This window comes from Glycomyces tenuis DSM 44171 (assembly GCF_000427885.1).
Classification (GTDB): Bacteria; Actinomycetota; Actinomycetes; order Mycobacteriales; family Micromonosporaceae; genus Glycomyces; species Glycomyces tenuis.
The window spans coordinates 112,581-227,923 of sequence record NZ_ATYW01000011.1; the positions used below are offsets into that span (position 1 = coordinate 112,581).

General features: G+C 70.3%; 102 protein-coding genes and 2 pseudogenes (2 of these 104 cut by a window edge). 42 read left to right on the plus strand and 62 right to left on the minus strand.

The annotated features are described in order from the left end of the window. From YWW_RS0114560 to YWW_RS0114595, 8 genes and pseudogenes are all read left to right on the plus strand, one after another. A protein-coding gene (locus YWW_RS0114560; RefSeq protein ID WP_026930683.1) for a peptidoglycan-binding protein crosses the window boundary here: on the plus strand, window positions 1–70 show its 3' portion. The gene continues 995 nt to the left of window position 1, outside the view; only the last 70 of its 1,065 coding nucleotides appear in the window; its start codon lies off the left edge, out of view; it ends in the stop codon at window positions 68–70. Beyond that, window positions 67–750, plus strand: coding sequence for an ABC transporter ATP-binding protein (locus YWW_RS0114565; RefSeq protein ID WP_026930684.1), 684 nt, complete (start codon window positions 67–69; stop codon window positions 748–750). Before YWW_RS0114560 ends, YWW_RS0114565 begins: the two co-directional genes overlap by 4 nt. Continuing rightward, window positions 737–1,909: an ABC transporter permease gene (locus tag YWW_RS0114570; RefSeq protein WP_026930685.1), complete on the plus strand. Its 1,173-nt coding sequence runs from the start codon at window positions 737–739 to the stop codon at window positions 1,907–1,909. The genes YWW_RS0114565 and YWW_RS0114570 overlap by 14 nt, the downstream gene beginning before the upstream one ends. Before the next feature lie 52 nt (window positions 1,910–1,961). Next, complete coding sequence (locus YWW_RS30565; RefSeq protein ID WP_081687462.1) at window positions 1,962–2,819, plus strand: MBL fold metallo-hydrolase; 858 nt, start codon at window positions 1,962–1,964, stop codon at window positions 2,817–2,819. Window positions 2,820–2,906: 87 nt separating this feature from the next. Continuing rightward, window positions 2,907–4,436, plus strand: coding sequence for an alpha-N-arabinofuranosidase (locus YWW_RS0114580; RefSeq protein ID WP_026930686.1), 1,530 nt, complete (start codon window positions 2,907–2,909; stop codon window positions 4,434–4,436). Beyond that, the gene (locus YWW_RS0114585) at window positions 4,433–5,452 is read left to right on the plus strand and encodes a LacI family DNA-binding transcriptional regulator (RefSeq protein ID WP_035697637.1); all 1,020 of its coding nucleotides are present in this window, start codon (window positions 4,433–4,435) and stop codon (window positions 5,450–5,452) included. Before YWW_RS0114580 ends, YWW_RS0114585 begins: the two co-directional genes overlap by 4 nt. Window positions 5,453–5,742: 290 nt before the next feature. After that, window positions 5,743–6,357, plus strand: a pseudogene (locus tag YWW_RS30570) (polysaccharide deacetylase family protein); the annotation flags it as partial. 212 nt (window positions 6,358–6,569) lie between these two features. Then, window positions 6,570–7,694, plus strand: coding sequence for a magnesium and cobalt transport protein CorA (locus tag YWW_RS0114595; RefSeq protein WP_081687478.1), 1,125 nt, complete (start codon window positions 6,570–6,572; stop codon window positions 7,692–7,694). Here YWW_RS0114595 and YWW_RS30575 read toward each other — a convergent pair. From YWW_RS30575 to YWW_RS0114610, 3 genes are all read right to left on the minus strand, one after another. Further along, a complete protein-coding gene (locus YWW_RS30575; RefSeq protein WP_035704552.1) occupies window positions 7,669–8,883 on the minus strand; it encodes a M20 metallopeptidase family protein in 1,215 nt (404 codons plus the stop codon). The two genes, YWW_RS0114595 and YWW_RS30575, sit on opposite strands and share 26 nt — an antisense overlap. Before the next feature lie 41 nt (window positions 8,884–8,924). Beyond that, window positions 8,925–10,172: an MFS transporter gene (locus YWW_RS0114605; protein WP_051325832.1), complete on the minus strand. Its 1,248-nt coding sequence runs from the start codon at window positions 10,170–10,172 to the stop codon at window positions 8,925–8,927. A gap of 110 nt (window positions 10,173–10,282) precedes the next feature. After that, entirely contained in the window at window positions 10,283–11,488 is a 1,206-nt protein-coding gene (locus tag YWW_RS0114610) for an MFS transporter (protein ID WP_051325833.1), read from the minus strand. A gap of 134 nt (window positions 11,489–11,622) precedes the next feature. Here YWW_RS0114610 and YWW_RS0114615 point away from each other — a divergent pair, with 134 nt between their 5' ends. The 4 genes from YWW_RS0114615 to narI are packed head-to-tail and all read left to right on the plus strand — an operon-like array spanning window position 11,623 to window position 18,492. Continuing rightward, window positions 11,623–15,357 carry a nitrate reductase subunit alpha gene (locus YWW_RS0114615; protein ID WP_026930691.1) on the plus strand — a complete coding sequence of 1,245 codons (3,735 nt, stop codon included), beginning with the start codon at window positions 11,623–11,625 and terminating at the stop codon, window positions 15,355–15,357. Further along, entirely contained in the window at window positions 15,357–17,063 is a 1,707-nt protein-coding gene (gene narH, locus YWW_RS30580; protein WP_051325834.1) for a nitrate reductase subunit beta, read from the plus strand. Before YWW_RS0114615 ends, narH begins: the two co-directional genes overlap by 1 nt. After that, entirely contained in the window at window positions 17,060–17,752 is a 693-nt protein-coding gene (gene narJ / locus YWW_RS0114625) for a nitrate reductase molybdenum cofactor assembly chaperone (RefSeq protein WP_026930692.1), read from the plus strand. The genes narH and narJ overlap by 4 nt, the downstream gene beginning before the upstream one ends. Then, entirely contained in the window at window positions 17,749–18,492 is a 744-nt protein-coding gene (narI, locus tag YWW_RS0114630; RefSeq protein ID WP_026930693.1) for a respiratory nitrate reductase subunit gamma, read from the plus strand. The genes narJ and narI overlap by 4 nt, the downstream gene beginning before the upstream one ends. A gap of 7 nt (window positions 18,493–18,499) precedes the next feature. On the opposite strand, the gene YWW_RS0114635 is transcribed toward narI, so the two are convergent. Further along, the gene (locus tag YWW_RS0114635) at window positions 18,500–18,949 is read right to left on the minus strand and encodes a MarR family winged helix-turn-helix transcriptional regulator (RefSeq protein ID WP_026930694.1); all 450 of its coding nucleotides are present in this window, start codon (window positions 18,947–18,949) and stop codon (window positions 18,500–18,502) included. A 152-nt stretch (window positions 18,950–19,101) separates the two neighbouring features. On the opposite strand from YWW_RS0114635, the gene YWW_RS0114640 reads away from it, so the two are divergent. Then, window positions 19,102–20,196, plus strand: a complete 1,095-nt coding sequence (locus YWW_RS0114640; protein WP_035704554.1) for an NADH:flavin oxidoreductase/NADH oxidase — start codon at window positions 19,102–19,104, stop codon at window positions 20,194–20,196. 59 nt (window positions 20,197–20,255) lie between these two features. Then, a complete protein-coding gene (locus tag YWW_RS0114645) occupies window positions 20,256–21,083 on the plus strand; it encodes a siderophore-interacting protein (RefSeq protein ID WP_026930696.1) in 828 nt (275 codons plus the stop codon). A 6-nt stretch (window positions 21,084–21,089) separates the two neighbouring features. Here YWW_RS0114645 and YWW_RS0114650 read toward each other — a convergent pair whose 3' ends face one another. The 3 genes from YWW_RS0114650 to YWW_RS0114660 are packed head-to-tail and all read right to left on the minus strand — an operon-like array spanning window position 21,090 to window position 24,636. Further along, a complete protein-coding gene (locus YWW_RS0114650) occupies window positions 21,090–22,031 on the minus strand; it encodes a carbohydrate ABC transporter permease (protein ID WP_026930697.1) in 942 nt (313 codons plus the stop codon). Then, a complete protein-coding gene (locus YWW_RS0114655; RefSeq protein ID WP_026930698.1) occupies window positions 22,031–22,984 on the minus strand; it encodes an ABC transporter permease in 954 nt (317 codons plus the stop codon). Before YWW_RS0114655 ends, YWW_RS0114650 begins: the two co-directional genes overlap by 1 nt. Beyond that, a complete protein-coding gene (locus YWW_RS0114660) occupies window positions 22,981–24,636 on the minus strand; it encodes an extracellular solute-binding protein (protein ID WP_026930699.1) in 1,656 nt (551 codons plus the stop codon). Before YWW_RS0114660 ends, YWW_RS0114655 begins: the two co-directional genes overlap by 4 nt. 292 nt (window positions 24,637–24,928) lie before the next feature. Between YWW_RS0114660 and YWW_RS0114665 the strand changes: the two genes are divergently transcribed. Then, a complete protein-coding gene (locus YWW_RS0114665) occupies window positions 24,929–25,948 on the plus strand; it encodes a LacI family DNA-binding transcriptional regulator (protein ID WP_155830185.1) in 1,020 nt (339 codons plus the stop codon). 18 nt (window positions 25,949–25,966) lie between these two features. On the opposite strand, the gene YWW_RS30585 is transcribed toward YWW_RS0114665, so the two are convergent. The 5 genes from YWW_RS30585 to YWW_RS30595 form a co-directional block, all read right to left on the minus strand. After that, the gene (locus YWW_RS30585; RefSeq protein WP_051325835.1) at window positions 25,967–27,232 is read right to left on the minus strand and encodes an alginate lyase family protein; all 1,266 of its coding nucleotides are present in this window, start codon (window positions 27,230–27,232) and stop codon (window positions 25,967–25,969) included. A 151-nt stretch (window positions 27,233–27,383) separates the two neighbouring features. Then, window positions 27,384–30,851: a putative Ig domain-containing protein gene (locus tag YWW_RS0114675; RefSeq protein WP_026930701.1), complete on the minus strand. Its 3,468-nt coding sequence runs from the start codon at window positions 30,849–30,851 to the stop codon at window positions 27,384–27,386. A gap of 180 nt (window positions 30,852–31,031) precedes the next feature. Next, complete coding sequence (locus YWW_RS37795) at window positions 31,032–33,176, minus strand: glycoside hydrolase family 36 protein (RefSeq protein WP_211228569.1); 2,145 nt, start codon at window positions 33,174–33,176, stop codon at window positions 31,032–31,034. Window positions 33,177–33,218: 42 nt separating this feature from the next. Continuing rightward, a complete protein-coding gene (locus tag YWW_RS0114685) occupies window positions 33,219–34,946 on the minus strand; it encodes an ABC transporter ATP-binding protein (protein WP_026930702.1) in 1,728 nt (575 codons plus the stop codon). Further along, window positions 34,939–36,627 carry an ABC transporter transmembrane domain-containing protein gene (locus tag YWW_RS30595; protein ID WP_035697625.1) on the minus strand — a complete coding sequence of 563 codons (1,689 nt, stop codon included), beginning with the start codon at window positions 36,625–36,627 and terminating at the stop codon, window positions 34,939–34,941. Before YWW_RS30595 ends, YWW_RS0114685 begins: the two co-directional genes overlap by 8 nt. A gap of 193 nt (window positions 36,628–36,820) precedes the next feature. On the opposite strand from YWW_RS30595, the gene YWW_RS0114695 reads away from it, so the two are divergent. After that, window positions 36,821–37,237: a VOC family protein gene (locus YWW_RS0114695; RefSeq protein ID WP_026930703.1), complete on the plus strand. Its 417-nt coding sequence runs from the start codon at window positions 36,821–36,823 to the stop codon at window positions 37,235–37,237. A gap of 21 nt (window positions 37,238–37,258) precedes the next feature. Here the strand turns inward: YWW_RS0114695 and YWW_RS30600 are convergent, their stop codons facing one another. Further along, complete coding sequence (locus YWW_RS30600; protein WP_081687464.1) at window positions 37,259–37,750, minus strand: HIT family protein; 492 nt, start codon at window positions 37,748–37,750, stop codon at window positions 37,259–37,261. Window positions 37,751–37,857: 107 nt separating this feature from the next. Here YWW_RS30600 and nucS point away from each other — a divergent pair, with 107 nt between their 5' ends. Beyond that, window positions 37,858–38,523 (plus strand): endonuclease NucS, encoded by a 666-nt coding sequence (gene nucS, locus YWW_RS0114705; RefSeq protein ID WP_026930704.1) that lies wholly within the window; start codon window positions 37,858–37,860, stop codon window positions 38,521–38,523. 49 nt (window positions 38,524–38,572) lie between these two features. Here nucS and YWW_RS30605 read toward each other — a convergent pair whose 3' ends face one another. Both YWW_RS30605 and YWW_RS0114715 read right to left on the minus strand, forming a co-directional pair. Beyond that, window positions 38,573–38,998, minus strand: a complete 426-nt coding sequence (locus YWW_RS30605; RefSeq protein ID WP_155830186.1) for a hypothetical protein — start codon at window positions 38,996–38,998, stop codon at window positions 38,573–38,575. Between the two features lie 133 nt (window positions 38,999–39,131). After that, complete coding sequence (locus YWW_RS0114715; RefSeq protein ID WP_026930705.1) at window positions 39,132–41,210, minus strand: alpha-galactosidase; 2,079 nt, start codon at window positions 41,208–41,210, stop codon at window positions 39,132–39,134. 112 nt (window positions 41,211–41,322) lie between these two features. Between YWW_RS0114715 and YWW_RS0114720 the strand changes: the two genes are divergently transcribed. From YWW_RS0114720 to YWW_RS37995, 3 genes and pseudogenes are all read left to right on the plus strand, one after another. After that, window positions 41,323–42,411: a mannose-1-phosphate guanylyltransferase gene (locus YWW_RS0114720; RefSeq protein ID WP_026930706.1), complete on the plus strand. Its 1,089-nt coding sequence runs from the start codon at window positions 41,323–41,325 to the stop codon at window positions 42,409–42,411. 8 nt (window positions 42,412–42,419) lie between these two features. Continuing rightward, on the plus strand, window positions 42,420–42,929 hold the full coding sequence (locus tag YWW_RS0114725) for a hypothetical protein (protein WP_026930707.1): 510 nt from the start codon (window positions 42,420–42,422) through the stop codon (window positions 42,927–42,929). A gap of 309 nt (window positions 42,930–43,238) precedes the next feature. After that, window positions 43,239–43,490 (plus strand): annotated as a pseudogene (locus YWW_RS37995) (WhiB family transcriptional regulator); the annotation flags it as partial. Between the two features lie 329 nt (window positions 43,491–43,819). Here YWW_RS37995 and YWW_RS0114735 read toward each other — a convergent pair. Further along, window positions 43,820–44,245 (minus strand): metallopeptidase family protein, encoded by a 426-nt coding sequence (locus YWW_RS0114735; RefSeq protein ID WP_081687465.1) that lies wholly within the window; start codon window positions 44,243–44,245, stop codon window positions 43,820–43,822. Between the two features lie 143 nt (window positions 44,246–44,388). Between YWW_RS0114735 and YWW_RS0114740 the strand changes: the two genes are divergently transcribed. Genes YWW_RS0114740 through manA form a run of 5 tightly spaced genes read left to right on the plus strand, consistent with a single transcriptional unit; the run spans window position 44,389 to window position 48,850 of the window. Beyond that, window positions 44,389–44,823: a DUF3499 domain-containing protein gene (locus tag YWW_RS0114740; RefSeq protein WP_026930758.1), complete on the plus strand. Its 435-nt coding sequence runs from the start codon at window positions 44,389–44,391 to the stop codon at window positions 44,821–44,823. Window positions 44,824–44,877: 54 nt separating this feature from the next. Beyond that, window positions 44,878–46,254: a phosphomannomutase/phosphoglucomutase gene (locus YWW_RS0114745; protein ID WP_026930709.1), complete on the plus strand. Its 1,377-nt coding sequence runs from the start codon at window positions 44,878–44,880 to the stop codon at window positions 46,252–46,254. Between the two features lie 6 nt (window positions 46,255–46,260). After that, entirely contained in the window at window positions 46,261–46,437 is a 177-nt protein-coding gene (locus tag YWW_RS0114750) for a Trm112 family protein (protein WP_026930710.1), read from the plus strand. A 2-nt stretch (window positions 46,438–46,439) separates the two neighbouring features. After that, on the plus strand, window positions 46,440–47,633 hold the full coding sequence (locus tag YWW_RS0114755) for an SIS domain-containing protein (protein WP_026930711.1): 1,194 nt from the start codon (window positions 46,440–46,442) through the stop codon (window positions 47,631–47,633). A gap of 59 nt (window positions 47,634–47,692) precedes the next feature. Further along, window positions 47,693–48,850 (plus strand): mannose-6-phosphate isomerase, class I, encoded by a 1,158-nt coding sequence (gene manA, locus YWW_RS0114760; protein ID WP_026930712.1) that lies wholly within the window; start codon window positions 47,693–47,695, stop codon window positions 48,848–48,850. A 5-nt stretch (window positions 48,851–48,855) separates the two neighbouring features. Here manA and YWW_RS30615 read toward each other — a convergent pair whose 3' ends face one another. Continuing rightward, window positions 48,856–49,887, minus strand: coding sequence for a GNAT family N-acetyltransferase (locus tag YWW_RS30615; protein ID WP_051325839.1), 1,032 nt, complete (start codon window positions 49,885–49,887; stop codon window positions 48,856–48,858). Between the two features lie 502 nt (window positions 49,888–50,389). Between YWW_RS30615 and ahcY the strand changes: the two genes are divergently transcribed. After that, window positions 50,390–51,859 (plus strand): adenosylhomocysteinase, encoded by a 1,470-nt coding sequence (gene ahcY, locus YWW_RS0114770; protein ID WP_026930713.1) that lies wholly within the window; start codon window positions 50,390–50,392, stop codon window positions 51,857–51,859. Between the two features lie 121 nt (window positions 51,860–51,980). Here the strand turns inward: ahcY and YWW_RS34165 are convergent, their stop codons facing one another. The 5 genes from YWW_RS34165 to YWW_RS0114795 all read right to left on the minus strand — a co-directional run bounded on the left by YWW_RS34165 (window position 51,981) and on the right by YWW_RS0114795 (window position 57,663). Next, entirely contained in the window at window positions 51,981–52,874 is an 894-nt protein-coding gene (locus tag YWW_RS34165) for a serine hydrolase (RefSeq protein WP_051325840.1), read from the minus strand. 159 nt (window positions 52,875–53,033) lie between these two features. After that, a complete protein-coding gene (gene moeZ, locus YWW_RS0114780; RefSeq protein ID WP_035697623.1) occupies window positions 53,034–54,212 on the minus strand; it encodes an adenylyltransferase/sulfurtransferase MoeZ in 1,179 nt (392 codons plus the stop codon). Window positions 54,213–54,273: 61 nt separating this feature from the next. Continuing rightward, a complete protein-coding gene (locus tag YWW_RS30625; protein WP_155830187.1) occupies window positions 54,274–55,122 on the minus strand; it encodes a DUF3152 domain-containing protein in 849 nt (282 codons plus the stop codon). Continuing rightward, on the minus strand, window positions 55,119–56,123 hold the full coding sequence (locus YWW_RS30630; RefSeq protein WP_051325842.1) for an alpha/beta fold hydrolase: 1,005 nt from the start codon (window positions 56,121–56,123) through the stop codon (window positions 55,119–55,121). The genes YWW_RS30625 and YWW_RS30630 overlap by 4 nt, the downstream gene beginning before the upstream one ends. A gap of 4 nt (window positions 56,124–56,127) precedes the next feature. After that, window positions 56,128–57,663: a hypothetical protein gene (locus YWW_RS0114795; protein ID WP_155830188.1), complete on the minus strand. Its 1,536-nt coding sequence runs from the start codon at window positions 57,661–57,663 to the stop codon at window positions 56,128–56,130. Window positions 57,664–57,838: 175 nt separating this feature from the next. Here YWW_RS0114795 and YWW_RS30635 point away from each other — a divergent pair, with 175 nt between their 5' ends. Both YWW_RS30635 and YWW_RS0114810 read left to right on the plus strand, forming a co-directional pair. Then, window positions 57,839–58,483 carry a TetR/AcrR family transcriptional regulator gene (locus YWW_RS30635; RefSeq protein ID WP_035697621.1) on the plus strand — a complete coding sequence of 215 codons (645 nt, stop codon included), beginning with the start codon at window positions 57,839–57,841 and terminating at the stop codon, window positions 58,481–58,483. A gap of 118 nt (window positions 58,484–58,601) precedes the next feature. Next, entirely contained in the window at window positions 58,602–58,829 is a 228-nt protein-coding gene (locus YWW_RS0114810; protein ID WP_026930717.1) for a DUF3107 domain-containing protein, read from the plus strand. Between the two features lie 54 nt (window positions 58,830–58,883). Here YWW_RS0114810 and YWW_RS0114815 read toward each other — a convergent pair whose 3' ends face one another. The 9 genes from YWW_RS0114815 to YWW_RS34175 form a co-directional block, all read right to left on the minus strand. Beyond that, window positions 58,884–60,632, minus strand: coding sequence for an LpqB family beta-propeller domain-containing protein (locus tag YWW_RS0114815; protein ID WP_026930718.1), 1,749 nt, complete (start codon window positions 60,630–60,632; stop codon window positions 58,884–58,886). Then, window positions 60,622–62,244, minus strand: coding sequence for an MtrAB system histidine kinase MtrB (gene mtrB, locus YWW_RS30640; protein WP_245595432.1), 1,623 nt, complete (start codon window positions 62,242–62,244; stop codon window positions 60,622–60,624). The genes YWW_RS0114815 and mtrB overlap by 11 nt, the downstream gene beginning before the upstream one ends. After that, entirely contained in the window at window positions 62,244–62,933 is a 690-nt protein-coding gene (mtrA, locus tag YWW_RS0114825; protein WP_026924637.1) for an MtrAB system response regulator MtrA, read from the minus strand. Before mtrA ends, mtrB begins: the two co-directional genes overlap by 1 nt. Window positions 62,934–63,006: 73 nt before the next feature. Beyond that, window positions 63,007–64,383 carry an NAD(P)/FAD-dependent oxidoreductase gene (locus YWW_RS0114830; RefSeq protein ID WP_026930719.1) on the minus strand — a complete coding sequence of 459 codons (1,377 nt, stop codon included), beginning with the start codon at window positions 64,381–64,383 and terminating at the stop codon, window positions 63,007–63,009. Between the two features lie 14 nt (window positions 64,384–64,397). Then, window positions 64,398–65,018, minus strand: a complete 621-nt coding sequence (locus YWW_RS0114835; RefSeq protein ID WP_026930720.1) for a hypothetical protein — start codon at window positions 65,016–65,018, stop codon at window positions 64,398–64,400. After that, on the minus strand, window positions 65,015–66,370 hold the full coding sequence (locus YWW_RS0114840; RefSeq protein WP_051325844.1) for a DUF58 domain-containing protein: 1,356 nt from the start codon (window positions 66,368–66,370) through the stop codon (window positions 65,015–65,017). The genes YWW_RS0114835 and YWW_RS0114840 overlap by 4 nt, the downstream gene beginning before the upstream one ends. After that, window positions 66,367–67,407, minus strand: coding sequence for an AAA family ATPase (locus YWW_RS30645; RefSeq protein ID WP_051325845.1), 1,041 nt, complete (start codon window positions 67,405–67,407; stop codon window positions 66,367–66,369). Before YWW_RS30645 ends, YWW_RS0114840 begins: the two co-directional genes overlap by 4 nt. A gap of 31 nt (window positions 67,408–67,438) precedes the next feature. After that, the gene (locus YWW_RS34170; protein WP_026930722.1) at window positions 67,439–67,948 is read right to left on the minus strand and encodes a hypothetical protein; all 510 of its coding nucleotides are present in this window, start codon (window positions 67,946–67,948) and stop codon (window positions 67,439–67,441) included. Continuing rightward, window positions 67,945–68,712 (minus strand): DUF4129 domain-containing protein, encoded by a 768-nt coding sequence (locus YWW_RS34175; RefSeq protein WP_026930723.1) that lies wholly within the window; start codon window positions 68,710–68,712, stop codon window positions 67,945–67,947. Before YWW_RS34175 ends, YWW_RS34170 begins: the two co-directional genes overlap by 4 nt. Before the next feature lie 257 nt (window positions 68,713–68,969). Between YWW_RS34175 and YWW_RS0114860 the strand changes: the two genes are divergently transcribed. Further along, a complete protein-coding gene (locus YWW_RS0114860) occupies window positions 68,970–69,362 on the plus strand; it encodes a hypothetical protein (protein ID WP_155830190.1) in 393 nt (130 codons plus the stop codon). A 156-nt stretch (window positions 69,363–69,518) separates the two neighbouring features. On the opposite strand, the gene YWW_RS0114865 is transcribed toward YWW_RS0114860, so the two are convergent. Continuing rightward, window positions 69,519–69,887: a hypothetical protein gene (locus tag YWW_RS0114865; RefSeq protein ID WP_026930725.1), complete on the minus strand. Its 369-nt coding sequence runs from the start codon at window positions 69,885–69,887 to the stop codon at window positions 69,519–69,521. A 276-nt stretch (window positions 69,888–70,163) separates the two neighbouring features. Here YWW_RS0114865 and YWW_RS0114875 point away from each other — a divergent pair, with 276 nt between their 5' ends. Both YWW_RS0114875 and YWW_RS0114880 read left to right on the plus strand, forming a co-directional pair. Next, window positions 70,164–70,769, plus strand: coding sequence for a hypothetical protein (locus tag YWW_RS0114875; RefSeq protein WP_026930726.1), 606 nt, complete (start codon window positions 70,164–70,166; stop codon window positions 70,767–70,769). A gap of 88 nt (window positions 70,770–70,857) precedes the next feature. Then, window positions 70,858–71,637: an SDR family oxidoreductase gene (locus tag YWW_RS0114880; protein WP_026930727.1), complete on the plus strand. Its 780-nt coding sequence runs from the start codon at window positions 70,858–70,860 to the stop codon at window positions 71,635–71,637. A 75-nt stretch (window positions 71,638–71,712) separates the two neighbouring features. Here the strand turns inward: YWW_RS0114880 and YWW_RS34180 are convergent, their stop codons facing one another. From YWW_RS34180 to pruA, 10 genes are all read right to left on the minus strand, one after another. Next, a complete protein-coding gene (locus tag YWW_RS34180) occupies window positions 71,713–72,051 on the minus strand; it encodes a transposase family protein (RefSeq protein WP_162145956.1) in 339 nt (112 codons plus the stop codon). Continuing rightward, on the minus strand, window positions 72,048–72,464 hold the full coding sequence (locus YWW_RS35990; RefSeq protein ID WP_155830191.1) for a hypothetical protein: 417 nt from the start codon (window positions 72,462–72,464) through the stop codon (window positions 72,048–72,050). Before YWW_RS35990 ends, YWW_RS34180 begins: the two co-directional genes overlap by 4 nt. A 385-nt stretch (window positions 72,465–72,849) precedes the next feature. Further along, a complete protein-coding gene (locus YWW_RS35135; RefSeq protein ID WP_081687468.1) occupies window positions 72,850–74,124 on the minus strand; it encodes an MFS transporter in 1,275 nt (424 codons plus the stop codon). A gap of 563 nt (window positions 74,125–74,687) precedes the next feature. Beyond that, window positions 74,688–75,746 carry a GNAT family N-acetyltransferase gene (locus tag YWW_RS35140; protein WP_155830192.1) on the minus strand — a complete coding sequence of 353 codons (1,059 nt, stop codon included), beginning with the start codon at window positions 75,744–75,746 and terminating at the stop codon, window positions 74,688–74,690. A gap of 607 nt (window positions 75,747–76,353) precedes the next feature. Beyond that, window positions 76,354–78,954, minus strand: coding sequence for a CHAT domain-containing protein (locus YWW_RS0114890; RefSeq protein WP_081687470.1), 2,601 nt, complete (start codon window positions 78,952–78,954; stop codon window positions 76,354–76,356). A 10-nt stretch (window positions 78,955–78,964) separates the two neighbouring features. Continuing rightward, window positions 78,965–79,498: a hypothetical protein gene (locus YWW_RS30670; RefSeq protein WP_051325846.1), complete on the minus strand. Its 534-nt coding sequence runs from the start codon at window positions 79,496–79,498 to the stop codon at window positions 78,965–78,967. Beyond that, window positions 79,485–80,099 (minus strand): RNA polymerase sigma factor, encoded by a 615-nt coding sequence (locus tag YWW_RS0114905; RefSeq protein ID WP_026930730.1) that lies wholly within the window; start codon window positions 80,097–80,099, stop codon window positions 79,485–79,487. Before YWW_RS0114905 ends, YWW_RS30670 begins: the two co-directional genes overlap by 14 nt. A gap of 9 nt (window positions 80,100–80,108) precedes the next feature. Continuing rightward, complete coding sequence (locus YWW_RS0114910; protein ID WP_026930731.1) at window positions 80,109–81,653, minus strand: S8 family peptidase; 1,545 nt, start codon at window positions 81,651–81,653, stop codon at window positions 80,109–80,111. A gap of 349 nt (window positions 81,654–82,002) precedes the next feature. Further along, complete coding sequence (locus tag YWW_RS30675; protein WP_051325848.1) at window positions 82,003–82,287, minus strand: DUF397 domain-containing protein; 285 nt, start codon at window positions 82,285–82,287, stop codon at window positions 82,003–82,005. A 108-nt stretch (window positions 82,288–82,395) separates the two neighbouring features. Next, window positions 82,396–84,024, minus strand: a complete 1,629-nt coding sequence (pruA, locus tag YWW_RS0114920; protein ID WP_026930732.1) for an L-glutamate gamma-semialdehyde dehydrogenase — start codon at window positions 84,022–84,024, stop codon at window positions 82,396–82,398. Window positions 84,025–84,207: 183 nt separating this feature from the next. Between pruA and YWW_RS0114925 the strand changes: the two genes are divergently transcribed. After that, complete coding sequence (locus tag YWW_RS0114925; protein ID WP_026930733.1) at window positions 84,208–85,107, plus strand: hypothetical protein; 900 nt, start codon at window positions 84,208–84,210, stop codon at window positions 85,105–85,107. Here YWW_RS0114925 and YWW_RS0114930 read toward each other — a convergent pair. Both YWW_RS0114930 and secA read right to left on the minus strand, forming a co-directional pair. Next, window positions 85,068–85,538 (minus strand): DUF6912 family protein, encoded by a 471-nt coding sequence (locus tag YWW_RS0114930; RefSeq protein WP_026930734.1) that lies wholly within the window; start codon window positions 85,536–85,538, stop codon window positions 85,068–85,070. The two genes, YWW_RS0114925 and YWW_RS0114930, sit on opposite strands and share 40 nt — an antisense overlap. A gap of 30 nt (window positions 85,539–85,568) precedes the next feature. Further along, window positions 85,569–88,496 carry a preprotein translocase subunit SecA gene (secA, locus tag YWW_RS0114935; RefSeq protein WP_026930735.1) on the minus strand — a complete coding sequence of 976 codons (2,928 nt, stop codon included), beginning with the start codon at window positions 88,494–88,496 and terminating at the stop codon, window positions 85,569–85,571. Between the two features lie 116 nt (window positions 88,497–88,612). Here secA and YWW_RS0114940 point away from each other — a divergent pair, with 116 nt between their 5' ends. The 3 genes from YWW_RS0114940 (at window position 88,613) to YWW_RS0114950 (ending at window position 91,927) form a co-directional block, all read left to right on the plus strand. Further along, window positions 88,613–89,722 carry a GNAT family N-acetyltransferase gene (locus YWW_RS0114940; protein WP_026930736.1) on the plus strand — a complete coding sequence of 370 codons (1,110 nt, stop codon included), beginning with the start codon at window positions 88,613–88,615 and terminating at the stop codon, window positions 89,720–89,722. 97 nt (window positions 89,723–89,819) lie between these two features. Continuing rightward, window positions 89,820–90,695 carry a GNAT family N-acetyltransferase gene (locus tag YWW_RS30680; RefSeq protein WP_425402698.1) on the plus strand — a complete coding sequence of 292 codons (876 nt, stop codon included), beginning with the start codon at window positions 89,820–89,822 and terminating at the stop codon, window positions 90,693–90,695. Between the two features lie 77 nt (window positions 90,696–90,772). Further along, window positions 90,773–91,927, plus strand: coding sequence for a L,D-transpeptidase (locus YWW_RS0114950; protein ID WP_026930737.1), 1,155 nt, complete (start codon window positions 90,773–90,775; stop codon window positions 91,925–91,927). Window positions 91,928–92,050: 123 nt separating this feature from the next. On the opposite strand, the gene hpf is transcribed toward YWW_RS0114950, so the two are convergent. From hpf to YWW_RS0114965, 3 genes are all read right to left on the minus strand, one after another. After that, on the minus strand, window positions 92,051–92,719 hold the full coding sequence (gene hpf / locus YWW_RS0114955; protein WP_026930738.1) for a ribosome hibernation-promoting factor, HPF/YfiA family: 669 nt from the start codon (window positions 92,717–92,719) through the stop codon (window positions 92,051–92,053). Between the two features lie 363 nt (window positions 92,720–93,082). Continuing rightward, window positions 93,083–93,730: a ComF family protein gene (locus YWW_RS0114960; protein WP_051325851.1), complete on the minus strand. Its 648-nt coding sequence runs from the start codon at window positions 93,728–93,730 to the stop codon at window positions 93,083–93,085. Between the two features lie 50 nt (window positions 93,731–93,780). Beyond that, the gene (locus YWW_RS0114965) at window positions 93,781–94,467 is read right to left on the minus strand and encodes a ferritin-like fold-containing protein (RefSeq protein ID WP_026930740.1); all 687 of its coding nucleotides are present in this window, start codon (window positions 94,465–94,467) and stop codon (window positions 93,781–93,783) included. Window positions 94,468–94,828: 361 nt separating this feature from the next. On the opposite strand from YWW_RS0114965, the gene YWW_RS0114970 reads away from it, so the two are divergent. Together YWW_RS0114970 and YWW_RS30685 are read left to right on the plus strand one after the other, a co-directional pair. Continuing rightward, complete coding sequence (locus YWW_RS0114970; protein WP_051325853.1) at window positions 94,829–96,415, plus strand: DEAD/DEAH box helicase; 1,587 nt, start codon at window positions 94,829–94,831, stop codon at window positions 96,413–96,415. Between the two features lie 9 nt (window positions 96,416–96,424). Then, complete coding sequence (locus YWW_RS30685; protein ID WP_051325854.1) at window positions 96,425–96,682, plus strand: hypothetical protein; 258 nt, start codon at window positions 96,425–96,427, stop codon at window positions 96,680–96,682. 50 nt (window positions 96,683–96,732) lie between these two features. On the opposite strand, the gene YWW_RS34185 is transcribed toward YWW_RS30685, so the two are convergent. The 11 genes from YWW_RS34185 to YWW_RS30710 form a co-directional block, all read right to left on the minus strand. Continuing rightward, complete coding sequence (locus YWW_RS34185) at window positions 96,733–97,272, minus strand: DUF2231 domain-containing protein (protein ID WP_051325855.1); 540 nt, start codon at window positions 97,270–97,272, stop codon at window positions 96,733–96,735. A 153-nt stretch (window positions 97,273–97,425) separates the two neighbouring features. Then, complete coding sequence (locus YWW_RS0114985; protein ID WP_026930742.1) at window positions 97,426–98,583, minus strand: RNA-guided endonuclease InsQ/TnpB family protein; 1,158 nt, start codon at window positions 98,581–98,583, stop codon at window positions 97,426–97,428. A gap of 137 nt (window positions 98,584–98,720) precedes the next feature. After that, window positions 98,721–99,326, minus strand: coding sequence for a MarC family protein (locus YWW_RS0114990; RefSeq protein WP_026930743.1), 606 nt, complete (start codon window positions 99,324–99,326; stop codon window positions 98,721–98,723). A 62-nt stretch (window positions 99,327–99,388) separates the two neighbouring features. Further along, the gene (locus YWW_RS30695) at window positions 99,389–100,543 is read right to left on the minus strand and encodes a hypothetical protein (protein ID WP_035704557.1); all 1,155 of its coding nucleotides are present in this window, start codon (window positions 100,541–100,543) and stop codon (window positions 99,389–99,391) included. After that, window positions 100,540–101,085, minus strand: a complete 546-nt coding sequence (locus YWW_RS0115005; protein WP_026930745.1) for a SigE family RNA polymerase sigma factor — start codon at window positions 101,083–101,085, stop codon at window positions 100,540–100,542. The genes YWW_RS30695 and YWW_RS0115005 overlap by 4 nt, the downstream gene beginning before the upstream one ends. A gap of 157 nt (window positions 101,086–101,242) precedes the next feature. Next, entirely contained in the window at window positions 101,243–102,067 is an 825-nt protein-coding gene (locus tag YWW_RS0115010) for a PH domain-containing protein (RefSeq protein WP_026930746.1), read from the minus strand. Between the two features lie 13 nt (window positions 102,068–102,080). Then, window positions 102,081–102,239: a hypothetical protein gene (locus YWW_RS36670; protein WP_169732265.1), complete on the minus strand. Its 159-nt coding sequence runs from the start codon at window positions 102,237–102,239 to the stop codon at window positions 102,081–102,083. A 334-nt stretch (window positions 102,240–102,573) separates the two neighbouring features. Further along, window positions 102,574–103,227 carry a TrmH family RNA methyltransferase gene (locus YWW_RS0115020; protein ID WP_051325856.1) on the minus strand — a complete coding sequence of 218 codons (654 nt, stop codon included), beginning with the start codon at window positions 103,225–103,227 and terminating at the stop codon, window positions 102,574–102,576. A 311-nt stretch (window positions 103,228–103,538) separates the two neighbouring features. Then, a complete protein-coding gene (locus YWW_RS30705; RefSeq protein WP_035704560.1) occupies window positions 103,539–105,698 on the minus strand; it encodes a heavy metal translocating P-type ATPase in 2,160 nt (719 codons plus the stop codon). A gap of 228 nt (window positions 105,699–105,926) precedes the next feature. Further along, a complete protein-coding gene (locus YWW_RS0115030) occupies window positions 105,927–107,846 on the minus strand; it encodes an acetoacetate--CoA ligase (protein ID WP_035697607.1) in 1,920 nt (639 codons plus the stop codon). Between the two features lie 69 nt (window positions 107,847–107,915). Continuing rightward, complete coding sequence (locus tag YWW_RS30710) at window positions 107,916–109,148, minus strand: MFS transporter (protein ID WP_245595434.1); 1,233 nt, start codon at window positions 109,146–109,148, stop codon at window positions 107,916–107,918. A 234-nt stretch (window positions 109,149–109,382) separates the two neighbouring features. Between YWW_RS30710 and YWW_RS0115040 the strand changes: the two genes are divergently transcribed. Together YWW_RS0115040 and YWW_RS0115045 are read left to right on the plus strand one after the other, a co-directional pair. Continuing rightward, entirely contained in the window at window positions 109,383–110,051 is a 669-nt protein-coding gene (locus YWW_RS0115040) for a FadR/GntR family transcriptional regulator (protein ID WP_026930749.1), read from the plus strand. A gap of 74 nt (window positions 110,052–110,125) precedes the next feature. Next, window positions 110,126–110,587 carry an RrF2 family transcriptional regulator gene (locus YWW_RS0115045; RefSeq protein ID WP_026930750.1) on the plus strand — a complete coding sequence of 154 codons (462 nt, stop codon included), beginning with the start codon at window positions 110,126–110,128 and terminating at the stop codon, window positions 110,585–110,587. A 14-nt stretch (window positions 110,588–110,601) separates the two neighbouring features. Here the strand turns inward: YWW_RS0115045 and YWW_RS0115050 are convergent, their stop codons facing one another. Together YWW_RS0115050 and YWW_RS0115055 are read right to left on the minus strand one after the other, a co-directional pair. Then, complete coding sequence (locus YWW_RS0115050) at window positions 110,602–111,060, minus strand: type II toxin-antitoxin system VapC family toxin (RefSeq protein ID WP_026930751.1); 459 nt, start codon at window positions 111,058–111,060, stop codon at window positions 110,602–110,604. Next, window positions 111,057–111,293, minus strand: coding sequence for a ribbon-helix-helix protein, CopG family (locus YWW_RS0115055; protein ID WP_026930752.1), 237 nt, complete (start codon window positions 111,291–111,293; stop codon window positions 111,057–111,059). Before YWW_RS0115055 ends, YWW_RS0115050 begins: the two co-directional genes overlap by 4 nt. A 75-nt stretch (window positions 111,294–111,368) precedes the next feature. Here YWW_RS0115055 and YWW_RS30715 point away from each other — a divergent pair, with 75 nt between their 5' ends. Further along, window positions 111,369–112,289: a YihY/virulence factor BrkB family protein gene (locus YWW_RS30715; protein WP_081687473.1), complete on the plus strand. Its 921-nt coding sequence runs from the start codon at window positions 111,369–111,371 to the stop codon at window positions 112,287–112,289. A 190-nt stretch (window positions 112,290–112,479) separates the two neighbouring features. Here the strand turns inward: YWW_RS30715 and YWW_RS0115065 are convergent, their stop codons facing one another. Both YWW_RS0115065 and YWW_RS0115070 read right to left on the minus strand, forming a co-directional pair. Continuing rightward, window positions 112,480–113,550 carry a PLP-dependent cysteine synthase family protein gene (locus tag YWW_RS0115065; RefSeq protein WP_026930753.1) on the minus strand — a complete coding sequence of 357 codons (1,071 nt, stop codon included), beginning with the start codon at window positions 113,548–113,550 and terminating at the stop codon, window positions 112,480–112,482. After that, the gene (locus tag YWW_RS0115070) at window positions 113,537–114,007 is read right to left on the minus strand and encodes an Lrp/AsnC family transcriptional regulator (RefSeq protein WP_026930754.1); all 471 of its coding nucleotides are present in this window, start codon (window positions 114,005–114,007) and stop codon (window positions 113,537–113,539) included. Before YWW_RS0115070 ends, YWW_RS0115065 begins: the two co-directional genes overlap by 14 nt. Window positions 114,008–114,234: 227 nt before the next feature. Here YWW_RS0115070 and YWW_RS30720 point away from each other — a divergent pair, with 227 nt between their 5' ends. After that, the gene (locus tag YWW_RS30720; protein ID WP_035697605.1) at window positions 114,235–114,444 is read left to right on the plus strand and encodes a BldC family transcriptional regulator; all 210 of its coding nucleotides are present in this window, start codon (window positions 114,235–114,237) and stop codon (window positions 114,442–114,444) included. Window positions 114,445–114,857: 413 nt separating this feature from the next. Beyond that, window positions 114,858–115,343, plus strand: the beginning of a protein-coding gene (locus YWW_RS0115080; protein WP_051325858.1) for a glycoside hydrolase family 6 protein. 939 nt of this gene lie beyond the right edge of the window; only the first 486 of its 1,425 coding nucleotides appear in the window; it begins with the start codon at window positions 114,858–114,860; the stop codon falls past the right edge of the window.

A 115,343-nucleotide genomic window follows, 5' to 3' on the forward strand; every position in this document is an offset into this window, starting at 1 on the left:
CGCCGGCGGGCTCGTCGAGGTCTCCGGCGAGGGCCTCGCCGAGGGCGCGCTGGTGGGGGTGCCCGAATGAGCGGCCCCCAGCGGAGCGTCGTGACGCTGGAGTCGGTGAGCAAGACCTATCCGGGGGTGACGGCCCTGTCGGACGTGTCGCTGGTGATCGACGCCGGCGAGCTGGTGGCGATCGTCGGGCCTTCGGGCTCGGGCAAGTCGACACTGCTGAACCTGGCCGGGACGCTCGACCGGCCCACGTCGGGGCTGGTACGCGTCGCGGGCCGGGAGGTGGCCGCGCTCTCCGACCGGGAGGTGTCGCGGCTGCGCTCGACCGAGCTCGGATTCGTGTTCCAGCAGTTCCACCTCGCTCCGGGCGTGCCGATTCTGGACAATGTGGCGGACGGGCTGCTGTACGCGCGGGCGCCCAGGTCGCGGCGGCGCGAGCGGGCCGCCGCCGCGCTCGAGCGCGTGGGCCTGGGCGAGCGGGTCTCCCACCGGCCGCACGAGCTGTCCGGCGGGCAGCGCCAGCGGGTGGCGATCGCCAGGGCGATCGTCGGCGAGCCGACGCTGCTGCTGGCCGACGAGCCGACCGGGAACCTCGACACCGCCTCGGGCGAGACGGTCATGGCGCTGCTGCGCGGTCTCAACGAGGCCGGGACGACGGTCGTGATCATCACGCACGACAGAGAGATCGCGGCGAGCCTGCCCCGGCGCATCGAGATGCGCGACGGGAGGGTGGTGAGCGATGCGGTGGGCTGACGTCTGGCGGGTCGGCGCCTACGGGCTGCGGTCCAGGCCGCTGCGCGTCACGCTCTCGGCGATCGGCATCGCCATCGGGATCGCCGCGATGGTGGCGGTCGTCGGCATCTCGGCCTCCAGCTCGGAGGACCTGAACCGGCGTCTGGACGCGCTCGGGACCAACCTGCTGACGACCGCGCCCGGCCAGTCGGTGTTCGGGGAGGCCTCGCAGCTGCCGCTGGAGGCCGAGCCGATGATCGAGCGGATCGGGCCGGTGCTGGACACCTCGGCGACGGGCGTCGTGCCCGAGGCGTCGGTGTACCGCAACGACCATGTCCCCGAGATCGAGTCGGGCGGCATCACCGTCCAGGCCGCCAGGCTCGACCTCCTCGAGGTCGTCGGCGGCGAGGTGGCCGAGGGGCAGTGGCTGACGGAGGCGACCGCGGCCTTCCCGTCGGTGGTCCTGGGCGCCGACGCCGCCGAGCGGCTCGGCGTCCCGGCGGACCCGGACGTGCAGGTGTGGCTCGGCGGCCAGTGGTTCACCGTCGTCGGGGTCCTGGAACCGGCGGCGCTGGCCCCCGAGCTGGACAGCGCGGCGCTCGTCGGCTGGGAGGCCGCCGAGGCGTACCTGGACTTCGATGCGCACGCGACGACGGTCTACACGCGGGCGGCCGAGGCGGCGGTGACCGACGTGCAGTCGGTGCTCGGCGCGACGGCCTACCCCGAGCACCCCGACGAGGTCGAGGTCTCGCGCCCTTCGGACGCGCTCGTGGCGGCCGAGGCCGCCGAGGAGACCTTCACCGGACTGCTGTTGGGCCTGGGCGCGGTGGCGCTCCTCGTCGGCGGCGTCGGCGTGGCGAACACGATGGTCATCTCGGTGCTGGAGCGGCGCGGGGAGATCGGCCTGCGGCGGTCGCTGGGGGCGACGAAGGCGGACGTGCGGGGCCAGTTCCTCGCCGAGTCGCTGCTGCTGTCGCTCCTGGGCGGCGTCGGCGGGGTGGTGCTCGGCGCCGCCATCACCGCCGCGTACGCGGCCTGGCAGGGCTGGCCGCCGACGGTGCCGCCGTGGGTGCTGGGCGGGGGCGTCGCCGCGACCTCGGCGATCGGCGCGATCGCCGGGCTGTACCCGGCCGTCAAGGCCGCGCGCCTGTCCCCCACCGAGGCGCTCACCGCGCCGTGAGGCGGCGGGCCCGGCCCGAGCGGGCCGGGCCCGCCGTGGCACGATCGCGGGCATGACGCCGAGCCTCCAGATCGGATCCGCCACGGTCATCGCCCTCACCGACGGCGAGGGGCCGTTCTTCGCCGAGCGGTCCGAGGCCTTTCCGAACGCCACGGCCGAGCAGTGGGACGCGGCCGACCGCTTCGACCCCGGTTCGGTGACCGGCGACGGCCGCTGGTGGCTCCAGTTCCGGGCCTTCGCGATCCGCGACGACACCGGGATCACCGTGGTGGACGCCGGGATCGGCCCCGCCGACGGCCCGGCCGCCTCGTGGGCGCCGGTGCCGGGGCGCCTCCCGGCGGAGCTGGCCGCCGCGGGCATCGATCCGGCCGATGTGGACACCGTGGTGCTCACGCACCTGCACACCGACCACGTCGGCTGGGCGGTGGTCGCCGACGGGCCGGAGCGGCGCCCGTTCTTCGCGAACGCGCGGTACGTCTTGCAGCGCAGGGAAGTCGACGCCGTCGAGGAGTTGAACCCGCAGCTGCGCGAGATCCTGATCGAGCCGCTGCGCGAGGCCGGGCGGCTCGCGGCCGTCGACGGCGAGCACGCGCTGACGCGGCGCTCGCGCGTGGTCCCGACGCCGGGGCACACCCCGGGGCACCAGAGCGTCCTGGTCGAGTCCGGCGGCGGGCTCGTCGCGGTCACCGGCGACGTCCTCGTCCACGCCGTCCAGCTGCTGCACCCCGAGGTGGCGTACGAGCTGGAGTCCGATCGGCGGACCGCCCGCGAGAGCCGCGAGGCGCTGCTGCGGCGCGTCGCCGAGGCGGGCGGCTCGATCGCCACGCCGCACCTGACCGAGCCGTTCGCCGCGGCGGGGCGCCGGGGCCCGGGAGGAAGCGCGGTCCCGCCGGGTGGCGGCTCCTCTTGACAACGGCGACTGTAACGGTAAAGTGACCGCAGCTGTATCGATAAAGAAGCGGTGCGGTTCCCACATCTCCCCCAGAAGGACGCTCCCATGCCTCACAACGTCGTACCGGCGGTCGTCAACGTGGACCTGGAAGGCCCGCGGATCAGCCGGCACGTGTACGGCCACTTCGCCGAGCACCTCGGACGGTGCATCTACGGCGGCTTCTACGTCGGGCCCGACTCCGACATCCCGAACGAGGGCGGCATCCGCCTCGACGTGGTCGAGGCGCTGCGGGCCCTGGACATCCCGAACCTGCGCTGGCCGGGCGGGTGCTTCGCCGACGAGTACCACTGGAAGGACGGCATCGGCCCCAAGGAGGACCGGGCCGTCATGGTCAACACGCACTGGGGCGGGGTCGAGGAGAACAACCACTTCGGCACCCACGAGTTCATGGCCCTGTGCGAGCTGCTCGGGGCCGAGCCGTACATCTCGGGGAACGTCGGCTCGGGCACCGTGCGGGAGATGAGCGAGTGGGTCGAGTACCTCACCCGCGAGGGCGACTCGCCGATGGTGCGCCTGCGCAAGGCCAACGGCCGCGAGGAGCCGTGGAAGGTCGAGTACTGGGGCCTGGGCAACGAGACGTGGGGCTGCGGGGGCAACATGTCCGCCGAGCAGTACGCCCTCGAAGCGCGCAAGTACGCCACCTACTGCCGCAGCTACGGCGAGAACAAGCTGTACAAGATCGCCGCCGGCGCCGCCGACTTCGACTACGGCTGGACCGAGACGCTCATGAAGCAACTGGGCCACCTCGGCTGCCAGCGGGTCAACAACTCGATGTACCACGCCGTCTCGGTGCACTACTACACGATGGCGGGGACCTGGGCCGACAAGGGCTCGGCGACCGAGTTCACCGAGGAGGAGTACTACACGACGATGGCGAAGGCCGCCCGCGTCGACGAGCTGCTCACCGGGCACGCGAACGTCATGGACTGCTACGACCCGGGCAAGGAGGTCGGCCTGGTCCTGGACGAGTGGGGCACCTGGTGGACCGTGGAGCCGGGCACGAATCCCGGGTTCCTGTACCAGCAGAACACGATGCGCGACGCCCTCGTCGCCGGCGTCCACTTCGACGTCTTCCACCGGCACGCCGACCGCCTGGTCATGGCGAACATCGCCCAGACGGTGAACGTGCTCCAGGCGATGGTCCTGACCGACCCCGACTCCGGGGCCCTGGTGCTCACCCCGACCTACCACGTGTTCGAGATGAACAAGGGCCACCAGGACGCCGCGTCGCTGCGGGTCGACACCCCGGCCGGGCTCCCGAGCCGCGAGGTCGAGGGGCGGGAGCTGTCCACCGTCTCGGTCTCGGCCTCCCGCAAGGACGGGCGCCTGCTCGTCTCCCTGTCCAACCTGGATGCGGAAGGGGCGGCCGACGTCGAGCTCGACCTGCGCGGCGGTACCGTGGGCGAGGTGACCTCCCGCATCCTGACCGCCGGGGCGCTCCAGGCGCACAACACGCCCGAGACGCCCGACGCCGTCGCGCCCCGCGCGCACGAGGGCGTCACCGCCACCGACAAGGGACTGCGCGTCCACCTCCCGGCCCACTCCTTCGTCACCGTGGAGGGCCGCATCGCATGACGGCGGGGCAGGGCACGGTGACCATGGGCGACGTCGCGCGCCTGGCCGGGGTGTCGAAGATGACCGTCTCCAACGTCATCAACAACCGGCCGGGCGTCTCGGAGCCGGTGCGCCGCCGTGTCCTGGAGGTCGTGCGCGAGTCCGGCTACCGCATCAACGTCTCCGCCCGGACCCTCCGGTCCGGGCGGACCGGCGTGCTCGGCCTGGCCGTGCCGCACGTCAACAGCGCCTACTTCGGGCTCCTCGCCGAGCACGTCATCGAGGAGGCCGCCGGCCGCGGCTTCCACATCGCGATCGAGCAGACCGGCGCCGCCGCCGAGGGCGAGTTCGAGGTGATCGCCCAGTCGCACAAGCTCCAGTTCGACGGCCTCATCCTCTCCGCCTCCGGGCTCGACCCGGCCGACCAGCGCCTGGTCGGCGGCGGCATCCCGATGGTGATGCTCGGCGAGCGGGACTTCGCGGCGAGCTTCGACCACGTCGCGATGCCGAACGAGGAGGGCACGAAGGCCGCCGCCGAGCACCTCGCCGACCGCGGGTGCAGGCGGATCGCGATCGTCACCGGCGCCCTCGGCGACGGCGACGTCAACGTCGTGACCCGCCGCCACCGCGGCTACCTGGCCGCGCTGCTGGAGCGGGGCCTGGCGGCCGAGCCGGAGCTGCTGGTGGCGCTCGACGAGATGAACGCCCGGGGCGGGAGGCGGGCCGCCCACCGCATGGTCGACTCCGGACTCGGGTTCGACGGCGCGGTGGCGGTGACCGACGGCGTCGCCCAGGGGCTCCTGCGCGGCTTCGCCGACCGGGGCGTCCGCGTTCCCGACGACGTGCGGCTCATCGGCTTCGACGACGTCCCCGACGCCGAGATCATGGTGCCGTCGCTGTCGACGGTCTCGCCCGACCACCGCTGGATGGCCGCGAAGGCCGTCGAGCTGGTCACCGCCCGCATCGAGGACCCCGAGCGCCCGGCCACCGAGCACACCGCGCCGTTCACGATCGCCGAGCGCGAGTCCACCCGCTGAGGCCGGAGCCGCTCGCGAAGGGGGCCTTGCGATCATGGCGCCCCCTGCGGCATACTCATTGAAGTTCTTGTATATATACGGAACTCGGCAGTCGCCCCCCTCATAGCGCGACCGGGGTTTTCGCCCTTCGAGCTCGTCGACACGGATAGACACCCGTCGGCCGACGACGCTCGACCCTCATCGGGCGCATCGGCCCCACACTCCCTGAGGAGGGCACGATGTCCGGCATCCGCCGCAGACGTCCACTCACCACCGTCCTGGCAGCAGCCGTCGCGACGCTCGGAGCAGTCATGGCGTTCACGATCCCCCAGACCGACTCGCACGCGGCCGCCTGCGACGGCTACGTGGCGCTCACCTACGACGACGGCCCCAACCCGAACACCACGCAGCGGCTCATCGGCGCGCTCCAGGCCGCCGGGGCGCGGGCGACGTTCTTCAACACCGGGCAGAACGCCCAGACCCACCCGTCGCTGGTGCAGGCCCAGCAGAACGCCGGGATGTGGACCGCCAACCACTCCTGGAGCCACCCGCACATGACGCAGCTCAGCGCCGCCGAGATGGCCTCCGAGATCTCCCGGACCCAGCAGGCGATCCAGCAGGCCATCGGGACCGCCCCGACCCTGTTCCGCCCGCCGTACGGCGAGACCAACGCGACGCTCAAGTCCGTCGAGGCGCAGTACGGCCTCACCGAGGTCATCTGGGACGTCGACTCGCGCGACTGGGCCGGGGCGTCCACCGCCGAGATCGTCCAGGCCGCGCGCGGCCTCCAGAACGGCGGCGTGATCCTGATGCACGACAACTACCAGACCACCATCGACGCCGTGCCCCAGATCGTCGCCGATCTGGAGAGCCGCGGGCTGTGCACGGGCATGATCTCCCCGTCCACCGGCCGGGCCGTGGCACCCGCCTGACGACCGCACCGGGCCGCCGCCGCGCCGCGCGGCGGCGGCCCCGCTGTACGGTGAAGCGCACTCGAATCGACGGGCGCCGCCGCTCGGGCGCCCGCGCAGAACGCGCTGGAGGCGATATGGGCATGTTCGACCGGCTCGCGGACCGGTGGCGGTCGCGCCCGACCGGGCCCGAGGACGGCCGGGGGCACCGGCAGAGCGGCAAGCAGATGGGCAGGGCCGTCAAGGACTCCCTGGCGTCGCTGCGCCCCCGCCACTCGGGCGGGCGCCCCGCGTCCGAAGCCGCCGAGCGCCGGCCGGCGGTCCCGCCGCCGTCGGAGGAGTCGGTGGTCGACAACGCCGTCTACGCCGACGGCGCGCGCCTCGAACCGGAGTCGCTCGAGCAGACCTACGAGCTCGTGCGCGAGCACCGCGGCATGGGCTGGATCGGCCTCTACCGGCCCGACAAGGCCGCCATCGACTCGATCGCCGCCGAGTTCGGGCTCCACGAGCTCGCCGTCGAGGACGCCCTCGAAGCCCACCAGCGGCCCAAACTCGAACGCTACGGCGAGACCCTGTTCATCGTGCTCAGGCCGGCCCGCTACGTCGACCCGATCGAAGTGGTCGAGGTCGGCGAGCTGCACGTCTTCGTGGGACCGGACTTCGTGGTCACCATCCGCCACTCCGAGACGCCCGACCTGCGGCCGGTGCGCCGCCGCCTCGAATCGCAGCCGGAGCTGCTGCGCCTGGGCCCCGAGGCGGTGCTGTACGCGATCCTCGACAAGATCGTCGACGACTACTCGCCGGTGCTGCGCGGCCTCGCGAACGACCTCGACGAGATCGAGACGCAGGTCTTCGACGGCGACGTCGAGGTCTCGCGGCGGATCTACCAGCTCGGCCGCGAGGTCATCGAGTTCCGGCGCGCCGTCGAGCCGCTGCTCGACCTGTTCTCCTCGCTGCGTTCGGGCTTCGGCAAGTACGACGTCGACCTCGAACTCCAGCGGCACCTGAGGGACGTCGAGGACCACACCGTGCGGGTGGCCGAGCGGCTCGACTCCTTCCGGGAGCTGCTGAGCACCATGCTGACCTTGAACGCCGCGGTGGTCGGCCAGCGCCAGAACGAGGAGATGCGGCGCCTCAGCGAGGCGAGCCTGACCCAGAACGAAGAGGTCAAGAAGATCTCGGCGTGGGCGGCGATCCTGTTCGCGCCCACGCTGGTCGGCACCGTGTACGGCATGAACTTCGACGACATGCCCGAGCTGCACTGGGCGCTGGGCTACCCCTTCGCGCTGGCCTTGATGGTCATGGTCTCGCTGACGCTGTACGGGGTCATGAAGTGGCGCCGCTGGATGTGAGGCCGCGCCGCATCCGGCGGACGGCGAGCTCGGCGAGCAGCGCGGCGCCGTCGGCGAGCACACTGTCGTCGAAGGCGGCGCGCGGCGAGTGGTTCGCCGCCGCGAGCGTGTGGTCGTCCCCGGCGCAGGCGCCGAGGAAGAGGTAGCTGCCCGGCACCGCCTGGAGCACCCGCGAGAAGTCCTCCGAACCCATGTTCGGCTCGGGCATCTCGAGGTAGCGCTCGGCGCCGAACAGCTCCCGCACGGTCTCGGCGACGAAGTCCGCCTCCTCGGCGCGGTTGACCGTGGCCGGGTACTCGCCGTCGTAGCGGACCTCGGCGGTGAGGCCGTGCGCGGCGGCGATGCCCTCGCACAGCCGCACGGCCTGCTCGGCGACCCGCTCGGCGGTGTCCTGGGAGAAGGTGCGGACGGTGGCCTCGAAGACCGCGTCGTCGGGGATGATGTTGCGCTTGGTGCCCGCGTGGAGGCTGCCGACGGTGACCACCACGGGTTCGAAGGTGCTGAAGCGGCGCGTGACCAGCGTCTGGAGGGCGGTGACCATCTCGCAGGCGGCCGGGACGGGGTCGAGCGCCTTGTGCGGGCGCGAGCCGTGCCCGCCGGCGCCGACGACGCGCACGAACAGGCCGGCGGAGGCGGACATCATCGGGCCGGGCCGGGTGGTGAAGACGCCGCGCGGCACCATGTCGGAGACGACGTGGAGGCCGTAGGCGGCGTCGGCGGGCCGCCCGGCGGCCTCCAGGACGCCTTCGGCGATCATGTGCCCGGCGCCGTCGAAGCCCTCCTCGCCGGGCTGGAACATGAAGACGACGTCGCCCGCGAGCTCGGCGCGGTGGGCGCTCAGGAGGCGGGCGGCGCCGACGAGTCCGGCGGTGTGCAGGTCGTGGCCGCAGGCGTGCATGACGCCGTCGTGGCCCGAGACGTAGTCCGCGTCGGATTCCTCGGCGACGGGGAGGGCGTCCATGTCGCCGCGCAGCAGCACCACCGGCCCCGGGCCGCCGCCGTGCAGGACGGCCGTGACCGAGGACAGGCCCTCGCCGGTGGTGATCTCGAGCGGCAGCCCGTCGAGGGCGGCCAGGACCGCGGCCTGGGTCTTCGGCAGCTCGAGCCCGATCTCGGGGATGCGGTGCAGCTCGCGCCGCAGGGCGATCAGCTCGTCTTCGATGGCCGCGGCCTCTTCCCGGAGGTTCATGCGCGCTCCCTGGGGTCGGTGGGTCGTCCGCGGCAATACTGTCACGGCTGCTCGGGCGTGGCCTGCCCGGCCGGGTGGCCCGGCTTGCGGGCCGCGGGCGAGCACAGCATCGCCACGGCGACCAGGACGAGGACGACGATGAACGCGTTGCGCAGGCCCACCTCGTCGCCGAGGAGGCCCAGCAGCGGCGGCCCGATGAGGAACGCCGTGTAGCCGATGGTCGCCACCGCCGCGACGTTCGCCGTGGCCCGCTCCGGGTCGTCGGCGGCGGCCGACATGCCGACCGGGAAGCCGAGCGAGGCGCCCAGCCCCCACAGGACGATCCCGGCGATCGCCATCGCCGCGGTCGGGCCGATGATCACCAGCAGCAGCCCGGCGATCGCCATCGCCGCCGAGCCGGCCAGCACCGGCACCCGGCCGAAGCGGTCGAGGACCATGCCGCCGCACAGGCGCCCGGCGGTCATCGCCGTGACGAACACCGCGAAGGCCGCGGCGCCGCCGGCGTTCGAGAAGTCGTAGCCGTCGACCATCGCCAGGCCGAGCCAGTCGTTGGCGGTGCCCTCGGTGAAGGCCATGCCGAGGATGATCAGGCCGATGAGCAGGATGCGCGGGTCCTTCCAGGGCGCCAGGCGCGATCGCCAGCCGGCGTGCCCGCCCGCCTCGTCCGCCGTGCTCGGCTCCTCGGCGGGCTGGAGGAAGCGGACGGTGACCAGGCCGACCGCGATCGCGACGGCCCCGGTGGCGACCAGGTGGGCGCCGACGGGGACGTCGAGCTTCTCGGTGAGCGCGCCGAGCCCGGCGCCGAGGATCGTGCCGATGCTGAACGCGGCGTGGAACAGCGGCATGAGGGTGCGCCCGACCCGGCGCTCGTTGGCGGCGCCGGAGAGGTTCATGGCGACGTCGAGCACCGAGTTGCCCGCGCCGAGCACCATGAGCGCGGCGAACAGGGCCCAGTAGTTCGGCGTGAGGTCGGCGATGGCGCCCACGGCGATCAGGCCGACGGCGGCCAGGGTGAGGAACCAGCGGATCGCGGCGCTGGCCCCGAGGCGGGTGATGACGTGGCTGGAGGCGATGAGGCCGAGGATCGCGCCGATCGACATGCCGACGATGAGGACGCCCATCTCGCCGGTGGTGGCGCCGAGGACGTCGCGGACGTTGGGGATGCGGGCGGCCCAGTTCGCGAAGACGAAGCCGGAGAGGGCGAAGATCACGAGGACGGCGTTGCGCCAGCGGGCCAGCTCGGGCTCGAGGCGGGCGGGGGCGGTCGCCTGCACGGCGGCATCGGTCACGGCGGTCCAATCGAACGGTGGTTCCGGAGTGCTCGGCTGTTTGTTCGAGCCTCGAACAAGGATGCATCCGCGGGTGAGCGCCTGCCAAGCGGTTTCCCGGGAATGGAGACCTACGCGACTCCCGCCTTGGAGCGGAAGGCCCGCGCGGTGAACAGGCCGACGCCGAGCGCCGCGGCGGCCAGCAGGAGCAGCCCGATCGCGTAGGCGCCGGTCAGCTGGAAGACGACGCCCATCACCAGCGGCGGGAAGTAGCCGCCGAGGCCTCCGGCCGCGCCGACCACGCCGGTGACGGTGCCGACCCGGGAGGGCTCGATCAGCTTGGCGACGAGCGCGAAGACGCCGCCCGAGCCGAGCCCGAGCGCGGCCGCCATGAGCACGAAGGAGACGCCCGCCGGGATCTCCGCGGGCGGGTGGAGGGCCAGCACGACGGCCATCGCGGCGGCGGCGAAGAACGAGGCCAGGCACACCTTGACCGGCCCGATCCGGTCGGACAGGGCGCCGCCGAGCGGGCGGGCGACCACGGCGGCGAGGGAGAAGCCGGCGGTGCGCATCCCGGCCTCGGTCTGCGCGAAGTCGTAGGCGGTGGTCAGCATCGTCGGCAGGTAGGTGGAGAACGCGACGAAGCCGCCGAACGCCAGGGCGTACAGCATGGACAGCTGCCAGGTGGCCTTGAGCTTCAGGGCCGCGGTGAAGCGCGGCAGGGCGGGCTCGCGGTTCGGCCGCCAGCCGGGGGCGTCGCGCATGGCCGTCCAGGAGACGACGGCCGCGACCACCAGCGCCGCGCACATGACCAGGTGGGTCCGCAGCAGCCCGAAGGACTCGACCAGCGGGGGCGTCAGCCACGCCGACAGGGCCGTGCCGCCCATGCCCGCGCCGAAGACGCCGGTGGCGAAGCCGCGGCGTTCGGGCCGGTACCAGGCGTTCGCGAAGGGGACGCCGACCGCGAAGGAGGTCCCGGCGACGCCGAGGAGGAAACCCGAGACGAGCAGGGCCGCATAGGAGTCGCTCGAGAAGCCGACCATGGCGGTCGGGACGACGGTGACGAGGCAGATCGCGGTGAACATGCGCCGCCCGCCGTAGCGGTCGGTCAGGACGCCCACCGGGATGCGGCCCACCGCGCCGACCAGGACCGGGAAGGCCACCAGGAGCGCCGTCTGCGTCGGGCCGAGGCCGAGGCGCTCGGAGTAGGTCTTCGACAGCGGGCCGATCAGGTTCCACGCCCAGAACGTCAGCGCGAACACGGCCGTCGCCAGCGCCAGGTTGGCGCCCGCCCCGGTGCGCTCCGCCGCCTTCGGCTCGTCGATGCCGGTGCTCATCGGCCGTCCTCCTCGGGGCCCGCCGCATCGGGACGGGCCCGGGCACAGTATGGCCAATGCACCGGTCTCAAGGGACGAAAGTCTCTAAAGTGATCGGCATGCTCGCCGTGCACCGGACCTGAGAGGGGGTCGACGTGGCCCAGCCCGACGGCGCCGCAGGCGCGGCCGACCTGCTGCTGCGCACGGGCGTGTTCCTCACCCGCGCCCGAAGCACCGGCGATCTGCGCGCGGTGTTCAAAGAGGGCGGTCGCGAGGGCGACGTGTTCTACCGGGACCGGTGGAGCCACGACAAGGTGGTGCGCTCGACGCACGGGGTCAACTGCACCGGCTCGTGCTCGTGGAACGTCTACGTCAAGGACGGGATCATCACCTGGGAGACGCAGGCGACCGACTACCCGTCGGTGGGGCCCGACCGCCCCGAGTACGAGCCGCGCGGCTGCCCGAGGGGCGCGGCGTTCTCCTGGTACACCTACTCCCCCACTCGGGTGCGGTACCCGTACGGGCGCGGCGTCCTGGTCGAGATGTACCGGGAGGCGAAGGCGAGGCTCGGCGACCCGGTGCTGGCGTGGTCGGAGATCACCGAGGACCCGCTCAAGCGCCTGCGATACCAGTCGGCGCGCGGCAAGGGCGGGCTGGTGCGCATCACCTGGGACGAGGCGGTGGAGATCGCCGCGGCGGCGCACGTGTACACGATCGCGCGGTACGGGCCCGACCGGATCGCCGGGTTCAGTCCGATCCCGGCGATGTCGCAGGTCTCGCACGGGGTCGGCGCGCGGTTCGTGAACCTCATCGGCGGCTCGATGCTGTCGTTCTACGACTGGTACGCCGACCTGCCGGTGGCCAGCCCGCAGGTGTTCGGCGATCAGACCGACGTGCCGGAGTCCGGGGACTGGTGGGACGCGGCGTACCTGGTGCTGTGGGGCTCGAACGTGCCGGTCACGCGCACGCCGGACGCGCACTGGATGGCCGAGGCCCGCTACCGGGGCCAGAAGGTCGTGGTGGTCTCCCCCGACTACTCGGACGCGACGAAGTTCGCCGACGAGTGGCTGGCCCCGCGGCCGGGCACCGACGGCGCGCTGGCGATGGCGATGGGGCACGTGATCCTCAGCGAGTGCTTCGTGCGGGGCCGTCGGGAGCGCTTCGAGGCGTACGTCCGCAAGTTCACCGACCTGCCGTTCCTCGTAGAACTGGACGAGCAGGACGGCCGTCCGGTGCCGGGGAAGTTCTTGACGGCGGCGGCGCTGCCCGGCGAGGAGCCGTACGGCGAGTGGAAGCCGGTGTTCGTCGACGAGGCCACCGGCGAGGCGGTGGCGCCGGCCGGGACGCTCGGGCACCGCTGGGACCCCGACCGCCCGGGGCGGTGGAACCTGGACCTCGAAGGGCGGGTGCCGCGCTTGAGCATGTACGGCCTCGACGCCGAGATCGCCGAGGTCCGCCTGCCGCGCTTCGACGGCGAGGGCGGGCGCATGACGCGGGGCGTGCCGGCCCGGCGCGTCGCGGGCCGACTGGTGACCACCGTGTTCGACCTGCTGCTGGCCCAGTACGGGGTGGCCCGGCCGGGGCTGCCCGGCGAGTGGCCGAGCGGCTACGACGACGCGGCGCAGCCGTACACGCCCGCCTGGCAGGAGGCGGTCACCGGGGTCAAGGCCGAGCGGGCCACCCGCATCGCCCGCGAGTTCGCCGACACCGCCGAGGCGAGCGGCGGGCGGGCCATGATCATCCTCGGGGCGGGCACCAACCAGTGGTTCCACGGCGACACCATGTACCGCGCGTTCCTCACGCTGCTGCTGCTGACCGGCTGCCAGGGCGTCAACGGCGGCGGCTGGGCGCACTACGTGGGGCAGGAGAAGTGCCGGACCCTCGCGGGCTGGACCGCGTACGCCTCGGCGAACGACTGGACGCGCCCGCCGCGGTTCATGGCCGCGACCCCGTACTGGTACCTGCACACCGACCAGTGGCGCTACGACACGTACGGCGCGGACGCGCTGCTCTCCGAAACAGGGCCGCGCACCCTGGCCGGGCGGCACACCGCCGACCTCGTGGCCGCCTCGGCGCGCATGGGCTGGATGCCGTCCTATCCGACCTTCGACCGCAACCCGCTCACGCTCGGCCGCGAAGCGGCCGAATCGGGCCAGAGCCCCGGCGAGTACATAGCCGCGTGCCTCGCCGCCGGGAGCCTGCGCTTCGCCTGCGAGGATCCCGACGCGCCCGAGAACTGGCCGCGGGTGCTGACGGTGTGGCGGTCCAATCTGCTCGGTTCCTCGGCGAAGGGCGACGAGTACTTCCTGCGGCACCTGCTCGGCACGGACTCCGCGATCCAGGGCGCCGAGGCCGGGCCGGAGCACCGCCCGAGCGAGGTGGCCTGGCGCGAGTCGGCCCCCGAGGGCAAGCTCGATCTGCTGCTGTCGCTGGACTTCCGCATGACGAGCACCACCGTCATGTCCGACATCGTGCTCCCGGCCGCCACCTGGTACGAGAAGCACGACCTGTCCACCACGGACATGCACCCGTTCGTCCACGCCTTCTCCCCCGCGATCGACCCGCCGTGGCAGGCCCGCACCGACTTCGAGGCCTTCCACGCGATCGCGAGGCGGTTCTCCGAGCTCGCCGCGACGCGCCTGGGCACCGTCACCGACCTCGTCGCCGTGCCGCACCAGCACGACACGCCCGGCGAGATGGCGCAGCCGGGCGGCACCGCGCCCGATTGGGGGCGCGACGGAGCGGCGCCGGTGCCGGGCCGGACGATGCCGGGCATCGTCGCCGTCGAACGCGACTACGCCGCCGTGGCCGCGAAGATGGCCGCGCTCGGGCCGCTGGCCGAGACCGCCGGGCTGCCGGTCAAGGGCCTCGCGTTCACCCCCGACGCCGAGGTCCGCTGGCTCGGCGAGCGGGGCGGCCGCGTCGCCGAGGGGCCCGCCGCGGGCAGGCCGAGCCTCGACACCGACGTCAAGGCGTGCGAGATGATCCTCGCGCTCTCGGGCACCAGCAACGGGCGGCTCGCCGCGCAGGGCTTCCGGCGTCTCGCCGAGCGGACCGGCACCGACATGGCCGAGCTCGTCCACGCCTCGGCCGAGCGGCGGGTCGTCTTCACCGACGCCCAGCGGGGCCCGACCCCGGTGGGCTCGAGCCCGGAGTGGTCCGGCAAGGAGGCCCACGACCGGCGCTACTCGCCGTTCACGATCAACGTCGAGCACGACAAGCCGTGGCACACCCTCACCGGCCGCCAGCACTTCTACATGGACCACGACTGGATGCACGAGTTCGGCGAGGCGCTGCCGGTCTACCGGCCGCCCTTGAACATGGCGGAACTGTTCGGAGAGCCTGCGATCCGAACCGAGCGGCACAGCGGAGAGCCTGCGATCCGAACCGAGCGGCACAGCGGAGAGCCGGAGGCGGGTCCGACGGGGCGGCGGGAGGTGGCCGTCAGGTACCTGACGCCGCACTCGAAGTGGTCCATCCACTCCGAGTACCAGGACAACCTGCTGATGCTCACCCTCTCGCGGGGCGGGCCGACGATCTGGATGAGCCCGGGCGACGCCGAGGCCATCGGCGCGGCCGACAACGACTGGGTCGAGGCGGTCAACCGCAACGGCGTCGTCGCCGCCCGGCTCGTCGTCTCCCACCGCATGCCCGAAGGGACCGTCTACATGTACCACGCGCAGGAGCGCCTGATCGACGTCCCGAAGACCGAGACCACCGGCCGGCGGGGCGGCATCCACAACTCGCTCACGCGCCTGTTGGTCAAGCCGACGCACCTCATCGGCGGCTACGCGCAGTTCAGCTACGGCTTCAACTACATCGGGCCCACCGGCAACCAGAGAGACGAGGTCACGGTCGTGCGCAAGCGGACGCAGGAGGTGCGCTACTGATGGGCGAGCGGATCGGGAAGGTCATGGCCCACGTGGCCATGGTGATGAACCTCGACAAGTGCATCGGGTGCCACACCTGCTCGGTGACGTGCAAGCAGGCGTGGACGAACCGCTCGGGCGTGGAGTACGTGTGGTTCAACAACGTCGAGACCCGGCCCGGCCAGGGCTACCCGAGGCGCTACGAGGACCAGGAGCGCTGGCAGGGCGGCTGGAAGCGCACCGCCGCGGGGCGGCTCAAGCCGCGCGCGGGCGGGCGGCTCAAGAAGCTCGCGACGATCTTCGCCAACCCGAAGATGCCGTCCATCCAGGACTACTACGAGCCGTGGACGTACGACTACGAGCACCTCCTCACCGCCCCGCTGGGCGACGACGTCCCCGTCGCCAGGCCGCGCTCGCTCATCTCCGGCGAGCCGATGGACATCTCCTGGAGCGCGAACTGGGACGACGACCTCGGCGGCGGCGAGGAGCTCGGCTCGGCCGACCCCGTCGTGCAGAAGATCGGCGACAAGGTGAAGTTCTCCTTCGAAGAGGCGTTCATGTTCTACCTGCCGCGCATCTGCGAGCACTGCCTCAACCCCTCGTGCGTCGCCGCGTGCCCTTCGGGCGCGATGTACAAGCGCAGCGAGGACGGCATCGTGCTGGTCGACCAGGACAAGTGCCGCGGCTGGCGGATGTGCGTCACCGGCTGCCCCTACAAGAAGGTGTACTTCAACCACAAGACCGGCAAGGCCGAGAAGTGCACGCTCTGCTACCCGCGCGTCGAGGTCGGCCTGCCGACGGTCTGCTCGGAGACGTGCGTCGGGCGCCTGCGCTACCTCGGCGTCGTCCTCTACGACGTCGAACGCGTCGGCACCGCCGCCGCCGTCAAGGACGAGCGGGACCTCTACGAGGCGCAGCTGGACGTGTTCCTCGACCCCGACGACCCGGAGGTGCAGGCCGCGGCCCGCCGCGACGGCATCCCCGAGCGCTGGATCGAATCGGCGCGGCGCAGCCCGGTCTACCTGCTGGCCAAGCGCTTCGGCGTGGCGCTGCCGCTGCACCCGGAGTACCGGACGATGCCGATGGTCTGGTACATCCCGCCGCTGTCGCCGGTGGTCGACGCGCTCGCCGAGACCGGCCACGACGGCGAGGACGCCCAGAACCTGTTCGGCGCCATCGAGACGCTGCGCATCCCCGTCGAGTACCTCGCCGAGCTGTTCACCGCGGGCGACCCCGCGCCCGTGGAGCGGACGCTGCGGCGCCTGGCCGCGATGCGCTCGTACATGAGGCGCGTCAACCTCGGCGAGGCGGCCGACGAGTCGATCGCCGAGGCCGTCGGCATGAGCGGCGGCGACATCGAGCGGATGTACCGGCTGCTGGCGCTGGCGAAGTACGACGAGCGCTACGTCATCCCCACCGCGTACGGCGTGGACGAGGCCGACCGGGGCGTCATCGACGAGATCGGCTGCGGGCTCGACTTCGAGGGCGGGCCGGGCATGGGCGGCATGGGCGGCCCGGTGCCGTTCGGGGAGGCCTCGGGGCAGCCGCAACCGGCCACGGTGGAGAACTTCCACGCGCTGCGGAGCCGCCAGACCAGCGAGGGCCGCACGAGGCCGCCGCGGCGGTTCAACCTGCTCAACTGGGACGGCAACGGCCACCCGGCGGGGCTGTTCCCCTCGCGGCGCGAAGCGGACGGCGGCGCGCCCGAGAACGAGGAGGCGCGGTGACCACTGCGGACGATCGGGCCGTCGCCAGGCAGGCCGCCGCGATGCTCCTGTGCTACCCGGACGAGGCGTGCCTCGGCAGGCTCGGCCTGGTGCGCCGGGCCGTCGCCGGACTGCCCGAGGCCGCTGGGCGGCCGCTGGAGCGGTTCTGCGAGCACGCCGCGGCCGCACCGGGACTCGAGCTGGCCGCGCACTACGTGCGGACCTTCGATCTGAAGCGGCGCCGCGCGCTGCACATGACGTACTACACCGACGGCGACACGCGCCGCAGAGGCCACGCGCTCGCCCGCGTCAAGGAGATCTACCGCGGCTGCGGTTGGCTGCTCGACGGCGCCGAGCTCCCCGACCACCTGGCCGTGGTCCTCGAGTTCGCCGCGCGCGGCGACCGCGGCTGGGGCGAGCGGCTCCTCGTCTCGTTCCAGCCCGGCATCGAACTGCTGCGCGGCGCCCTGCACGAGTGCGGCACGCCGTACGCCGACGTCCTCGACGCGGTGGCCGCGACGCTCCCGGCGCCGAGCGAGGAGACGCGGCGGCGGGCGCTCCGGCTCGCCGAGGCCGGGCCGCCGACCGAGGGCGTCGGCCTGGAGCCGTACGGCGGGACGGCCGCGCCGGGCGATGACGGCGCCGTCGCGCCGGGCGGTCGCGGCGCCGTCGCGCTGGGCATGCCGTCCAGGACCGGGGGGCCGCGGTGAACCCCGGCTCGCTCGACTACCTGCTGTGGGGCGCTTTGCCGTACGTCGTGATCGCCGTGCTGGTGGGCGGCACGGTCTGGCGCTACCGCTACGACCGCTTCGGCTGGACCACCCGCTCCTCGCAGCTGTACGAGTCGCGGCTGCTGCGCATCGCCAGCCCCATGTTCCACTTCGGAATACTGGTGGTGATCGTCGGGCACGTCGTCGGCCTGCTCATCCCCGAGCCGTGGACGAGCGCCGTCGGCGTCACCGGCGGGGCGTACCACGCGACGGCCCTCTCGCTCGGCCTGCTCGCCGGGGTGACGACCCTCGGCGGCATCGCGCTGCTGATCTGGCGGCGGCGCACCACCGGGCCGGTGTTCAGCGCCACCACCGTCAACGACAAGACGATGTACCTGGTGCTCGCCTCCGCCATCGTCTCCGGGGTGGCCGTGACGATGCTGTCGGCCTACACGGGGCTGACCGGCGGCCACGAGAACGACTACCGCGAGACCGTCTCGGTGTGGTTCCGCAGCGTCTGGGTGCTGCGGCCGGACGTGGCGGCCATGTCGGCGGCCGGGACGGGCTTCAAGGTCCACGCGCTGATCGGCCTGGCGCTGTTCGCGCTGTTCCCGTTCAGCCGCCTCGTCCACGCCTTCAGCGCTCCAGTCGGATATCTGTTCCGGCCGTACGTGGTCTACCGCTCACGGGGCCGCGAGGCCGCCGGGGCGACGCGCCCGGCCCGCCGCGGCTGGAGCTGAGCTTCCCTCACTGCCCGACGCTGGCCTGCTCCAGGGCGGCGACCAGCGGCCTGAGCTCGGGGTCGGCGCCCGCCTCGTCGAGGGCCTCGCGGAGCGCGGCGTCGTTCGTGGGCCGGGCCCGCTCGAGCAGGGCCGCCCCGGCCTCGGTGACGTCGGTGTAGATGCCGCGGCGGTCGTCGGCGCAGATGGTGCGCTCGAGCAGGCCCCGGTCCTCCAGACGGGTGACCAGGCGGGTCGTGGCGCTCTGGCTGAGCACGACCGCCTCGGCGACCTCGCGCATCTGGAGGTGGCCGTCCCGCTGGCGGCTGAGCACGTTCAGCAGGGAGAACTCGCGGACGCTCAGCCCGTGCTCGGCTTGGAGGCGGCGCTCGACGCGGGCCGCGATGCGCTCGTGCAGGGCGGACAGCGCGCACCAGTTCTGCGCCAGGGCGGTGCGAGACTTGGGGGCAGTGGCCACGGATCCTCCTACGGTGACGGCGGCCCCTCCGATGGTACCGCGCGCCGACATGGCGAGCACGACAATTACGACCGCTTGCAATATACCGCGCTTGCAAGTATCGTCGGACCGGCACACCTCGTGATCCCTACTCAACGATTAGGAACACCGCCTTGTCCACCTCGCTCTTCGACCCCGTCCGCCTGCGCGACCTCGACATCCCCAACCGGGTGTGGATGGCGCCGATGTGCCAGTACAGCGCCGACGCCGACGGCCTCGCCGTCGGCGCCCCGAACGACTGGCACTTCCAGCACTACGTCTCCCGCGCCGTCGGCGGAGCGGGCCTGATCCTGTTCGAGGCCACCGGCGTCTCCGCCGAAGGCCGCATCAGCCCGAACGACCTGGGGCTGTGGAACGAGACGCAGGCCGAGGCCTTCGCCCGCGTCGTCGAGCAGGTCCGCTCCTACGGCGCCGTCGCGGGCCTCCAGCTCGCCCACGCGGGCCGCAAGGGCGGCACCGACGCGCCGTGGCGCGGCGAAGGGCCGCTGACGGCCGAGGAGGGCGGCTGGACGCCGCTGGGGCCCAGCCCGGTCCCCTTCGACGAGCGCCACGCCGTGCCGCACGAGCTGAGCCGCGAGGAGCTGCGCGACGTCGTCGCCGAGTTCGCCGCCTCGGCGAAGCTGGCGCTCGAGGCGGGCTTCGAGGTCGTCGAGGTCCACGGCGCGCACGGCTACCTCCTGTCGAGCTTCCTCTCGCCGTACGCCAACCGCCGCGAGGACGAGTACGGCGGCTCCTTCGAGAACCGGGTCCGCTTCCCGCTCGAGGTCGTGGACGCGGTGCGCGAGGTCTGGCCGGAGCGGCTGCCGGTGCTCTTCCGGATCTCCGCCACCGACTGGATCGACGAGGGCGGCTGGACGCTCGACGACACGGTGCGCTTCGCGCCGCTGCTCGCCGCCCACGGCGTGGACCTGCTCGACCTCTCCAGCGGCGGCAACGTCGCCGGGGCGCGGGTGGCGAGCGGGCCGGGCTACCAGGTGCCGTTCGCCTCGCGCGTCAAGCGCGAGACTGGATTGGCGACCGGTGCCGTAGGCCTGATCACCGAGCCGGCCCAGGCGGCGAAGATCCTCGCCGACGGCGAGGCCGACGTCGTCCTGCTCGGCCGCGAGCTGCTGCGCGACCCGTACTGGCCGAGGCGCGCGGCACGCGAGCTCGGCGTCGAGGCCGTCACGCGGCCGCTCGCCGCTCCGCCGCAGTACGCCCGCAGCTGACGGCTCCGAGCTAAGGTCGGCCTCAGTAGCTTCAGTGGAAGGCCTGCCGAAGGAGCACGATGCCAGAGCCCAGTGGACAGCCCCGCGGACGACGGAGCCCGCGCCTCGTCACCGCCGAAGTGCTGCGGACCGAGCGGCTCACACCGCGCATGACCCGCGTGGTGCTCGGCGGGCCGGGCCTGGACGGCTTCGGCGCCGACGAGTTCACCGACCACTACCTCAAGCTCCAGTTCCCCCGGCCGGGCGTGGAGTACCCCGAGTCGTTCGACCTCGGGCGGATCCGCGAGGAGCTGCCGCGCGAGCAGTGGCCCCTCACCCGCACCTACACGGTGCGCCGCTGGGACGCGGGCGAGCGGGAGCTGTGGGTGGACTTCGTCGTCCACGGCGACGAGGGCGTGGCCGGGCCGTGGGCGGCGAACGTCAAGCCGGGCGAGCCGCTGCGCTTCGCCGGACCCGGCGGCGCGTACGCCCCCGCGGCGGACGCCGAATGGCACCTGCTGGCCGGCGACGAGAGCGCGCTGCCGGCGATCGCGGCGGCCTTGGAGCGGCTCCCGGCCGGCGCCAGGGCCCGCGCCTTCGTCGAGGTCGCCGGGCCCGAGGAGGAGCAGAAGCTCGAGACGGCCGGGGACGTCGAGCTGACCTGGCTGCACCGGGGAGGCGCGCGCGTCGGCGAGCGGCTGCTCGCCGCGGTCCGCGGGCTCGACCTGGGCGGCGACGTCCAGGCCTTCGTGCACGGCGAGGCGGGCTTCGTGAAGGAGCTGCGGCGGCTGCTGGTGCGCGAGCGGGGCCTGCCGAAGGGCCGGACCTCGATCTCCGGGTACTGGCGGCTCGGCTGCAACGAGGACGCCTGGCAGGCCGTCAAGCGCGAGTTCGACCCTCCGACGTAGGCCGCCTCAGCCCTTGATCGCGCCGGTGAGGACCCCTTTCGTGAAGTACCGCTGGAGGAAGGGGTACACCAGCAGGATCGGCACGGTGGCGAGCACGATCACGGCCATCTGGAGGGTGACGCCCGGCGGTGGCGGCGGCTGGTCGGCCACGGGGAGCGATCCGGGGATCGTCACGCCCGCGAGCACGTACTGCTGGAGCACCACCTGGATCGGCCACTGCTCCGAGTCGTTGATGTACAGCAGCGCGTTGAAGTACGTGTTCCAGTAGCCGACGGCGTAGAACAGGGCCATCACCGCCAGCACGGGCTTGGACAGCGGCAGGACGATCCGCAGGAAGATCCGCCACTCCCCGGCGCCGTCGATGCGGGCGGCCTCGATGAGCTCTCCCGGCAGGTTCATGAAGAAGTTGCGGATGACGATCATGTTGAACGCCGAGATCAGGCCGGGGACGATCAGCGACCACAGCGAGTCGAGCAGGCCGAGGGCCTTGACGAGCAGGAAGTTCGGGATGATGCCAGCGCTGAAGAACATGGTGGCCAGCACCATGATCAGCACGGCCTTCGCCCCCGGCACCTGCCTGGTGCGGGCCAGGCCCCAGGCGAGCGTCGAGGTGAACGCCAGCGACAGGGCGGTGCCGACCACGGTCAGCCACAGCGAGTTCCGCAGCCCGGTGGTGACCGTCCCGCCCTCGAAGATGACGCGGTAGGCGTCGAGCGAGAACTCCGTCGGGAAGACGACCCCGGCCCTGGCCTGCTCCGGCGCGGCGAAGCTCATCGCGATCACGTAGATCAGCGGGTAGGCCATCGTCAGGACGATCAGGACGATCGCGAGGGCCTTGAGCGCCCGCACCCACGGCGGCGGGGGGTTCATCCACGGCGGCAGTCCCGCCGCCTTGCGGCGCCGCACCTCCCTCGGCAGCGGCTTGCCGCTGACGGTCGACGACGACATCAGAAGATCCCCTCTCCGCCGAGGCGCTTGGCGAACTTGTTGGCGGCCAGCACGAGCACGGTGCCGATGACGCCCTTGAACAGGCCGGCGGCGGTCGCGATGCCCCATTCGCCGCCGAGCACGCCGCGGAAGTACACGAAGGTGTCGAGCACTTCGGCCGCCTCCATGCCGACCATGGGCTGCTGGAGCAGCAGCTGCTCGAAGCCGACGGTGAGGATGGAGCCGATGTTGAGGATGAGCAGCAGCGTCGCCACGGGCACGAGGCCGGGCAGGGTCACGTGCCGCATCCGCTGCCAGGCGCCGGCGCCGTCGATCGCGGCCGCTTCGTAGCGGTCCTGCGGGATGCCGGCGATCGCGGCGAAGAAGATGATCGTGCCCCAGCCGCAGTCCTTCCAGACGGCCTGCGCGACCACCAGGAGTTTGAAGGTGTCGGCGTTCGTCATGATGTCGAAGCCGTCGATCACCGCCGAGACGAGCCCGCCGCCGCCGAAGACCTGCTGCCACACCGAGATGACGATGACCCAGGACAGGAAGTGCGGGAGGTAGACGACGGTCTGCACCATCCGCCTGACCCGGCTCGACATGAGCGAGTCGAGCAGCAGGGCGAGGGCGATCGGCGCGGGGAAGGCGAGGACCAGCTGGAGCGCGGCGATGATCAGCGTGTTGCGCAGCGCGATCAGCAGCTCGGGGTCGGAGAACAGCGCGTTGAAGTTCGCCAGGCCGACCCACGGCGAGCCGCCGAAGCCGCGGAACGGCGTGTAGTCCTGGAAGGCGACGACGTTGCCGAGCATCGGCACGTAGGCGAAGACCAGGAAGAACAGCGCGCCCGGGATGATGAACGTGTAGGTCCAGCGTTCGCGCCAGATCCGTTGGCGCAGCGTGAGCCGACGCCGCGGCGGCGCCGGCCTCGCCGCGTCCTCGACCCTGGTGTCGGTGGCGGTCGGCGTGCTCACTGCTCGCGTTCTCCGAGGAGGCGCTCGTATTCGCTTCGGACCTGCTCGCCGCCCTGGCCCATGTAGTTCTCGACGAAGGCGTCGAGGTCGTCGACGCTCTCGCGGCCGGTGACGACGCCGCGCTCGAAGTCGTCCCACAGCTGCTTGAGCTGGGCGCCCTTGGTGATGAAGGTGTTCGACTCGGTTTCGAGCCCTTCGAGCGGGCGGACGATCGAGTGCTGCGCCATGTTCTCCATGACCCGCGAGAAGCTCTCGCCCCAGCGGGCGTTCTCCGGGTGGCCGTAGTAGTCGTTCGCGCCGCTGGTGACGCCGACGTACTGCACGCCGAGCTCGGTGGTGTGCTCGTTGGTGCTGGTCGGGACGCCGTGCTCGTCGAATTCGAAGTGGCGGCCCTCGATGCCCGAGCCGATGAACAGGGCCTCTTCGGAGCCGTAGGGCGCGGAGAGGTAGTCGAGCACGTTGAGGATCTCGACCAGGCGGTCCTCGTCCTCGGCCGCCGCGGCCGAGACGCAGGTGGAGCGTCCGTAGGGGACGTTCCGGGTGATGACGGGGGCGGTGCCGTCGTAGCCGGGGACGTCGAAGAAGTCCATCTTCGCGCCGGGGGTGTCCATCTCGTTCTGCGTGAACCCGAGGGCGGTGAACGAGTCGGTCACGGAGCGGTACTGGAGGCCGGAGCCGGAGACGATGTCGGCCGGGTTGGCGGTCATCGCGACAGGATCGAAGACGCCCTCGTCCCAGGCGTTCGCGAGCCAGGTGAGCATCTGCCGGTACTCCTCGGTCTGCGCCACGAAGACGAGCCCGCCGTCGTCGCCGAGCCGCCAGTCCGGGCCGGTCTTGAAGATCCAGCGCCACATGGGCGGGTCGTACTTGCTGACGCCGTAGACCGGCTGGCCGCCGGGCCCGGTGCCGAGCGCGGTGACTTCTCTGAGGACGGTCAGGAGCTGGTCGGCGTCGGTCGGGGCGGTGCCGATGCCGGTCTGCTCCAGCAGGTCGGTGCGCATCGCGATGAGGCTCGTGATGGCCCAGACGGTCGACGGGACCTGGTAGATCCGGCCGTCCTTGAGGCTGGCCCGCCAGATCTCCTCCTTGCGGGCGGCCAGGTTCGGCCACTCGAGGATGTTGTCGCCCGCGAGGACGTCGCTGAGGTCGGCGAAGGCGCCGTCGCGGATGCCCTGGAGGTTGACGGCGCTCTGGTCGTTGACGAAGACGAGGTCGGGGACCTCGCCGGAGGCCAGCATCGTGGAGAACTTCTGGTCGAAGGTCGGCTGCGGCACGAAGGTCGGTTCGAAGCTGACGCCGAGGCGCTCGTTGAGCTCCTGCCAGTACTGGTTCTCCTCCAGCGGGTCGGAGGGCTCGCCCCAGGTGAGCTGGAAGCTGGTGACGGTGCCGCCGGAGCCGGGCTCGCGGTCGACGGACTTGAAGAACGTCGTGACCTGCTCGGTGTAGACGTTCTGCATGCCGGGGGTGTCGCTGGTGTGGAACGGCTCGATCTCGAGTTCGGGGGCGGCTTGGAAGGTGGGCATCGCGAAGTCGGTGCCGGACTCTCCGGCGGTTCCGGAGCCGGTGCAGCCGGCGAGCGTCCCGCCGGCGGCGAGGCCTCCTGCGCCGACGCCGATGGCGCCCAGGAAGTTGCGGCGCGTGATCTCGACCATGAAGGGGTCCTCCTAGCGACGATGAGGGATCGGAGTCTGATGCGGAAGGGTCGGACGGCGTCTCGGAGCGGGCGTGCCGGAGCGGGCGCCATCGTGGGGAGAACGTTATCATCGAGTTCGACACCGGTCAATGCCTCACCCGGATGAGCGATAACATTTCCGTATCGGAAGGGATATAGGCTGTTCATGGCCTCGTCATGGAAGGCCGCTTGGACCCTCGCGGTAGGAAAACGACTATCTTCCGCCGGGTCTGATGACCGCGTCCGACCGGGCGCCTCGTATCCTCATGACCATGACCGCCTCGAAGCCGTACCGCGCCCCAGTCCTCGCCGACGTCGCCAAGGCCGCGAAGGTGTCGGTGCCGACCGTCTCGCGCGTCCTCAACGGCTCCAAGTACGTCGCCCCCGAGCTCTCGCAGCGGGTGCACGAGGCGGTGCGGGCCCTCGGGTACCGGCCCAACAGCGCGGCGCGCTCGCTGCGCTCGAGCAGGCGCACGCTCGTGTCGGTGCTCGCGGGCGCCACCGCGAACTACGGCTACGCGCGCACGCTCCAGGGCATCGAGACGGCCGCGCGGCACGCCGGGATGTCGGTCTCGATCACCGTCGTGGAGTCGGCCGACGACGCGCAGCGGCAGCGGGCGATCGACCTCGCGCTGTCCCAGCCGACGGCGGGCGCGATCGTGCTCGAGTTCGACCGCGCCGGGATCCAGGCCTCGCGGTCCCTGCCCGAAGGGCTGCCGTTCGTCGCCGCCGGGGGCGGCTCGCGGCGAGGCGGATCGGCCCCGGCGGCGCTCATCGACGAGCGGGCCGCGGGCCGCCAGGCCACCGAGTACCTGCTGCGCCTGGGGCACCGGACCGTGCACCACATCGCGGGCCCCACCGAGGGCAAGCACTCGGGGCGCACCGAAGGCTGGCGGGCGGCCCTCCAGGCCGCGGGCGCGGAGGTGCCGCAGGTCATGAGCGCCGAATGGGACGCGCAGTCGGGCTACCGCTGGGGCGAGCGGATCGCCGGACGGGACGACGTCACCGCGGTCTTCTGCGGCAACGACGAGATCGCGCTCGGCGCGATGCGGGCATTGACCGACCGCGGCGTCGCGGTGCCCGAGGACATCTCGGTGGTCGGCTTCGACGACCAGCCGCTGGTCGCGCTGTGGCGGCCGTCCTTGACCACGGTGGACCAGGACTTCGAGGATCTCGGGGAGCGCGCCTTCGGTCTGCTGTCGCGGCTGATCGACGGCGAGAAGGACGTGCGGACCTCGGTGGCGGTGCCGCAGCTGGTGGTGCGCGAGTCCACCGCGCCGCCGCGGCGTTAGCGGCGCGGTGGCCCCGGGTCAGAGCGGCTGGAGGTCGTCGGGGATGTCGTTCCAGTGCAGCCGCACGTGGGCGAGGGTCCCGAAGCCGAGGGTGTCGAAGCCGCCGGAGTTGAGCCCGTAGTCGCCCCCGCCGCCTTCGGGGCTGTGCTGCCCGGCCATCGCGGCGACGTTCGGCATCGCGTAGCCCCGGCGCTGGGTGTAGTGGCCGTAGACCATCTCCCACACCGGCCGGACCTGGCCTCTGCCGCCCGCGCCCATCACCGTCTGCTCGCGATAGGCGCAGTTCTGGCCCGTGCCCCACGAGTAGGTGGTGAACGGCAGGTCGTCGTGGCCGAGGTTGTAGCGGGCGACGTACTCGGCGGCTTTGGCGAAGGCGTTGTCCCTGGCCGAGTAGAGGTCGAGGCCCTGGTTCCAGGCCATCTCCATGATGGAGGCCATCAGTCCGATGCCCATGATGGAGTGCCCCTGGTCCCGGCCGGACTCCTGCCACTGCGCCAGGCCGTCGTAGACGAACGGGATCGCGTTCTGGATCGAGCCGTTGCCCTCGCCGTTCCAGAAGTAGTCCACGGCGTAGTCGTACATGGCCTGGTCGTCGGTGAGGATCCCGATGGCCATGATGGACGCCATGTTGCACAGGTCCCAGTTCGCCCAGTAGTTGGTGATGCACGCGTCGTTGTGGTTCACCAGGAACCAGTCGTTGAGCGGGTAGAAGACGTCCACCATCATCTGCTGGAAGCGGCCGAGGTCGAAGCCGGGCGCGTCCCGGACGATCTCGGCGGCGTTGCAGAACTGGTAGCCGTAGATCCCTGCGGCCAGGAAGCGGTCGGCGTTGCCGGTGACGGTCCGGAGCGTGGCCGACCAGGCGTTGAGGATCTCGACGGCCTTGTCGCGGTGGGCGGCGTCGCCGGAGACCTTCCAGCGCAGGGCGTTCTGGTAGGCGGCGTGGATGTCGCGGTACAGCTGCGGGTAGTTCTGGCCGTCGCCGCCGCGGATGATCGTCTCGGTCGGGCGCGGCGCCCAACCGGTCTGCGAGTGGCCGTTCGCGACCAGCTTGTCCCAGCCCCAGGTCCACGGTTCGGTGCCCGCGGCGACCTTGGCGGCCATGCGGTCGAAGTCGGCCTGGGTGTGGAGCATGCCGGGGTGGCCGAAGGCCTGGGCCTCGGCCCGGTCGCCCGGTGCGGCCGTCTCGGCGGTGGCGGCGCGGAGGCCGGCGAGGCCGGTGGCCGCGAGCGCTCCGGCCGCGGCGGTCGTGCCGATGAGTTTCCGTCTGGTGATCGTTGACATTGCTGAGCTCCGTTGCTCTCGAGGTGAGCGGCGCCTTGGGACGCGTGCCGGGTGGAGCATCGGGCGGCGCCGCCGTTGCGGTGCCCGGCGGGCGCCGGGCGTTCCGGGCCGGCGGCGGGGGCGGCTTCCGCTCCGCCGCCGGCCCGGTGGCTCATTCGACGGCGACGGTGCCGAACAGGCGCAGTTCGGCGACGCCGATGATGTTCCCGTTGCTGACGCGCAGGTACCGGTAGCCGGTCTCGCCGGACGAGTCGAGGTTCTGCCAGTCGTGCTCGGCGGCGGTCGGGCCGGTCAGCGTCGTCCAGGTGCTCAGGTCGTTCGAGCCCTGGATGACCTGGTCGTCCATGCGGGTGAGGCCGTTGTTGTCCTGGCGGGCCAGGAAGTCGGCGCGGTCGAGCGCGACGGCGGCGCCTTCGCCGAAGTCCCAGACGAGGTGGTACTCGCCGCTCTCGGCGCCGATGTCGCTGTGCGTGGCCGGGTCGCCGTCGAGCATGAGCGCGGCCTGCTCGGCCTTCACCGGGTCGCTCTCGCCGCCCGAGTCGACGACGTCGGCGGCGGCGAGGTCGAGGAGGTTCCGCTCGTCGGAGGCGTACAGCTGCGAGCCGTCGGTGGTGCCGAGGATCGTCTCGGCCGGTTCGCCGTCGTCCGTGGTGTAGTCGACGGTGATCGGCAGCGGCCCGCCGCCGGTCACCTCGCCGAGTTCGGCGGTGGCCGTCCACGACAGTCCGTCCTCGCTGGCGGCCTCGGCCGCCGCTCCGCCGATGGTGACGGCGACGTCGTCGATCGGCGTCGGGCCGGAGAACTCCAGAGCGACGGTGTCGCCGGTGGTCACGCGTTCGCGCAGCGCGTCGTCGGAGGCGAGCGAGACGTCGGTGACCGTGCCCGCCACTTCGCTGCGCTCGCCGTCGATCCGGAACTCGCCGATGGACCAGATGCCCGGGTAGGCCGGGTCGATCGGGATGCCCGGCTCGTCGACCTGGAGTCTCAGGTAGCGGAAGGCCTTGCCGCGGTGCTCTTCGGCGACGGGGAGGGTCTCCATGTCGTTGGTCTCGGTGCTCGGGTGCTCGGTCAGGAGCGTCCAGGTGGTCCCGTCGTCGGAGCCGTAGACGTTGGTGCCCTGCGAGCGCATCGGGAACGCGAAGCGGGCCTGGAGGCCGAACTCCTCGGCCGTGACGCGGTACCTCGTTCCGAAGTCGAGGACGAAGGACGCGACGCGCAGGTCGCCCGCGTGGCTGGTGTTGTCGCCGTCGGTGAGGGCGGCGACGGCGTCGGCGCCGATCACCGTCGGGGCGACCATGCCGGAGTAGTCGAGCGTCCCGTCCGCCAGGGCCGGGTTGAGCGCCTCGAGGCCGTCCATCGCCGCGAGCAGCGACGCGAAGGCGGCCCGGAAGTCCTCGTCGGAGCCGTGCCGGGCGGCGTCCTCGGCTTCGGCCAGGGCGGTCTCGAAGTGCTCGCGGCTGGCGGTCGTGTAGACCTCGTCCTCGTCGTGGCCGTCGTCGACGGCGGCGCGGACCGTCTTCTTCTCGTCCTTGGAGACGACCAGTTCGAAGGTCCGCGCGGTGACCGTCTCGCCGTCGTCGGCGACGATCTGGACCTCGTAGCGGCCGCGGTCGCCCTTCGACGGCTCCCACGTCAGGGTCCCGGTCTCGGGGTCGAGCGAGGCGTCGGCCGGCAGGCCGCTCGCCGCATAGGCGACCTGCCCGCCGTCGTCGGCCGCGGACAGGTCGATCGCGAATCCGGCTCCGGCCCACAGGTAGTGGCGGTCCTCGGTCTGCTCGAAGCGCGGCGCGGTGAGCTCGGTGTCCGCCTCGAGCGTGACGGTGTCGAGGTCGACCGTGGTGCCCTCGGCGCCGGTCAGGCGGTAGAAGTGGGTGTACACCCCGCCCGAGGGGTAGGTGACGTACCGCCACTCGCCGCCGGTGTCGGGGATCTCCACGGTGGCGAGCGCATCCGGCTCGGTCTCGTTCTCGTTCAGCTCCGAGGGCTCCTCCTTGTCGAGGACCTCCAGCACCGCGGGGCCGTCGGTGCGCACGAGCAGGCCGATCCGGCTGTCGGAGAACATCATGCGGCTGACGACGCTGGTGGTGCCCTGTTCGTCGAGGTGCGCTCTGGCGAAGGTGCGGCCGTCCTCTGTCACCAGTTCGGTGCCCTCGTCGAGCGGGAGGCCGTGGCGTCCGAAGCTCAGGGCGGTGTCCTCGGCCGGTCGCGGTTCGGTGCCGGCGAGGTCGGCGGGGAAGGCCACCCAGTACTCGGGGCTCTTGTCGCCGGGCGCCCAGAAGTTCGCCGTGCCGGAGCCGTAGTGGTAGTAGGGGCCGTCCATGCGGGAGTGGAGTTCGGCGACCCACGGCGCCTCGGTCGCGACGTCGACGCCGCTCTCGTAGGTGTACTGGTAGTACAGCTCGGAGAGGGGATTGAAGACGCGGCCGCGGTAGGCCTGGGAGATCGTGCCGTCCCAGCCTTCGCCGCGTTCGTCGACCCACGGGGTCGGCGCGCCCATCATGAAGCCGTAGAAGGCGTCGGCGCCTTCCAGAAGGCGGTGGTCGAGGAAGTCGTAGGCGCTGACGGCGTCCGGCGCGGTCGAGACGGTCCCGGCGGCCGGGTCGACCTTGGTGTCCTGGACGTCGAGGAAGCGGGCCAGGGCGGTGTAGTTGTCGATGTTGGTCTCGGCGTGGGCCTGGTCGCGGCCCATCTCGCGGACCTGTGTGAAGCCGTGCCCGTAGGGGTTGGCCGGGTCGTCGGCCTCGATGTACGGCATCTGCGGGGCCATGGCGCCGTTGTCGTAGCCATCGTAGGAGGCGTTGACGGTGAGCCATTCGACGCCGGTGGCGTACGCCTCGGGGTCGTCGTCGTAGATCGCGGTGGCGATGCGGCCGTAGAGCCCGAAGTTGTGCTGGTTCATCCAGTGCTCGTTGGAGTGCAGGAAGGTCTCCACGATCGGCTCGGCGAAGTTGCCGAGCAGTTTCTCGTCGTCCGCCTCGCTCCAGACGACGTCGTAGCCGTCGTGCTCGCCGGGGGTGTCGTCGCCGACCGGGTCGGTGGCGCGGATGATCTCGGCGGCCATGAGGAACTGGGAGAGCGGCTTGCCGGTGTGGATGTGCGCGTCGGGGAAGTAGACGTAGCCGTCGGGGTCCATGTTCGACCAGGTTCTGAGGGCCTGGATCGCGTTCTTGCGGTAGACCTCGTCGCCGGTCATGACCCACATGAGGGACTGCGTCAGCGCGCCGAAGGAGTCGTTCCTCTCGCGGCCGCGCAGGCCGCCGTGGTCGAACCGGTCGTCGGCGGGCCGGTCGGGTTCGGCGGCCGAGACCGAGTTGGAGGCGCGGTACGTCGTCGAGGCGAAGTCGGTCTCGGTCATCGCCGCGAAGTAGGAGGCCCACGGTTCGACGCCGGAGCGCACCTGCTCTTGGGCGAGGCGCAGGTCCTCGGCGCTGAGTCCGACGCCGGGGTGGACGAAGCCCGCGTCGCTGACCGTCTCGTGGATCGCCACGACGTGGTCGGTGAGCAGGTCGGCGTCGGTCTCGGCTCGGGCCGGAGTCGCCGCCAGCGTCCCCGCCGCCACCGCCGCGGCGGCGAGCAGCGGGGTGAGCCGCGGCCGTCTGCGTTCCTCGACTTGCCTCATTGCACAGTCCTTTCCAGGGGTTCGTCGCGGCCGGGCGAGGGGCTCGGGCCGCGTTCGGTCGTCGGGTGTCGACGAAGCGGGATATCGTTATCTGTCTATCGGCACCATAGCCGGTAAGCGTGTTCTTAGCAAGGGGTGCATGGCTGCGAAACGCCGAGGATATGGTTTTCCAACGTTGGCTCAGCCGAGAGGCACCTCGAAGAGCCGCGCCGAGTGCCCGGCGACGGTTCGCAGCTCCAGGCCGCCCGCGCCCGCCTCGACGGCCCACGGTTCGAGCCGCGAGGGGAAGAGCTCGACGGCCCGGCCGCCGAGGCCGGGGACGGTGATCCGGGACGGCTCGGCATGGCGGTCCCAGACGACGAGCAGCGCCCGGCCGTCACCGGTGTCGAGGCCGAGGCACAGGGCCGCATCGTCCCAGCCGGGCAGGCCGAGCGGCCAGAACGGCACCGCGCGCGGCAGGCGCTCGCGGATTCGCTTGTGGACTTCGACGGCCTCGCGGACGAGCGCGGCCTGCGCCGGGCGCAGCTCGTGGAGGAAGCCCGAGAGGTAGAGGCGCCCGGCGAGGCCGGTGGCGAGGGTGAAGGCGGTCTCCTCGTCGCTCATGTCGGCGTGCGGGTAGGCCCAGTTCCCGCACTGCTCGGGCAGGATGGTCGCGGGCGCGGCGGCGGCGACCGGCGGGTAGAGGCGGAAGTCCTGCTGGTCGCTGGTCGACTGGAGGTGCGTCGCCGACAACAGCGAGTAGTCCGCGCGCATCGCGCCCGAGCTGCAGTTCTCGATCAGCAGGCGCGGGTGGCGGGCCTGGACCCCGACCAGCCAGTCGCGGAAGGCGCGGGCGTGGGCGAGCAGGCCGTCGCCGGGCGCCGTCGCGCGCCACTCGGTCCCGGCTCCGGGGTTGATGTTGTAGTCGAGCTTGAGGTAGGAGATGCCGTAGTCGGCCACGAGGTGGTCCACTGTGTCGTCGAGGTGGGCCCTGGCCGCCGGGTGGCGGAAGTCGAGGTGGTACCGCTCGTGCTCCTGGACGCGGCGGCCGAAGCGGCGGAAGAACGCCTCCTCGGGCAGGGTCTGGGCCGCCGGGCTGCGCGCGCCGACGACCTCGGGTTCGAGCCAGAGGCCGCTGCGCATGCCGCGCGCGTGGATGTGGTCGACCACCGCTTTCAGGCCGCCGGAGAAGCGGCCCGGCGCCTCGCGCCATTCGCCGACGGTCGACCACCAGTCGCCGATCGCCGGGTCGGCGAACCAGCCGGCGTCGATGCAGAAGCATTCGGCGCCCGCGTCGGCCGCGGCGTCGACGAGCGGCTTGAGGGCCTCGGTGGACGGCTGGCCCATGAGGGTGTTCATGAAGTCGTTGTAGACCACCGGGAGCGCGCGGTCGGCCTCGCGCGGTTCGCGGATGCGGCGCCGGTAGCGCGTCAGCTCGGCGATCGCGCCGTCCCGCCCCCGGCCCGAGACGGCCAGGGCCACGGGGACGGTGGTGAACTCCTCGCCGGGGGCGAGCTCGTGCGCGAAGTGGTGTTCGAGGTCGGCCGGGCCCAGGAGGCTGAGGACGCCGCCGGTCCGAGTCTGGGCGATGTCGCAGTGCCAGGGGGCGCCGGCCTCCACCTGCCAGGCGAGGGCCTCGCCGCTCGCCGAGTCCGCGAGGACCCCGGCGGCCAGGTGCTCGCCGGTGGACCAGGCGCCGTGGCTGCCGAATCCGACGTGGCCGCGGCCGTCCTGGCCGTGGAGTTCGAGGTCGATCCGCGGGAGCCCGGCCCGCAGCGGCTCGGTGCGCCAGCGGTTCTCGGCGAGCCACTCGCTCTGGGCGCGGGCGAGCGTGAAGCCGTCGAGGTCGGCTTCGGTGCGGCCGAAGCCGATCGTCGCGGTGGTGACGGCGGTGAGCAGCACCGGCGAGGGGCCGGTGTTCCCGATCGCGCTCTGGATCCGCACGGCCCGCGCGCCGCTCGGCCGCGTGATGGTGGTGCGGACGAGCAGCCCGGTGCGCTCGTCGCGCTGCGCCACGACGACGCCCTCGCTCGCCGGTCCGTCGACGCGCCGGTGCTCGACGTGCCGCAGTCGGGCGCCGAGGGCGGAGCGGAAGTACGCCTGGCTGGTGCGTCCGCGCTGCTCCTCGGCGGTGAAGACCTCGACGAGCGGGACGCCGGGGGCGCCGAAGGCGGCCGAGCCGCCGATGCCGACGAGCGATACGGGCCGGTCGGCGCCCCAGTCGAGGTCGATGAACGGCGAGGGCCGCGCGGACGGGCGGGCGGCTTCGAGTCCGGTGGCGATGGCTGGCTCCTTGCTCGGGTGTTCGCGGCCGGTGCGACCTGCTGAGGATATCGTTATCCCCACGATACACACCTTCCCCATCCGGCACGCGAAGCCATCGCCGTGTCAGCTCCGCCCGCGGGACCACAGCCGCCAGGAGCGGGCGTAGAGGCCGTCGGCCGCCACGAGCTCGCCGTGCGTGCCCTCCTCGACGATGCGGCCCCGCTCCATGACGACGACGCGGTCGGCGCTCGCGGCCTGGTCGAGCCGGTGCGCGACCAGCAGCCCCGCCCGGCCGTCGAGGACCGCGGCCGAGGCCCGGTCCATGGCCGCCGAGTCGGCGCTCCCGGCCTCGGCGGTGGCCTCGTCGAGCACCGCGAGCGGTGGGTCGATCAGGAGCACGCGCGCCAGCGCCAGCATCTGCGCCTGCGCCGGGCTCAGCTCGAGGCCGCGCGCGCCGACCACGGTGTCGAGGCCGTCGGGGCCGTCGATCAGGGACGCCGCGCCGACGCGCTCGAGCGCCTCGGCGAGCTCGGCGTCGGAGGCCCCCGGCCTGGCCAGGTCCAGGTTCTCGCGCAGCGTCCCGTCGAAGACGTGGACCTCCTGGGTCACCAGGGCCACCGCTCCCCCGGCCACGGCCACGGTGCCCTTGTCGGCGTCCAGGACCCCGGCGACCAGGGCCGCGAGGGTGGTCTTCCCGGCGCCGGAGGAGCCGACGAGGGCGACCGTCTCGCCCGCCGCGATCCGCAGGTCCACGCCGTCGAGCACGGGGTGGCCCGGCGCGTAGGCGAAGGAGACGTCGGCGACCTCGGCCGCCGCGTCCGTCCGGGGCCGCGGCCGGGCGGGCGAGGCGAAGTCCCCGGCGCGGATCACGCCGACGATCCGCCGCATCGAGGCGAGCGCCGACTGGAGGTCGTCGACGACGATCATCAGGCGGTTGATCGGGTCGAACAGGCGCAGGAAGAACAGCATCGCCGTCGTCGCGGCGCCGACGCTGCCCTCGCCCTCGCGGACGAGCCAGAAGCCGACGACCAGGATGGAGCCCATGCCGAGGAACTCGGCGAAGTTGAGCCTGCCGAAGAAGCCGTTCTGGACCGTGCGGGCCCGGATCGCCCAGCGCGCCACCTCCCAGGAGGCGCGGGCGATGCGGTCGCCGTGGGGGCGCGCGAGGTTGAAGGCGTGGACGGTCTCGATGCCGCGCAGCGACGCCAGGAGGTGGTGGGCGCGCTCGGCCATGGCGGCGCGCTCGGCGGCGTAGACGTGCGGGGCCGCCCGGCGGTGCCAGCGGAGGGTGAGCACGTGGACGGGGGCGACGAGGGCGACCGCGGCGACGGCGAAGCGCCAGTCCAGCACGGCCATGCCGACGACGGTCAGCGCGATGGTGAACGCCGACCCGGTGACGGCGGGCACCACCAGCGGGGCCGCTTCGGAGACGACGGCGACGTCGTCGCCGGCGCGGCTGACGAGGTCGCCGGCCCCCGCCCGTTCGAGGGCGGCGCGCGGCAGGGCCAGGCCCTTGGCGACCATGCGCTCGCGCGAGGAGGCCAGGATCCGCTCGACGAGGCGGGTGGCGCCGACCTGGCCGAGCCCGTCGGCCGCCGCGGCGGCGAGGGCTCCGGCGGCGATCGCCGCCGCCAGCCACCAGATCCTTTCGGGGCCTTCGCCGTCGGCGACGGCGTCGACCAGTCCGCCGAGCGCCGCCGGGGTGATCAGGCCCGCGGCGGCGCCCGCGGTGAGCAGCAGGGCCACTCCGGCGACCTTCCATCCGCCGCCGCGCAGGGCGAGGCGGACCTCGGCTCGCACCTGCGCCGCGTCGGCGATCGGCAGCGCCTGGCGCGTCTCGGTCTCACTCATCGCGTTCTCCCGCTTCGACGACGCGGTCGCACACCGCGAGCAGCGCGGGCGCGTCGGTGATCAGCAGCGTCGAGTGCGGCTCGCGGGCCCGGCGCAGCCGTTCGGCGATGCGCGCCTCGGTGACCGAGTCGACGGCGGTGGTCGGTTCGTGGAGCACCAGCAGCGGCGGGTGCTGCGCGAGGGCCCTGGCGAGGGCGATGCGCTGGCGCTGGCCGCCCGACAGCCGCAGGCCGTCGTCGCCGACCTGCGTGTCGACGCCCTCGGGCGCGGCGTCGAGGATCTCGGCGCAGTCGGCGGCCGCGAGGGCGGCGGCGGTGTCCGAGGCGGTGCCGAGACCGACGTTCTCGCGGATGGTGCCGTCGAACAGGGCCGCGTGGTGCGGCATGACGAGGATCGAGGCGCGCAGCGCCTCCAGCTCGTATTCGCCCAGTGGTCGGCCCTGCCAGGCGGCGTCGCCGGATTCGGGGGCGGCGCGGCCGGACAGCAGATCGGTGAGCGCGGAGGCGGCGGCCGGGGAGGCGCGGACGCCGACGCATTCGCCGGGGGCGAGGTCGAGGTCGATGTCGAGCCGCCCGGCGCGGACCGAGGCGAGGCGCAGCCTGCCCGCGCCCGGTTCGGCTCGGGCCCCGCCGGTCTCGGCGACGCGGGGCGGGAGGGTCAGGACGCCGAGGACGCGCTCGGCGGAGGCCAGGGCGGTCGCCCAGATGGCGCCGAAGTTGGTGGCGAAGGCGCTGAGGGGCCCGAGGATGATCTGGGCGAGGCCGACGACGGTGATGAGCTGGCCGACGGTGAGGTCGCCGGACCAGGCGCGCAGTCCGGCGACGAGGGCGATCCCGGCGACGAACAGTCCTGAGGCGAGGTTCATCGAGCCGACGTAGAGGCCTTGGGCGCCGGCGGCGTGGAGGCTCCCGTCGAGGGCCTCGCGGCTGGCGGTGCGGTAGCGCCCGGCCGCGGCGTCCTGGGCGCCGAGGCCGGAGAGCACCCGGTACCCGGCGAGGAGGTCGGCGGCCTTGCCTGAGGCCTCGGCCGCGAGCGCGGCCTGGCGTCTGCTGCGGCGGCGCAGCGGCCCGCCGGCGCGGTCCATGAGCACCAGCAGCAGGGGCACGCCGAGGAGCACGATGAGGCCCAGCTGCCAGGAGATGACCATGAGGACGGTGGCGCACAGCAGGATCGCGGCGAACTCACCGGCCGGGTAGACGCCGATGGCGACGGCTCTGGCGAGGACGCTGACGTCGGAGGCGGCGATGGACAGCGAGACGCCGGGGAGCCCGGCGCGTCCCGCGACGCCCGCCGGGGCGAGCAGCCGGTCGGCGACGAGCGTCCTGAGGTGGTGCTGGACCGCCTGCATGCCGAGCAGGCCGATCCTGGAGCCGAAGCGGTAGCAGAAGGACAGCATCGCGAAGTCGAGGGCGAGCAGCCCGAGGCACAGGGCGAGCCGCACCGGGTCGCCGGTGGCGACGGCCTGGTCGATCGCGAAGCCCATGATGACCGGGACGAGCACCTCGCCGACCTGGTGCCCGACGGTCAGCAGCGCGGCGGGCACGGTGTACCGGGGGGCGCCGAGGATGGTCCGGACGGTCAACTGCCTGGGCGTGGTGCCGGCGTCGACGCGGATCGGCCGGACCGCGATCGGCTCGGCCGGCGCCTGGAACAAGCGGGGCAGTTTCAGGGGGAGTGACATGGGTTCCCGTCTGGGACTGGATGGGCGACGCACAACATCTGACGCCCAGCATCTTAGGCAAGCCTTGCCTCATCCGTCACGGAAGCCCTTGCCCGGCGAGTGCTCCGCCACTGCGGCCCGAAGCACGGGCCGGCGGCGAGAGCGCCGTGTCAAGACCGCCGAGCCGTCGGACGGTGCTGGCAGACTGAGCGGTGTGAGAACTCAAGTCACCTTCGACTGCGCCGACCCGCACTCCCAGGCCGCGTTCTGGGCCCAGGTCTTCCACATCGACGTCGAGGACCACTCGGCGCTGGTGGACCGGTTGGTCGCCGACGGCCGCATGCCCGCCGGGGACCGCGTCACGGTGAACGGCCGCTCGGCGTTCCGGGACCTCGCGGCCTGCCGGGACGCCGACGGCGTCGAGCCGCGGCTGCTCTTCCAGCGCGTCCCCGAGCCCAAGACCGCCAAGAACCGGGTGCACCTGGACGTCCACGTCGACGAGGACCGGAAGCGGGCCGAAGTCGAGCGGCTGGTCGGGCTCGGCGCCGAGTTCGTCGAGACGCACTCCGACCGCGGGGCGGTGACCCACGTGATGCGCGACCCCGAAGGCAACGAGTTCTGCCTCCACTGACGCCGCCCGCACGGGCCCGCCTCATCGGCCGAGCCCGTCCCGCACCCGGGCGGCGCGGTGCAGGTATTCCCGCTCGGGCAGCAGCACAGGGCGGTCGGGGTCGCCGAGATACGGCCGACCCGGCGCCGGATCGCCCCAGTACCGGGGAACGACGTGGCTGTGCGTGTGCGGCACGGAGTTGCCGAGTATCTGGTAGTTCATCTTGTCCGCCTTGAAGACGCGCTGCACCGCCGCCCCGACCCGCATCACCTCGGCGAGGAACAGCTCCCGCTCGCCGTCCGGCAGGTCGTGCGGCTCGGCGACGTGCGGTTTGCACACTACGACGCAGTACCCCTCGGCGAACTGGTCCCGGCCCAGCTTGACCACCGACATCTCCAGTTCGGCGACGGTGTACCCGATCGCGTCCGCGGCGTCCGCCTCCGTCGAACCGGGCGCCTCGAGCGACTCGCACAGCCGGCACGCCTCGCCGGCCACCAGACTGTCCCACGCCCGTCTCGACATCCAAGCGGCCACGTCCGCCCCCTCCCCGGCCGCCGAAGCGGTCGGCTCCTCGTCGCACGCGGTCCACGCTAATCCCACCGAGCAATGCCGCGCCGGCGGCCGCGGGTAGGGTGCTGGGCATGCGTTTGGTTGTCGCTCAATGCTCGGTCGACTACACGGGGCGACTCTCCGCCCACCTGCCCATGGCCCCGCGCCTGATCATGATGAAGGCGGACGGGAGCGTGCTGATCCATGCCGACGGGGGCTCGTACAAGCCGTTGAACTGGATGACGCCGCCGTGCACGGTGGCCGAGACCGACTCGGTGTGGACCGTGACGTCGAAGAAGTCCGGCGACCAGCTGAAGATCACCGTCGCCGAGGTCCTGCACGACTCCTCGCACGAGCTCGGCGTCGACCCCGGCCTCCAGAAGGACGGCGTCGAGGCGCACCTGCAGGAGCTGCTCGCGGCCGACACGGGCCCGCTCGGCAAGGGGTGGTCGCTGGTGCGGCGCGAGTTCCCGACCGCGATCGGGCCGGTCGACCTCATGTGCCGCGACTCGGACGGCAGGCATGTCGCCGTCGAGATCAAGCGCCGCGGCGAGATCGACGGCGTCGAGCAGCTGACGAGGTACCTGGAGCTGCTCAACCGCGATCCGCTGCTGGCGCCGGTCGACGGCGTGTTCGCGGCGCAGGCCATCAAGCCGCAGGCCAGGGTCCTCGCCGAGGACCGGGGCATCCGCTGCGTCGTCCTGGACTACGACGACATGCGCGGGGCCGTGGACGAGTCGCAGCCGAGGCTGTTCTAGCGGACGCGGAAGGGCCGCAGCTGCGCTGCGGCCCTTGTCGCGTGAGCGGCTACTCGCCGAGGATCTCGTCCTCGGTGTCCTCGTAGATCTGGTCGCACTCGTCCTCAGAGAGGCCCTGCGACTGGCAGTCCTCCATGTAGTCGTCGTAGAGCTCGTCCCTGTTGTCTTCGAAGAAGTCGATGATCCACACGTTCACCGCGATCGCGGCCGCGATGGCGAGCAGGCCGAGCACCAGGCCCCAGCCGCCGGTGCCCTTGCCCTTGCCGCCGCGGCTGCCGGCCTTGGCCAGCGCGACGATGCCGAAGATGACGGCGAGGACGGCGAGGGGGATCGCGGTGAAGATGTTGACGCCCGGAATCCAGGAGAAGACGATCAGGCCGATCAGGCCGAGCACGAGAGCGGTGACGCCGAAACCGTTGCCCTGCTTTGGCGCGGGCTGCATGGGTTGGGGGGCGGGGGCGGGCGGGTAAGCCACTGAGGGACTCCTCATTCGTCGTTGATCGTGTCGGGCGGAACCCCGGTGAGTCTAGGGCAGCCCCGCAAGCGCTGAGCTGCCCGGACACCCCTAAGACGAGAGATGCTCCTCACGGACCGCGCAGTGACCGCCCCTATGCGCTCCGTCGCAGCCGCAGGATCGCCGAATCCCAGTCGGCGCCCGCCCACCGCAGCGGCAGACCGTGCGCGAGCAGGCTTGCGCCCCAATACGTCTCGCCGGTGTCCTCGTCGATCCAGCGCTCGTCGGCCGCGATCGCCGCGGGCCGCAGCGGCGCCTGCGGCCGGTTGAAGCGGGACGGCGTCTTGAAGGCCAGCACCGCGATCCGGTCGCCGCGCACGTACTGCACGCCGGTCAGGTGCTCGCGCTCCGGGTCGCCCAGGCGGTACTGGACGCCGTGCTGCACGACCGGGCGGATGTCCTTGTAGACGGCGATGTGCCCGGCGGCCTCGTCGAGTTCGGCCTCGCTCCACTCGGACAGGTCGCCGCCCACGGCGAGCACCCCGGCGCTGGCGACCTGGAAGCGGAACCGCAGCGAGGTGCTGCGGCGGTTGAGCCCGGTGGGCTCGTCGGTCACCCACGCGCCCATCGCCCGCGCCGGATAGGCCTGGCCGAAGCCGTGCTGGATCGCCACGCGGTCCCCCGCGTCGGTGTTGTCCGAGGTCCACACCTGGTCGACGTACGGCATGATGCCGAGGTCGACGCGGGCGCCGCCGCCCGCGCAGCCCTCGATGCGCACGCGCGGGTGCGCCCGGCGCAGGCGGCGTTTGATGTCGTAGAGGGCCCTGACGTGGTCGATGTGGACGCGGTCGGGGTCGGCCCCGCCGGGCTGGCCCACCTCGGTGAAGGGCCGGTTGTGGTCCCACTTGACGAAGTCGACGTCGTTGTCGCTCAGGAGCCGGTCGAGCGTCGCGAAGGCCCACTCGGCCACCTCGGGCCGGGAGTAGTCGAGCACCAGCTGGTTGCGCAGTTCGGTGCGGTCCCGCCCGGACTGGTGCATCACCCAGTCGGGGTGGGCGCGGTACAGATCGGAGTCGGGGTTGACCATCTCGGGCTCCACCCACAGCCCGAACCGCATGCCGCGCTCGTGCACGGCGTCGATGAGCGGCTTCAGGCCGTTCGGGAATCGCTCGGGGTTGGGCCACCAGTCCCCCAGCCCCGCCCGGTCGGAGGTGCGGGCGCCGAACCAGGCGTCGTCGACGACGAACTGCTCGCAGCCGATGCGGGTGGCCAGCTCGACCAGCGGCAGCTGCTTCTCCTCGGAGACGTCGAAGGTGACCGCCTCCCAGGAGTTGAACAGCACCGCCGCGTCCTCCTCCGCAGTAGGCATGACGTGGCGCCGCAGGTGCTCGTGCCAGGCGCGGGAGGCCCCGCCGAAGCCGCCCGCGGTGTAGAGCCCGGAGGCGACGGGCGTCTCCCACCGCTCGCCGGCGGCGAGGTTCCAGCGCAGGCCCTCCTGTCCGGCGCCCGCGGTGAGGGTGAGGCGGCCCTGCGTGGAGCGGTTGAGTTGGACGCGCCACGAGCCCGACCAGGCGAGCTGCGTGGAGTAGACCTCGCCGGCGGTCTCGGTGGCGGTGCCGTCGTCGACGGCGCACCACGGGTTGGCCTGGTGGCTGGTGTTGCCGCGCCGCGAGCCGAGGACGGTCTCGCCGACGGGCAGTTCGACGCGCCGCAGCTGCCATTCGGCCGCCCACTCGCCGGACAGGTGGGAGAGCCGGTAGCCGCTCCAGTGCGGCAGGGTCCACGCCGCCGAGTCGAAGCGGCCGATCTCCACCGGCGCGGCCGCCTCGAGGACGGCCCAGCGGTCGATGACGCCGGTGTCCCAGGCGCGGTAGTGCAGCGTCAATGTCAGGTCCCGGTCGGTGAAGGCGATCGCGAGGTGGTCGCCGTCGACGCTGTGACCGCTGTAGTGCCAGGCGAAGCCCTTGGCGCCGTCGGGGTGCCGCAGCTGGAGCGAGGGGGTCGCGAACTGGGGCCCGAGCTCTCCGAGGAGCTCGACGCCGGTGTGGACGCTGTCGTCGACGGGGTAGCCCCGGCTGCGGCCGCCGCCGAGGGCGGCGACGGCGCCGTCGGGGATCGGCGGGCCCCAGTAGCACTGGCGCGGCATGCCCCGGTCGCAGAGCTCGACGACATAGGAGTAGCCGGGCCCTGAGAGGTGCCAGGCGCGGGCGGCTTCGTCGAAGCTGATGGTCATGGTCACTCCTTGCTGATCTGAACCGGTTCAGTGTGGCATCGAAAGCGCTATCGTCACCAGGGTGTCCCACCGGGTGAACCGGCATGTGGGCACGGCATGCAAGACTATTGGCATGCTTCACGCGGTGGTCCCCGCAGGCGGCTCCGGAACCAGGCTCTGGCCCCTGTCTCGCGCGCAACGGCCCAAGTTCCTGCTGCCTTTGGGCGGCTCGGGCGAGTCCCTCCTCCAGTCCACGGTCGAACGGGTCCGCCTCCTCTCGGCCCCCGGGCAGGTCTACGTCGTCACCGGCACCGCCCACGCCGTCGACGTCGCCAGGCAGCTGCCCGACATCCCCGGCGACAACATCCTCGTCGAGCCCTCCCCGAGGGACTCGGCCGCCGCGATCAGCCTGGCCGCCGCCGTCATCGCCGAGCGCGAGCCGACCGCGATCATGGGCGCCTTCGCCGCCGACCACCTCGTCCCCGACGCCAAGGCCTTCGCCGAGACCGTCGAGCGCGCCATGGAGCTGGCCGACACCGGCCTGCTCATGACCATCGGCATCACCCCGGCCGGGCCCGAGACCGGCTACGGGTACCTGCGGCTGGGACCGGCGGTCGGCCCCGGCTTCAAGCTCGCCGCGTTCGTCGAGAAGCCCGACCAGGTCTCGGCGGTCGAGTACGTCTCCTCGGGCAACTACCTGTGGAACGCGGGCATGTTCGTCTGGCGCGTGGACGTGTTCCTCGACGAGCTCGCCCGCCACCGCCCCGCCCTCCACGACGCCGTGCGCACCCTCGCCGCGGCCTGGGACACCACCGGCCGCGACGCCCTGTTCGCGAAGCTGTGGCCCACCTTGGAGAAGATCTCGGTCGACTACGCGGTCATGGAGCCGGCCGCCGCCTCCGGCAAGGTGGGCGTCGTGCCCGGCGACTTCGACTGGCACGACGTGGGCGACTACGACACCCTCGGCCAGGTCCTCAAGGCCGCCGACCGGGTCGGCAACGTCGTCGTCCGGCCCTCGGGCCCCGGCGAGGTGCTGCTGACCGAGTCGAAGCGCAACGTCGTCGTCCCCGCCGCCGGGCGCCTCGTCGTCGCCGTCGGCGTCGACGACCTCATCATCGTCGACACCCCCGACGCGATGCTGGTCTGCCCCAGGGACCGCGCCCAGGAGGTCAAGGGCGTGGTGGAGGAACTGAAGCAGGCGTCCCGAACCGATCTGGTGTAATACCGGCCATGCCGTCAACGCACCGTTCCCGCCCCGCCGTCGCCGCCGTCCTGATCGCCTGCGCCGCAGTGTTCATCGCCGTCACGCTCTCGCAGTGGCTCTTCGGCGCCGGCGTCGACCCCCGCGACGACTACGGCTCGCGGGCCGCCGGGATCGGCTTCGCCGACGTCGCCCGCCAGACGCTGTTCTCGATCGTGCCGGTGGCGGCCCCCGCCGCGGCGGCCTGGCTGCACCCCGGACGGGTGATTCGACGGCTCGCCCAAGTCGTTTACGGCTGCTACATCGTTACCGGTGTGCTGCTGGCGTTGTCGGCGGCGATGTACGGATACGACACCGCGACCCAGCTCGCCTCGCAGGGCGAGGTCTGGATCGACTCCCGCACCGCGACGGAGCGGCTGCTCCTCGATGGAGTGTGGCTGGTCCTGGCCGTGGTGGGCGTGGTGTTCGTGCGGTGGAGCCGGACACGCGAGCAGTTCTCCATATTGCTCATGGACGATTCGGCGTCCCCGAAGGAGTGAGTCTGAGGGGTCCTTCCATCGCTTGGATCACTGTGCGCTATCGTCTGACATCGAACCGTTATCGAATAAGCGATGAACACTCGTCGTCCATCGAGATGAGTTAGGCGGCGCGGCCCCAATCCACAGGCCGCCCGCGGGCACCAGGACCTCGATCGCATGCGGCCGGCCGGCGGCGCCGCATTGGCGGGTCGTACGCGCGACAGGGGAGGGAGCGCGTTCGATCCTCGGGTCTGACACCCGGTGCTGTGCAAGGAATTGCAAGGGGGGAGCACCGGCCTGGCCGGTGCGCACACGAGGAGGCGGACGTATATGGACGGCCGTGACTACCTGGCCGACCTATTGGGTAACGTTCCGGAGTGGCAGGCTCGCGCATTGTGCGCGCAGACCGACCCGGAGGCGTTCTTCCCCGAAAAAGGGGGCTCAACGCGCGATGCGAAACGCATCTGCGCGCGATGCGAGGTCAAAGAGAACTGTCTGCAATACGCACTCGAACACGATGAGCGCTTCGGCATCTGGGGGGGATTGTCGGAGCGGGAGCGCCGCAAGATCAAGCGGCAGGCTCGCGAGGCCGCCCGGCGGCGCGCCGAACGCCCCATGCCGGTGGTGGTGTGCGTGCCGAGCCCGATGATCAACCCCGAGCTGGAGCCGGCGCTCGCCGAGATCGGCGAGCCGGCGATCGGAGCAGGCGCGCTCGGCGCCGAGCCGGTGCCCGTGGGCTCGGTCCTGGTCGAGCAGCGGGCGGAGCCCGAACGCGAACGCGTTCCGGTGGCGGCCTGAGGAAAGGCATCGGGCCGGCCGCGACAGAGCACGCGAGGGGTGGGACGACGACGTCCCACCCCCGCGCCGTCGTATGCGCCGGAGCCCGCGGCGGCGCCGAGGCCCGCCCTCCGTCAGGGTTCGAGCGTCTCGGGCGGCAGGTTCAACAGTGCCCCCAACTGCTCGGTCAGGACGCTGGTCACCAGCGTCCCCAGGTCCGCGTCGTCGGCCCTCAGCTCGATGGGGCGCCGGTAGAGCACGATCCGCGGCGCGGCCGCGGCGGTCCCCGGCCGCGCCGGGTAGAGCTTGGACAGCGCCACCCCGTGCGACTCCACGATGTCCACCTCGTAGGCCCGCATCGGCGGCGGCACCTCCTCGACGGCGAACTCGACGCCCCGCAGATGCGAGTTCGGCCCCATCGTCTCGATCATGTGCCGCTCGATGGCGTTCACCGACTGCAGGACCAGCGTGTTGAACTCCTCCACGGGTGTGCGCCGCATCGGCAGCGCGCTCGGCGCGAGCGGCCCCCTCATGCCCCGCCCGTGACGATCTCTCCGCATGCGCCCCACCTTAGCGTCCGGCAGGGCCGAAACGCCCCATGGCGGAACCGAGTCGCCGCCCCGGCCCGCCCTGTCCCATAAATCGGTTCTGCACCACTGCTCAGCGCCACAGAGTTCACCTCCACGAGTGGTAGTTTCGTGGGGTGAGGTCGGATCGGCGTTGCTCCCGGAACGGCTGCCGCCAACCAGCGGTGGCCACATTGACATATATCTACTCGGATTCCACGGCGGTGGTTGGCCCGCTCGCGACGACACGCGAGCCCCACAGTTATGACCTGTGCGATGCCCACGCACGGCGTCTCACCGTGCCCCACGGCTGGGAACTGGTCCGCCACCAAGGCGACTACACCGCGCCCATGCCCACCGACGACGACCTGGTCGCCCTGGCCAACGCCGTCCGCGAGGCCGCCGTGCACGAACGCCCCGAACCGGACCCGACGGCGCTCACCGGCAGCCGCCTGGACGAGCCGACGCAGGCCGAACCCGCGCCGCGCCAAGGCATCCGCCCGCCCGGACCGGCGATGGGTGCCCGGCGTCACCTCCGGGTGGTGTCGGGCGACGACGACGCAAGCCGATAGTCTCGGGGTAGGAACCGGCCCCGCGCACCACGTTCGAAAGGCGGACACACACCCGTGGCTCCACAGCTCAGCGAATTCGTGAAGGCCTACGACGTCCGAGGGCTCGTCGGCTCCCAGCTGACACCCGAGGTCATGGAGGCGATCGGCGCGGCCGCCGTCGCCGTGACCGGCGAGACGGCCTGGGCCGTCGGCCACGACATGCGCGATTCGGGGCCGGGTTTCGCCGCCGCGTTCGCGCGCGGCGCCACCGCCGCCGGCGCCGACGTCGTCGAGGCCGGGCTGTGCTCGACCGACATGCTCTACTACATCGCCGGCGCGCGCGACGTGGCCGGGGCGATGTTCACCGCCAGCCACAACCCGGCCGAGTACAACGGCCTCAAGATGTGCCTGCCCGCCGCCCGCCCCATCGGCCTCGACACCGGCCTGGCCGACATCCGCGACAGGGCCCAGGCGATCCTCGACGGCGAGCGGTCCCCGGACGCGGCCGACAAACCGGGCACCGTCACCACCGAGGGCTTCCTCGGCGCCTACGCCGCCTACATGCGGGGCCTGGTCGACCTCTCGGGGATCCGCCCCTTGAAGATCGTCGTCGACGCCGGCAACGGCATGGGCGGCCACACCGTCCCGGCCGTCCTCGGCGACCAGCTGCTCGACGCGCTCCCGATCGAGATCGACCCGCTGTACTTCGAGCTCGACGGGACCTTCCCCAACCACGATGCCAACCCGCTGGAGCCGGCGAACATCGTCGACCTCCAGGCCCGCGTCAAGGCCACCGACGCCGACCTCGGCCTGGCCTTCGACGGCGACGCCGACCGCTGCTTCGTCGTCGACGCCGACGGCGAACCGGTCACGCCCTCGGCGATCACCGCGCTCATCGCCACCCGCGAGCTCGAGAAGCACCCCGGCAGCGTCATCTGCCACAACCTCATCTGCTCCAAGGCGGTCCCCGAGATCGTCGCCGAGCACGGCGGCCGACCCGTCCGCACCCGCGTCGGCCACTCTTACATCAAGGCCGTCATGGCCGAGGAGCAGGCCGTCTTCGGCGGCGAGCACTCGGCCCACTACTACTTCAGGGACTTCTGGTTCGCCGACACCGGCATGCTCGCCGCGATGCACGTCCTGGCGGCCGTCGGCGGGTCCGACAAGTCCCTGTCCGACCTGGCCGACGAGTTCGTCCGCTACGTCCCGTCCGGGGAGATCAACTCGAAGGTCGCCGACGCACACGCCAAGATCGACGAGGTCGCCGCCCACTACGAGTCCGGCGCCCGGACGGACCGCTTGGACGGCCTCACCGTCGAGCTCGAGGACGGCTCCTGGGCGAACCTGCGCCCCTCGAACACCGAACCGCTGCTGCGTCTCAACGTCGAAGGCCCCGACCGGGCCTCGATGGAGCGGCTCCGCGACGAGATCCTCCACATCGTTAGGAACTAGACACCGATGCCCGCCTATCCCGCCCCCGTCCTGCTGGAACTGCTGCGCTGCCCGGACCCCCACCACGCGCCACTGGCCTACGACCGCGAGGCGAACTGCCTCACCTGCTCTGAGTGCGACAAGGTGTTCCGAGTCGAGGACGGCATCCCCGTCATGCTCCTCGACTCCGTCAAGGAGGAATAGCGATGGGTCCAGACGACGACGGCGTCGCCGGCATCACCGGCGACCGCCTGCCCGACGAGCGACGCATCGAAGGCGAACTGACCGACCACACCAACCCGGGCGGGGCCCTGTGGGCGCTCGCCTCGGCCGGTCCCCAACTGCGCGAGTCGGCCGCGCTCGCGGCCGACGCCGGGCTCGGCGTCCTCGCCGACGAGGGCCGCCCCCGCGCGCTCGTCGTCGCGGGCGTCGGCACCGCCGCCCGCACCGGCGACATCCTCGCCACCGTGGCCGGGCCGCGCTGCCCCGTCCCGGTCCTCGGCCACCGCTCGGCGGGCGTCCCCGGCTGGGTCGGCGCCGCCGACGTCGTCCTCGCCGTCTCCGCCTCCGGGCGCAGCCCCGAGGCGCTCGCCGCCGCCGAGGCCGCCGCCCGCCGCGGCGCCCGCCTCGTCGCCATCGGCGCCCCCGACTCCGAACTCCAGGCCGTCGCCGAACGCGCCCGCGCCCCCTACGTCGCCGTCCCCCGCCGCGCCCCGGCGCGGCTCAGCCTGTGGGCCTTGACGATCCCGGTGCTCATGGCCGGACGCGAGCTCGGGCTCGTGCCGCTCGCCGAGGCCGACATCGCCGAGACCGCCAAGCGCCTCGACGAGGACGCCGAGCGCTGCCGCGTCGGCGCCGACTCGTACGTCAACCCCGCCAAGGAGCTCGCGCTCAACATCGCCGGGTCGATCCCGGTGGTGTGGGGCTCCAGCCCGCTCGCGGGCGTCGCCGCCCGCCGCTTCGGCGACATGCTCGCCGCGAACGCCCGCTACCCGGTCGTCTCCGGTGAGCTCGGCGAGGTCGGGCGCGGCCGCGTCGGCCTCCTCGACGGCGTCTTCGGCTCGCTCGCCGAGGGCAGGCGGGACATCTTCGCCGACGAGGACGAGGACGCCCTGACGCGGCTGCGGGTCGTCCTCATGAGGGACGACGGCCTCGACGGCGACGACACCGCGCCCAAGCCCGACACCAGGCGCGCCGACGCGGTGGCCAAGATCGCCGAGCGGCGCGGCGTGCGCTTCGACGTCGTCCCCGCCGAAGGCGGCTGCGCCCTCGAGCGCCTCGCCTCCCTCATCGCCGTCGCCGACTTCGCCTCGGTGTACCTCGCGCTCGCCCACGGCCTCGACCCGATGCGGGTCCCGGCCGTGTCCGAGATGAAGGACGAGGCCGTCGGCGGCGAGTAGACGCCTGAGGCGAACCGATACAGTTGTTCTTCGAACACGAACAGAAGTGAGGAGCGGCTGTGCAGGGGCTCGACGGTGTCATCCGGAACTACGCATGGGGCTCGCAGGTCGACATCGCCAGGCTCCAGGGGCGTGCGCATCCGGCGGAGCTGCCCGAGGCCGAGAACTGGTTCGGCGCCCACCCGACGGCGCCCTCGATCCTCGCCGACGGGCGCCCCCTGGACGACGCGATCGCCTCCGAGCCGGCGCCGCTGCTCGGGCGGCGCGCCCTCGACCGCTTCGGCCCGCGGCTGCCGTTCCTGCTGAAGCTCCTCGCCGCCGACAAGCCGCTCTCCCTTCAGGCGCACCCGAACTCGCGCCAGGCCCACTCGGGGTACCAGCGCGAGCGGCGCATCGGCATCGACGCGGCCTTCCGCAACTACGTCGACGGCAACCACAAGCCCGAGCTGCTCGTCGCCCTCACCGACTTCCGGGCGCTGTGCGGCTTCCGCGACCCGCTGGCGACCGCCGACGACATCGAGGCGCTCGGCGTCCCCGCCCTCGAAGGGCTGGTGCGGACACTGCGCGACGAGCGGGCGGGGCTGCGGCGCGCCGTCACCGACCTGCTCGGCCTCGGCCGCGACGAGTGCCGCGAGATCATCGACCAGGCCGCGAAGGCCGCCACCGCCGACGGGCGCGAGCCGCGGGACGGCGCCGCCGTCCTGGTCGAACTGGCCCGCCACTACCCCGACGACCCCGGCGTCCTGGTGGGCATGCTGCTCAACCACGTCTCGCTGCGGCCCGGCGAGGCCGTCTACATGCCCGCGGGGAACCTGCACGCCTACCTCAAGGGCTTCGGCGTGGAGATCATGGCCGCCAGCGACAACGTGCTGCGCGGCGGGCTCACCGGCAAGCGCGTCGACGTGCCTGAGCTGCTGCGGGTCCTGGACTTCCGGGCGATGGACGAGCCGCGCTCGGCCTCGCGCGACGAGGGGCCGGTGCGGACCTGGCCGGTCCCGATCGACGACTTCACGCTGCGCCGCGTCGAGGTCGGCGCCGAACCGCTGTCCTTCGACATCGACGGGCCCAGGATCTGCCTGTGCACCGGCGGGGCCGTGACGGTGGCCGACGACGGCGGCGAGGTCGCGCTCGCCCCCGGCCGCGCCGCGTTCTCGGCGGGCGCGGCGGGGGCGCTCCGGGTCTCGGGCGAGGGCGAGCTGTTCATCGCCTCCGCCTGAGGCGGTCAGATCTTCTTCTGCACGTCGATGTCGCGGCACACGGGCCGGTAGCCGATCGCCTCGTTGATGCTGATCATGTGGTCGTTGACCTCGGCGTTCCAGGTGTGGACGTAGCGGATCATCGGCCGGTACCGGCGCAGCAGCCGCTGGTTGTCGATCTTGAGGATCACGCCGAGCCGCCTGCCGCGGTGCTCGGGGCTCACGATCGTGTCGCCCTGCCAGGCGTGCTCCTCGTCGCCGGGGTTGACCGCGATGCTGGTGAACCCGACGACCTCGCCGCTCTCGACGTGGCGGGCGGCCGTGCCGATCTGGAGCTGGCCGCGCTCGGCCATCGTGCGTTCGATGTCGCGGATCCGCGCGGTGTCCCACTCGGCGGGGCGGATGTCCATCTCCTCGCCCTGCGGCGGGTCGGTGTACATGCGCTCGTTCAGGCGGGCCAGGCCGTCGAGGAGGTCCTCGGGCGCCTCGGAGACCCACCGCACCAGCTCGTAGCCGGCGGCCCGGTTCCAGGCGTCGGCGCGGAGGCGGTCCAGTCCGTCCTCGTCGATGAACGCGAGGTCGTTGCGGCGGTGGATCTCGTTGTCGACCTCGGCGTAGCCGACGGCCTTGGCGAAGTGCTGCCCGGAGTGGTCGAAGCGCGGCGCGCCTTCGAGGGAGTCGACGACGCCGGTCAGGAGCGTGTCGCGGCCGTTCTCGGCGGCGCGGCGCTCGGCGAACTCGGCCAGGCGGGTGCCGATGCCGCGGCGGCGGTGCTCGGGGTGGACCTCGAGCTCGAGCTCGACCAGGTGCTGGTTGTCCTGCGTCGGCATGACCAGTGTGGTGGAGCCGACCACGGTGGTGCCGATGCGGGCGGCCCAGCGCTCGACCTTGATGGACTCGGGTTGGAGCAGGAGTCGCAGCCGCTGGAGGCCGGGGAGCGGCAGGTCCATGCCCGGCAGGTCGTGCCGGCGGACGGCGGTCTGCATGTCGATCCAGGACCGGACGAGCGCGTCGTCGGTGACCTCGATCGGAACGATGTCGATGTCAGGGTTGCTCACATGGCGACCATTCCGCAAAGCGGGGCGGGGCGCAATCGATTTAGGAGAAGTGGCGGGGCACGCCGAAGCAGGTAGTCCAAGGGGGACCCCTAGGCGAAAGTGTACTGGCGGGGTCCGACAAAACCCGGCTGCGTGTTCCAGCGGCCGAGTGGTTCGGCGAGGAGCACCGACGCGGAGGGCGGGAATCGAGGCTCATCGAGATGGCCGCGAGTCGCGGGCCCGGGGACGCCATGCGTGAGGAAAGGGTCCGGACACAAAAATGTGCCGGGCGGCCACCCCAGACCGCCCGGCACTCCCCCCGGTTTGGTTCCCCCGCGCGTCACTGGCGACGTTTCACGTCCCTGTGGGCCGTCCCGCCGCTGTGACGCTGCGTATCTGCAATATTACCCAGAGCCCCACGAGTGTCAAGCAGAAACGGCGGTTGACAAAGATATTTTTTGCGTGTCTCCCGCCACCACGGCGTTCGACGGCCCACACACCCCCGACGCGTACCATTCCACCCATGACGAACACGCTGCGAGCCGACGACTACAAGGTTGCCGACCTCAAGCTGGCCGACTTCGGCCGCCACGAGATCCGCCTCGCCGAGCACGAGATGCCCGGCCTCATGGCACTGCGCGAGCGATACGGCGAGGCCAAGCCTCTGGAGGGCGCCCGCATCACCGGGTCGCTCCACATGACCATCCAGACCGCCGTGCTCATCGAGACGCTCACCGAGCTCGGCGCCCGCGTCCGCTGGGCCTCGTGCAACATCTACTCGACCCAGGACCACGCCGCCGCCGCGATCGTGGTCGGCTCCGGCACCGCCGACGAGCCGGCCGGCGTCCCGGTCTTCGCCTGGAAGGGCGAGACGCTCGAGGAGTACTGGTGGTGCACCGACCGCGCCTTCGACTGGGGCGACGAGGAGCCGAACATGATCCTCGACGACGGCGGCGACGCCACCCTGCTGGTCGTGCAGGGCGCGAAGTTCGAGGCCGCGGGCGCCGTCCCCGACGTCTCGAGCGCCGCCAGCGAGGAGGAGGGCGTGGTGCTCGCGCTGCTGGCCAAGTCGCTCGAGGAGGACGCGAACCGCTTCACCCGCAAGGCGCGGTCGATCCAGGGCGTCACCGAGGAGACCACCACCGGCGTGCACCGCCTCTACGAGATGGAGCGCGAGGGCCGCCTGCCGTTCCCGGCCATCAACGTGAACGACTCGGTGACCAAGTCGAAGTTCGACAACAAGTACGGCGTGCGGCACTCGCTGCCAGACGGCATCAACCGGGCCACCGACGTGCTCATCGGCGGCAAGACCGCCGTGGTCTGCGGCTACGGCGACGTCGGCAAGGGCTCGGCGGAGGCGCTGCGCGGCCAGGGCGCGCGCGTCATCGTCACCGAGATCGACCCGATCTGCGCGCTCCAGGCGGCGATGGACGGCTTCCAGGTGCTCACCCTCGACGACGTCGTGGAGAGCGCCGACATCTTCATCACCACCACCGGCAACCGGGACATCATCTCGGTCGACCACATGCGGCGCATGAAGCACCAGGCGATCGTCGGCAACATCGGGCACTTCGACAACGAGATCGACATGGCCGGGCTGGCGGCCGAACCGGGCATCAAGAAGCTCGAGGTGAAGCCGCAGGTCCACGAGTGGCAGTTCCCGAAGGGAACCAAGGGGCACGGCGCTGACGGGCACTCGATCATCGTGCTGAGCGAGGGCCGGCTGCTCAACCTCGGCAACGCCACGGGGCACCCGAGCTTCGTGATGAGCAACAGCTTCACCAACCAGGTGCTGGCGCAGATCGAGCTGCACACGAAGCGGGAGCTCTACCCCGTCGGCGTCTACACGCTGCCGAAGCAGCTCGACGAAGAGGTCGCCCGCCTGCACCTCGACGCCCTCGGCGTCAAGCTGACGAAGCTGACCAAGGCGCAGGCCGACTACATCGGCGTCGACGTGGAAGGCCCCTACAAGAGCGATCACTACAGGTACTGAGCGAAGCGAAGGGACTGTAGCAGCAGCACAGCAGGTACTGAGCGAAGCGAAGGAACTGCAGCAGCAGCGCAGTCGGCACTGAGCGGAGCGAACGGCCCGGCCATCAGGCCGGGCCGTTTCGTCATGCCTCGTCGATCACCGCTCTGGTGATGCGCGCTATCTCCTCGACGATCGGGACGCCTTCCGTGTCGTCGACGGCCTTGCTGGTCAGGACCGCCATCTTGATCGGGTCGTCGCCGTCGCCGCCGAGGACGCCGACCGAGTTGACCACCCACAACCCGCCCAGCTGCGACTCGACGTCCCAGCCGTTCTTGAGCCACACCGACTCGCCCTCCGCGGCGGCGGCCGAGACGCCCCAGTCCTGCGAGTCGATGACGCTGCCCATGAGCTCGCGGCCGTAGTCGACCTGCTCGGCGTCGAGGACGCCCTCGAAGAGGTTGAGGTCGGCGATGATCAGCTGGTCGGCGGCGATGGTCTCGGCCAGGCCCCAGCGCCCGTCGGGGTCGGAGACCGTGTTCGCCAGGCCGTAGCGCTCGTGCGCGGCGTCGAGGGCCTCCTTGCCGCCGAGGAAGTCGAACAGCTCGGTCGTGGAGTCGTTGTGGGACTCGGTGATCATGAGCCGCATCAGTTCCCGCTGGTCGTCGGGGACCGCGTCCACCGATCCCCAGTGCTCTTGGACCATCGCGAGGATCTCCATCTTGACGATGGAGGCGGTGATGTGGAGCTGGTCGCCGTTGTACTCCAGGTGCGTGTCGCCGCGCTCGACGGCGACGGAGGCCTCCACCAGGGTGCCGGTCGAGGCGAGGTAGTCCTCGATCCTGGCGGCCAGTTCGTCCTGCAGCTCGTCGGCGGAGCGCCCGAAGACGCCGTCGAGCGCGGTCTCGGCGGCGTTCGCGGTCACGGTGGCGAAGGCTCCGGCGCCCACCGCGACGGCCGCCGCAGGCACGCCGAAGCGGAGCAGGTTGCGTCGGTTGATGCGGGAGTGCCTGCGTTCGTCGTTTCCGGTCCGAATCATTGAGCAAGGCTATGAAACCGCTGCAATCGGAGTCAACGGCGCAGAGCTGGGAATTCTCTCAGAAACGGCGCCAAACACTCCATATCACCCCGAGACGACGCACGGTGACGAAGAGGCGTACGGCCGTTCGGCCGTACGCCTCTTGGTCGTGCGTGGTGCTCAGTAGGCGGGCAGGCTCGGGTCGACCTGGTTGACCCAGCCGAGGACCCCGCCCTGGACGTGGACGGCGTTGCTCAGACCGGCGGCCTTCGCGGCGGCCAGCGCCTCGGCCGAGCGGATGCCGGACTTGCAGTAGAACACCGCCTGCCTCTCGGTCGGCAGCTCGGACAGCGCCGCGCCGGAGACGATCTCGCCCTTGGGGATCAGGCGCGAGCCGGGGATGCGGACGATCTCGTACTCGGCGGGCTCGCGGACGTCGATCAGGTCGATGTCGCGGCCCTCCTTGATCCACGTCTCCAGTTCGCGGGCGGTGATCGTGGAGCCGACGACGGCCTGGGCGGCCTCGTCGGTGACCGAGCCGCAGAAGTCGTCGTAGTCGATCAGCTCGGTGACGGTCGGGTTCTCGCCGCAGACCGCGCAGTTCGGGTCCTTGCGGACCTTGATCTTGCGGTAGGTCATCTCGAGGGCGTCGTAGACCATGAGCGAGCCGACCAGGGGCTCGCCGATCCCGGTGATGAGCTTGATGGCCTCGTTGACCTGGATGGAGCCGATCGAGGAGCACAGGACGCCGAGGACGCCGCCCTCGGCGCAGCTGGGCACCATGCCCGGCGGCGGCGGCTCGGGGTAGAGGCACCGGTAGCAGGGGCCCTGCTCGGCCCAGAAGACCGAGGCCTGGCCGTCGAAGCGGTAGATCGAGCCCCACACGTAGGGCTTGCCGAGCAGCACGGCCGCGTCGTTGACCATGTAGCGGGTGGCGAAGTTGTCGGTGCCGTCGACGATGAGGTCGTAGCCCGAGAAGATGTCCATGACGTTGTCGTTGTCCAGCGCGGTGTTGTGGATGACGACGTCGACGTTCGGGTTGACCTCGCGGATGGAGGCGGCGGCGGATTCGGCCTTGGGGCGGCCGATGTCGGACTGGCCGTGGATGATCTGGCGCTGGAGGTTCGACTCGTCGACGGTGTCGAAGTCGATGATCCCCAGGGTGCCGACTCCGGCGGCGGCGAGGTACAGGAGGGCGGGCGAACCGAGTCCGCCGGCGCCGACGCAGAGCACGCGGGCGTTCTTGAGACGTTTCTGGCCGTCCATCCCGACATCTGGGATGATGAGGTGGCGGGAGTACCGCCGTACCTCGTCGACGGAGAGGTCGGCGGCTGGCTCGACTAGTGGCGGCAAACTCATATAACCAGTAATGCATATCCACTCTGTGGTTATTCCACCGGGAAGGGCGTTGTGCTGGGATTCACGCGTCGGCGTAGTCGTCGGGCGGCAGTTCGGGCCCCTCGTAGGAGCCGGGCGGGCCCTCCAGGTAGGTCTCGCCGTCGGGGTAGGGCCAGGCGTTGCCGATGCATCCCGCCAGTTGGAAGGTCTGCTGGGCCATCACCGGCGACAGCTCGCCCCGCTCGGGGCAGACCTCGTGCGGGTGGCCGAGGCGGTGGCCCACCTCGTGGTTGATGACGTATTCGCGGTAGGTCTCGAGGGTGCCGTCCCAGTGGTCGACGCCGGCGATCCACCGCGCGGAGTTGATGACGACGCTGTCGCCGTTGCGGCAGGAGACGGTGGTGTTCGGGTGGCTGCACAGGATCGAGCGCTGCTCGGGGCTGGCCAGGTAGATCGTGAAGTCCGCGCCGGACTCGCCGACCTGCTGGAAGCGCCAGCCGCCGCCGGCGGTCCACGAGCGCTCGTCGGAGAGGGTGGCGGCGACGAAGTCGCTGAACTCCTGGGCGTCGAGTTCGATGCCGTCTTCGACGGCGATGTTGTACTCGAGCAGCGTGCCCGCCTCGCCGAACGCGGTTGCCGCGGCCGCGCTCGGGGTGGCGTACGTCCACGTGCCGGTGCCGGAGTAGTACAGCGGCGGAGGCGGCGCCTCGGTCTCCGCCCCGGCCTCGGGCTCGGGGACCTCCGGGGAGGGGGCCGCGTTCGTGTCGGTCAGCGCGGGCGGCTCGGTGTCCAGCGCCTGCGGCGCCGGCTCGTCGGAGGAGTTGACGACGAAGTACATTCCCAAGCCCGCCATGAGCATGAGGACCGCCAGCAATACGGCGCGGCGACGCCTCCGGAGACGGCGCCGGCGAGCCAATCGTCCCTCGGTCACACTGCCGAGTCTAGGTCAGCCGGGGCCCTCAGCGTGCGAGGCCCGTGGGTTTCGCGGGCTTCGTCGAACATCGCGACCATCGCCCGGGCGACCGCCGCCGGCTCCTCCATCATCGCGACGTGGCCGACCCGGTCGAGGATCAGCAGCCGCGAGTCGGGGATGGCCGCGCCGGTGCCGGGCGCCTGCCTGACGTCGATGACACGGTCCTGTTTGCCCCACACGACCAGCGTCGGGACCGGGATGCGGCGGGCCAGGCGCCACAGTGAGTGCGTGCCGGGCACGATCGACTGGAGGAACGAGGCCATCAGGCCCCGGTAGGTCCGGATGTAGGCGGTGGAGTTCCACGGCACCGCCAGGCGGCGCCTGGCCTCGGCGACGGCCTCGCGGCGGCGCTGCGGGTGGACGCGGCTCGGGTCGGCCCAGGTGCCGAGGTAGATGTCGTCGACGACCTGCTGCGGGGTGCGCGAGCGCAGGGCCCGGTCGGCGATCCAGGCCATGCGGGGCACGATCAGCATCGGCAGGAACCGCGACTGGTGCGACCGCCTCGGGTTGCCGAAGGGCATCGCCGGGGAGACGAGCGTGAGGGTGCGGACCAGGTGGGGGCGGGTGGCGGCCAGGTAGACCGAGACCGCCCCGCCCAGGGAGTGCCCGGCGAGGTGGACCGGCCCGCGCCCGGACTCGATGATCCAGGCGGCGACGTCCTGGGCGAGGGACGGGATGGTGACGGCGTGCCGGGACGGGGCCGAGTGCCCGAAGCCGGGCAGGTCGATCGCGTCAGCGGCGAGGTGGTCGGCGAGGGCGTCGGCCAGGTCCGTCCAGTTCTGGGCGGAGCCGCCGAGCCCGTGCACGAACACCGCCGGCTCGGCGTCGGGGTTCGTGCCCGGGGTGTGGCGGATGAACAGGTGGCTGCGGTTCAGCCGGTGCTCGATGCCGGGCCACGGCGGGTGGGGGCGGGTCGGGACGCGGACCCTGTCCGCCCCGACCAACCGTGCCCGCCTCATGCTCCTATAGTGCCACTTCCGTTGCGAGTGCGGACAACGTCGCCGAAACCACCGCTCTGGACCGTTCGGAGGTGACCACGGCGGCCCCGGCGAGGCGGCGCACCGCCTGGCCGTCGAGCCACAGCACGACGACGACGGCGGTCTTGACCGGGCCGGTGGCGACGATCGAGGCGTGCTCGACTTCGATCCTGGCGTCGCCGTCGCCGAAGTGCGGGCGCAGCGCCTCCACGGTGGCCGCGGCGGCGGCGTGCTGCACGTGCCAGTCGATCGGCGGGACGGTGACCGCCCCGGACGACTCGTAGTCGCCGACGGCGAGCGTCACGCTCACTTCGGCGTCGAGCCCGGCCGAGTCGATCTCGACGCGGCGCAGTTCCACGGCGCCGACGCGCGGGAGCTCGGCCTCGGCGGGCACGGCGGATTCGGGCTCGGCCTGGGCGTCCTCGTCGGGTTCGTCGACCGTCTGCGGGCCGGGCGAGGAGCCGCGCTGCTCGGCGACGACGGCCGACACGGCCGCCTGCACCTCGTCGGGGTCGACGCCGTCCTCGAGCTCCAGCCGCAGGCTCGGGCTGCCGTCGGGCGAGGTCACGTGGAAGGCGTCGCGGACGCCCGGGACCTGCCGCACCCATGCGAGCAGCTGCTCGGAGTCGGGGTCGACGACGTCGTCGTCGGGGGTCGCCGGCGGGGTCGGTTCGAGCGGCGGCTGGCGCGAGGCCGGCGGGGTGCGCGGCGGCACCTGCTCGGTGACCGGGCCGTGGACCGGCGGGGACGGCAGCGCGGGGGCGCTCGGGGTCGGGTTCGGGGCCGTCTCGTGCACCGGGCCGGGGAGCGGGGTCTGCTCGGTGTTCTCGGGGGGCGGCGGGGTCGGGTGGTTCGCCGGAGCGGGCGGCGCGGGCGGGGTGGCGCCTTGCGGGGCGCTCGGGGCGTGGGGGCTGGGCGGCGCGCTGAACTGCTGCGCCGGGCCGGGGCCGTACTCGGGGTTCGCGCCGGGAGGCTGGGCGCCGTAGTCGGGGTTCGCGCCGGGTGGGGCGCTGTACTCGCCGTTCATGCCGGGAGAAGGGGTGCTGCGGTCATGGTTCGCGCCAGGCGGGGTGCTCCGGTCGTGGTTCGCACCCGGTGCGCCGTATTCGGGGTTCGCACCCGGCGGCGCGCTGAGCCCTTGGTTCGCACCCGGCGGCGCGAACGGGGACTCGGGCTGCGGCGCCTGCTGGTGCTGCGGGGCGGGCGGGATCGGCTCGAACTGCTGCTGCTCCCCCGGTGAAGGACGCCGCGTGGCGGGCACCATCGGCCCGGTCTCGGCGATCTCCACCGGCATGCCCGGCGTCTGCCCGGAGGGGTCCTCTGAGTAGCGGTGGCGCCTGCCGCGGTCCGGATCGAAACGGTACGGCTCCTGCTGCTGTCCGACCGGCTGCGGCGTGCCCTCCTCGGCCTCGGCCGCCGGCTCCTCCGCGGGCCCCCAGGACCGGCCTATGCGTCGGCGAGCCGGCCTGTCGTCTCCGGGAGGACGCTGTGGCTCTTCCGGTCGGTTCTGGTCATACACCACTGAAATTCTCCTTCATCTTCCCGTCTCGAAGGTACCGTGGCGCCACTAGTCCTGTGAACGCGCGTTTGCCCGCCCCGTACGCTGGGAAGCTGGATTCCACCTTCCGTAAACTTCGTTGTGATCGCAAGATCCGGCGACTGACGGATGAGCGACACGACCGAGAAGAGGTGCCGGGGTGAACAGCGGCGGAGACGGCAGAATCCGACTGCCCAGGAGCGAGCGGCGGGCGCAGCTGCTGCAAGCGGCGCAAGAGGTGTTCGTCTCCCGCGGGTACCACGCCACCTCCATGGACGACATCGCCGACCGCGCCGGCGTCTCCAAACCCGTGCTTTACCAGCATTTCACCTCGAAGCTTGAGCTGTACCTGGCGCTGCTCGACGGGCGCGCCACCGAACTGGTCGAGCGCATCCGGGAGGCGATGGACCGCTCCGAGGACAACAAGGAGCGCGTCGACCAGGCCATGCGCGCCTACTTCGACTTCGTCGACGCCCAAGGCGAGGCGTTCCGGCTGGTGTTCGAGTCCGACCAGCGCAACGACCCGGCCGTCGCCGAGCGGGTGCTGCGCATGGAGGGCGAGTGCGTGACGGCCCTGGCCGACACGATCATGGCCGACACCCAGGTCGACAAGGCCCGCGCCGAGCTGCTCGCCACCGGCCTGGTGGGGGCCGCCGAGGTCGCCGCCCGCAAGTGGATCGCCTCGGGCCGCGTGGTGCCCAAGGACGAGGCCGTCGCCCTCATGAGCACCCTCGCCTGGCGCGGCATCTCGCACTTCCCACTGGGAGAGGACGAGCAGCGCCCCTCGGAGGGCGAGCGGGAGTGAGCGGGGCCCGGCGCGGCCCGTTCGCTGTCGGCGCACTCGCGGTGACGCCGGGGCCCGTCCCGCGCTAGTAATGTTGCATCGTCTGCGGACGTCAGAGCCAATCGTTTGAGGAGGGCCCGTGGAGGTCAAGATCGGTATCCAGTACGCCCCGCGCGAACTGGTGCTCGAGAGCAAGCTGTCGTCGAAGGACCTGAGCGAGGCGATCGACCAGGCCATCAACGAGGGCGGCGTGCTGCGGCTCGAGGACGAGAAGGGCCGCCAGGTGATCGTCCCGGCCGAGAAGATCGCCTACGTCGAGGTCGCCGCGCAGTCGGCGCGGCCGGTCGGCTTCACCGTCGACAACTGAGCGGGAGTCGACCCCGACTCGCACGGCCCGGACGCTCGCGTCCGGGCCTTTTCGCTACTCGGGGACGGTGAACGGGGCCGATCCCTGGACGATCTGGCCGTCGCTGTCCTCGATCGGCTGGAGGTTGCTGCTGTAGGCCCGGTACAGGTCGGTGCCGATCACGACGACGGTCGGCTCGCCCCGGTTCTGGTCGGGGGCGACCGGGTCGGCGGGCTTGGCCGCGATCTCCTCGGCGAGCGGCAGTCCCGAGGTGCCCGACTGGCTCTCGGTCTCGGCGTTGTCGATGGACACCCGGAACAGCTTGTCGTCGGAGCCGCCGCGCGCGCCCGCGATCCACACGAAGTCCTCCGAGGCCCAGGCGACGCCCGTGACGCCGGTGATGTCGAGCCCGAGGCGCTGGGACTGGCCGAACTGGAGGTTCCCGTCGGCGTCGTGGCTCAGCGGCGCGACCGAGGCGCGGCCGTCCTCGACGTAGACGATGCGGTGGCCGTCGGGGGCGACCGACAGGGACCGCACCGTCTCCCCCGCCAGCGGCTCGACGGCGCCGCTGGCGGCGTCGACCACGGTGAGGACGCCGTCGTCGATGAGCATGACGGTGCCCTCGGTCAGCCACTGCGGGTCGCTCAGGGTGCCGCCGAGGCCCTGGACGGTCGACATGTCCCCTTCGCCGCGGCCGATCTGGAGCTCGAAGCCGGACTCCGTGGCGACGACGGCCGCGATCTGCTCGTCGGAGGCGATGTCGACCTGTTCGAGGCCGGGCGTGCTGAAGCCGACCCACGGGTGGTCGGCGGAGGCGTCGGTGACCGCGCCGTTCTCGAGCTGCCAGACGGTGTCCTCGGCGATGAAGTAGCCGATCTCGTCGTCGCCGGAGGGGATCGCGTTCCAGTCGCGCCAGTCCGCCAGGGTGCCCTCGGCGACCTGCTCGCCTTCGATCAGCAGCTCGAACTCGCCGCTCAGCCCCAGGCTCCAGACGATCTGGGCGGCGATCGCGTCGGTGGTGTCGCTGTCGAGGGCGGCGGCGGCCTCGCCGAGCGTCAGGTTGATCCGGATGACGCCGTCCTCGTCGCTGAACTCCGGGGTGGTGCCCGCCGGGATGACCGACCTGGCGGACCGGGACACCAGATCGGAGGGGCCCTGCACGACGAGCCAGCGGAGCCGGAGCTGGTTGTCGACGGTCTCGTCGAGGTTCCGGTAGACCCAGCGCAGGTCGGGCACGAGCAGGTCGTTCCGACCGGTGGCCTGGAAGTACAGCGGGGCCTGCTCGTAGGCGCCCTCGAACTGGTCGCGGAGCATCATGACCTGCGAGGGCGGGTCGCTGATGCTCCAGGTGTCCGTGAACTCCTCGCGTTCGAGGGCGAAGCGCTCCTCGTATTCGCGGGGCGGGACGTTCATGCGGACCTGCCCGTCGGGCAGGTAGGTGCCGATGACCGTGCCGGTGACGGTGACGGAGGTGGCGTTGAGGTCGTCGGTGCCGTCGCCGAGGTCGATCTGGACGTCGTCGAGCAGGCCGATGCCGTCGACGGCGTCGGAGAACTCGCGGGCCTCGTCGGTGAACTCGTGGAGGCGCTCGTCGCGGCCGGTCGGGTCGCCCGAGGCGGCCCGCAGGAAGTGGTCGACGGTGGTGGTCGCGTCCGTGGTCGGCAGGAACGCCTCGACCTCGATCGAGGAGGACTGGTCGAAGTCGGTGGGGGCCGCTTCGAGGGCCTCGGGCGCGGAGGAGGAGGGGACGCCGCAGGAGACGAGCGCCGGGGCGGCCACGCAGGAGGCGGCGACGACCGCGCAGGCCAGGGTCCTAGTGCGCATCGGATGCCTCCTCGTCGAGTCGGAGCGGGATCGGTGAGGTGATGACGCGGTTGCCGGCCTGGAGGGGCAGGGTGAGCACGAACAGGGTGCCGCGGCCGGTCTCGCCGACGGTCTGGAGGGTGCCCGAGTGCAGTTTGGCGTCCTCGAGGCTGATGGCCAGGCCGAGGCCGGTGCCGCCGGTCCTGCGGGTGCGGGAGGGGTCGGCGCGCCAGAAGCGGTCGAAGACGCGGTCGGCGTGGCCGGCTTTGAGGCCGACGCCGTGGTCGCGGACGGCGACGGCCACGGCGGTCTCGGATTCGGCCACGGTGACCTCGACGGGCTTGCCCTCGGCGTGCTCGATGGCGTTGGAGACGAGGTTGCGCACGATGCGCTGGAGGCGGCGGGAGTCGACCTCGGCGACGACGCGGCGGGCGGGCCGGTGGACGGTGACGGTGACGCCGCATTCGTCGGCGAGGGCCGAGTGCTGGGCGACGACGTCCTCGACGATGGGGTTGACGTCGACGGCGTCGACTTCGAGGGCCGCGAAGCCGGAGTCGAAGCGGGAGATCTCCAGCAGCTCCTGGAGGAGGTCCTCGAAGCGGTCGATCTCGTGCTGGAGCAGCTCGGTGGAGCGCTTCGTGGTGGCGTCGAAGTCGTCGCGGGTGTCGTAGAGCAGGTCGGCGGCCATGCGGATCGTCGCCAGCGGGGTGCGCAGCTCGTGGGAGACGTCGGAGGTGAAGCGGCGCTGCATCATGGACATCTCCTCGAGGCGCCGGATCTGGCTCTGGAGATTCTCGGCCATGAGGTTGAACGAGCCGGCCAGGCGCGCCAGGTCGTCGGCGCCGCGGACCTCCATACGTTCGTGGAGGAGCCCGGCGGCGAGCCGCTGGGAGGTGCGGGCGGCCTCGCGGACGGGGGTGACGACGAGGCGCGTGACCAGGGCGGCGATGACGCCGAGGAGGAGCACGAGGGCGATGCCGGCGAGCGCGAGGTTGGTGCGCAGGAGGCTGATGGCGTCCTGCTCGGAGTCGAGCGGGTAGAACGCGTACAGCTCGTAGTCGACGGTCAGCGCGATCGGCGCGCCGACGATCAGGTACGGCATCTGCGGGGCGTCGGCGAAGTCGAAGGTGGCGTACTGGCTGGCGACGTTGCCGGCGCGGACCAGGTCGCGCAGTTCGCCCGAAGGGAGGTCGATGTCGCTGACGGGGTTGGACTTGACGACGTCGCCCTCGGAGGTGGTCAGCAGGATGTAGGGCGCGAAGACCGGGTCCTCGGCGAGTTCGTTGACGACGCGCTGCATGGTCTGGGAGAGGACGGGGTCGGTCGGGGTGTTGTACTGGCCGAGCTGCTCGGCGGCGCGTTCGACGGCGTTGACGGTCTCGTCGACGGCGGTGGTCTGCCGGTCGGTGAGCAGCCCGGAGGTCACCGAGCCGGCGACGACGAAGCTGAAGGTGAGGACCAGGATCGTGGAGGCGATCAGGGTGGAGGAGACGACCCGCAGCTGGAGCGAGGCGCGGAAGCGGTTGATGATCGGGTTCGCCGCGCGGCCGGCGGCGTCGAGCAGGCGGCGTCCGAGCCGCCGCGGCCATGCCGGTCCGCGCCGCCGTGGTGCTGCGGGGTGCGGGCCTGCCACTATCCCAATCCGGCTTTGTACCCGACGCCGCGGACGGTCTGGATGAGCTGCGGACGCTCGGGGTCGGGCTCGATCTTGGCCCGGAGGCGCTGGACGTGGACGTTGACCAGGCGCGTGTCGGCCGAGTGCCGGTAGCCCCAGACCTGCTCCAGGAGCACCTGGCGGGTGAAGACCTGGCGGGGCTTGCGGGCGAGCGCCACCAGCAGGTCGAACTCGAGCGGCGTGAGCTTGACTTCGGCGCCGTTGAGGGTCACCTGGTGGGCGGGCACGTCGATCTGGACCTGGAGGCCGGGCTTGCCGATCTCGAGGCGCTCGGGCGTGACGTCGTCGCCGCGCCTCAGGCGGGCGCGGATGCGGGCGACGAGCTCCTTGGGCTTGAACGGTTTGACGATGTAGTCGTCGGCGCCCGATTCGAGGCCGAGGACGACGTCGACCGTGTCAGACTTGGCGGTGAGCATGACGATCGGCACGCCGGACTCGCCGCGGATGGCCTTGGCGACGTCGATGCCGCTCATGCCGGGCAGCATGAGGTCGAGCAGGACGATGTCGGGGCGGTGCTCCTTGAACGCGGCCAGGGCCTTCTCGCCGTCGGTGACGAACGTGGGGGTGAAGCCTTCGGTCCGCAGGATGATGCCGAGCATCTCCGCCAACGCCGGGTCGTCGTCGACGACGAGTACACGTGCTCTCATGGACACCAGTTTTCCACCTCACAAAAGCCGAGAGCACCACGGGTGGTCACCCGTGGTGCTCCAACTGTATCGGCTATGAGCTCGACTTCCCGGCCCGAGCGGGGTCGGAACCGGCGGCGATGGCCTCGAACGGTTCGCGCCCGAGGCTGATTTCGCCGAGTTGCACCATTTCGCGCTTGGTGAAGAAACCGACGATCCAGTCGGCGAGGATGCGGCCCTTGCGGCCGACACCGGGCACCCGCGAGAGGTGGTAGCCGCGGTGCATGAGCCAGGCGAGCAGGCCCTTGGCCTTGAAGCCGTACGTGTTGGCGACGCCCTTGTACAGGCCGAGGCCGGCCACCGAGCCGATGTACTTGTGCTCGTACGGCTTGAGGGCGGCGCCGACGTGCTTGGCGTGGATGTTGTCGGCCAGGACCTGGGCCTGGCGGACCGCGTGCTGGGCGCTGGGCGCGCAGTACGGCATCGGGAAGTCGGAGGTGTCGGGCACCTGGGCCGAGTCGCCGGCGCCCCAGGCGCCGTCGACGACCTCGCCGATCTCGGCGGTGCCGGCCTCGACGCCCGTGGCGACCTGGAGGCGCGTGTTGCACTCGAGATGGCCCTTGGGGCCGATCGGCAGGTCGGTCTGCTTCAGCAGCGGGTTGGGCATGACGCCGGCGGTCCAGATGACGGTGTCGGAGTCGAACTCCTCGCCGTCGGTGAGGACCACGTGGCCGCCCTCGCAGGACTTCAGGGTGGTGCCGAGGCGGACGTCGACGCGGCGCTTGGTGAGCTCGCGGGCCGCGTAGACGCCCATCTGCGGGCCGACCTCGGGCAGGATCTTGTCGGCGTACTCCACGAGGTACCACTTGACCTCGGCGGGGTCGATCTCGGGGTAGTTGTCGACGACGGTGGCCGTCAGGTCCTCGAGCTCGCCGAGGGTCTCGGCGCCGGCGAAGCCGCCGCCGACGGCGACGAAGGTGAGGGCCTTGCGGCGGACGTCGGGGTCGGTGGTGGTGGCGGCGACGTCGAAGCGCTGGAGGACGTGGTTGCGCAGCCAGATGGCCTCGCCCATGGTCTTGATGCCGATGGCGACGTCGGCCAGGCCGGGGATGGGCAGGGGGCGGGAGACCGAGCCGGGGGCGATGACGATCTCGTCGTACTCGATCTCGCGGACGGGGCCGGCGATCGGCTGCATGACGAGCTTGCGGGAGGCGTGGTCGATCTCGGTGACGCCGCCGGTGAGGATGGTGCAGCGCTTGAGCGCCTGGCGCAGGGGCACCACGCCGTGGCGCGGGGAGATGTTGCCGGCGGCCGCCTCGGGGAGGAACGGCTGGTAGGTCATGTGCTGGTTGGGGTCGATGACCATCAGTTCAACTTGACCGCGCTTGATGTCGCTCTTCAGCTTCTTGCTCAAGCGTTCGGCAACGTAAAAACCGACGTGACCGGCACCTATCACGACTATACGTTTCACATGTTCAATTCTGACTACCGCGAGCTCGGGTTGTGTAGGGAACGCGCGAGGACGTAGATCACGGTGACGGCCGCCACGAGGCCGATACCCACCGCTACGGCCGGGGGGATTGCGGCGAAATACGCGGTGAACAGGGCCAGCAGACCGGCGAAGGCCAATGTCGACGCCGAGACGATCCCCAGGTGGCGGGCCCAGGTGTGGACGATCTCACTGTCCACAGCGGTAGTGGTACGGAAACGCTGGGCGACGGCGGCGGTCGAGTGCCCGGCGTAGAGCAGGACCGCCACCGCCGCGGGGATCCACAGGCCGCCGTGGTCCTCGTACAGGCTCGAGGTGATCAGCCAGGAGGCGATGACGACGCCGGAGGCGGCCAGCGGCGCGATCCCGGCGGGCGCGAGCGCGGAGCACAGCGCGAGGGCGGCGGCGAGGATGAGGTACGCCGCCGAGGCGCCCCACTGGGCGGGCACGGCGATTTCGGCGGCGATGAAGTAGGACAGGCCGACGGTCAGACGCAGCAGCACGGCCGCCGGGGCGAGGCGCCGCGCCCACGAGGCGACGCGGCGGCGCCCGCCGGTGGCGCGCAGGCGGGTGCCGTCCCTGAGCGCCTCGAACAGTCCCCGCTGGACGTCGCTCACCGGTACCGCCTCCTGACCAGCTGGGCGATGACGTCGTCGAGCGAGGCCGCGCCCGTCCACGGCTCGACGGCGACGCCGAGGTCGCGCAGTTCCATGATCGTGTTGGCCCGGTCGAGCCGCCACAGCCGCTCGGCGTAGGGCGTCCAATGCGAGCGGGGCGGCGGGACGACGTGGTCAGGCAGCGTGTCGATGCACAGCACGGGCCGGCCGGCGCGGGCCAGCGAGGCGACCAGGTTGAGGGAGCGCTCGTTCAGCAGCGGCGTGAACAGCACGTGCATGCTGCGGTGGTTGCCGAGCTGGCGGCGGAGCATCGCGACCGAGGGCGGGAGCGCGTCGATCGGGATGTGGATCGAGGCGAGCCAGCGCAGCAGCGCGAGGTTGTGGCGCCGCCCGGTCCCGGCCCGCAGCCGCCTGCCTCGGGCGCCGAACTCGATGCAGCCGACCCGGTCGCCTTGCAGGGCGTAGTGGGCGGCGACGGCCCCGGCGGCGCGGACGGTGAGGTCGGCGACCGAGGCGGCTCCGTCGATGCCGCCGGAGTCGCCGGCCTCGACCTGGAGGTCGAGGATCAGGTTGACGTCGGTGTCCCTTTCGGACAGGGTCGCGTTGACGTACAGCTCCTGGGAGCGCGCCGAGGTGCGCCAGTCGATGCGGCGGAGCCGGTCGCCGGGCTGGTAGAGCCGGACTTCGGCGAGTTCCCCGGAGTCGCCGAGGCGCCGGGAGCGGTGGACGCCGGCGACGCCGTCGGCGAAGGGCAGGGACTCGGCGGACTCGAACCAGTGCGGGACCGGCAGGACCCACACCCGCGAGCCGGGCAGGCGCTGGACGGTCGTCTCGAGGAGCCCGCCGCAGGCGTGCGACTGGACGTGGACGGGGCCGAGATGGTGGCCGCCCCAGCGCCTGGCGCGCCCGGCGACGGCCATCTCGCGGGCCGTGGACGGGTGGAGGCGCTCGGCGAAGTCGCCTCTGCCGGTGTGCAGGTCGATCCAGTGGTCGGCGGCGGCGGTGACGACGGTCGAGACCGGGACGGGCTCGGGGTTGGCGACGTGGAGGACGGCCGAGGCGGTGCCGCCTTCGGCGCAGACCCCCTCGCCGACGTCGAGCCTGGCCTCGGGGGTGCGGTGGGGCCGGTCGCGCAGCAGCAGGGCGGTGCCGACGGCGAAGGGCGCGGCGATGAGCGCGAGGTCGACGCGCCCGAAGACGACCGCCGCGATGAGGCAGCACGCCGCGACGGCGACGGCCCGCGTCAGGGCGGGGGTGCGGCGCCATTCGACGGGTTTCTCCGGCGCGTGCCGCTCCGGCGCCCGGGCGTTGTCGGGGCGCAGGCGCAGGACGGGGTCGACGGCGAGGCTCATCGCTCCTGTGCCAATTTACGGCTTGCAAGCTGCGCCGTGGCTGGGATCTGGCCGTACGAGGGCGTCTGGGCGCTCTGGGGCGCCTCGACGCCGCGGCAGATGTCGGCGACGACGGTGGCGGGGTCGATGCGGCGCATCCACAGCTCGGGACGCAGGGTGATGCGGTGGGCGAGCGCGGAGCCGGCGACGCCCTTGACGTCGTCGGGGGTGACGAAGTCGCGCCCGTCGAGGACGGCGAGGGCCCGCGAGGCGAGCAGCAGGGCGAGCGAGCCGCGCGGGGAGGCGCCGACCTGGAGCTGGGAGTGGGTGCGGGTGGCGGCGACGATGGCGACCATGTAGCGGCCGACGGAGTCCTCGACGGTGACGTGCTCGAGGGCGGCCTGCATCTTGACGAGGGTCTCGGCGTCGATGACCGGGGAGAGCTCGACGTCCTCGGTCCGGCGTCCGAGGCGGCGCTGGAGGACCTCCCACTCCTCGTTCTCGGTGGGGTAGCCGAAGGAGACGCGCAGCAGGAAGCGGTCGAGCTGCGCCTCGGGCAGCTGGTAGGTGCCCTCGAACTCGACGGGGTTGGAGGTGGCCAGGACCGTGAAGGGCCTGGGCAGCCGGTAGGTCTCCCCTTCGACCGAGACCTGGCGCTCCTGCATGGCCTCCAGGAGCGCCGACTGCGTCTTCGGCGGGGTCCGGTTGATCTCGTCGGCCAGCAGCAGGTTCGTGTGGACCGGGCCTTTGCGGTAGACGAACTCGGCGGTCTTCTGGTTGTACAGGAACGAGCCCGTGACGTCGGCCGGCAGCAGGTCGGGGGTGAACTGGAGCCGCCGGAAGTCGAGGCCGAGGCTCTGCGCGAAGCACCGCGCGGTGAGCGTCTTGCCGAGACCGGGAAGATCCTCCAAGAGGATATGGCCGCCGGCGAGGATCCCGGCCAGCACCAGTCGCAGCGACTCGTCCTTGCCGACGATGACGGACTGGACGGACTTGAGGACCGCCTGGGAGTGCCTGGCGACCTCGTCGAGGCCGATCGGCGGTGCTTGCTCGTTCATCGGTGTTCACTCCTGGTGCTGGCGAGGCCCATCAGACGGCCTCGATCCTGGTGAGGTGTTCGCCGAGCTCCCACTCGGTGGGGCAGTCGTGGACAGGCTCGGTGAGGAAGGCGTAGGTGCGATCGCCGAGGATTTCGCGGCACTGCTCGGCGTCGCCGTGCAGGGACAGGCCGCGGCGCAGCCGCAGCCGCTCCTCGGTGAGCTGGACGAGCCGCTGCTTGACCTTGCCGTCTTCGAAGGGGCCGCGGCGGGCCTCGGCGAAGATCAGCTGGTCCTCCCAGCGGTTGACCTCGATGAACGGCCGCCATGTGGGGCTGTTGACGCTCTGGGTGGTGAGCTCGGGGCCCGGCTCGGTGTCGGGGCGCAGCGCGGAGAGCATCGCGCCGACGGTCAGGGCGGCGAGGGCGAGGAGCGCGAGCTGCCACAGCAGCAGGTCGACGCCGGAGATGCGCGCCAGGCCCCACAGCGCGACGGCGGCGGCGAGGACGCCGACGGCCGGCCAGAACCGCAGCCGCCCGAACGGGGCGAAGAAGTCGTTCACCGCGCCTCCTTGACGCCGAGCTGGTGTTGCAGCTCGAGCAGGGCCGAGCGCGCCCGGTCCCGGTCGTCCTCGCCGACCTCGTGCGGGGAGTAGCGGGCCCGCAGGTACGTCCTGGAGAGCCGGGTGAGCGAGGCGCCTTCCAGCTCGTGGCGTTCGAGGAGCCTGCGCACCAGGTCCGCCGGCGTGTCGGAGGCTTCCTTCTGGATGCCGACCCGTTCGGCGGCGCTCTCGAAGTGGACCCAGCAGGCGATGATGGCGCTGCGCGGGTCGGTGCCGAGGTCGATCTCGGCGAGCCCGGCCGCGAGGGCCTCTTCGACGAGGGCCACGTCGCGGTGGAGGTACTGGGGGTCGGCTTCCCGGCGGCGCTCGACGGCCCGCGCGTCGACCAGCCACCGGACGAGCTGCCGCGCCAGCAGCGCCAGGATGAGCGCGACGGGGGCGCCGACGAGGATCCCGAGGATCAGCCACGAGACCCACGACGGCAGCGAGGGCTCGCCGGTCTCCTCGACCACCTGCTCGCTGGTCATCGTCTCCTCCGGCATCGTCTCAAACGCCGGCGGGGAGACGGTGCCCTCGGTGTCGAGCAGGACCTCGCCCTCGCGCCATTGCACGCCGGTGCCCTGGGCGGCGATCCCGACCACGACGAGCGCGGCGACGGCCACGACGACGGGCAGCCAGCGGCGCATCAGCGAGCGCCCGATCTCGCCGTGTCCGGCGGTGCGGCGTGCGTCATGGGTGACCTCGTGGGGGTGACTCGAACTCATGTTGCGTGACGCCCACCATAACGCCAGAAGCGAGCAAACGCCCACCGAGGCCTGCCGAACCCCTCGCCGGAAGCTCGCCCGCCGTCGTCCCGACCTCGCTTGCAGGCGAACGGGCGACGAGCGCCGCCGAGCCGAGCGATCGATCAAGAGCCGGGAGGCGACAACGTCGTTGTTCCGAATCCCGCACAACGCGAACATGTTGATCGAACTCGCTCACGAACACCGAACTGTCGGACCAGATCGCTACCGTTCGTCACATGAGCAACACGACAACAGGTCCGAAAGCCCATCCGCGCCGACGCCTGCCGCTCGAAGGGGTCGGCTTGACGGAACTCGTCCATTGCGCCGATCCCAGAGAACCCGAAGCTGAACTGCACCTTGAGGACGGTCGCGTGATCAAGCTGGCGATCGGAGACCTCGAACTCGTCTCGGAGGTCGGCGTACGCGTGACGATGCGCTACAACGATGATTCCTCTTATATCGCACGGTACACCTGCGAGAAATCGACGCTGGAGAGCGTGGAGATCGGCTTCGACGACCCCGGCTGGCAGCACGAGTTCAACAGCGAGGTGGACCAATGGGTGGCAAGCGGCTACGCGGATGAGCTTCACTGTGTCGTCGACGCCAGGATCGCGATTCGAGCGGTCTGAAGGCGTGGTGGCGAGCTCCGGTGAAGCGCTCGGAATCGGCCGGCGAGGTCAAGCGCCCCAGCACCGATGAGAGCCTCCCGGACCGGTGCTCATCGGCGTCGATGCCGGGAAGCGAGATATTCGTCGACGGCTTCCCGGCTGCTCAACGTGCGCGCTTCAGCCTTCGCAGAGGCGGAGGTGGGCCGCCCATGTCCGGCGGGCGGCGTCGATGAGGTCGGCGCTGTTGGTGCCGTGCCTGACCCAGTCGAGGTGGACCGGTTCGCACATCCACAGTTCGGCGGCCGTGAAGCCGTCGAGCCCGCAGACCGAGCCGATCGCGGCCGGGTCGATCGCCTCGAACGACAGGCGCAACCTGGGCCGGTTCGGGACGTGGGCGAACCGGACGACGCGGCCGCCGACGGTCTCGCGGGCCAGGATCGGCAGGCCGGTGTACTCGAAATCGCCGCGCGAGTTCGTCAGGATCGGCTCCGGGGCGAAGCCGACGAGGAATCGGCGCCGACGGGTGCGGTGGAGCATCGGGTTCACAGCGCTACTCCCCCGATCGCCGGGTGGCAGGTGTCGAAATGCCGCTCCCACTGGAGCTCGACCGCCGCGCCCATAGCCGTCTCGCTGACGCTCACCTGCGCGGCGGGCCTCATGGCGTCAACTTCCACACCCTGCGCGGCGCATTCGACCCCATGTGGTGGATCCCCGACCTGTGGCTGCTCGGATGCCGCGGCCGCCTCGGCAGACGACCACCTGAGCCGCTTATGATGTCGGTGGCCGCCCGGGCCTGTGCGCACACGAAAAGGGGTCCATGACATGAGCATCCCCGACTCGACTCCCGCCCCAGCCGACGGAGCCCCGGTTCTCGACACCAAGGTCCGCCGGAAACGCCTCTACGCCGATCCGCGGGTCATCGCCTTCGGCAGGAAGTCGATGGCGCTCGCCGAAGTCGAATGGGTGGGCTATTCGGCGATCCACACCACCACGCACCGGCTCCTCACCCCCGCGAGCCACGACGGCCAATGGGATTTCGTGGTCGGCAAGTACCCCTACTACGGCGGGCCGCAGGTGATCGTCCACTTCTACGAGCCGGGCCGCAGCAGCGCCCCGCCTCCGGAATGGGTGTTCCTGATGAACCTGGCCGCGCAGTATGTGGAGCCGCGGCTGCTCGCCGAGCTCATCGACCAGGTGCGGCGCGGCGAGACCGTCACGGTCGGCGGCAGCGTCAAAGTCGACAAGAGCGGCATATCGTGCCCCAAGCCGCGGATGTCCCTGCCGTGGGGATCGGTCGGCGGTGCGCGGCCGTACAACGGCATGGTGTGGATCTACCAGACCGGCGTCGAGAAGCCGGTGCTGTCGGTGCCGCTGAGCCACCCGAACGCAGGGCTGATCCCCGACCTCTTCGCCGCGTTCACCTCGTGACGGTCCTCGGGCCGACCGCTGCGGGGAATATCGGTTGCCGCCGCGAAGCCGACCCGTCAGGATGCGGCTCATGCATGAGGAGACGCGCATGGCGAACGGACAGGCCGACGAGACGACCGAGCGCCCGCTCGCGCTGGTCACCGGCGCGGGCCGGTCGGTCGGCATCGCGGCGACGGTGGTGCTGGGCCTGGCCCGGGCCGGCTGGGACGTCGCCTTCACGTACTGGACCCCGTACGACGAGCGGATGCCGTGGGGCATCGAGGCGGAGGCGCCCGCGGCGCTGCGGGAGCAGGTGACCGCCCTGGGAGCGAGAACCGTCGGCATCGAAGCGGACTTGAACGACACGGCGGCCCCCGGGCGGCTGTTCGACCGCGTGGAACGCGAACTGGGCGGCGTCACCGCACTGGTGATGTGCCACTGCGAGTCGGTCGATTCCAGCATTATGGACACCACTGTGGAGAGTTTCGACCGGCACTTCGCGGTGAACGCCCGGGCGACGTGGCTGCTGGTCCGCGAGTTCGGCCTGCGATTCCGCGGCCCGCACGGCAGCGGCCGGATCATCGGCTTCACCAGCGACCACACCGTCGGGAATCTGCCTTATGGAGCGAGCAAGGGGGCGATGGACCGGATCGTGCTGGCCGCCGCGCACGAGCTCTCCGAGCTGGGCGTGACCGCCAACGTGATCAACCCGGGGGCAATCGATACCGGTTGGATGAGGGAGGACCAGAAGGCGGACGGGGTCCGCTACACGCCGCTCGGACGACTCGGCGTGCCGCAGGACTGCGCGAACCTGGTCTCGTTCCTGTGCTCGCCCGAAGGCGGATGGATCAACGGCCAGCTCCTCAAGAGCAACGGCGGCATCGCGTAGCCGAGCCCACGCGAGGCTGCCGAACACATTCTGACGCCCCTTCAAGCCAACGACACGCAGCCCAAGGTGCCCATTTCAAGCCGAGTGGTGTTCGTAGCTGTTGAGGGCTTGGACAGCTTTGGCGATGCGGGTGACCGGGTGCGGGTCGCAGCGGACTTCGTCGAATACGCCCCAGCTCTTGAGTTGGGCGAACATACGCTCGCCGGGTCCGCGGAGCCGGGCGTGGAGACGGTTGTATTCCTTTTGCCACTCGGGTTTGTTCTTGCCCTTGATCGGCGTGGCCGCCAGGCCTGCGCCGAGCCTGTCGTCGCCTTTGTCGCCGAGCGCGAACAGGCCGCGCTCTGCCAGCAGGCGCGGGATGAGGGGGGGTTCGTCCCTGCGGGCGGCGGTATCGTGGATCGAGCCGCGGATCACCCCCGAGATCCACAGCAGGTTCTCTCGCGTCGGCGATGGCCTGCAAGTTCATGCTGCGCCGTTTGTGTTTGCCGGAGCAGCAGGGCCGGTCGATGGCGTTGCGGTTGATGCCGACGAGAGCGCCCGAGGATCACGAATGCGGCGCCGGCCCGCTCGGCGTGGCCCTCCCCGGGCAGGGCATCGACCGCGGCGAACAGCTCAGGACGGTTGTCCTTGCAGCACAGCAGATAGTCGATACCTCGGTCGAGCACCACCTGAGCGGTCTCGACACAGCAGTGCACCGCGTCGGCGCTGACCAGCGTTGAGGCCAGATCCAGCGTGTCGATCAGACGCCTGGTGGCAGCGTTCTCGTCGTCATCGGTGGCCAGCAGGGTCTTACCCAAGGCACGATCGCCCGAGTCGTGCGCGGCCACCAGCAGCGGTTTGACCTTGCCCGCAGCCGCTTGCCGTCGATGCGGACCTGATCGTCAGGGGCGAAGGCCAGCTGCCGGCCCCGTGGGCAGGGCGGCAACGCCTTCGGGATCGCCTAGCCCAGTAGCCTGCGGAAGGTGTCGTATCCGGGAGCGGTGAAACGGACGCCCAGCGGTCCGGCCAGGGTTCGGGCGCCCGTCGCTTCCAGGCACCGTGGCCAGGCGCAAGTCTCCCGCACAGGGCCTATCCCGTCAGCTGCACAGCAGAGAGCAGTCGTCTGCATCAGCAATCCTCTTGGGTGACACGGGAACGAGGTCTGGTGTCTGGACAAGAGCTGAAACCCAAGGCATCGTCCGACCCGTTGGCCCGAATCTGTCGCATAGGAGTCTATTTTCCTACTGTCGACAATGTCGCCCCTTGATCTTCCGCAGAGGGAATCTCTTTCATATTTCTCAACGGAGTCAAGACCAGTGGAATAAAACCGGCGCACAACATCACCCCCGCGATCCAAAGCGAGGTGCGCACACCATAAATCTCACCTATCAGCCCACCGACAAAGGAGCCTATCGGCAGGGCACCCAAACCGAGAAACCTCAGGGTTGCGTTGACCCGGCCCAGCAGCGCATCTGGAGTTACCGCTTGGCGATAGCTCAATTGTGTCACGTTGAAGATGATCACACCAAAGGCAAAAATAGCCTGTCCGAGCATCGCGAATATAATTCGCCAATCTGGCTCCGCAAGTGGGATCATGATCGCCGCAGGACCCGCAAGCGCGAGGGAGACCCAGGTAGCCGGTCCGAATCCGATCAGTTTCGAGACATGTTTCACAGCCATGGCCCCTAGGATTCCTCCTACCCCCGAGCTAGCCAGGATCACACCGATCGTGACCTCAGGAAGTGACAGGTCTCGCGCCAAGAACAATATGACCATGGCTTGCAGGACGCCTGCCGACAAATTCCCCCAAGCGGCGGAAATCGCGATTGCACGTAGGATTGGATCCTTGAATACGAATCTCATTCCCTCGTTTATTTCGCGTCGCAGGTTGAGCTTGCGGAACACTCGCTCACTGGCCTCGGGCCGTTGTATCCTCACAACCCATCCCACTGATGCACCCATGGACAGTGCCGCGATCAATATCGCGAGAGGACCGCTCAGTATTGCGACAAGTGGGCCTGAAATCGTAGGACCACCAAGCCTGGAAACATTGCGCACAACTTCAAGATTTGCATTTGCGCGGGTTAGATTGTCGCTTCCAACCAGACTTGGAATATAACTTGTATAAGCGACATCGAAAAATACGGTAGCTATCCCAACTAGGAAAACTATGGCATAAAGCTGCCAAATTGAGAGGATTCCCATAAAAGCAGCTATTGGAATGGTCATAAGAAAAAAGGCTCGCGCAAGATCAGTGACAATCAGTACCTTGCGCCGCGACAATCGATCAACCCATACGCCCGCCGGCAATCCGACTACAAGAAGTGCAAGAGATCCAAATGCACTGAGCAGTCCAACTTGAAATTCATTTGCGTCGAGAACGAGAATGGCTACGAGCGGGACAACTACAATCGTTATGTTGACACTGATCTGACTTACAGTCGTTGAATAATACAAGCGTCGAAAGTTGCGATCTCGGAAGAGACTTGGGGATGTGTCTCGAACCACGGATCCTCGCTAAAGATACTAGTCAGTGATGATCTGCTGGATTCACAGAGTGGTGCTCCCAAGGAATGAAAAAGTTTGTTTGGCGGTGAGGCAGTCACCTCCCCGCCAAACAAACAGACTCGTGCTTATGGTTTGGTGGGGTACCCGTCCTCATCGTGAGGCTTAGGACGGAACCCACTAATACTAGGGCTGGACTTCATCATGCTTCTCCTTTCAGTAACTTGCGGAAACGGCTAGGGCTTGACGGGATGCCCGTCCTCATCATGAGGCTTGGGACGAAACCCACTAACGCTAGGACTGGTTTTCATGAGCGCCTTCCTTTCAAAGGGTCGCGGGAACAGTTACGGTTTGACTGGATAACCGTCCTCATCATGAGGCCTAGGACGGAATCCGCTGATGCCAGGCGTCTGACGCATTTATCCCTCCGTTCACTTTGGTCTAAGCTCTACTTACTGGGTCGTTTCGTGGGATACCCGTCCGCATCATGAGGCTTAGGGCGAAATTCAGTAATGCCAGGAGTGCTTCTCATTATGACTCCCTTCCTGGGATTTGAAGTAGAAACTTTAGGGTCGGGTCCTACTCAATACCTGAGCAGCTCCACGTTGTGAACCGCCCAGGTGCAGTCTGTTCGCCAACAGACCTTCGGTCTCAAACCTTGCAGCCTCAAGCGTTTTCAACACTTGCGAATCTTTGGGATTTCCTACCCATTCCACTCGCTCTAGAAGTAGTTCGTCGAAAGCAAAATCAATTAGTCTCTCTACAGCACTAGAATAGATATGCCCTTGATTGTCATCAAGCTCACCATACAATTTGATTTCCGCTATTGCATTATCTCGTTGATCAATCCACAATCCCAACGTCACGTCAATAATCTCACCATTCAAGTACAGGCAATAGTTCACCGCTGTGCCATGATCGAATTCTCGCTGCGCCTTAGATCTTCTGATGCTAGGTACTGTTCCAAGATTATTCGGGTCCGCGAGTGGCCTAAGTGTCAAACCTGAAATCCCTGCGGAAACCTCCTGCGGTTTCCTGGTGAAGAAACTGGCTTGCCTCCTGATACGCTCGAAATTGGGTGGGAGGTCGTTATCCTCACGAAGTTCACTGGGGAAAAGAGAACCTCGCCACTGGTCCCGCCGAACACCTCGCTGGTTCGCCCCCTTCCTAGCGACTCCTTCGATCTCGAAACCGACTTTCAAAGCGACCAGTCGTGAGTAATGGTTACCGACAACGGCTTCCCATGTCAGGCGTTCGACACCTAGTTTCTCAAACGCGAACCTCGCTGCCTCACGGCAAGCCGTGGTCGCAATGCCATGGCCTCGAGCCTGCGCCGCGACGAAGTACATGACGGATGCTTCTCCTGGAACCATCATTGTGACACCGATACCTCCCAGCAGGAGGTCAGTGCGAGGGTCCGCAATAGCCCATCGAGGATTCCCCGCTTCCCACGCATCATGAGTTCTTTGGATATAGCCAGCCCGCTGCTCATCGCCCCAGGCCGTCGGAAGCATCAGGAATCGAACCACCTCGGAATCCTGGTAGATCTTCGACAACTCGTCGAGATCCTTGTCCATCCAAGGCCTGAGGCGAACTGTGTCGACATCGATCGATGAGGGGTCCAAGGTTCCATCCTTATGATCCGGGGGTCACCGACTATTTCAGAGGTCCTGCACGATCAACGTTCGAGGCGTGAACAAAAGTCTACAATGACTGGAAAATTCCTGTTCATGGCCACCTGGCCTACAACCGCACATAGAGTAGCATAGATCACCTTGCTGTATATGTGATTTATACCACTATAGTGATTGCTCCGCTCTCTTCTGCACAGCAAAGCATGTGCCTGAGACATTCCAGCAAGGAAGGCCTCGCTTACACAGCGAAGCCCCTGCATCCGCATATCAGCAGGCTGCAAAGACCATGGTCGGTCGTCCAAGTCGACTCCCGCTGGCGTGGTGCCCAGCCTCGGCGATGCGGCGAAGCATCAAAAGACTCTCCGACGGCCGACGATCGAAGGGCTCAACCTGGCCGGACTCATTCGTCACAACAATACCGAGGAGCCCGATGCCGAGCCGATGCTTGTCGACATCGAAGGTCGAACTATCTGTTGGCGGTCTCGGAACCCTCGCCGCAAGCAGGCTGCTCGTTGTCATAGCGCTGACTTGCAACGGCAGCTGCCGTGCCACAGGGAGCCTCCGATAGAGGCCTGATATCAGTGCGCACCGCGATCATCTACAGAAATCCAAGTCGGTAGTCAGCAAATAGAAGCACCGAGGCGACAGGCTGAGTAAACAGTCGTCGACCACCATGTCCCAGAGATAACGCCCCGAAGCAGACGAAAGGGTGCCAGGGTCGGTGCTCCCCCACCGCGGCGAGGGCCTCGGCGGGGGTTGCGCCTGCGGCACAGCGGCGGTGATAGTCGATCATCATCTCGGCGGCAAGGTCGTCGGGGACGCGGCCGAGGCTGGAGACGACGGTGGAGGTCCCGGCGTGCAGGAGCGCCGCGGTGAACCCGAGCGTCTCGTTGCCGACAGCGACCGTGGATCGGCCGAGGTCGCACGAGGAGAGCACGACATGGCCGGGGGGTTGGTCGAGCCCGAGGAGTTCGTAGGCGTTGAGAGGCCCTTGGCCGAAGTCGAGGCGGGAGAACAGCACGTTGTCGGGCTCGTGGTGCCCATGCGCGGCAAGGTGAGCGACCGAGGCGCCGTCGAGGGCCTTGAGAACCAGTTCGGGATCGGAGTCCTCGGCGTGCATGAGGTGTGCTCCAGGGTAGAGGTCGGCGATCGCATCGATCTCTGTCCGAGCGGTAAGCAGCGCTGGTCCGGCGGCGACGAGCGCGGCACCGGTCGCGCGGGGGCGGTTGGCGGCTCGGAACCAGGCCTCCGCGGAAGGGGCGACCGTGACTGGACGTCCGCGTAGCGGAGGAAGCAGAGGCCAAGGTACCCAAGCGATCTTACTGTGGGGAACGATGACGACCTGCCGGTCGCCGACGAACTCAGCGATGGGGTCCCAGATTTCCTCGGCGAGTGTGGCGGCATTGCGCCGCATAGATGTTTCGATACTGGCCTGGAGCCGAGGGGGGAGCCGGTAGGGTGTTCCGAGCGCATCGAGGTCGGCCCCGAGCCGGCGCCCTATCTCAGCGGCGCGGTCGAGCCTCATGAGCTGGGTGTGTCGGAGCGTGCCGTTGCCGACGAGCACAGCACGCAGGTATCCACCGACCTCGAACAGGTTGACCACCAAGGTGCTCCGACGCTCGGCAAGGTCATGAATCGCTTCAGGGGCGATACGCTCAGCTTGCCGCCGGGGCCCCGGAGTAGATCGGTCGTGGGCACGGATCTCGTCTTCGAGTTCCCGGATGCGAGCGAGGACCGCAGTCGTGTCCTTGTTCTCCACTTGGAGGTCCCAGAGCCGCTGACGCGCTTGTCGGAGACGCCCGAGCACTTCCCGCACCTCAGGATCGGAGCTGGACTTGACCGGTGGCACGCGGAGCGCCTGGGCACGGCACCGCTCAGCCCAAGCGAGCATCTCGGCCGGATCACCACCAGTGGTGACATTGGACAGGCCTTTGCTGGCGAGTTGGAAACCGAGCGCAGACACTCCTGACTGGAACTCGACGGACCCGAACTCCATCCGATAGTCGTCGAGCAGGTTGAGCCCGCTGCTCAGCTCCGGCATCGGGTCCCTGCCACAAGCAAGCGCGAGTTCGGCTTTCGCAAGATGACGTGCCAAGCTCTCGGCAAGCGCCTCGTAACCGGACCTCCCCCATTCCTCATTAAGGAGCTCCTCGACACCGTCCAGGTCACCGGCCCTGATGCGTGCCCTCGCCTCCAGGATCTTCGCTTGGTTCAGTCTCAACGTCCACCCACGGCTTTCCAGCGCTTTGCACAGCCTGGATACCTTGTCTGCGAAGTCAAGGCCTTCGTTATGCGAGTCGAACTGCCCTTGAAGCACCAGAAGCTGAGCCAGAAATGCCATAGGCTCATTGCCCTGTCGGTACAGCGAGTTCATGGCCTGCTTTGCCCACTCACTGGCTACTTCAAATTGGTGATATTCGAAACCGGCCACGGCGCGCCAGAACTCAAGAACCGCCGCAGTACGCTCATCGCCTGACAATCGCAGTCCTGCAATGGCTTCACCCCAATGCTCGGCGGCTTGCCGATACATTCCCACATACAGCAATGCATCCGCATAAGAGCCGAGGACGAACGCCTCGAGTTCAGGCGCGTGTTGTCGATACTGGGCGCGGACCTCATCGAAAGCACGAAGTGCCCTGGTCACATCGCCAAGGTCAAGCCACAACAACGCCTCCGCATGCTGGGCCTTTGCCTGATGAACAGGGATGTCAAGGTTTGCGTACAAGCTTATTGCGCGCTGGATACTCTCCAATCCCTTGTGCATCTCGCCGAGGTCTCTCCATACCGCGGCTCGGTTATGGAATAGCGCCGCATACATCCAATCCGGCCCGTTAACCTCCAGTAGAGGTTCAGCCGATTCAAACCACCTGAGAGCATCATTCAGACGGCCGTTCTGCCAGAGAATAAACGCACGCTGATGCAACAGCATCCCTTGCTCACTGGGATCGACAAATTTGTCGGCGTGGTCGAGAAGGCGTAGCCCCATGGCCGAGTTGCCGAGATGGGCCAAGTTCACCGAGCGGACTGTGAGGATCCGTGCGATGAGCCGTGCGCGCGCGGTACCCGGCTTCGGTGGGTCTTCAGGATTCCATTCAGCAAGCGTAAGCGCCTCTTCGAGGGTTTCAGCCGCTTCCATCATGCGACCGCGCCGGTGCAGACGCTGGCCGCGCGAGAACAAGCGCCACACATGAGAAAGCATTCTTTACATGCTACAGCCGCACCGCTGGCGTCACGACGACCGCTGGCAGGCCCTCTCGTTGAAGAGCCTCATCGGGGCGGATCACCAGCTGGAACATTTCTCCGTGCGGAAGGCCCTCCAAGACAAAGCGCCCGCTCTCATCGGTTGTCGCTCTCCTCGTGCCCTCGGGGCTCCGGATTTCGACGACATACCCCCCCTCAGGCCCGATCCAACCATCGAGCCTCAATTCCTGCACGGCAACCGGGCGGGGTGTCACCATCACGGTGACAGCCTCGCAATCGAACGTAATCGATGCCGGATCTCCCTGCCCCACTGTGAGTTCGGTATCCCCTCGCACAAGGGTGAACCCTGCGGGACGAGATATGCCGGCTACACGGGCATCAAGCTCAGCCTCGAGTTCAAGGGCGAAGAGCACACGTTCGTTGAGATCGTCTGGTATCGGATCGTCGCGGTCATGCAGTTCGTCGATCACTGCCAGGATCCGCCGGTCGCAGGAGTCCAACGGCTCGGTTTCACCCTGGCTTTCCAGTTCAGGTCGCGTCATCGTCCCGCTCCTCACCTCTGCTCCAGCCGGGTTCGGCCAAGAGCGTCTTCCTCAGTTTGTTCAAGCAGCGGCCTCTGGTAGGGCCGATGCTTCCCCTCTTCATCCCCAATGCTTCAGAGATGTAGTCATAGTCGGGCCGGTCGACCGCTGCCACATAAGCGAGCAGTCGCCGGCACCGTTCGGGCTGGGCAAGGAAGGCGCGTCGCACGGCCTCGTGCTCGGTGTCACGGACAAGCCTGTCCTCGACACCCTCGATGACCGGTTCCTGGATGTCGATCGGATCGGCGACGACCTCGCGGCGCGCACCGCCTATCAGCCTCCACGCCTCACGCCTGACTGTGGTAAGCAGCCATTTCGTCAACGCACGAGGATGCTCCAGCTCAGTTCCCGGGCGCCACAGACGAAGCCACGCAGTCTGGACAGCATCAGCCGCGCTCTCACGGTCAAGGCCCGCCCTGCGGGCGGCCCTCCAGAGCAATACATTGAGTTCTTCGACCAGAATCCGTTGAGCTTTCTTGTCCCCGGCGCGCGCAGCGATGTACAACTGCGCGCGCCGGTCATAATCCACAGCTGCCACGGATTGAGCTGAAGTCGCGTTCATTACTTCAGGCTAGCGGTTCTTCAACCGCTTGAGGGCCCCGTGAGCCCACGCTGCCATCTGCGCTGAATCGTCCACTTCGGGTATGCCCCCCTCGGCCATTTCGTTCACCAGGAACGCGGCGGCTAGTGGAGCGGCGAACGAGGTGCCTCCCCAGACGGCGTAACCGGCGGAGAAGTCATCCGGGTCGTGGCTTTCCCTGTGGCGGTCAGCGAATGAAGCCCGAGCTCGGCGATCAGGCATCAGCGACCCTTTGGCTTCGGAGGGGAACGTGCTGACCAGACCGGCTCCGGTCGCGAAGCAGGAGACCCACGGGCCGTCATTTGAGAACATCGCGACATTTCGGTTGGGGTTCAACGCCCCTACGCTTAGCACGGGTGCCGACGTCTCGGGCCGCGGGTGGGCGGCGAAGGCCGCCGGATAGAACGGTCGGTCCGACGATTGGTTGCCGGCTGCGGCCACCACGGTGACACCGAGACCGGTCAGCCGCTCAATGGCGTCACTGATCCAACCACCTGGCGGATCCTCGGGATTCTCATCGACGTACCCCATCGCCAAGACGACCACATCGACTCCGATGGCCTCAGCGTCGCCACCTCGAGCGGATTCGACCTGATCGGCAAGGTGGTTGAGAGCACCGACCACCTCATGCTCATAAGCCAGACCGTCGTTGTGAACCACTCGAAGCGAGTAGACCTGGGCGTCTGGGGAAAGCTGACGGATCAGACCCGTCATGAACGTGCCATGCCCAAAGTGGCTCGCCNCTTCGCCGAGCAAAGTGGGCTCGTGAACGGGACCATCCCACGGCGTGTCGAGTGGCAGAGCAGGTGAGTCGGCCTGCTCTCCTAGGCGACGCTGGAACTCTTCGTCGACCACGACAAACGTGTCCTCTCCCGCTGAGCGGTCGGAGACGTCGAACGCTGGATGCGACTCGGGGACACCGGTGTCGAGTATCGCTACTCGGATACGCCTGCCCATGTTGCGGCGCACAGGCATGGGGTTCACCATGTCGACGGGTATGCGTCCCAACGGACGAAGATGCGCCTCTGCCATGGGAGGTTCGGCACCACTGATGCCAGGTGTTCCCTTCGAGCAGACCATCAGGTGCTCCAAGCGCACCTTGTCACCGACTTCGTCAGGGAGACGGCCTTCGCTCATGGCGGTCCTGAACCGCTGGATCAGTGCCCACGCGTCGACGGCGGCCGGATCTCCATGGCCGCCAAGCGAAACAGGCACACGGTGCGATCCCTGACCGCTCACGATCGTGGTAGCGGACTGGCAGTCGAGCCGCAACCCGATCGGCTTCACGGCGCCTTCGAGTCGCGTGCGCACCGCGTCGTCGAGAATGATCGACTCGTCGATCAGGAGGCGGTCGTACCGGTAGATCGTGCCGACGGGCATCGGAGTGCCGGGGGCCTGCACCACTTGGCCAGGACGCAGGATGCGCCCGCTGTGCCGGTCCAGAGTGGTCGCGGAGATTTGAGGTACACCGCTCATGCGGTCGCGCCTCGGGTTCGGCTCCAGATGTGGTTCTTCCTCGGCGAAGATCAGACGCATGGGAGCTCCTCTCGTTTCGGGGGGTGTTATGCGGTTGTGTGGTTGAGGAGAATCTCCTCTCGGTCGATTCTCCTCAACTTCTGCCGGGATGTGGGTCCCGGTGCTATTGAATTTGTCGGGAGGCACTCAAGCCCGGAACGCGGTTGTCGTCACGGGCTGGACGGGTTTCTCCGCGTTCACCGTAGTAAGAGTCCATCATCAGAGCCCAGATACACGGCGCTCGGGAATTTCTCCGGCACGGGAACGCCGGCCCGTCATTCAGTGGACCGTAGCCTCTGGGCTGGTGAGCGGGTATGGCAGCGCCCCGGGCCGCTTCTCGAAGGTGCGGGCCGGGGCGGCGGGTGTTGGGTCAGCTGTCCTTGTCGTCTTCGACGACCTCGACGATCGGCTCGTTCTCCCAGCTCGCGATGTCGAACTCACCGTCCTTCACGCCGCCGACGAAGGCCTCCCACTCCGTGGGGGTGTAGATCAGGATGTCGCCGTCGGGCTCCTCGGCCATCCGCAGTGCCACCAGGCCGTTGTCGGCGTAGCCGATCTCCAAGGCCGCGGGCGTCCCGTCCTCGCGCGTCGTGCGCTCCCAGCGGGCCGCCGCCGTGTCGAACTCCCCTTTGAGCGGATGCTCACGCTTAGTCATCGACCAAGCATAAACGGGCTCGGACCGATCGGTCCGAGCCCCCTATATCGGCCGAAAACAGCCGCTCCGCCAAGGAGAACGGCGCGAGTCGAGCAGTCCTCGGCGATGTCAGCCCTGGTGCGGGTAGCGGTAGTCCGTCGGCGGGACGAAGTTCTCCTTGATCGAGCGCGGGCTCACCCAGCGGACGAGGTTCTGCCACGAGCCGGCCTTGTCGTTGGTGCCCGAGCCCTTCGAGCCGCCGAACGGCTGCTGGTTCACCACCGCGCCGGTCGGCTTGTCGTTGATGTAGTAGTTGCCCGCCGCGTACCGCAGCTCCTCGCTGGCCCAAGCGATCGCGCGGCGGTCGGTGGCGAACAGCGCGCCGGTCAGCGCGTACGGCGCGATGTCCGACGCCTGCTTGACGACGGTCTCGAAGTCGCCGTCGTCGTAGACGTAGACGGCGTGAATCGGCCCGAAGTACTCCTCGGTGAACAGCTCGTGCGTCGGGTCGGTCGCCTCGATCAAGGTCGGCTTGACGAAGTAGCCCTCCGAGTCGTCGGCCGATCCGCCGGTCAGGACGGTGGCCTTGTCGTCGCTGCGGATCCGGTCGAACAGCGCCACGTGCTTGGCGAAGGCCCGGTCGTCGATCACCGCGCCGCCGAAGTTCGAGAAGTCGGCGACGTCGCCGTAGGTGAGCTCCTCGGTCATGCCGAGCACGATGTCCTTGAGGCCGCCGCGCCACAGCGACGCCGGCATGTACGTCCGCGACAGCGCCGAGCACTTCTGGCCCTGGTACTCGTAGGCGCCGCGCACCATCGCCACCGCCAGCTGCTGCGGCTGCGCGCTCGGGTGGGCGATGATGAAGTCCTTGCCGCCGGTCTCGCCGACGATGCGCGGGTAGGCGTGGTAGCCGGTGATGTTGTCCCCCACCGTCTTCCACAGGTGCTGGAAGGTCTTGGTGGAGCCGGTGAAGTGGATCCCGGCGAGGTCGGGGTCCCTCAGCGCCACGTTGGAGACCGCTTCGCCGTAGCCGGTGACCATGTTGATGACGCCCGGCGGCAGGCCGGCTTCGAGGAGGATCCGCATCAGGAAGTGCGCGGCGAACTGCTGGGTCGGCGAGGGCTTCCAGACCACCGTGTTGCCCATGATCGCCGGGGCCGTGGGCAGGTTGCCCGAGATCGCGGTGAAGTTGAACGGCGTGATCGCCAGGACGAAGCCGTCGAGGGGCCGGTGGTCCATGCGGTTCCACACGCCCCGCGAGGACTGCGGCTGCATCCGGTAGATGCCCTCGGCGAAGCCGACGTTGAAGCGCAGGAAGTCGATGAGCTCGCACGCGGAGTCGATCTCGGCCTGCGCGGCGGTCTTGGACTGGCCGAGCATGGTCGCGCCGTTGAGGGTGTCGCGGTAGGGACCGGCGATGAGCTCGGCGGCCCGCAGGAAGACCGCGGCCCGGTCGGCGAAGGGCGTCCTCTGCCAGTCGCGCCGGGCGGCCTTGGCGGCGGCCACCGCGTCGGCGACCTCGGAGTCGGTGGCCTCGCGGGCGACGCCGAGGACGTGGGCGCGCTTGTGGGGCTGGACCACCTTGATCTCGGCGCCGGTGCCGGTGCGCCATTCGCCGGAGATGTTCATGTCCAACTCGAGCTGGGTGCCGGCGAGCTCGGCGAGCTTCTTCTGGAGGCTCTCGCGCTCGGCCGTGCCCGGTGCGTAGCTTTTGACCGGTTCGTTCTCCGGGGTTGGGACGGTAAACAAGGCATCCATCGCACTCTCCCATGGATTCGATGGTTCTTACAGGATTATCTCTGTGATAATGAGGCTATCGCACGGCCCCTCCTATGGCCATCCTCGCACAGTTCCGGACCGGTGACACGGCGCGACGCCGAACCGGCGCTTCGCGGGCCGGTGTGACGCAGGCACCTGGGAGTGCGTCCGTACTCTGGGCACGTGACCGATACACAGGATTCACCGGCCGAAGCCGACGAGGCCGCCGCCGAAGCCGTCCCCGAGCCGCCGCGCGAGGGCAGGGCCGCCGCGATCGTGCTCGCGGTCGGCGCGCTCGCCTCGCTGGTCGGCGTGCTCGCCTCCCTGTACTCCCTGACCGGCATGGCCGAAGGCCTCGACGAGACCGGCGTCGTGCTCCTGGCGCTGAGCCTGTTCAGCCCCATCGTCATCACGATGTTCGCCGGAGCCGTCGGCGGCGTCCTCGCCTCCCGGCTCGCGGCCCCCCGCCGCGCGCTGGCCGCCGCCGGGTCCGCCGTCGTCGGCCTCGCGGTCGGCGCCACCGCCTACGGGCTGTTCAGCGTCGACGCCTCGATCGCGCTCGCCCTGGGCCTGATCCTGTTCGGCTCGGCGCTGGTCGGCGGCCTGTTCGCGCTGCCGCGCCACCGCGTCCCGGTCGTCGCCGGGCTCCTCGCCACCGTGCTACTGCTGGTCGTCATGTTCGCGCGCGGCCTGATCGAGTCGTTCTCGGTCACGCTGTTCAACGACCCGCTCGACCAGTTCGGCACGCTCGCCAGGACCGTCCCGTTCGCCGCCGGGCTCGCGTGCGGCATGCTGGCCTTCCTGCTGCTGCGCCGCGCGAAGAGCGGCGCGAAGCTGCCCGGGCACCTGATCGCCGGGGCGATCCCGGGCCTGTTCTGGCTGCTGTCGACGGTCGTCGCCCAGATCGGCGTCGAGACCCTCCTCGCCGTCGGCCTCGACGAGCTCGCCGTGGCCGACGTCGCCAACTTCGCGCTGAGCTTCCAGTCGCAGTACAACGGCGCGATGACCGCGCTGTTCGCCGGCGCGCTGTGCTCGGTGCTCGCCTACGGCTTCCTGCTGCCGAGGCCCGCCAAGAGGTCCTGAAGCTCCGAGGGCGCGTACCAGTCGAGGACGTGGGCCTCGATCGCGGCCAGGTCCGCCTCGCCCGGCGAGGCCAGCGTCCGGGCGATCTCGGCCGCGGCGTCGGCGTCGTCGACGTGGACGGCGGCCACCTTCCCCAGCTTGACGGTGCCGCGGAAGTCCGCGGCTGTGCCGTCCGCGTGCTCGGCCAAGCGCTCGCCCGGCACGTCCGCCGAAACCACGACCCGCCTGGGCACGCCTGCGGCAAGGAGCCCCAACGAGGCCAGGGCGGCGTCGGCGAACGCCGTGTACTCCAGGTCCTCGACGTCGGCGTTCGGGTGCGCCTCGCGCAGCGCCCGCGTCACCATGTGGACCGGCCCGGCGGGCTCGAGCTCACCGGTGTCGGCGAGCGTGCGCAGCATCGCGGCCTCGGCGGGTAGGTAGATCCTCGGCATGCCCGTCATTGTGCCTTCGGTTCCCGCCCCTCAGTCCTGGTTCGCACCGCCGGGGGCGCCGTGGCACCGCTTGTACTTCTTGCCCGAGCCGCAGTAGCACGGGGCGTTGCGGCTCGGCTCGGACGAGGCCTGGCGCTGGTTCGGGTTGGCCTGCTTGGCCGGCGGCGCGGTGGTGGCGCTGCGCGGCCCGGACGACCTGGCGGCCTTGGAGGCGACCTTGGCGCTGCCCTTGGTGCCCGCTCCGGCCGTGCGCTTGACGTCGCGCTTCTTGCCCTGGAGCGCCTTCGGCGGGCGCACGGCGCTCTCCCCGGCGGCGTCGGTCTCGCGCACGACCGTGGCGCCGGTCCCGGCGGCCCCGTCGATGGACGGGGCGCTCTGGAGCAGGCGCTCGGGCTGCTTGAGCGGCTCCAGGCCGCGGATCTGCGCCTCGGGCTCGCCCGGCTTGCCGCCCTCGCCCTCGGCCGTGCGGGGCTTGAGCTCGGCGTTCATGAGGAACCGGACGGTGTCCTCCTTGATGCCGTCGAGCATCGTCTGGAACATCTCGTACGCCTCGCGCTGGTACTCGATGACCGGGTCCTTCTGCGCGTAGGCCCGCAGGCTGATGCCCTGCTTGAGGTAGTCGACCTCGTAGAGGTGCTCGCGCCACTTGCGGTCGATGGTCTGGAGCATGACGCGGCGCTCGAGCTTGCGCAGCGTCTCCGAGCCGAACGCCTCCTCGCGGCTCGCGTAGTAGGCGTGGGCGTCCTCGCGGACGGCCTCGAGCAGCTTGTCCGGTTCAAGGTCGTCGATACCGCCGACGCGGTCGAGCAGCTCCTTCTGGGTGATCTGGATCGGGTAGAGCTGCTTGAAGGCGCTCCACAGCTCGTCGAGGTCCCAGTCGTCGGCGTAGCCGTCGGCGGTGGCGCCGGCGACGTAGGCCTCGACGACGTCGTCGATCATGTGCTCGACCTGGTCGGAGACGTCGTCGCCGCGCAGGACCTTGCGCCGCTCGTCGTAGATGACGGTGCGCTGGTTGTTCATGACCTCGTCGTACTTGAGGACGTTCTTGCGGATCTCGGCGTTGTGGCCCTCGATCTGGGACTGCGCGGACTCGATCTGGCGGGTGACGAGCTTCGACTCGATCGGGACGTCGTCGGGCACGCGCAGGCGGTTCATCATGGCGCGCACCGCGTCGGCGTTGAACCGCTTCATCAGGTCGTCGGAGAGCGAGAGGTAGAAGCGGGACTCGCCGGGGTCGCCCTGGCGGCCGGCGCGGCCGCGCAGCTGGTTGTCGATGCGCCGCGACTCGTGCCGCTCGGTGCCCAGGACGTAGAGCCCGCCCGCGTCCTTGACCTCCTCGGCCTCGGCGGCGCAGATCTCCTCGAACTTCTTGAGGGTGGTCTCCCACTCGGCCGCGTAGGTCTCCTCGTCGGCCTCGTCGACGCCGCGGGAGCGCAGCTCGGCGGCGGCCAGGTACTCGGGGTTGCCGCCGAGCATGATGTCGGTGCCGCGGCCGGCCATGTTGGTGGCGACGGTGACCGCGGCCCGCTGCCCGGCCTGGGCGATGATGTCGGCCTCTCTGGCGTGGTTCTTCGCGTTGAGCACGTTGTGCTTGACGCCGCGCTTCTTCAGCGCCTGCGACAGCAGCTCGGACTTCTCGACCGAGACGGTGCCGACCAGGACCGGCTGGCCGGTCTCGTGGCGTTCGACGATGTCGTCGACGACGGCGTTGAACTTGGCCTCTTCGGTCTTGTAGATGACGTCGGCGCGGTCGTTGCGGATCATCGGCTTGTTGGTGGGCACCGGGATGACGCCGACGCCGTAGACGCTGTTGAACTCGGCGGCCTCGGTCTGGGCGGTGCCGGTGATGCCCGCGAGCTTGTCGTACATGCGGAAGTAGTTCTGGAGGGTGGTGGTGGCGAAGGTCTGGTTCTCCTGCTTGATCTCCACCCCCTCCTTCGCCTCGATGGCCTGGTGGATGCCCTCGTTGAAGCGCCGGCCCGGCAGCACGCGGCCGGTGAACTCGTCGACGATGAGGACCTCTTCGGAATCCGAGACGATGTACTCGCGGTTGCGCTCGAACAGCTCGGCGGCCTTGATCGCGTTGTTGAGGTAGCCGACCAGGGGCGTGTTGACCGAGTCGTAGAGGTTCTCGATGCCGAGCCGGTCCTCGACGCGGGCGACGCCGGCCTCGGTGATGGCGATGGTGCGCTTGCCTTCGTCGACCTCGTAGTGCTCGTCGCGCCGCATGGAGTTCACGATCCTCGCGAACTCGGTGTACCAGCGCTTGTTGTGCTCGGCGGGCCCGGAGATGATGATCGGCGTGCGGGCCTCGTCGACCAGGATCGAGTCGACCTCGTCGACGAGCGCGAAGTTGTGGCCGCGCTGCACGAGGTTGTCGATCGAGGAGGTCATGTTGTCGCGCAGGTAGTCGAACGCGAGCTCGTTGTTCGTGGCGTAGGTGACGTCGGCCTTGTAGGCCTCGCGGTGCTTCTCGGAGCCCTCGCCGGGCAGGACCGTGCCCACGGTCAGGCCGAGGAAGCGGTGGATGTCGCCCATCCACTCCGCGTCGCGCCTGGCGAGGTAGTCGTTGACGGTGACCTGGTGGACGCCGTTGCCTTCGAGGGCGTTGAGGTAGACCGGGAGCGTGGAGACGAGCGTCTTGCCCTCACCGGTCTTCATCTCGGCGATGTTGCCCTGGTGGAGCGCGGCGCCGCCCATGATCTGCACGTGGTAGTGGCGCATGCCGCGCACCCGCTTGGCCGCCTCGCGGACCGTCGCGAACGCCTCGGGCAGCAGGTCGTCGAGGGTCTCGTCGTCGGCGAGCCGTTTCTTGTACTCATCGGTCAGGGCGCGAAGCTCGGCGTCCGTCATCGACTCGTACTCGTCCTCCAGCGAGTCGACGGCGTCGGCAATGGCGTTGAGGCGCTTGAGCGCACGGCCCTCGCCGGCGCGCAGCACCCTCTCGAACAGCGACACGGAAAGTCAGCTCCCAGCAAGGTCTCGGCCACGGATTCACGGGTAGATATCGCGTCAATAGTACGCGTCGCAACCTGGTTCCCCTTCCGGCGGCGTCTGCGGCACAATCGAGGCTTATGGAACCCGTCACCCTCGAAGCCGAAGGCCTGCGTCTGGTCCCCTGGGAGCAGGATCATCTCCCCGATCTCCAGCTCATTTACGACGACCCGCTCATCGAGCGGTTCATGGTGATGCCGCTGCCGTGGTCGCGCCAGTACCGGGAGCGGTACCTGGAGATGTGCGCGCGGCACTGGCGCGCGGACAACCCGCGCTGGGCGGTGGTCGACGCCGCCGGGAAGCTCCAGGGCTCGATGGCGCTGACGCACTCGTTCTCCAGGGAGGCCTCGATCACCTACCTGACCGCGCCGTGGGCGCGGGGCGCGGGCGTGGCGCAGCGCTCGATCCGCGCCGCGATCCGGTTCGCGTTCGACGGCTTGCAGATGCACCGGGTCGCCTGGGACGCGATCGTCGGCAACCACGCCTCCCGGCTGGCCGCGATCCGCGCCGGCTTCACCGTCGAGGGGGTCGCCCGCAACGGCGTCAACCAGCGCGGCGTCTCCCGGGACTGCTGGGTGGGCGGGGTCCTCCCCGGGGAGGTGCGCGAGGCCGACGATCCGCCGCCGGACTACGGCGTCATCAAGCGCCAGGCCGCGTTCTTCATGGCCGAGCAGCCGGTCCTGGAGACCGAGGTGGCCGGGCTGCGGCTGCGGCGGCTGGAGGAGAAGGACCTCGACGACCTGGCCGCGAGCTGCGCCGACGCCGAGACGCAGCGGTGGGTGAACCTGCCGAGCCCGTACCGGCGCGAGCACGCCGAAGGCTGGCTGAAACGCACCCGCGGCACGTGGGACCGCGGCGAGACGGTCCTGTACGTCCTGGCCGACGCCGAGGACCGCTACTGCGGCTCGGTCGAGCTCACGCTCGGCGCCCCAGGCGAGGCCGAGCTGGGGTACTTCTGCTCACCGTGGGCGCGCGGCCGGGGCTGGACGACCGCCGCGGCGCAGCGCCTGTGCCGCCTCGGCTTCGAGGAGCTGGCGCTGGAGCGCATCGACTGGCGGGCGGTGGTCGGCAACGAGGCCTCGCGGCGCGTCGCGGAGAAGGTCGGCTTCGCCATCGAGGGCACGAAGCGGCAATTCCTGCACGGACCGGGCGAAAGGCTTGACTCGTGGATAGGGTCCCTGCTTGGCTGATGGCGTGTATCTCATCGAGCCTGTCACCACCTCGGCGTTCACGCTGCAAGCGGCGCCCGACGACCTGAAGCTCGAGTGCGGCTTCTCCCCCGACGCGGTGGCGCTCGGCCCCGACGGGGNCGAGCCGTGGGGCGCGATCGGCTGGAGCGAGGCCGACGGCGTCGTGTCGGTCCGGTACTGGGTGGCGCCCGAGCGGCGCGGCCGCAAGCTCGCGGCGGCGATGCTCCGGACCATCGCCGAGCCGGTGTTCGCCTCCGGCGCGCGGCGCCTGGAGGTCCGCCCGCCGGTGCGGGACCTGCCCGCGATCCGCGCGGCGATGCGCGCGGGCTTCAGGCCCGACGGGGTGCTGCGGCGCGGGGCGGCCGACGGGACCGACGCGCTCGCGCTGGGGCTGCTCCCCGACGACGGGCGCGGGCCGGCCCCCAGGACGCTGCCGGACCTGCCGGGCGGGGAGCTCACCGACGGGACGGTCTCGCTGCGGCCGCTGCGCCCGGACGACGCCGAGGCGCACATGCGCCACCGCTCGAGCCCCGACGTGTACCAGGGCGCCGCGCTGCAGCTGCCGCCGAGCGTCGGGGAGGTCGCCGAGATCTGCGAGTGGCGGGCCGCGGTCGACTGGCTCAGGGGCCGCGCGGCGCTGATGGTCATCGACGACGGCGGCGGCTACCGCGGCACCATCGGTCTCTACGAGGTCTCGCGGCTGGTGGGGACGGCGATGATCGGCTACGATCTGAGCGCCGACGCCCGCGGCAAGGGGTATGCGACACGCGCGGTGCTGCTGGTGCGGCGTTGGGCGTTCGAGGAGGTCGGCGTCGATAGGGTGTGGGCGGGGACCGACGTGCACAACGCCGCTTCCCAGGCGGTGCTGCGGCGCGCCGGATTCAGACTCGAGGGGGTCGAGCGGGGCGGTCTGCCGTCGATCGACGGCACCAGGCGCGACACGCTGCTGTGGGCCGCACTTTCCTGTGATTAGAAGTGCAACCTTCACCTCAGCGCCGAGCGTCGAATATATAGTGAACACCAGTCGCTTCGCAATGTGGAGGAACCCCTTTGAAGTTCTTGCCCGTCCGTGTGCTCGCAGTGGCGTCGTTGCTGCTGTTGGGGGCTTGCGGCGCTCCCGAGCAGGGGGCGTTCACGCCGGCTCCGATCGTCCCGGAGATCACGCTCGAAGTCGGTGAGGCCCACGATCCCACCGAGCCGTTCACCGTCGCGGCGGTCGACGGCATCCTCGAGGCGGTCAACGTCACCTCCGACCGCGCCACGACCATCGACGGCGTCTTCAGCGAGGACCTCACCACCTGGACCTCCGAAGGCGTCATGGACGCCGGGGCGACCCACACGGTCACGGCGATGGCCGTCAGCACCGACGGCACGGTCACCGAGTTCGAGCAGCAGTTCACCACCGAGGGCCGCGAGGGCTCCGGGTTCGCCATCGCCGACGTGACGCCGGTGGTCGAGGGCGAGACCGTCGGCGTGGGGGCGCCGATCATCGTCACCTTCACCGAGGCGGCGCCCGACCGGAAGACGGTCGAGCAGAACCTCCAGGTCGAGTCCGAGAAGGGCCACGAGGGCGCCTGGCGCTGGATCAGCGACACGCAGGTCATCTACCGGACCAAGGAGTACTGGGACGCCCACCAGACGGTGACGTTCACCGCCGCGCTCGACGGTGTCTACCTGGGCGGGGACGTCTGGGGCGAGGAGGACTACAGCGCGGAGATGGTGATCGGGCCCGCCAACATCTCCTACGTCGACCTGGAGACCCACTACATGACCGTCGAGATCGACGGCGAGGTCGCCAAGGAGATCCCGATCAGCGGCGGCTCGGGCGCGGAGTGGGAGTACTACACGGCCACGGGCGTCCACCTGGTGATGGAGAAGTTCGAGCACAAGGTGATGGTCTCGCCGGGCAAGGAAGAGGGCGACGAGGGCTACTACGAGACCCCCGTCAACTGGGCGACCCGCATCAACGCCTCGGGCGAGTTCGTCCACGGCGCGCCGTGGTCGGTGGGTTCCCAGGGCAACGCGAACGTCTCCCACGGCTGCGTCAACGCCAGCGACGAGAACGCCAAGTGGTTCTACGAGATATCGCAGCGCGGCGACCCGGTCGACGTGGTCGGCTCCCCGCGCGCGATGCCGTGGGACAACGGCTGGGGCTACTGGGTCCTGTCCTTCGACGAGTGGAAGGAGGGCTCGGCCCTCGGCTGAGCCGCGGGCGGTCCTCGAACATCGACGGCGGCCCCGAGCGTTCGCTCGGGGCCGCCGGTTCCTCTGGGTGCCCCACCTCCCTCCTTCGAGGAGTCGGGTGTCGGCTCCGGCCGGGAGCCTCGCTCACATGTCGAGCCGGAGCAGGCCGTAGTCGTAGGCCCGGCGGCGGTAGACGACCGACGGCTTGCCGGTCTCCTTGTCGTGGAACAGGTAGAAGTCGTGCCCCACGAGCTCCATGTTCTGGAGGGCGTCGTCGACGGTCATCGGCTCGCCGGGGTGGAGCTTCTCGCGGGCGATCCTGCCCGGCAGGTGTTCGTCGACGAGCCCGTCGAAGTGGTCGACGTCCTCGGAGACGAAATGCGCGAGGCCGTGGGCCTCCTCCGGCGCGTCGGCCAGCGACTCGGGCAGCCTGCCCCCTTCGACCCGTACCGCGGTGGCCTCGGCGACCGACATCGGCCGCGCCTTCCCGCCGCGGTGCACCCGCTTGCGATCGGAGTTCTTCCGCATCTGGTTGCCGAGCTTGGTGACCGCGAGCTCGAACGCCGAGCGGAAGTCGCCGGCGCACGCCTCGGCCCTCATGACCGTTCCCTTGGGGCGGCACGTGATCTCGACGCGCTGGGCGTGATCGTTCTGACGGGGATTGGGCTCGTGGTACAGCTCTACGTCGATGGCGATCGCGTCGCCGTCGTACCTGGCAAGGTACTTGGCGATCTTGGATTCGATCTTCTCCTCGACGAGCTCCCTGTAATGGTCGGGAACCTCCACGTTACGGCCCTTGACGACGATTTCCACCTCGGAACCTCCCAGGTGCACCCCGCTTCGCGCGGGAATGCGGACGAAGTTGCTCATGCTGGGTCCGGAGCCGGCAATCCGGTACGGCGGGTCGAGGGACCTCCTCTCACGGGGACCACCACAGGGCGGCGACGCCCTTGTACTGCGGGCGTTCACCTTTCGTCAAGTGGAAGTCCACCTGTTCCCGGTCGTGTCGTTACCGTTCTGAGATTTTGAGACTATCCCGTGGAGCGGCGAAAGTCGACCCCTTGCATATGGGAATTCTCCGTCCGTCGGGGCGCGTGCGCTCGGATTTCAGCGGACTGATCATAACTATTCGCAATCATGTGCGAACTGAGCGCGACCGTCCGGGAGGCTCGGCGGTCACGGGACGGCGGCGACCGCGGCCGCCGCCGCGACCGTCACTCCGGCCCGGCTGAGCGCCGCCGCGGCGGCGCTCAGCGTCGCCCCGGTGGTCACGATGTCGTCGACGAGGATGGCCGGCCGCCCCGAGGCCGCCAGCGGGGCGGCCCGGCGCGGCACCGCGGCCAGGCTCGAGCGGGCCGCCCGCCGCCGCTGGGCCGCCGTCAGCCCCACCGAGTCGGGCCTCGGCCGGGCGATGAGGCACCGGTGCGTCCGGCCCAGCGGCGCGCACAGGGCCGCCACGTGGTCGAAGCCGCGGGCGCGCCTGGCGGCCCGCGTCGGCGGGATCGGCACCAGCACGGCCCCGGGCGCCTCCTCGGCGAGGACGCCGAGCGCCCGGTCCAGGAGCGCGGCGAGGACGGGCGCGAGCTCGCGCCGCCCGCGCTCCTTGTACTCGTTGAGGGCCTCGGCCAGGGAGCCCTCGTAGGCGCCCGCGACGACGACCGGCGGCGTCCCGGGGGCGCGGGTGGTCGCCAGTGCGAGCGGGCCGCCCGCGCCCAGCTCCAGGGCGCACTCGCCGCACAGGCCGCCGCCGAGCGCGTGGGCCCGGCGGCAGGAGGCGCACGCGGCGGGCAGGAACAGTTCGCACAGGGCCTCGACGAGTCTCACGCCGGGCCTAACGATCGGCGGGCCTTCAGGTGACCGGGATCGGGCCGCGGTCAGTTGTTGAGGCCGACCGCTTTCATCCGCTCCTGGTGGGCGCGGGTGAGCCGGCGCAGGAGCTCGTCGACCGAGCCGCCCCCGCCGCTGATGAGCCCGGTGAGCCGCTCGTTCGCGGCGGCCACCCCTTGGGCGCGGTTGATGGCCTCGCCGACCAGGCGCCGCGCCCACAGCGACAGCCGCCCGGCGGCCTGCGGGTCGTCCTCGACGGCCGCGCGGATCTCGGCGGCGGCGAACTCGGCGGCCGAGCCGGTCTCCAGGACCCGCTCGATCAGCGCGCGGTCGTCGTCGTCGAGCTCGGCGGCCACGTGGCGGAAGAAGTCGTCGCCGACCGCGTCACCGACGTAAACCTTGACGAGCGCCTCCAGGAAGTCCCTGGGCGCGGTCGAGGCGTCGTAGGCGCGGAACGCCTCCATGAACGGGGTCATCGCCTCGGCCGGGTCGGCGCCCAGCGCCTCCAGGCGGTCGGCCAGCAGCCGGTAGTTGCGGATCTCGCCGACGGCCGCCTCGGACATGCGGGCCCGGCGCGTCAGATCGGGGCTGAGGCGGGCGTCGACGGCCATCCGCTCGAACGCCAGCAGCTCGCCGAGGGCGAGCAGGCCGAGCAGGTCGACGACCGCCTCGCGGCCGGGGGGCCGGTCGCCGGGCTCGGCCACCGCCGCCGCGGGCTCTGTTGGTTCGGACACGACGGCAGGTTACCACCGGGCCCGGCGGCCGTTTCCCGGCGAAGCCGCGGATCCGAGGCCTTCGGAGCGGCTCGGATGAGCGCATTCACGGTGAATCCGCCCACTTCGGGCGACTCGCACGAACGGCGCAGCGAGACGGCCGGGCCGGAACCGCGTACGATGGTGAGGAGCGACTGCGGCCCTCATGCGGCTTTTCCCTGACAGCGCAGTCCTCGAAGCGCCGACGACGCGACCGTCGCGGCGCATTTGCGAAGCGGCGACTCACCGGATCCGGCGGTCGTCGCCGCTGTGTAGACAAGAAAGAATGTGGCGCCGAGTTCCCCGGATCTCTTGAGACAGTCCTCCGCCACGAGGTGACAGAGTGAACGAAGTGAACAATGACCGGCTCGAGAACAACGGGCCGACCTTCTCCGAACTCGGAGTTCGCGAAGAGACCGTGGAAGCGCTCGCGGCGCTCGGCATCGAACGGGCCTTCGCCATCCAGGAATACGCGATCCCGATCGGCCTGCGCGGCTCCGACATCGTCGGACGCGCGCCCACCGGGACCGGCAAGACCTTCGGGTTCGGTCTTCCCATCATCGACAAGATCACGTCCGTCGACGAAGGCGCCGACGGCCGCCCCCAGGCGCTGATCCTCGTCCCCACCCGCGAGCTGGGCCTCCAGGTCGCGCGGGACCTCGAGGACGCCGGCAAGACCCGCTCGATCCGGGTCCTGCCGATCTACGGCGGACGCGCCTACGAACCGCAGATCGAGTCGCTGCGCTCGGGCGTCGACATCATCGTCGGCACCCCCGGACGCCTGCTCGACCTCTACAAGTCCAAGCACCTCAAGCTCGACCGGATCGCCCACTGCGTCCTGGACGAGGCCGACCGGATGCTCGACCTCGGCTTCGCCGAGGACGTCGAGCGGATCCTGAAGCTGCTGCCCGAACAGCGCCAGACGATGCTGTTCAGCGCCACCATGCCCGACACGATCATGGCGCTCTCGCGCAGGCACATGAACCGGCCCGTCACCGTGCACGCCGATGTGACCGGCCCCGACGACGAGGCCGCGTCCCGCACTCGGCAGCTGGTGTACCTGACGCACGCGCTCAACAAGATCGAAGTGGTCGCCCGCATCCTGCAGGCGCGGGAGCGCGGCCTGACGCTCCTGTTCTGCCGCACCAAGCGGGCCGCCCAGAAGCTCGCCGACGAGCTCGACTTCCGCGGTTTCGCGGTCGGCTCCGTCCACGGCGACCTGGGGCAGAACGCCCGCGAGCGGGCCCTGCGGGCCTTCCGCTCGGGCAAGATCGACGTGCTCGTGGCCACCGACGTCGCCGCGCGCGGCATCGACGTCCCCGAGATCACGCACGTCATCAACTACGACTCGCCCGAAGAGGCCGAGACGTACGTCCACCGGATCGGCCGCACCGGCCGCGCGGGCGCCACCGGCATCGCGATCACCTTCCTGACCTGGGAAGACATGCCGCGCTGGAAGATCATCGTCAAGGCCAACGGCCTCGACCTGGGCGACCCGGTGGAGACCTACCACACCTCCGAGCACCTCTACACCGACCTCGACATCCCCGAGGGCGCCCCGCCGGCCCTGCCGAGCGAGCAGCGCAGCCGGGACGGCCTGAGCGCCGAACGCGAGGACGACGTCGAGGGCGGGTCCCGCTCGAAGGGCCGCGGCCGGCGCCGCGGCGCCGGAGGCGGCGGTGGCGGCCAGCGCCGCCAGTCGGAGGGGCCGACGAAGCGCGAAGGCGGGGACTCGGGGCGCCGTCGCCGCCGCACGCGCGGCGGCTCGGACCGGCCGGGCGCCGCCGAGCGCGCCCCGCGGGCGAAGACCGAGGACGCCCCGCAGTCGAAGGCGAAGGCCGACGGCGCGGCGGCGAACGGCGAGGCTCCGGCCCGGCGTCGCCGCAGGCGCCGCCGCTCCGGCGGCTCGGACACCGCCTCGGCCGACTAAGCTGCGGTCATGAGCAGCAGCGGGACGCCGGACGACGCCACGGTTCGCGAGGGCGGCTACGACGGCCCGCCGGTGAACGTCCCGCCGCCCCCCGGGTGGCGGGTCGAGTCGGTGGCCCTGCCGAGCGAGCCGAGGCGGATGCCGAGGCAGGACCACGGCGCGATCGACGCCGCCGAGCAGCGGGCCAAGCTGTTCACCCACTGGACCGCGCTGCTCGCGGTGGTGCTGATGTTCACCGTGGTCATCATCGGGATCGTCAGAGGCTGATGAAAAGCGGCCGCCCGCGCGGGCGGCCGCTCGACGCTTGCCGGAGGCCGTCAGACGCTGCCTTCCCACACCATCGACGCGCCGGTGTCGCCGGACTGGAACACCGTCCAGGCGGCCAGGCCCAGCAGCGCCAGCGCGACGATCCCGAGGACGACCATGACGACCGTGCGCCCGCGGGCCGCCGGGTCGTCCGATCCGGCGGAGGCGCCGTCCTCGCCGACGGCGGCCGGGGCGTCGCCGCCGCGGGCCGCGGCGGACCTGCGCCCCCGTTCGAGCGCGGCGAACAGCCACCACACCGGGATGAGCCCGATGAGGATCCACAGCAGGCGGAAGCCGAGGTCGTGGTGCTCTTGAACGGCCTCGGGCCAGCCGTCGGGGTAGAGGTGGTCGGCGAACTGCTCGCCGCTCCAGGTGGCGCCGAAGACGGCGGCCGGCGCGACGAGCGTCAGCGCGGCGACGACCCAGCCGACGCGGCGCCGCAGCGGCGGCACGAGCAGGTACACCAGTCCGAACAGGACCAGCAGCGGCACGAGCACGACGGGAGCGTGCACGGCGAGAGGGTGTACGGGCAGATCCAGAATCGTGGTCATGGGTTAATTGAACCGTACATTGACCTCCTCCCCATCCTTCGGGATGGGGATTCCCGGCTTGGGCACCGTTGGCACGATACCGCTACGGTCGGGTTCCTGTTTCAAATGGGTCGTGCCGGGCTTCACCGGTCTTACCAACCCTCCGCAGGCGTTTTACGTGTCCGGTAGCCCCTCGGCCACGAGGCGCCGACCTTCGCGCCTGATGTTGATCTCGGCATTCCGATCCCGGTCATGGACCGCGCCGCACCCGCACACCCGCTGCCGCACCGACAGGCCCTCCAGGCCCTTTGGGCCGGTCAGGGCGCCGCACGCCGAGCACAGACGCGTGGAAGGGAAGAGCCGGTCAACGCGCACAAACGTGCGACCGGCGCGGTGTGCTTTGGACTCTAGGCGGCCCAAGAACATGCCCAGCGCGGCATCATGCACCGACTTGGCCACCCGACCCCGACTGAGCCCCGTGACGCACAGATCCTCCACATAGACCGCTTGGTTCTCACGGACGATACGGTGGATCTGCTTGTCGACCCAGTCGGCACGGGTGTGCCTGACCTTCTCATGGATCTTCGCGACCCGCACACGTGCCTTGGCTCGATTCGAGCTGCCTTGCTGCTTGCGCGACAGGGCACGCTGTGCCTTCCTCAGTTTCCGTTCAAGGCGACGGAAGAATCTCGGGTTCTCGATGACTTTGCCGCCGCGCAGCACCGCGAAGGCTTTCAGCCCGAGGTCGATTCCGGTCTCCGCCTCGGGGTCGGTGATCGGCTCGGCCAACTCCGCGCCGTCGTCGACGGCCACGACGAAGCTGGCGTAGTACTTGCCGGTCGCGGTCTTGATGACCGTCACGCTCGACGGGACCGAGGGCAGGGCCCGCGACCAGGCCACACGGAGGTCACCGACCTTCGCCACATACAGACGACCACTCGCTTTGAGGGCGAAGGCGTTTCGGTTGAACCGGGCGGACTGCCGCTCGGTGCGCTTCTTGAAGCGTGGCGGCCCGACCCTCGGTCCGGGTCGCCGACCTGAGACCGAGGCGAAGAAGTTCGTGTAAGCAGTCGCCAGGTCACGCAGCGCCTGCTGCAACGGCACCGCCGACACCTCGCCCAGCCAGGCCCGCTCGGCGGTCCGCTTAGCGTCGGTGGTGACCGCCTTCGCCACCGCACCCATCGACGGCCGAACGCTCCCGGCACGCCAAGCGTCCTGGAAAATCTTGAGTGCGTCGTTGTACACGGTCCGCACGCACCCGAACGTCCGCGCCAGCATCTGCCGCTGCGGAGCCGTCGGGTAGATCCGGTATTGATACCGAAGCGCGGTCATTACTCAATGCTAGAGCGGGGGTGCGACACCGCTGCCCCACCAGTCTTCGACCAGTCCCGCTGGCGCGGGACGTCGAGCGGGCAACCGATCCGGATCCCTTCCCCGGAAGCTTCAGTGATCACCCGTGGGGATACGGCTCAGGAGTTCTGGAAGACCTCGACGAAGCCCATGACCGCGTCGGCGATGAGCTGCACCGCGATCGCGGCCAGCAGCACGCCCGCGATGCGGGTGAGGACCTCGATGCCACCGCGCCTGAGGATCTTCACCAGCACCCCGGAGTAGCGCATCACCAGGTAGATGACGACGTGTATGAGGACGATCGCGATCGCCACCCACAGGTAGTCGATGCGGCTGGGCGCCTGCTGCACGTAGAGGATGACGGCGACGATCGCGCCCGGCCCGGCCAGCAGCGGCGTGCCCAGCGGCACCAGCGCGATGTTCGAGGTGGCCTGGCTCGACGGGTCGTCGGCCTCTCCGGTGAGGAGCTGGAGGCTGACCAGCAGCAACAGCAGCCCTCCGGCGCCCTGGAGCGCGGCGAGGTCGATGTGGAGGTAGTTGATGATCTGCTGCCCCAGCAGCGCGAACAGGGTGATGACGCCGAGCGAGAGGGCGGTCGCCTGGAGCGCGGCGCGGTTGCGTTCGCGCTGATCCATCGCCCCGGTCAGGGCGAGGTAGATCGGCACGATCCCCGGCGGGTCCATGATGACGAACAGCGTCACCCCGACCGTCAGCACGTACTCCAGTTCACCCACGCAGCGAGTATGTCAAGGCCCGCACGTCACGCCCGCGGTTTCGCGCGCCGGTGTTAGTTGTGGCTCACCACCGGCATGAGGGCCCCTTCGGGCGGCCGCAGTTGGGAGACGCTCGCCTCCTCGCCGGTGGTGTCGAGCAGCGCCCACGTCACGTCTTGGGGGCCGAACGCGATCTGCCAGCGCCCGAGCGGGTCGACGAACTGGTGCTCCGATTCGAGCAGCTGCTCCTCGGCCTGCGCGTCGCCGATGATCTCGGTCTCCAGGCCGTCCTCGAAGAAGGTGTCGCTGACCTCCGTCACCAGCCCGGGGGCGGCCTCGTCGACGCTGGCGAAGGTGATCAGCTCATCGGTGTCCCCCTCGCCGAGGTAGCCGCACTCCTCCGATTCGGCGAGCTCGACGCCGGGCTGGAGGTCGGCGACGCAGACGTAGCGCGGATCGGAGGTGTCGGCGACGACCACGGATTCGTAGCCGGCCACGGCGGCCGTCTCCAGGCCCCAGTCGTACTCGACGTTGAAGTGGTGGGTGCCGATGTCGCCGCCGGTGACGTCGATGAGGCTGCCGGAGAGGACCATGACGCTGTCGCTCCAGTCCTCGAGCATGAGCTCGGGGGCCAGCTCCAGGATGGGCGTGTGCCCGGTGCCCCGGGCGTCGCCGGGGAACAGGGTGTACACGGTGCGCCCGGAGTCCATGTCGTAGTAGTTGGCCGCGAACGCCTCGGCGTCGCTGCGGACCACGGTCGTGAACTCGTCGGCGGGCAGCTCGTACCCGACCGACTCGCTGCCGTCGAGCGCGGTGATCTCGACCCACCGCTGCGAGCTCGCCACATAGGAGGCCTGGAGCCGCTGGACGTAGGTGGGGCGCTGCGGGGAGCCCAGCGGGATGTACTCGTCGTCGGCGGTCACCACGCCGTAGGCGCCGTCGCGTTCGACGGCGAACTCGATGTCGAGCCCGCTCTGGGCCTCTTCGACGGTGGTGGCCGCCGGCGGCGGCTCGGTGAGCCCGTCGCCGCTCCACGGCAGCCACACGGCCGCGGCGGCGCCGAAGACGATCAGGCCGAGTCCTCCGGCGGCGGCGCCGAGGCGGCGGCGCTTGACGCGCCCGGCCCCGGCGATGGCGGCATCGGCCAGGTCGTCGCGATGGGACAGCGGCGCGGACTCGGCGCGCCCGGCGAACTCGGTGCGCAGCAGGTCCTCGATGTCCTCGCTCACTTCGCCTCCTCCGAGCGGCCGCCCAGGCCGAGGGCCGAGGCGGGGGTGCCGAGGCGTTTGCGCAGACCGGCGAGGGCGCGGGAGGCCTGGCTCTTGACGGTGCCGGTGGAGATCCCGAGGATCTCGGCGATCTGGGCGTCGGTGCGGTGCTCGTAGTAGCGCAGGACGAGGACGGCCCGCTGGCGTTTGGGGAGGCCGGTGATGTGGCGCCACATGGCGTCGCGCATGGCGCCCTGCTCGGCGAAGTCGCGGGAGGGGTCGGGGCGGTCGTCGACGAAGTCGGCGGGCTTCTCGTGGTTGGAGCGCTTGCGCCACCAGGAGGCGTTGGTGTTGTAGAGGATGCGCCTGGCGTAGGCGTCCACCGAGTCGGTGGCCCGGATCCTCCCCCACGCCAGGTAGGTCTTCGTCAAGGTCGTCTGCACCAAGTCCTCCGCTGTCGACCGGTTCCCCGTCAGGAGGTACGCCGCACGGTGCAGCGCGGCCGAGCGCGCCGCCACGTATTCGCGGAACTCCTCGTCCTGAGACGATTTGGCCTCGCTCACGCGTCTCCCTCGAGGGGTCGAACAACAGACGACTCGCCCTCGGTGGAAGGTTGCTTCGCAGAGGTGAATTCTGCCAAATGGATGGGTACGCGACACAACCGAGGGCTACTCGCAGGAGTATACCCAGTAGCCGCCCTCACAAGGCGGCTGCGTCTGCTCAGGCGTCGCCGCCGACGCGGGCGTCCTTGCTCTGCGGCATCTCCTCGGGGATGAGGTCCTCTTCCTCTTCGGCCTCGCGCTCGTCGACGGCCTCGGGCTCGTACATCTCCTCGCACATCTGGAGGTAGAGCTCGTTGGGGTTCGGCAGGTGCGGGACGTTCCGCAGCGCCTGGTCCTGGCCGGCCGACTCGATGATGAACTCGCCGTAGTTGAGCATCCGGCCCATCGGCGTCTGGGCGTACTTCATGTCGGTGACGCGGCCGAGCGGCATCATCGCGACCGAGCGGGTGATGACGCCCTGGATGAGCATGATCCGCTTGTTGGTCAGGATGAACCGGTCCATGTACCAGTCGAGGAGCTTCCAGCCGACGAAGCCGAGGATCAGCAGCCAGGCGATGATGGTGATCGTCAGGCCGGTGTCCCGGGACGGGGAGTCCCATTTCATGAGCAGCCCGGAGGCGAAGCCCATGATGAAGGTCGCGAGGGTGCCGACGATGTACCAGGGCATGAGGTGCACCCAGTGCCGCCGCCATTCGCCGCGGTACTTCTCGGTGGGGAAGAGGTACCGGGCGGAGATCGGCGAGGGGACGTCCGGCACGGCCAGGGGGCGTCCGCCGGTGAGGAAGCCGCCCGCGGGGCTGTCGTCGAACCTGACGCCGTCGATGTCGCTCGCGGCGGCGGCCGGGGCCGCGCCGGCGGGGAACTCGCGCGTGGGATCGTCCGCGCCGGGAGCGGGGCTGTCCGCGGGGGCGCGCGGAGTGGGCGGTTCTAGCGGCTCGGTGTCCTTTTTGTCCGCCGAGCCGCCCGCACCGGTGTCGGTCATCGCGAGCTCATCCTCAGGTCACCAGACCGGTGATGAATGACGCGAAGCCGTTGCCCACGTCGCCGATCGCGCCGGCGATCGAACTGACCACGCCCCCGGCCTCGTCGGGCCTGTAGGCGATAAAGAACACCAGGAACGCCAGTCCGCCCCAGGTTAGAATCTTCTTCAACATTCTCACCCTCCCATCAAGGGACCTGGCCAAACGTCTGTCCCGCGCAGGCTCGTCCAGTTTAACGTACGAATATGTCTCGGCCTTGTGCTTCCATCGCCCGGTTCGGTGCGAACCGGGCGAGTCGGCCTCGCGCATCAGCGTAGCGCCTTCGCCCCACTTCAGCAGCACTCCGCCGTCTAGCTGCGGAGCAACGTATTCGCTTCATCCCACCGGCGAGACTACCTCAAGTCACACTCCATTGGCTCAATGTAGGCACATCGGCCGACGGCCTCCAGGAAAGCGTCAGGTATCCGACACCGGCTGTCCGATCCGGGCACTCGAAGCCCTGTGGAGGTCACTCTGGCGTGCGTTGTTCGAACACGTGCTCGCGGATCCAGGCGTGCATGGCGATGCCGCTGGCGACGCCCGCGTTGATCGAGCGCGTGGAGCCGAACTGCGTGATGGAGCAGATCATCGAGCACACGTCCCGGACCGGCTCGGACAGGCCGGGGCCCTCCTGGCCGAACACCAGGACCGCCCGCCGCGGCAGCGAGGCCGTCTCGATGGGGACCGAGCCGGGGAGGTTGTCGACGCCGACGACGGCGAGGCCCTCGGCGGCGGCCCAGGCGACGAATTCCTCCACAGTCGAGTGGTGCTCGACGTGCTGGTAGCGGTCGGTGACCATCGCGCCGCGGCGGTTCCAGCGGCGCTTGCCGATGATGTGGACGGCCTTGGCAGCGAAGGCGTTGGCGTTGCGGACGACGGTGCCGATGTTGAAGTCGTGGCGCCAGTTCTCGATCGCGACGTGGAAGTCGTGGCGGCGCTCGTCGAGGTCGGCCACGATCGCCTCGCGGCGCCAGTAGCGGTAGGCGTCGACGACGTTGCGCCGGTCGCCGAGCTCGAGCAGCTCGGGGTCGAGGCGGGGGTCGTCGGGCCAGGGCCCGGGCCACGGCCCGACGCCGACTTCGGCGGCGTCCGGCTCGGTCTCCTCGTCAGTCACGCCGACCATTGGAGCACAGCCTCCGGCACGGGGGCCGGGCTCGGCCTCGGGAGCGGGCCGGCGTCTCACGGAAGCCGCTCCGAGACCGTTTGCCGGCCTCGCCGAGCAGGCAGGGCGCCGCCCCGGCGGCTACGGGGGAAACCTGCCGGGGCGACACGAGACATACTAACTACCGGGCCTGTGCGATCGTGCACACACCTATTTGAATCCCCTTGCACTGTAAGGAAAGTGGGCCCCTCTGCTCCCCTCGTCCAACGCTGCTGCACAGCCTTCACACCCACCACATCAGTCAGGTGCGGGAAGGCCGCCGAGCAGCGCCGTCAATCGGCGCGCGAGACGGCGGTGAAGGACCGCAGCCGCTGCGAGTTGGCCACCACCGAGACGCTCGAGAACGCCATCGCCAGCCCGGCGACCATCGGGTTCAGCAGCCCGAAGGCGGCCAAGGGGATCGCCGCGACGTTGTACCCGAAGGCCCACACCAGGTTCTGCCTGATGGTGCGCAGCGTGCGCCGGGCCAGGCGGATCGCGTCCACGGCCACCAGCAGGTCCCCGCGCACCAGCGTCATGTCGCTGGCGGCGATCGCCACGTCGGTGCCGGTGCCCATCGCGATGCCCAGGTCGGCCGCGGCGAGCGCGGCGGCGTCGTTGACGCCGTCGCCGACCATCGCCACGACCCTGCCCTCGGACTGGAGCCGCCCGATGTGCGCGAGCTTGTCCTCCGGCATGGTCTCCGCGATGACCTCGTCGATGCCGACCTCGGCCGCGACGGCCTCGGCGACGGCCTTCGCGTCGCCGGTCAGCAGGACCGGCGTCAGACCGAGGCGGCGCAGCTCGGCGACGGCGCGCGCACTGGTGGGCTTGACGGTGTCGGCGACGGCGACGGTCCCGGCGACCGAGCCGTCCACGACGACCTCGACGACGGTGGCGGTGTCCGCGGCGGCGCTCGACCGGCCGACCTCGACGGCGCGGCCCTCGACGACGCCCGCGACGCCGACGCCCGGCCGGTTCACGAAGTCGGTCACCGGCGGCAGCTCGCCGAGCCGCTCGCGCGCCTCGGCGGCGATGGCGCGGGCGATCGGGTGCTCCGAGGCGTCCTCGACGGCGCCCGCGTACCGCAGGGTCTCCTCGGAGGAGTAGTCGACGACGCTCATCGCGCCGGAGGTGACGGTGCCGGTCTTGTCGAGGACGATCGTGTCGATCCGCTTGGTCGACTCGAGGACCTCCGGACCGGAGATCAGGATGCCCTCCTTGGCGGCGCGGCCGGTGCCGATCATGAGCGCCATCGGGGTGGCCAGGCCGAGCGCGCAGGGGCAGGCGATGACCAGGACGGCGACGGCTGCGGTGACGGCCGTGCCGGGGGCTCCGGCGAGGGCCCAGGCGATGAGGACGGCGAGGGCGAGGCCGATGACGATCGGCACGAACACCGAGGAGATGCGGTCGGCCAGGCGCTGGACGGCGGCCTTGGAGGCCTGCGCGTCCTCGACCATGCGGGCCATCTGGGCGAGCTGGGTGTCGGCGCCGACGCGGGTGGCGCGCACGACGAGGCGCCCGGAGGCGTTGACGGTGGCGCCGGTGACCGTGTCGCCGACGGTGGCCTCGACGGGCACCGACTCGCCGGTGAGCATCGACTCGTCGACGGCCGAGGCGCCGGAGACCACCGTGCCGTCGGTGGCGATCTTCTCGCCGGGGCGGACGACGAACTCGTCGCCGACGGCGAGCTCGCCGACCGGGACGCGGACCTCGCGGCCGTCCTTGAGGACGGCGACGTCCTTGGCGCCGAGCTCCATCAGGGCCCGCAGGGCGGCCCCGGCCTGGCGCTTGGAGCGGTGCTCCAGGAAGCGGCCGAGCAGCACGAAGGCGGTGACGCCGGCGGCGGCCTCGAGGTAGGTGTTGGAGGAGGCCTCCTCGGCCGAGCCGGTGAGCGAGAAGCCTTCGGACATGCCGGCCGCGCCCGCGTCGCCGAAGAACAGGGCCCACAGCGACCAGCCGAAGGCGGCGAGGGTGCCCATCGAGACGAGCGTGTCCATGTTCGCGGCCCGGTGGCGCAGGTTGATCGCGGCGACGCGGTGGAACGGCCAGCCGCCCCAGACGACCACGGGCGCGGCGAGGGTGAGCGTGAGCCACTGCCAGTTGTCGAACTGGAGCGCGGGGATCATCGACAGGGCGATGACGGGGGCGGCGAGGACGAGCGAGCCGACGGTGCGCTGGCGCAGGGAGCGGAGCTCGGCGTCGTCGGTCTCGGGTTCCGCTTCCGCTTCGGGCGCCTCGGAGGCGACGGGGGCGGCGCCGTAGCCGGTCCGCTCCACGACGGCGACGAGGTCGGCGGCGGTGACGCCGTCGGGGACGGAGACGCGGGCGCGTTCGGTCGCGAAGTTGACGGTGGCCTCGGCCCCCTCGACCCGGTTGAGCTTCTTCTCGATCCGGGCCGCGCACGAGGAGCACGTCATCCCGGTGATGTCGAGGTCGATGATGTCAGCCATGACGGAATCATACCCCCTAGGGGTATCAATCGTCAAGGCGTCGGCCGTGGCGTGGTCCGCGCCGCCGCCCGGCGAGGCCCCGGCCGCGAACGCCTGGACCGGGCGGACGGGGACGCCGAATCGGGGCCCGAACCGAAGTCCGGGCCCCGGGCGTCGGTAACAGGTCGGCCCCCGAAGCCGCCTCGGCGGCGGCGCGGGGGCCGGGGAACCGGAACCGCTCGCCGCGGTTCAGATGAAGGCTCGCAGGGCCTCCGGGTTGGCCAGCGCGTCGGTGGAGATCGCCTCGTCGGGCGCCACGCCCTTGAGGATCTTCTTGACCGGGATCTCGACCTTCTTGCCGCTCAGCGTCCTGGGGACCGCCGGGATCTGCCGGACCGCGTCGGGGACGTGCCTGGGCGAGAGCTGCTCGCGCAGCGCCCGCTTGAGGCGCTGACGCAGCGCCTCGTCCAGCTCGACCCCGTCCTTGCAGGCCACGAACAGCAGCAGCTGGTCCTCCTTCTCGTCGTCCAGGTGCACCACGAGCGAGTCCGCGACGCCCTCGATGGACTCGACCACCGAGTAGAACTCGGCCGTGCCCATCCGGACGCCGCCGCGGTTGAGCGTGGCGTCGCTGCGCCCCGAGATGACCGCCGAGCCGCGCTCGGTGATGGTGATCCAGTCGCCGTGGCGCCACACGCCGGGGAAGTCCATGAGATAGGTGTCGCGGTAGCGCTGCCGCAGCGGGTCGCCCCACAGGCCGACCGGCATCGACGGCATCGGCGAGACGATCACCAGTTCGCCCTCGCGCCCGATCGCGTGCTCGCCGTCGGGGTCGAAGGAGCGCACGTCCGCGCCCAGGCACCGGCACGAGAGCTCGCCGCGCCACACCGGGACGGTCGGCGCGCCGCCGAGGAATCCGGTGCACAGGTCGGTCCCGCCCGACAGCGACTGGAGCTGCGCGGTCTCGCTGATCTCGCCGTAGACGTAGTCGAAGCCGGACGCCGGGAGCGGCGCGCCGGTCGAGCCGATCCCGCGCACCTTCGACAGGTTCGCCTCGCGCGCGGGCTTGACGCCCCTGGCTCGGCAGGCCATGAGGAACGGCGCGGAGGTGCCGAAGAACGTCGTCCCGGACTCCTCGGCCAGCCGCCACATGCCCACCGGGTCGGGCGCGCCGTCGAACAGGACGATCCCGGCGCCCACGATCGGGGCCGAGACCAGGTAGTTCCACATCATCCAGCCGGTGGTGGAGTACCAGAAGAAGCGGTCGCCGACGCCCAGGTCGTGGTGCAGCGAGTGCATCTTGGCGTGCTCGATCGCCATGCCGCCATGCGAGTGCACGATCGCCTTCGGCAGGCCGGTCGTGCCCGAGGAGTACAGGACGTAGAGCGGGTGGTCGAAGGTGACCGGCTCGAACTCGACGCCGTCGTCGTAGGCGCAGAACCGGTCCCAGGTCTCGCCTTCGGGGTCGGAGGCGCCCAGGTACTGGAGCGTGACGACGCGGGCCAGGCCGGGCAGCGCGGCGGCGACCTCCCGGACCTCGGCGGTGCGGTCGATCTCCTTGGCGCCGTAGCGGTAGCCGTCGACGGCGACGAGGACCTTCGGTTCGATCTGGGAGAAGCGGTCGAGGACGGCGCGCGAGCCGAACTCGGGGGCGCAGCTGGAGAAGACCGCGCCGATGCTGGCGGCGGCGAGCATGAGCGCGAAGGTCTCGGGGATGTTGGGCATCCAGGCCGCGACGCGGTCGCCGCGCCGCACCCCGTGGCCGATGAGCCCGGCCCTGGCGCGGGCGACGGCCTCCCGCAGGTCGGTGAGGGTCCACTCGACGGGGGCCCGGGTGTCGGAGTAGGCGCGCACGATGACCTCGTCGTCGCCGACGCCGGGGGCGGTCAGGACCGCGCGGGCGTAGTTGAAGGTCTCGTCGGGGAACCAGACGGTCTCCGGCATCGTCTCGTCGGCCAGGACGCGGTGCTCGGGCACGGTCTTGCCGAGGCCGAAGTACTCCCAGACCGATCCCCAGAAGGGGCGCAGGTGCTCGACGGAGTACTGCCACAGCGCCGGATAAGAGGTGAGATCGCGCTCCTCGCGGCGCGACAGCCACTGGCCGAACCGTCCGATGTTCGTCGACTCCACCGCGTCGGGCCGCGGCAGCCACAGCACCTCGTTCCTCACGGTCGCCTCCCAACCTCCACGCCAGTGTGGTCTACGGCACTATCGTGGCACGCGGGCGCAAGCGGACCGCTATCGGGGGCTGGTTTGGGGCAGTTCATCCTCAATGTAACGGTCGCGGGTGATGTAGACCCCGGCCACGATGTGGATCCCCATGAGGACGTAGACGAGCGCGAACGGCAGCGTCCAGGCGTGCGTCAGGCCGTGCAGCCAGCCGACGGCGAACGGCCCGACGCCGGCCAGGAGGTAGCCGCCGGACTGGGCGAAGGAGGACAGCGCCGCCGTCCCGGCCGAGGTGCGGGCCCGCAGCGCGAACAGGGTCAGGATCAGCGGGAAGACCGACATCGCGATCGCCAGGAACACCATCCACAGCCACGTCGAGGGCCCGCCGCCGAACATCCAGGTCCCGGTCACGCCGATCGGGTAGCACGAGGCGAGCGCGAAGAACACGGGCCGCTGGCGGCCGGGCCGGGCCACGACCACCGGGACGAGCATGAACACCGGGATCTGGACGAGGGTGAACAGGCCGAGCATGAACGCCGCGGTGGCCGCGTCCATGCCCTGGGCGCGCAGGAACGCCGTCAGCCAGCCCATGAAGATGTAGGCCATCGCCGACTGGGTGCCGAAGGCGAGCAGCATCATCCAGGCGAGCCGGGAGCGGTGCACGCCGTGCAGGCGGTGGCCGTTCCCCGCGTCGGGGTGCTCGGCGGGCGGGCGCCACAGCAGCCACGGGACGATGGCGAGCAGCGCCGGGGCGGCCCAGGCCGCGAGCGCGAAGCGCCAGTCGCCGGACCAGCGTTCGAGCGGGACGGTCGCGAAGGCGCCGACGCTGGTGCCGATGGCGAGCATCGCCGAGTAGGCGGTGGTCATGCGGCCGACGGCGCGCGGGAAGTACTCCTTGACGATGACCGGGACGGCGACGTTGCCGATGGCGCCGGCGGCCAGCGCGAGGAGGCTGAACAGCAGGAACACGACGGTGTGGCCGCCGTAGGCGCGGATGACGAGGCCGGCGCTCATGCCCAGCAGCGCGAAGGTGATGACGGCGCGGGCGCCGAAGCGGCGGGTCAGGCGCGGCGCGAGGGCGCCGAGGGCCGCGAAGGCGACCACCGGGAGGGTGGTGAGCAGGCCCGCGACGGTCTCGGACATGCCGAGTCCGTCCTGGAGTTCGGACAGGAGCGCGCCGACGCTGGTGACGGCGGTGCGGAAGTTGAACGCGGCGAGGACGACGCCGGCGACGAGCATCCACGCGCCGAGGAGCGGAGCGCGGGTCGCGTTCGCTCGTTCGACGTCGGCGGCGGTCGTCACGCGGGTCGCCTCCATCTGTCGGGAACCGGTTTGGGCAAGCGTTCTCTTCCACTGGCGGCGGCGTTCCCCGACCCTGATCGAGGCACCGCGAAAGCGAGGATGACCAGGCGGGACACCGCCCGCCGATACATGGGATGAATGAACGGCCAGTCAACGATATCGCGGCCCCCGTCTGCTTTAATCCTTCTAGTGTTGGGAAACACGCCACCCCTTCCGGAGAGGTCAGGTCCGCCAGTGGCATTGCAGTCGACCCGCAAGTCCGCGCTCGTCGATCAGGTGATCGAGCAGCTGCGTCGGCAGATCAGCGACGGCGAGTGGGACCTCGGCTCGCGCATCCCCACCGAGAGCGAACTGGCCGAGCTGCTCGGCGTCGGCCGCAACACCATCCGCGAGGGCGTCCGCGCCCTCGCCCACGCCGGGCTCCTCGAGATCCGCCAAGGCGCCGGCACCTTCGTCGTCGGCCGCTCCGAGGTCACCGCCGCCGTGCGCCGCCGCATCGCCGCCAGCACCGCCGCCGACACCATGGAGGTCCGCCGCGGCCTGGAGATCGAGGCCGCCCGGCTCGCCGCCGCGCGCCGCGACGACGCCGACATCAAGAAGCTCCGCATCCTCCTGGCCGAACGCGAGGCCACCTTCGAGGTCAGGGACGCCGAGGCGTTCATCGACGCCGACCTCGCGCTCCACCAGGCCGTCGCCGAGGCCAGCCACAACCGACTCCTCCACGAGCTGTACGTCGACCTGTCCGACTCGCTGCGCGAGATCGTCAAGGCCGGCGTCGGCGACAGGCTCGGCGAGGACCCGCACATCGACCACACCCGCGCCGTCGAGGCGATCATCGCCGGCGACCCCGAGCTGGCCGCCGCCGAGACCGCCGCGTACCTGCGTGAGCTCATCGAGGACTGAGCGGGCCGGCGGCCGCGGAGATACAGTCATAACGCGCCCCGCATCCGGCGGCGCGACATTCGAGAGGAGCACCGATGCGCTTGTCCGCCCGCGTCGACTACGCACTGAGAGCGGCCGTGTCGCTCGCCGGCTACGGCGACCAGTGGGTGTCGGCCGAGCAGATCGCCGAGGACCAGGCCATACCCCGCAAGTTCCTCGAGTCGATCCTGCTCCAGCTGCGGCGCGGCGGCATCGCCGTCTCCAAGCGCGGCCCCGAGGGCGGCCACCGGCTCGCCAGGCCGGGCGAGCAGATCAGCCTCGCCGACGTCATCCGGGCCGTCGACGGCCCGCTCGTGGGCGTGCGGGGAGAGCGGCCCGAAGAGGTCACCTACCCCGGCTCGGCCAGGGCCCTGACGAACGTGTGGGTGGCCCTGCGCGTGAACGAGCGCAACATCCTCGAGTCGGTCTCCCTCACCGAGGTCGCCACCGACCGGCTCCCGAACGCCGTCACCAAGCTCCTCGAAGACCCCGACGCATGGGTCGTCCGCGGCCCCTGAACCGCTGAAGCCGGTCAGGAACCCGAGTCCGTGGGCAGGATCCGGAAATGCCCGAAGTCCCGTGAACCGTCCGCAAGCGGCCTCAGTCGACGGAAGTCGCCCTCGTCCAAGGTGAAGATCTGGTTCGTGCCCCAATCTCGGGCGAGCGCCACGGCGAAGCAGTCCGCCAGATCCAGTTCCATGTCGTCATGCTTCTCACGGATCTCTCGCACCGCGAGATGGTCGTCGACCGACAACTGTCCGACGTAGTCGGTCGCCTCGGGACCGGTGACGCGTTCGAGCAGGTCTACATAGGCCTGTTTGGCGGCCTGGTAGTGGACCCGGCGGCGGATCAGGTGGTCCAGTTCGGCGAAGACCAGCGGTGAGTACACGAACCCGCCGGTGGTGTTGAACATCGCGCTGCAACGCCCGTGGTCGGGGTCCCGAGGATTGAACACCGCGAGCAGGGCGGACGTGTCGGCGACGATGATCACCGGCGGTCGGCCCGGCGCTCATAGGCCTCGCCGATGATGCGGCGCCGTTCGTCCGGGTCGACCGGCCCGCCGAAATCGAAGGTCGAGACCCGCCGGGGGCGCGCTGTGCGGGTGCGGAGGAAATCGGTGATGAGGTCGTGGATCATTGCAGCGCGTGACAGTCCACGCGCTTTCGCGTGCCTGTCGAGCTCGATCAGCTCTTCGGCGGTGAGATACGTCGACGCCTGTTTCATAGTATGTATGGTATCAACTAGACGCCGTGGCCGCACCTGCCGACGCGGCCGGCTCGGTTTTGACAGAATCGGTGCGTGAAGTTCCCTGACCTGGGGGCATGGTGGGACGGTGTCGTGCTCTCGGCACGTCGGCGCTGGCGCTTCGTCGACCACGCCCTGCGCGCCTCCGACCGCTTCGGCGACGTCCACGGCGGCCAGCTGGCCGCCGCGATCTCCTACTACGCCTTCTTCGCGGTGTTCTCGATGTCCCTCCTGGCCCTGGCGATCTTCGGATACCTGCTCAACTCCCCCGACATCTACGCGACCGTCGAGCAGTGGCTGGAGACGAACCTGCCGGTGATCGACATCGGCGTGCTGGAGGACTCGCGCCAGTCGGTCACGATCTTCGCCGGGATCGCGCTGGTGGTCGCCGGGGTCGCGTGGGTGCAGTCGGTGCGGGCGGCCATCCGGCTGGTGTGGGACCTGGACGCCCAGCCGGGCAACCCGATCCTGCGCTGGATCATCGACCTCATGGTCCTCATCGGACTGTCTATCCTGCTGCTCATCACGATCAGCGCCACCGCCGGCGCCGAGGCCGTCCTCGCCTTCCTCGACCTCGACCGGCTCGAAGGCAACATGGCGCTGCTGATCCGCGGCGTCTCCGTCCTCGTCGGACTCATCGCGAACGCGCTGCTCGCGGCCGTGCTGCTCCAGGCGCTCCCCCGCCTGGCGCTGCCGGTCCGGCGCGTGCTCGGGGCCGCCGTGTCCGTCGCGATCGGACTCGAGATCCTCAAGACCGCCGGGCGCGTCTACGTCCTCAACGTCTCCGACCGGCCCGCCTACCAGGCGGTGACGACCGCGGTCGGCCTGCTGGTCTTCCTGTACCTGTTCAACGTGATGCTCATGGTGGCCGCGGCATGGACGGCGACCTCCCAGCGCGGCAAGGTCATCGACCTCTATCGGCAGGCCGCCATCACCGACGGCCGCGGCGGGAAGGGCCCCACGCCGACCCTGTGAGCGGCTGCGCGCCGCGCGCCGTCACCGCTTCGACGAAGGCCGTCCCAAACCCCCACCCACCCGAACAGGGGGAATAGTAGGTCCGAGCTTCGCGCGGGGGTCCGACAGGAAAGGCGGGCGTGGCGGCGGCGTTCACCCGGTCGGGCGAGTCGGGACGGCGGGCCGGGGCGGGTGGGCCCGGACAGGCAGGTCAGGACGGGAGGAGCGGGGCGAGCCGTTCGGCGGCGGCGGTGAGGTCGAGGCCCTGCTCCGCGACCCATTCGTCGTTGAAGTAGGTGGTGGCGTAGCGCTGCCCCGAGTCGCACAGGAGCGTCACCACGCTTCCGGTGCGCCCGGCCTCCCGCATCTCGGCGATGAGCGCGAGCGCCGCGACGAGGTTGGTGCCGGTCGAGCCGCCGAGGGGCCGCCCGAGGCGCTCCGTGGCCCAGCGCAGGCACGCGATCGAGTCGGCGTCGTCCACCTTGATCATTCGGTCCACCAGCTCGGGCATGAACGAGGCCGCCCAGTACGGCCGCCCCACGCCCTCGATGCGCGAGCCGCGCTCCGCCTTCGCGGCCGGATCGCCGTCGCGCCAGCCGGAGAAGTACGCGGAGTGCTCGGGGTCGGCCACGCACAGCCGCGTGTCGTAGCAGCGGTACCGCGTGTACCGGCCGATGGTGGCCGAGGTCCCGCCGGTGCCGGCGCCGACGACGACCCACGCGGGGATCGGGTGCGGCTCCAGGCGCATCTGCTCGAAGATCGACTCCGCGATGTTGTTGTTCCCCCGCCAGTCGGTGGCCCGCTCGGCGTAGGTGAACTGGTCCATGAAGTGCCCGCCGGTCTCCTCGGCGAGGCGCCTGGCCTCGGCGGTGGCGGCGGCCGGGTCGGCGGCCAGGTGGGCCTTGCCGCCGTAGAACTCGATCTGGGCGATCTTCGAGCGGCTCGTCGAGGCGGGCATGACGGCGATGAACGGCAGCCCGAGGATGCGGGCGAAGTAGGCCTCGCTGACGGCCGTGGACCCGCTGGAGGCCTCGATGACGGTGGTGCCCTCGCCGATCCAGCCGTTGCAGATCGCGTACAGGAACAGCGAGCGGGCCAGGCGGTGCTTGAGCGAGCCGGTCGGGTGCGCCGACTCGTCCTTCAGGTAGAGGTCGACGCCCCATTCGGGCGGCAGCGGGAAGGGCAGCAGGTGGGTGTCGGCGCTGCGGTTGGCGTCGGCCTCGACGGCGGTGATGGCCCAGTGCGCCCAGGCGCGGTCCGCGCTCCGGTCAATCGATTCCACGGCCGTCCTCCGCCCCGACGGGCTGGGGCCGGTCCTCCCATTTCGTCGACAAGGTGATGGTGGTGCGGGTCTGCGCGACGCCGGGGATGCCGCCGAGGCGGTGGATGAGCCGCTCGAGGTCGGCCATCTTGGGGACGCGGACCTTGAGCTGGTAGCACTCGACGCCGGCGAGGAAGTAGCACGACTCGATCTCCGTCATGGCGCGCAGCCTGTCGCAGATCTCGATGTGGTCGGCGCTCGAATCGGGGATGATGCCTATGAGCGCGGTGATGCCCAGGCCGACGGCCTCGGGGTCGACGACGGCCTGGTAGCCGGTGATGACGCCGTTCTTCTCGAGCTTGGTCACCCGGTCCTGCACGGAGGGGGCGGTGAGACCGACTCGGCGCGCCAGCTCGGCGTATGAGGTCCGCCCGTCGGCGCGCAGCAGGTTCACGATGGTCCGGTCGATCTCGTCCACCAGTCGAGAATAGTCGAAGGCTTTCCTCCGGGACTGTCCCCGGCTGATACCACAAGCCGTCCAGAGGGCTGAAAAGAGCCCTGAGAGCCAGGGCCTTACGCCTGGTACTTTCAGGCAAAACCTACCGACCGAAAGTATGTGCAAGAACTCATGGCAGGTTTGACTGAATAGTGATGTAATGGGTTTAACCGCACGAAGTGAGTATTCATCACGGGGAGGATGGAATCATGGAGACCGAGGACCGCCTACTCACGCCCGGCGAAGTGGCCTCGCTGTTCCGCGTCGATCCCAAGACGGTGACGCGCTGGGCCGCGGCCGGTCGGATCGGCAGCATCCGCACACCCGGTGGTCACCGGCGGTTCCGGGAGTCCGAGGTCCGCGCCCTGCTCGAAGGCGAGAACGGCGCTCAGGGCTTCGATTCCGGGCCGGGCGCCTAGGCGCTCGGACACCACCGAACGCGGGGCCACAGCCTCGCGGTCACCAGACTTGGCAAGTTGAAGGCACGCCGGTGCCGCGCAGCTCCCCGGGGCACACCCGGGACGAAGCGCGCGGCGACCGGCGTTTTTCGTGCCCCGCGACCGCCGCGTCGGTGTAAAAATCCTTTTTAGAATGAATTAACTCCTATATGGGCAAATGTCCACGCTTTGAAGCCGGATGAACACCCTGAGTGCCCACAGATGCCGCCAATCGGAAATTTGTTGGAAATATGGGAGCGAGCCCCTTGACATCACAGTGATACATCGGCAAACTTCGATGTAGCAGTTGGGAGCGCTTCCCTCACGTCCGGTCGAGTCCGGCGGACCTGGGCCGCTCCCGGCAACGGCAAACCCGGACAGAATCAGGGATTCACATGACAGTACGTCGAAGCAAGAAGAGGCGAATAGCGCTCAGCGCGCTCGCCGCAAGTGCGCTCGTCGCCGGTTCGATCGCGGCCGCGACGGCGAGCAGCGCCGGCGCCGAGGAGAACCCAGGAGACGTCGACGCCGCGCAGGGGAAGGTCGACAACCCGTACGAGGGCGCCCAGGTCTACGTCAACCCGCAGTGGGCCGAGCAGGCCGCCGCCGAGCCGGGCGGCGAGGCCATCGCCGACCAGCCGACCGGCGTGTGGATGGACTCCACTCCCACCGTCCACGGCGACGGCGACCCGGGTTCGACCGGCGGCTGGGGCCTTCAGGAGCACCTCGACGAGGCCGTCGCCCAGGGCGCCGACCTCATCCAGGTCGTCATCTACAACCTGCCGGGCCGCGACTGCGCCGCCCTGGCCTCCAACGGCCAGCTCGGACCGGACGAGATCGACGCGTACAAGACCGAGTACATCGACGAGATCGTCAGCATC

Excerpts from the sequence above, each read along its gene's own strand:
- mtrA (WP_026924637.1), bottom strand. The coding sequence starts at position 62,933 with ATGAGAGCACGTGTACTCGTCGTCGACGACGACCCGGCGTTGGCGGAG.
- YWW_RS0114905 (WP_026930730.1), bottom strand. The coding sequence starts at position 80,099 with ATGAACGCGACTTCAGCTCAATCCGTGGCAGCTGTGGATTATGACCGG.
- YWW_RS30670 (WP_051325846.1), bottom strand. The coding sequence starts at position 79,498 with ATGACGCGACCTGAACTGGAAAGCCAGGGTGAAACCGAGCCGTTGGAC.
- YWW_RS0114755 (WP_026930711.1), top strand. The coding sequence starts at position 46,440 with ATGGGTCCAGACGACGACGGCGTCGCCGGCATCACCGGCGACCGCCTG.
- pruA (WP_026930732.1), bottom strand. The coding sequence starts at position 84,024 with ATGGATGCCTTGTTTACCGTCCCAACCCCGGAGAACGAACCGGTCAAA.
- YWW_RS30645 (WP_051325845.1), bottom strand. The coding sequence starts at position 67,407 with ATGAACGAGCAAGCACCGCCGATCGGCCTCGACGAGGTCGCCAGGCAC.
- YWW_RS0114565 (WP_026930684.1), top strand. The coding sequence starts at position 67 with ATGAGCGGCCCCCAGCGGAGCGTCGTGACGCTGGAGTCGGTGAGCAAG.
- YWW_RS30575 (WP_035704552.1), bottom strand. The coding sequence starts at position 8,883 with ATGAACCTCCGGGAAGAGGCCGCGGCCATCGAAGACGAGCTGATCGCC.
- YWW_RS0114875 (WP_026930726.1), top strand. The coding sequence starts at position 70,164 with ATGAGCATCCCCGACTCGACTCCCGCCCCAGCCGACGGAGCCCCGGTT.
- YWW_RS34165 (WP_051325840.1), bottom strand. The coding sequence starts at position 52,874 with ATGATTCGGACCGGAAACGACGAACGCAGGCACTCCCGCATCAACCGA.
- moeZ (WP_035697623.1), bottom strand. The coding sequence starts at position 54,212 with ATGAGTTTGCCGCCACTAGTCGAGCCAGCCGCCGACCTCTCCGTCGAC.
- YWW_RS0115045 (WP_026930750.1), top strand. The coding sequence starts at position 110,126 with ATGCGCTTGTCCGCCCGCGTCGACTACGCACTGAGAGCGGCCGTGTCG.
- YWW_RS0114595 (WP_081687478.1), top strand. The coding sequence starts at position 6,570 with ATGGGCAGGGCCGTCAAGGACTCCCTGGCGTCGCTGCGCCCCCGCCAC.
- YWW_RS0114940 (WP_026930736.1), top strand. The coding sequence starts at position 88,613 with ATGGAACCCGTCACCCTCGAAGCCGAAGGCCTGCGTCTGGTCCCCTGG.
- nucS (WP_026930704.1), top strand. The coding sequence starts at position 37,858 with ATGCGTTTGGTTGTCGCTCAATGCTCGGTCGACTACACGGGGCGACTC.
- YWW_RS0114715 (WP_026930705.1), bottom strand. The coding sequence starts at position 41,210 with ATGACCATCAGCTTCGACGAAGCCGCCCGCGCCTGGCACCTCTCAGGG.
- YWW_RS0115010 (WP_026930746.1), bottom strand. The coding sequence starts at position 102,067 with ATGACCGACACCGGTGCGGGCGGCTCGGCGGACAAAAAGGACACCGAG.
- YWW_RS0114860 (WP_155830190.1), top strand. The coding sequence starts at position 68,970 with ATGAGCAACACGACAACAGGTCCGAAAGCCCATCCGCGCCGACGCCTG.
- YWW_RS30585 (WP_051325835.1), bottom strand. The coding sequence starts at position 27,232 with ATGTCAACGATCACCAGACGGAAACTCATCGGCACGACCGCCGCGGCC.
- YWW_RS36670 (WP_169732265.1), bottom strand. The coding sequence starts at position 102,239 with ATGTTGAAGAAGATTCTAACCTGGGGCGGACTGGCGTTCCTGGTGTTC.
- YWW_RS0114725 (WP_026930707.1), top strand. The coding sequence starts at position 42,420 with ATGCCGTCAACGCACCGTTCCCGCCCCGCCGTCGCCGCCGTCCTGATC.
- YWW_RS0114890 (WP_081687470.1), bottom strand. The coding sequence starts at position 78,954 with ATGCTTTCTCATGTGTGGCGCTTGTTCTCGCGCGGCCAGCGTCTGCAC.
- YWW_RS0114930 (WP_026930734.1), bottom strand. The coding sequence starts at position 85,538 with ATGCCGAGGATCTACCTACCCGCCGAGGCCGCGATGCTGCGCACGCTC.
- YWW_RS0114675 (WP_026930701.1), bottom strand. The coding sequence starts at position 30,851 with ATGAGGCAAGTCGAGGAACGCAGACGGCCGCGGCTCACCCCGCTGCTC.
- YWW_RS0114660 (WP_026930699.1), bottom strand. The coding sequence starts at position 24,636 with ATGGTCGAGATCACGCGCCGCAACTTCCTGGGCGCCATCGGCGTCGGC.
- YWW_RS0114685 (WP_026930702.1), bottom strand. The coding sequence starts at position 34,946 with ATGAGTGAGACCGAGACGCGCCAGGCGCTGCCGATCGCCGACGCGGCG.
- YWW_RS0114750 (WP_026930710.1), top strand. The coding sequence starts at position 46,261 with ATGCCCGCCTATCCCGCCCCCGTCCTGCTGGAACTGCTGCGCTGCCCG.
- YWW_RS0114645 (WP_026930696.1), top strand. The coding sequence starts at position 20,256 with ATGCCAGAGCCCAGTGGACAGCCCCGCGGACGACGGAGCCCGCGCCTC.
- YWW_RS30675 (WP_051325848.1), bottom strand. The coding sequence starts at position 82,287 with ATGACTAAGCGTGAGCATCCGCTCAAAGGGGAGTTCGACACGGCGGCG.
- YWW_RS0114880 (WP_026930727.1), top strand. The coding sequence starts at position 70,858 with ATGGCGAACGGACAGGCCGACGAGACGACCGAGCGCCCGCTCGCGCTG.
- YWW_RS30685 (WP_051325854.1), top strand. The coding sequence starts at position 96,425 with ATGAGCAGCAGCGGGACGCCGGACGACGCCACGGTTCGCGAGGGCGGC.
- YWW_RS34185 (WP_051325855.1), bottom strand. The coding sequence starts at position 97,272 with ATGACCACGATTCTGGATCTGCCCGTACACCCTCTCGCCGTGCACGCT.
- YWW_RS30565 (WP_081687462.1), top strand. The coding sequence starts at position 1,962 with ATGACGCCGAGCCTCCAGATCGGATCCGCCACGGTCATCGCCCTCACC.
- YWW_RS0114735 (WP_081687465.1), bottom strand. The coding sequence starts at position 44,245 with ATGCGGAGAGATCGTCACGGGCGGGGCATGAGGGGGCCGCTCGCGCCG.
- narH (WP_051325834.1), top strand. The coding sequence starts at position 15,357 with ATGGGCGAGCGGATCGGGAAGGTCATGGCCCACGTGGCCATGGTGATG.
- ahcY (WP_026930713.1), top strand. The coding sequence starts at position 50,390 with ATGACGAACACGCTGCGAGCCGACGACTACAAGGTTGCCGACCTCAAG.
- YWW_RS0114650 (WP_026930697.1), bottom strand. The coding sequence starts at position 22,031 with ATGTCGTCGTCGACCGTCAGCGGCAAGCCGCTGCCGAGGGAGGTGCGG.
- YWW_RS30630 (WP_051325842.1), bottom strand. The coding sequence starts at position 56,123 with ATGAGGCGGGCACGGTTGGTCGGGGCGGACAGGGTCCGCGTCCCGACC.
- YWW_RS0114610 (WP_051325833.1), bottom strand. The coding sequence starts at position 11,488 with ATGAGCACCGGCATCGACGAGCCGAAGGCGGCGGAGCGCACCGGGGCG.
- YWW_RS0115055 (WP_026930752.1), bottom strand. The coding sequence starts at position 111,293 with ATGAAACAGGCGTCGACGTATCTCACCGCCGAAGAGCTGATCGAGCTC.
- YWW_RS0114665 (WP_155830185.1), top strand. The coding sequence starts at position 24,929 with ATGACCGCCTCGAAGCCGTACCGCGCCCCAGTCCTCGCCGACGTCGCC.
- YWW_RS0114840 (WP_051325844.1), bottom strand. The coding sequence starts at position 66,370 with ATGAGCCTCGCCGTCGACCCCGTCCTGCGCCTGCGCCCCGACAACGCC.
- YWW_RS30595 (WP_035697625.1), bottom strand. The coding sequence starts at position 36,627 with ATGTCACTCCCCCTGAAACTGCCCCGCTTGTTCCAGGCGCCGGCCGAG.
- YWW_RS0114585 (WP_035697637.1), top strand. The coding sequence starts at position 4,433 with ATGACGGCGGGGCAGGGCACGGTGACCATGGGCGACGTCGCGCGCCTG.
- YWW_RS0114580 (WP_026930686.1), top strand. The coding sequence starts at position 2,907 with ATGCCTCACAACGTCGTACCGGCGGTCGTCAACGTGGACCTGGAAGGC.
- YWW_RS30705 (WP_035704560.1), bottom strand. The coding sequence starts at position 105,698 with ATGGCTGACATCATCGACCTCGACATCACCGGGATGACGTGCTCCTCG.
- YWW_RS30720 (WP_035697605.1), top strand. The coding sequence starts at position 114,235 with ATGGAGACCGAGGACCGCCTACTCACGCCCGGCGAAGTGGCCTCGCTG.
- YWW_RS0114985 (WP_026930742.1), bottom strand. The coding sequence starts at position 98,583 with ATGACCGCGCTTCGGTATCAATACCGGATCTACCCGACGGCTCCGCAG.
- YWW_RS0114815 (WP_026930718.1), bottom strand. The coding sequence starts at position 60,632 with ATGCGCACTAGGACCCTGGCCTGCGCGGTCGTCGCCGCCTCCTGCGTG.
- YWW_RS0114720 (WP_026930706.1), top strand. The coding sequence starts at position 41,323 with ATGCTTCACGCGGTGGTCCCCGCAGGCGGCTCCGGAACCAGGCTCTGG.
- YWW_RS0115020 (WP_051325856.1), bottom strand. The coding sequence starts at position 103,227 with ATGGTCGGCGTGACTGACGAGGAGACCGAGCCGGACGCCGCCGAAGTC.
- YWW_RS0114570 (WP_026930685.1), top strand. The coding sequence starts at position 737 with ATGCGGTGGGCTGACGTCTGGCGGGTCGGCGCCTACGGGCTGCGGTCC.
- YWW_RS34175 (WP_026930723.1), bottom strand. The coding sequence starts at position 68,712 with ATGAGTTCGAGTCACCCCCACGAGGTCACCCATGACGCACGCCGCACC.